We start from the raw sequence: 113,268 nt of genomic DNA, 5'->3' as shown, positions 1-113,268 counted from the left end.
GGAGGGGAGGCGAGGAGTTCGACCATGGTGCCCGGGCGGAGTTCCTCGCCCAGGACCGATGTGATCGCGTCGGTGAGGGCGGCGCCGAGGCGGGCGGTGATCTCGGCGGCGTCGGGGCATTCGAACGCGCCTGACCGGACGCCCAACGTGACCGAGACGCTGGTGTCCACGGGCACGCCCCCCTGGGCGAAGCGGCCCGCGGGAACGCCGGACAGCCGGATGCTCACCAGCGGTCGCGCCCACTCGCCGTAGACGCTGACGATCGCTTCGGTCAGGGCGGTCACGAGCTCGGGTTCGTTGCCCGCTAGCCTGGCGTCCGGAAGATGGGCGGTCAGATGCGGCACGGTGGACCTCGTTTTCTTTGACCCTAAAGGCTTTAAGCTTAAAGGTATCGGTGAGAGGTTGCTGATGTCCACTGAACCGGGTGGTATCGCCGTCAACGAGGCCGTCCGCACCCTGCTGTTGCTCATGCCCCGGCTCGTCGGCCGCGCCAAACGTCTGCCGATTCCGCCCGAGCTGCGGGACCTCGACCTGGCGCCCCGGCACCTGGCCCTGCTGGCCCACCTGGAATATGACGGCCCCGCCGGCGTGAACGAGCTCGCCGATCGGCTGGAGGTGGCGCCGACGACCGTCAGCCTCATGGTCAGCGAACTGGTGCGGCCAGGTGTCCTGGAGCGGACCGCCGACCCCGCCGACCGTCGCCGCCGCATCATCGCCATCACCCCGGCCTACGCCGAACCGATCCGCGCCTGGCTGTCCGGCAGCGCCACCGCCTGGGAACACGTCATGAGCGGTCTGTCACCCGCCGAACGCGCGACCGTCGTCACCGCACTCCGCTCCTTCGAGGCCGCGCTGGAACGCCGCGACCCGCAATCGAGCGACGAACCGCGAAGCTGACCGGCCACATCGGGGTGTCGGTGAGACTCGTGTTCCCGGTGACACGAGTCTCACCGACACCCTGTCTTTTGCCGCCACCCCGTCTCGCGGGCACTTCTGGATGCCACGGTTCGGACGGGCATCTCCTGGTTCGCCGGGAGGCGGAGCTCGGGGAGATCGGCTCTGGCCGGTATTGGACGCATCGGAGTTTCTTCTGGATCGCCTCGGCGAATATCGGCTGGTGAGAAGGGGGTACTGACCACCGCCAAGCGGTCACTACCCGCCTGTTTACGATTAGATGGAACCATTCACCGCTAAGTCACCTCAAAGTACGAGTGTGGGTCGTTAGGATTAACAGGCAAAAATAAGCTATTTCGTTATGAATCAGTGGACAGTGTCCTGCTCTACGGGGATGAGCAGAGAAGACCGGGGGACTCTTGGTGAGCATTGGGGCACGCCACGGAGTGATTCCGTCCGTGAGCGGGCGGGCCGTCACGAGCCGTGTGGGCAACGACGACACGCTGAGGATCGAATGGCCCGAGCCGGTCGAGGGGAACGCCGGGAATGGCGGGAATGGCGGGAACAGCGCGGAGATCGTCCTGCGGCACGTGGAGACCGGTGAGGAGTGCGGGGCCGCGGATCTGACGGCACTGTCCGCGGGCGTCTGGATGGCGTCACGCGGCGGCGAGCCCATCGTCACCGACGATCCGGGGTTCTCGCTCGACGGGCTGTGGTCCTACGCCGAGACCCGCCGCAACCGGGAGATCAGGGCGTTCCGTACCTCCCTCGGCACGCTGGGCCTGCGGGTCCGCGAGGTCGAGCCGTACGTCGAGGTGATCCGCGTGACCGCGGAGGACGGCGTGATCCAGGTGGAGGGCGCCATCGCGTACGGCGATCCGATCCGGGGGGCGGCCAGGCTCGTGGCGGTGGCCCGCCGGGGGCCGGAGCCCGTGAGCGGGCCCGCGAGCTTCCAGGGGCGGTGGTTCGAGGGAGGGGTGGAGATCGCGCCGATGGCCGAGACGCAGGTGCGGCGCCGGGTCTTCTGGGACCTCTACGCGGAGATCTCCGGAATGCGGCTGCCGCTGGCGACCCGACTTGATGACATAACGGATAAGAAGACCAAAGTTCGTTTTCCTGCCCAGCGTGTCGGGCAGGTGAGGGTCCGGCCGTACTACACCGAGACCGACAGCCTCGCCGTCGCGCTCAGCATCGAGGAGGCGAGCTCGTGAAGATCTCCTTTCTCATCCTCAACGCCTACGGCATGGGCGGGACCATCCGCGCCACCTTCGACCTCGCCACCGCCCTGTCGGAGCGGCACGAGGTCGAGATCGTCAGCGTCTTCCAGCACGTCGACAGGCCCTTCCTGCCGCTGGGCTCGCAGGTTCGCCTGCGCTCGCTGGTGGACCTGAGGGAGGGGGCCAGGGTCCGCTGGCCGTACACGAGGAAAGCCGAGCGGCTGGGCGCGCGGGAGAGCGCGCTGATCCACCCCGAGGAGCGCGCGTACGCCTCCTTCAGCGCCTGGAGTGACGAGGTCATCGTCCGCGAGCTGCGCAGGCTCCGCAGTGACGTGCTGGTCACCACCCGCGCGGGGCTCAACATCATGGCCGCGAGGTACGCCCGCAAGCGGGTCATCACGATCGCCCAGGAGCACCTGCACTTCGAGGCCCACCAGCCCGGGATCTTCGAGGAAATCCGGACGTGGTACCCGAAGCTCGACGCCGTCGTGACCCTCACCGAGGCCGACGAGCACGACTACCGGAAGATGCTCAACGGGTCGTCCACCCGGGTGTTCACCATCGGCAACGGGCTGCCCGGCGGGCCGCGTCCGCGCTCCAGACAGGAGAACCGGATCGTGCTGGCCGCGGGCAGGCTGGTACCGGTCAAGGGGTACGACCGGCTGCTGAAGGCGTTCGTCCGGGTGGCCAGGGAACGCCCGGACTGGAAACTGCGGATCTACGGTGAGGGCCGGGTCGGCGACAAGCTGGTCAGGCAGTCCGTCAAGCTGCGCCTGCACAACAACGTCACGTTCATGGGTCCCACCGGAGACATCGAGGGCGAGCTCGCCAAGGCCTCGATCCACGCGGTCAGCTCCCGTTTCGAGGGCTTCGGCATGACCATCATCGAGGCGTTCGCCTCCGGGGTGCCGGTGATCAGCTTCGACTGCCCCCGGGGCCCCCGCGAGATCATCACCTCCGGGGTGAACGGGCTGCTGGTCCCCGCCGACGACGTGGACGCCCTGGCCGGCGGGCTGATCCAGATGATCGACGACGAGGAGGGGCGCCGCCGGATGGCCGAGAACGCCCTCCAGACGGCCAGGAACTACGACATCTCCGTGATCGTCGACCGCTGGGAGAAGTCCTTCGCCGAACTCGGCCGCTGACCGGAACGGCGGATGGCCCGGCGGGGCGTCTCCGTGACGTGACCCTGTCATCTTCGGGAGGAACCCCCGACCCAGTGATCGAAATGCTCTCCCACGGGGAGCCCCTGGCCAGGGACCGCGTCGGCGCCGCGACGTCGCGCGAGCGGGTGTCGCGGCGCCGACGGAGTCCCTTTTCCGGGGGATGGGTTTCCAGGGGACGAGAGAGAACGTGCAGGCCAGGCGGAAGGCGTACGGGGCCCGTCGCCGCCGCCGGCGGGGACTTCGGGCGGCCCTCCGCGTCCCTGGGTATGACGCGTAGGGTGAGCACGAGCCGTACCCCCAGGTTTGGAGCCATATGGGCATGATCATGGCGGTGAGTTTCACCCGCTACGGCAGGCTGTACTACCTCGATCCCGGTGAGCACAGTCCCAAGGTCGGAGACAAGGTGCTGGTTCCCACCGACGCCGGGCCCGAGGTCGCCGAGTGCGTCTGGGCGCCCCAGTGGACGAGCGAGGAGGTCGGCGGGCTGCCGGTGTGCGCGGGCATCGCGAACGAGGAGCACCTGACCCGCGACGAGGGCAACAAGCGGCGGCGCGCCGAGGCCCGCAGCGTCTCCAAACGCCTGATCAAGCGGCACACGTTGCCCATGAAGGTCGTCGGCGTCGACTACACGGACGCCGAGAACGTCTACACGGTCTATTTCTCGGCCCCCCAGCGGGTCGACTTCCGCGCCCTCGTCCGCGACCTGGCCCGCAATCTGCGCGCCCGGGTGGAGCTGCGTCAGATCGGCCCCCGCGACGAGGCACGCCTGCAGGGCGGCATCGGCCCCTGCGGCCGTGACCTGTGCTGCGCCACCTTCCTCAAGGACTTCGAGCCGGTCTCCGTCCGGATGGCCAAGGACCAGGACCTGCCGGTCAACCCGCTGCGCATCGCGGGGGCGTGCGGGCGGCTGATGTGCTGCCTGAAGTACGAGCACCCGCTCTATCTCGACGCGCACAGCAGGATGCCCCGCGTCGGGCTGAAGGTCGACACCCCCGAGGGGGCGGGAACCGTCGTGGGCCGCAACGTACCCTCCGACTCCGTCGTGGTCCGCCTGGAGGACGGCGGACGCCGCTGCGCGTGCCCGTCGGCGTCGGTGTGCTCCCCGCGCAAGCAGCACGACGCGGCGTACGGGGACGCGGTGAAGGTCGCCGACGGCGGACCGGAGGGGTGACCGTGGTTTTCCGAGGCCCGCCCGGGCCATGACCCCTTGGACGCCTGTGGGTCTTTGCTCTGGTGAACGGTGTGGCACGGCCTCCCGGGATCCGTGCCACGTGGCCGCTCGCGGCCCGCGTGTCCGCTTGGGCGATGCGCGGTCGCGGGGCCCGGGGCGGGCGTAGGATGCGAGCGGTCAGCCTCTCCGCGCGCGTCGGCTCCCCTCGCCGGACCCGCGTGCGATCCCGGCCCACGGACTACGGAGCGGACAAGGCGTGAGATCCCAGGTGGTCGCCGTACTGGCGGCGGTGGTGACCCTGCTGGCGAGCGCGTGCACCGGAACCGACGCCAACGCCGGTTCCGGCACCGGTACGGGCGGCGGCGAGGCATGGAAAACGTCGCTCGGCTGGGAGGAGTGCGGGGACGGTTTCGAGTGCGCGAAGCTCCCGGTTCCCCTCGATCACGCCAAGCCGGACGGCGAGAAGATCGAGCTCAGCGTGATCCGGTTGCCCGCCTCGGGTCACCGGATCGGCTCGATCCTTCTCAACCCCGGCGGACCCGGCGCCTCCGGGGTGAAGTACGCGCGAGGTGCCCGCACGGCGGTGAGCAAGGCCGTACGGGACCGCTTCGACGTCGTGGGCTTCGACCCGCGCGGGGTCGGCGGATCCGCGCCCGTCCGGTGCCTGTCGACGAGCGAGCTGGACACCTACGTCGGCCTCGACAGCTCGCCCGACTCGCCGGGGGAGGTCACCATGTTGGAGGAGGGTTCGCGGCGGTTCGCCTCCGGCTGCCAGGCCCGCTCGGGCAGGCTCCTGCCGCACGTCGGCACGACCGACGCCGCCCGGGACATGGACCTGCTGCGCGCCGCGGTCGGGGACTCCCGCCTCACCTACCTCGGCAAGTCGTACGGCACCCAGCTGGGCGCCGCCTACGCGGACCTCTTCCCCGCCCGCGTACGCGCCCTCGTCCTGGACGGCGCCGTGGACACCTCGCTCGGCCCGCTGGAGCTGAACACCGCGCAGGCACGCGGTTTCGAGGTCGCCCTCGACGCGTTCCTCGGGGACTGCCTGACGACCACCGACTGCCCCTTCCGCGGATCCGTCGGCTCCGCCCGCGCGGAGATCGCCGCTCTGCTCCGCCGCGCGGACAGGGCTCCCCTGACCAACGCGACGGGCGACGGCCGTACGGTGACCGAGGCCTGGACCACCCTCGGCCTGATCACCCCGCTCTACGACCGGCAGGCCTGGCCGGTTCTCCGCCAGGCACTCGGCCAGGCGTTGAAGGGCGACGGCACCACCCTGCTCCGCCTGGCCGACCTGCTGATCGACCGCGAGGCGAACGGCGAGTACACCAACCAGACCGAGTCCAACCTGGCCGTCAACTGCGTCGACGCCCCCTTCCCCCGCGACTCCGCCGCCTACGCCACGGCGGCCAGGGAGTCGGCCAAGGACGCCCCGCTCTTCGGCGCGTACGTCATGTGGAGCTCGCTGCCCTGCGCGTACTGGCCGGCCAAGGGAGGCCCGCGGGCCAAGATCGACGCTCCCGGAGCCCCGCCCATCATGGTCGTCGGCACCGAACGCGATCCGGCCACGCCCTACCAGTGGTCCGAGGCTCTCGCCTCCCAGCTCTCCTCCGGCGTCCTCGTCGGTTTCGACGGTGACGGGCACACCGCCTATCTGACGGGTTCGGAATGTGTGGACCGCCTAGTGGACGACTACCTGATCGATCTGACCGTTCCCAAGGACGGAACCCGGTGCCCCAAGATCAGCTGATTCCAGGGCGCGGGAAGGCCCCGGGAGCCTGTAGACTGCCGTAGGCCGTGGTGAAACACGGCACGCCGCCTTAGCTCAGTCGGCCAGAGCACTTCACTCGTAATGAAGGGGTCTGGGGTTCGATTCCCCAAGGCGGCTCCAGGTCAGAGGCCCTCCGGGATCATCCCGGAGGGCCTTTTTCGTGTCCGTACAGCAGTGAGATACAGCAACGAGATCGGCTGTCCTCAAAGCTGCTGTTCAGCGATCATTTTGATCATGGTCTTGTTCCTGGTTGGACAGGTGGAGCAGCAGAGCCTCGTTACTTAGGCCATGCTCACTGTAGACCTTGCGGAGCCGCGCTAACAGTTCGCGGTAGATCGGGCCATACAAGTCCGGATGATCATGAGCCAGATCTTTGAAAAGAGCCACCGACTCAATTTTCGCATTTAATGCTTCTGTTGACCGGCCCAAGTTGTCGAAGGTGATGCCAAGGTTGTCCAGGCTGTAAGCAAGCTTGTCCGCGTGGGCGGGGTTATCGGTAGTCAGAGATCGGTAGAGGGAAACTGCTTCCTGGGCTAGAGGTAGATCTTCGTGGTGGCGGTCCAGGTCGCCGAGGGTGGCAGAGAGGTTGTTGAGGCTGCTGGCTAGATCGGGGAGGTAAGCGGGATTTTCGGTGGCCAAAGAACGCCATAGGGACACCGCTTTTTGAGCTAGGAGTAGCTGTTCGCGATGGTTGCCCAGACTGCCGAAGGCGACACCGAGGTTATCCAGGCTGCGAGCTAGGTCGTTCAGGTGGGCGGGGTTGTTGGTGGACAGGGATCGGTAGAGGGAAACTGCTTCCTGAGTTATTGGTAGCCGTTCATGGTAACGGCCCAGATCGCCGAGGGCATTGCCAAGGTTGTCCAAGCCGTTGGCGAGGGCGTCCGGGTGGGCGGGGTTATCGGCGGCCAGGAATCGGTGGAAGGAAACTGCTTCCTGGGCTGCCAGTAGCCGTTCGTGGTGGCGGCCCAGACTGCCTAAGGCGACGGAGAGGTTGTTGAGGCTGTTGGCGAGGCCGGGGAGGTGGGCGGGGTTGTCAGTGCTCAGGGATCGGTAGAGGGAAACTGCTTCCTGAGCTGCCGGCAGTCGTTCGTGGTGGCGGCCCAGATGCCTAAGGGCGACGGAGAGGTTGTTGAGGCTGTTGGCGAGGCCGGGGAGGTGGGCGGGGTTGTCAGTGCTCAGGGATCGGTAGAGGGAAACTGCTTCCTGAGCTGCCGGCAGTCGTTCGTGGTGGCGGCCCAGGTTGCCGAAGGCGAGGGAGAGGTTGCTGAGGCTGCTGGCGAGGCCGGGGAGGTAAGCAGGGTCGTCGGTGGCTAAGGAACGCCGTAGTGAGACCACTTCTTGGGCTATCGGTAGTTGTTCGTGGTGGCGGCCCAGGTTGCCGAAGGCGACGGAAAGATTGTTGAGGCTGTCGGCGAGGCCGGGGAGGTAAGCAGGGTCGTCGGTGGCTAAGGAACGCCGTAGTGAGACCACTTCTTGGGCTATCGGTAGTTGTTCGTGGTGGCGGCCCAGGTTGCCAAGAGCATTGGTTAGAATGTTCAAGCTATTGGCGAGTTTGGTGAGGTCATTGCTTTTGCGTGCGATGATGACCTGCTGTGCGGCGCTTTCGACAGCACTATGCAGAAGTAGACCTAAAGGAAGGCTTGCGCGCAAGGTAATGAGATCGCCCGAGTCCCAGGCGACACTCTTGATCATGAGAGCCAGATGTTGATCAAGTGCCCGCACGGCACGACCTGCGCTCAGTGCGGCACGCACGGCAATGACCAAAAGCCTTGTTGGGTCGGCCTGCACGATTTCGGTGAACAGGCTGATTGCTTGGGAATCACGGTTCGCTGCTCTAGCCAAACGTCGGAGCATCAGTTCAATTGTGCCGCCCTCCAACTCTTGGGCCAGACTGCGGACTAGCTCCGGTGAGCTATTGAGCTGATCGAGGATGAACCAGTCGGCTAAAAGATCCGGCCGCAGGTCTACGGTGAATCCCGGTCCAGCCGGATACAGGTTCGAGGCCCAGCGGGCGATCCTTCGCAGCCTCTCCTGAGAGGCGTCACTCAGGTCGGGGACGGCTTGTAGAGCGGTGACGGCGGCCTCTTCGCTGTCGATGTCCTGCAGCATCAGTGCCGCAACGACTCGGGCCTGGGCCACCTCGTCTAGTCCGTCAGGCAGGAGCGGGCTACGGCTCCAGCGCGCCTTTTCGTGATCGAAAAGCGCGCGGGCGACCTGACTGATCGCCAGCGTACGGGCGTCAGGAACCTGGTCATGGGTGGCCGCGGCGTTCAGCACCGTCAGCAGCGCCTGTGCGAACAGCACTAGTATCGCCTCGTCAGGCCGGTCTCCTTCCCCGCTTACATGTCCTGTGACGTGTGGCGGCTCAATTCCCTGAGCACCTGCGAATGCCGTCACCGCCTCGCCGAACCAGCGTCGGCGATCATCTATCTCCCCCTGAGGAGCCAGTGGCAGCGACGGGGCGTGTTCCAAGAGGTGGCGATGGCGTTCCTGTAGACGCGGCGCGACAAGGGAGCGCACCCCTTCGAGGCTCCGGGCTGTGACCAGCACCCGAATCAGCGGTTTGCCGGAGTGCTCAGCCAGCTCTTCCAGAAGCGGAGGAAGATCGGGGTTGCCCTCTCCGTCATCGACAATGATCAGTGTCGGATCGCCAGCTTCACGCGCCAGCCGCACCGCGTCCCCACCGCGCCCGGGGCGTATCTCCCCGCGCGCCCACTCCACCGGAAGATCCAGTCCGTGTTGGTAGGCCAGCCGACTTTTACCCACCCCAGCGTCTCCGGTGATCACTATCACCGGATGTCTGTCTTGCCCCGCCATTTTTGGCTGTGTCACAGGTGAGACATCCCAGCGAGCCAGCATGGCGCTCTCGGTAACTCGGCCATAGAACCGGATGGGACACTGTCCCGCCCGCAGCAACGTCAGCGCACCAGCGGCAGCGCGTGGATCGGGCTCCAACGACGACAGAGCGCCGTCACGGGCCTTGCGGGCGTTCTCCCGCTCGGCGTCCCGCTGGAGCCGCTGGTCCAGTACAACCGCGCCGAACAGGCTGGCTACCCCACCGAACGCGCCCCCGATCGCGGGAGCCCATCCTCCCTGGGTCCATCCCGCGACACCGGCGCCCAGGGCCACCCCTAAACCAGTTCCTACCCCGGTCGTACCACCGACCAGCCTGATACGCCGCTCGATGCTTCGGCCTTTCCTACCAGCGGTCACGCCCACGCCTTTCGTTGTCCCTTCCCGAGTGTCTAACGAGGAAGACGAAGCGTTACCTTTTTAGTCATTTTCAGGAGATACGGAAGTGGAGCCGCCAGGCTGCCTAGAGATCATGAATCAATGATCCACTTGCTTGCCTACATCCTTTGGCCATACCTGCAGGATCAGGTGAAAATGGGTTCGCAGGACAGGCCCTAGCGGTGGTGGGGCCGGTGGCGCCAGGTCGCTCTCATTGTCATCGCTTACCGCTTCTGCGGCGGGAAAGCCGCCAAGCCGTACGGATCATTCGCCGGGCGGCGGCATCCATTCGAACGGCCAATGCGTGAAGCCGGGCACGTAGGCGGCGTACGACGCGGCCCCGCCACAGCGTCCCCGCTATGCAAGCGCCTCCGAGCATGAGGGCGGCGACCAGTTGAGTGGCTTTGCCCGGCACATCTTCCAGCATGGCGTTCAACTGCGAGGAGCAATGAACGGCCCTGACATGATCGCGGTAGGCTAGCCGAGCGGCAAAACGGATGAACTTACGAGCAGCCCATGGGCTGAGTTCGCCCAGCTCATTGATGAACATGCCGGCCGCAATCCCGGCGAATACAGCCAGGAGCGTCTCCATCGGCCGACCGCCCGTTTGCGGTGTCGGAGAAACACCGCGGGCAGAAAAGTCAGCGATAGTGGGCCGCGCGCCCACTGGTGGGGATACCGAGGATGAGAACACTGGTGGGGATACCGAGGATGAGAATCGGAACCCGCGATGGTACGGTTGATGGCCCATTCGACTGCTTGCAGGCGGTCAAGAACCAAGTACTGGGTCGGCCCCCGGGAATTAACGCGATGCCATCCATACGCCTGCCGCTGATCGGCTAGGAGATCCACGACGGCAGTGACTATGTCGCGGGAGCAGCGCAAGCTCATGGCATGTCCTCCGCCGCGACTGCTCATGATGGCATCGTACGTCCACCTTCACATGATCGCGCTGCCTACCGCGTGTGCTTTCGCGATGGCAGCGGTCAGATGGCAGGTGGCCCACTCAACCGTGGGGATGGCGACGCTGTTGCCGTGCTGGCGGTGGTGGGGGAGAGCTGGCTTGTAGCTTCTCCCCGATCCTCTTCTAATCCGCCGGTGCCCTCCGTAGACCTACTGTTACCAGGCCTATCAGGATGAAAAATCCTTCTTAAAGCGACGAAGTCAGCTGCCTTCAAAGCTACTGTTGAGCCGATCGAGCGCCTTGCGGGTCTCCGGAGATGGGACCTGTGTGTAGACGTTCATGGTCACCGAGATCTGTGAGTGTCGGAGGATGCGCATTGCGACGCGAGGGTGAACGTCGAGCGCGGCCAGGAGCGAGGCGCAGGTGTGCCGGGTGTCGTGGACGCGGATCCGGGGGACACCGGCCCTCTCGCAGTAGCGCTCAAAGGACCGGTAGAAGTTGCGCGGCTCGACCGGAGTCCCGTTCTTCGTGGTGAACACGAGGTCGGACCTCTTCCACCTTTCCCCAGCATCCTGGCGGGCTTGCTCTTGGATCCGCCGACGGTCCCGAAGCGCGGCTATGCACAGCCCGAACAGGGGCAGAGAGGCCGTCGAGTCCTCCGTCTTGGTCGTCTCCCGGTGGAGAAGCTCACCGCGGACTCGGTTGAGCTGGCGGGAGATCCAGAGCTGTTCCCCGTTGAGGTCGACGCAGTCCCAGGCGAGCCCGAGCACCTCGCCCCGCCGCAGGCCGAGAATCAGGATCAGCACGTACGCCGCGTAGAGCGGTTCGTCCACCGAGCGCAGGTGCTCAAGGAACTTCCGCGCCTCGTCGACGTTCCACACGCTGTGCTGCTTGGCCTTCTTGGTCTTGCTCGCGTTGGGCAGGACGGTCAGTGCGGCAACGTTCTTGGAGATCAGTTCCTCGCGAATGGCGTTGCTGAGAGCCGATCGCAGGATGCGACGGATGCTTGCGATCGTGCTCCGGGACGGATACCCCTTGCAGCACTCTCCCTTGGAGCAGCACCGACGCTTGGCTTCCGGCCGCTGGTGATCCTTCTTCTGGTCGCAGCAGGTGCAGAGCGTGACCAGCGTGTTCAGCCATGTCTGAGCCTCGCGAACTGTGAGCTTGTCGAGCCGCTTCTTGCCGAGACCGGGGATTAGGTAGAGCCGGACCAGCGGTTCGTAACCGGCGTAGGTGGTCGGCTCCCGGTTGGGTTCGATCACCTCGGCGAGCCAGCGCGTCAGGTACGCGGCGAGGGTGGGGTGCTTGGTCGGTACGGGTCCCTTGCTCGCGAGGTCGTGGAGCTTGAGCCACTTCTCGTGGGTCTCCTCGCGGGTCTTGCCGTAGGCCCATTTGCGAGTCTTCTTGCCCTCTGGCGTGACGACCCAGACGTAGCCGGCCCAACCGTCCTTGTACGGGAAGACCGAGCCCTCACCGTTCGAGCGCTTGCCCATCAGGCGGCCTTTCCACAGAGTCGGTTCACGTAGTCGTTCAGGGCGGATTCGGGGATACGGCGACAGCGCACGCCGACCACGATCGAGTCGAGTTCGCCGGAGCGGATGAGCTGGTAGAGCGTCCACCGACTGACCTGCAGAGCGGTCATGGCTTGCGGGACGGTGAGCAACGCGGGACTACTCATGGACGCCTCCCGAAGCTCCGGTAAGGGTGCTTACCAAAAGGGCGTCACCGACCGAGTGACCCTGTCCGGCGTACTCCCAGTGCGAGACGACGAGCACGGTGTCCTCGTCGAAGAGCGGAAGCCGTCCGGTGCTGATCGCCTCACCGCGCATGTAGTCGGTGCGTTCCTGGCGGATGTCGCCGAGGGTGGTGGAGTAGCGGCGGCTCTTGGTGGAGAAGTGGCCGCGGAAGCCCAGCATGTTCGCCCATTTGATGAGCCGGAACTCGGTCAGTTCGTCGAAGGCGCCCAGGCGCAGGCACTCGGCGATGAGCCGCCGGGCGTGGTCCCGGATCGGCAGGGCGGTCAGGTCGTCGAGGGGGTTGATGCGCCGGTCCAGGGTGCCGACGCATTCGGCGGCTTTGGTGGCGTACTTGGCAATGTAGGCAGCTACGGCCTGCTCGGTGAGGTCACCGGTCATGGTGATCTCGCGGACGTCGAGTTGAGCGCCCCACTGGAAGGCTCGCGCGGGTTCGCCCGGTACCGCAGGAACGGTGACCGCGACGGCGGAGGCGGCGTGTTGTACGGCGTCGGTCATCAGGTCGGCTGTCGCCCAGACGGGCGGAGTGGTAGTCGGCCCCTCGGGACCGTCGACGCGGATGACCGCGTGGAAGTGGACGACCCCGCGCCGCTGGTACTCGGCGACCTTGGCGAAGGAGATGACGGCCTGTTCCCGTAGCTCCCGCTGTGTCAGTCCGGCGTTTTTGGCGACGCGTCGGCGAAGAGCTTCGGTGAAGCGTCGCCACAACTCCGGGGACATCGCGTTGAACAGCACCGAGCCTGCGTAGTCGTAGCACTCCGGGCACAGCGGCTCACCGAGACGCTGTTCGTCGGCTCCGTGCCGGGCGGTGCAGGACATGACGCGTCCGTGTGGGCAGGTGGCCGCATCGCGTCGAGCGTGACACGGCAGGACGGTGCCGTTCTTCTCCCGCCGGGTGTGGACGGTGCCGAAGGAGGGGGCAGTGAGGGTGACGAACAGGCAGGGGTGCGCGGTGACCGAGGCCGGGACACCCTTGCCGCCTACCAGGCCCGCACGGATGAGCTGGTAGGTGTCGGCCCGGTAGGTCTCGGCGCAGGCCGGACAGCGGGAGGCGCGCCGAGTCTTGCAGGGGACGCGAAGGATGCCGTCCGGTTCGCCTGCGGTGCTGTAGCTGTGCAGGCGCTTGCCGGTAGCGGGGTCGAGGTGGTGGACGTGGCCGCGGAGGTGGATGGGCTGTCGACAGCCGCCGGTTCGACGGATCTGGGAGGCCCAGCGGGCGTATTGAGGGTCGTGGAGCCGGGTGATCATCCCGGCTACCGCGTAGGTGCTTGGCATGATGGGGGTGTCCCTTCCGGGCTGTGGATGTTCGGTGTGGGATGGCCCCCGACGTGGCGGACGTCTTGGCGGATGTGTGGTCACGCCGGGGGCGCTGAGAACTCTCAGCTGAAGCCGAGGCCCTCGCAGTGCTCGCAGGTCTCCGAGTGGCTGTCGACGCCGGTTCCTCCGCAGTGGCAGCACAGCCAGCGCTTGGGCGCGATGTCGACGAGCGGGGCGTCCTGGTCGTCGGTCACGTGATCCACCTCCTTCCGGTGCGCTTGGGCGCGGTGTCGAGGAACACGCGCCAGGTGTGGGGCCGTTCGCGCAGCGGCAGAACCGGCGAGACGGAGCCGATCGGGAGGATTGTGCGGATCTTGTTGGCGGCGTGGACGATTTCGGCGTAGGTGCCGTCGATGCGGATGCGCATGGGGGTCTCTTCTCTGGTCAGGCGGTACGGGACGAGGGGATGGGGTCGGGGGCGACGCAGCCCGCGTAAGAGTTGTCGGCGTCGTGGCGTGCCTTAGCGCTGGCGAGGATGCCAATGGCCGAGTACTCGACCGGCCCGAAGGTGCGGCAGGTCCGGTAGTGGCCGTAACCGATGTCGCCGGGGTCGATGGCGGTGCCGAGGAGTTCGGCGATGGCGTCGATCTCGGCGCACATGTCGGGGTCGGTTCCGGCGGCGAAGTGGAGGAGCTTGGGGAAGACCGGGACGGGGACGCCGGGGTTGGCCTCCAGGAAGGCGGCCAGGTCGAGGAGTCCGGTGATGACCGCGGTGCGGTGGTCGGTGGTGTTCATGGGGGTGTCCTTCACTGTCAGACGGGTTCGGGGCTGTCGCGCATGGAGCGCAGGAGGTCGGAGGCGAGTTGGCTGGAGACTCCGAGGCGGGCACGCAGGGTGTCGCGGGTGATGGGTCTGCCGTGTCGGGCGTGGTGTTCATCGGCGACGCGGCGGGCGTAGTCGAGCAATGCGCCGGTCGTACCGGCTTCGTTCTGGCCGTTCTCGGCGCCGTTCTGTTCGTTCTGGGGTTCGTTCTGACCGGGGACGGCGAGGCTGGGCAGTAGGGCAGGCGCCGAGGGTCCGGGGATGCTCTCGGGGAGGGTTTCCGGTACGGCGTCCGCGGCGGGAACGAGTACCGGGGGCGGTTCGGGACGGGGTTCAGAGGCGCGGCGCTCCAACATGGAGACCGCGATCAGGAACGCCCCTGCCGGGGTTGCGGCGGTGATCCATCCCCAGGCCGACGGGTGGGCTTGGGCGAGGTTCGCGGCCAGGGACAGGGTGATCCCGCCGATGAGGACGAGGGTGGGCCAGGAGATCCAGCCGCTCCGTTCCCGTCCGTTCTTCTTGTCGCGTTGCCGTTCCCGCGCGGCCATGACACAGGTGAGGTCGACGCAGACGGCCACGGCCCAGGCCATCGGGCCGGACTGTCCGTGTTCGGTGGCGGTGTCGCGGATGTGGGTGAAGCTGCCGGCTGGAGTTGCCCCGGTTCGGTAGACACATCAGGGCTTTCGGCTACGCGGCAGCATAGTTGTCTTCGTGGATGGGCTTGAGGGCTTGGCGTCGTTCGTATTCGGCGGGGCTGAGCTGTCCGTTGGCGGAGTGACGGCGGCGTGGGTTGTAGAAGCCCTCGATGTAGGCGAAGACAGCGCGCTCGGCCTCTGACCTGGTATGGAAGGTGCGTCGGTCGATCAGCTCGCACTCCAGGGAGGCGAAGAAGCTCTCGGTGATGGCGTTATCGAAGCAGGTGCCGGTGCGGCCGGTCGAGGGACGCACGCCGGCCTGCTCACAGCGCCGGCCGAAGGCGAGCGAGGTATATTGACCGCCCTTGTCGCTGTGATGAATTACCCCGGCATCGGGGCGGCGCTGAACGATCGCCATCGCCAGCGCGTCGGTGACCAGCTCGGTGCGCATGTGCTCGGCCATCGCCCAACCGACGATTCTGCGGGAGAAGACGTCTAAGACGACTGCGAGGTAGAGGAAGCCCTGCCAGGTCGGCACGTACGTGATGTCGGCGGTCCAGATCCGGTTCGGCTCGGCCGCGGTGAACTTCCGGTGTACCAGGTCACTGGCCGCGACCGCTTGCCGGTCGGTGTTGGTGGTGCGGCAACCCTTACGGAGGCTCACCCCGGCCAGCCCGGCAGCGCGCATCAACCGGGCCACCCGCTTGCGCCCGATATGGATGCCATCAATCTCGCGGAGATCAGCGTGGATCCGTGGCGCCCCATAGATCTCACCAGAGACCGCATGGTGATGGCGAATCTTCACCGTGAGCTGCGTATCCTCCACAGCTCGGCGTGAGGGCCCGTGCTTGGCCCAGGCGTAGTAGCCCTGGCGCGACACACCCAGCACCCGGGCCAGCAGGGAGACACCATGGTGGTCTTTCTCCGCATGAATCAGCCGGAATCTCATCTCGGCCGATCCGTCTCCCGCGCGAAGAAAACCGCAGCCTTACGCAAGATCTCCTTCTCCTCCCGGAGAAGCTTGACCTCGCGGCGCAGCCGGGCCAGCTCGTCCTTCTCGGCACTGGTCAAGCCATCGGCGCGGCGGCCGTCATCAAGGTCGGCCTGGCGCACCCAGAGGCGGATCGACTGCGCAGAGGGCTCGAACTCCTTGGCAAGCTCCTCCGGTGACCGTCCCGCGCGCACCAGCTCCACCATCTGCCGACGAAACTCCGGCGGATAGTTGTTCGGCACAGTGAACTCCTTCTTCTGGGAACCAGGGTTCCTCAGAGATCAGGTGTCCACCAAACCGGGTCAACTCCACAGGAACGGATAGAGTCATCGGGGATCTTCCACTAGGAAACTGCGGTATATCGCTGGCGGGGAAACGGCTCTTGCCCGTCGTGGGCATGAGGGAATTGGAGTCAACAGGTTGAAGCAGGCAGCTCAAGTTGTTAGGACAGCTATAGCCACCTTCTGTGTGCTCCTCCTTCTTTCCGGATGCCGCTCGGAATTGTTCCCCAGAGAGGAGCGGGTTGATCCTGGCGTTGTCCGCGACGTACGCAGCACCGTAAGAGTGCTGGCAGAGACCAAGGCCGAGGTCACCTGGGACGGTCTGACTCTGGTCAGGGAGGTCCTGATAATCGACGTCGGAAGCCCCGATTCCCGGCAGGCGCTAAGCAAGGCGAGTGGTCTCCTACAAGAGCGCGGGTGGTCGATCATCGATCAGCAACTTCCCAAATCGGTCACCATGGAGTTGAGCCAACGAGAAGACGTGCAACTGTCGCTTTATGGGGTGGAGTTCGTCAAGTCTGTTGGACCCATGGAGCCGCATGATGAAAAGACGCTCGGACGCGAGGCGGGTCGAAAGCATTGCTGTTCCTGGAGTTGAGCCCCGCTGGGTGATGAGCCTTGCGGTCAATGATGCCTGTTGGCGTACTCTTTGGCTTTGATCGTTCGACCTCCAGCAGATGCGCCTCGAAGATCGACATACGCGCTGGCTGTGGTGTCAATCTTCAGTTGATGGTTGACGAATTGACTTCGGGTGATGCTTTCCACCTGGCCTAGATCCTGTAGTCGATGTGGCCGCTCGCCCGCAGCCGGTTGACCTCCTTGACCACCGTGCGCGGACTGGCCATCATGCCGCCCGGCGACGCTTCCGCTCATGCCGATGAGCGCGCGTGAACCCGGCCTGGTTGTCGCAGGCTACGGCCGCTATGGGCGTCGGTTAGTCTCGTCGAGCATGGTGGCAAGCGATCTTCCGAGCCCTCCCTCCGCCCATGCGCTTGAGGCGTGGGCCGGAGTGGGACGAGTCTTATGTGCCGCGGTGGATATGGCCCCGTGGCGGCTCCCTGAACAGCAGAAGGCGGCGCTGGTCTCCTGCGGCGTGCCGCTGCTGAACGGCATTGTTGACGTGGTGTCGTTCAGGGCGGAGCCGACGATGTACCGGCTTGCGGGATACAGCCTCGACCGGCAGCAGCCGGGTTGGACATACGTTGCCGTGCCGGAGACCGGGCGTGTACTGGAGCTGGAGACATCGGGCGGCAGCGCCAGGTTCGTCAACTCGTCAATCAACCACTGGCTGTGCTCGCTGCACCTGGTCGGCACATGGCTGGCGGGCTCGACAGCAATCCAGCACTGGGACGAGGACGAAACGATGGAAGAGCTGGCACTCGCCGAGCTCGCCGATCTGCTGGAGCAGATCGCACGCCTCGACCCGGCCGCATACGGCGATGTCGGCGATCACCGAACCCACTTCTGGCCCGCGGTCCTCGACCGGTGGCTGTGCTGACGAGTTCTGCGACATCCTCTTCTGTCGCGAGTCGCACCCCGGCACGACTCCGAATTGATCATGTCAACCATCAACCGAGGCCGCACTGTCAAGCATCAGCCGAAGTAGGACAACGCGCTGGCTGTGGGGTGGCTCAGAGTTTCTTTACTGGTTCAAGGCGCCAGCGCTTCGCGCCGCCGCACGGTGGGACACGCCCCGCCGTCCCGGCACGGCCAGCGGGCCGGGCGTGCGGCCCTGGCGGCCGGTCCCGGCCCGCGCCAGCCGGGACGGCACGGCGTAAGCCCGCCGCCCGCCGCACCGAGCACCCGCCGCACCGAACGCACCCGCCGCCCCTGGTACGCGCTGCCGCCTGCCGCTCCGACCGCCGGCCCAACCGCTTCGCGGCCCCTACGGGGTGCCATCCGGCATTGCGCCGGCCGTCTCCACTCAGCGATCATCAGCAACGCCTCCATAGCGGTGATCAAGGAATCTGCCGCCCTGCTTCCGGTGCTCGCGCCTGGCGGCACTGCGCTCCGGATCAGGTTGCCACCGAATGACACGGTCACCTGCTCACGGCCATTGCCAGCCAAGTGCGGCAACGTGGCCACGGGAGGTCTGTCGCCGCACCCGATCGGTGATCATTTGATGTGGTCAGTTTGCGGCGCGCGTTTTCCGTGACTTCCCGGAGTGCGGTGGTGACCTTGGAGGCGGGCCAGCGCGGCATCGACCAGGCGACCGAGGTTGCCCAGTTCGTACAGCATCCGGTGGCGTTCAGCGTCCTCCCACGCCTTGATGGCCACCCCGATGTCACCCGACTTACCGGCGGTGACGATGACCTCTTGGCCGTTGACTCTCTTGGTGGCGGCATCGCCCAAGATGACCCAGCCGTACACGGTCACGTTCCCCGAGCCGCGACGATCAGGGCAACCACCTGTTCGGGATGATCGCTCCTCACCGCCTGTAGGGCGGAGCCGTCGCGCAGGGAGACCAGGTAGCTGCCCGAGCGTGGACCCATGGTCACTGTGGCTTCGCACCAGCCCTGCGGACCCTTCACGGTCAGTTCCGGCGGGTGTCGCTCCATCCACGACCGAAGCGGCGGCTGGTCAGGCCAGGCAGCCGCGCTGTTGGCGAACAGCCCCAGGCTGATCGTGTGGTGGCGGTGAGCACGGATTCCCCGCTCGGTGAGAAGCCGCTGAACGACGGCCAGCGCCTTGTCGTGGCTCTCCACGGTCGCCTCGTCAACGGCGGGTGGGACGGCTCTACAGTTGTCCATGGGTCGCACCTCCAGTGTGCGATCAAGGGACCCGTACGGCGCTGAGATCGCCTGCGGGTCCCGCCATTTGCACGGTCTCTCCATCACATCGCCGCAGACACGCCCGCTGACAGTGCGACTGGGGGAGACTAGGGGAGACGAGCGGATCCCCGACTCTCCCCTGAGGAGTACGCGATGCGCGATCTTCCGGGCTGGGCCGTACGGCTACGCGCCGAACGACGGCAACGGCTGTGGACGCAGCGGGACATGGCCAAGCAACTCACCGAGGCCGCCGACGCCCGCACTCGTGAGCGCTTCCCTGAACGGGAGTCCTTGGTTCGCATGATCAAGGACTGGGAGGCGGGCAGGCACCAGCCCAAAGACCCCTATCGCGTTCTGTACTGCCGGACGTTCGACATCGATGAAGCCGAGCTGTTCGGCGATCGGCAGACGGTTCAGGACCGTACTCCCTCCGAGGTTCTGAGCGTTCCGATCCCCGCTTTGCCGTTGCCGACCATCGCGCCCGACGCGGACATGTTCGAACGGATCACCCGCACCCTTCAGCAGCCGAGCCGTGTGGATCAGCAGACCGTGAAGTGGTTGGACACTTGCTTGGCCGAACACCGCAAGGTCGAAGACACCATCGGTTCGCGCCCGCTGCTCGGGATCGTGCGCCAGCAACTCGGCGTGGTGGTCGAACTGGCTCAGCACGTCCGTGGCTCGCTCGCCGACACGGTGGTTGACCTGGCCGCTCAGTATGCCCAGTTCGTTGCGTGGATGTCCCTGGACGTCGACGACCAGGCCGCCGCGCTCGCCTGGTATGACCGCGCTCATGACTGGGCATTGGAGATCGGCGACGTGAACATGGCCACCACCACGCTCAGCATGAAGGCCCACCAGGCATGGAGTGCGGGCAACGCCCGCAGGTGCGTCCGGCTCGCCGACGCGGCCCGCTGGCACGACGGCCGGGTGACGCCGGGGGTACGAGGGATGGCCGCGCAGATGGCAGCCCGAGGCCACGCGCTCGCAGGTGACGCCAGACCAGCACGCACGCTGTTGGACGAAGCCGAGGCACTGATCCGACGAGCCGCCGAGCACGCCGACGACGAGCCGGTGTGGATGTACTTCTACGACGAGACGTGGTTCCGTCTCCAGCGCGGCATGACCGAGCTGCACCTTGCCAACTGGCCGAAGGCAATCGACCTGCTGACGGATGGACTGTCCGGCCTGCCGGAGAGCTACAAGCGCGATCGCGCCTGGTATGGCTCGTGCTTGGCTAAGGCACACGCCGAGGCAGGAGACGCGGCAGCGGCCCTACAGGTGAGTCTTCCCGTCGTGGTCGACGCCGTCACGTTGAACCGCCATGCGAGCAAGGAACTGGTCGACGTCGCGGTCTTGCTTGCCGGACGCAAGTCACCACAGGCCGTCACGTTGAAAGAGGCGCTCACAGCCGCCGGTCGTGCGGATGGAAGTGCGCTCTGACCGGCTTGGACAGGTGAATCTCTGGGTGACTAACTGAGTGACAACGACCCCGGACAACCACGGACGACGGTGGATTGCCGTGGACCGTATGCGCAGGTGGGGGCGGGTGTAAGCCAAGGTCCCGCCCCCTCCTGGTTTCCCTCGTAATGAAGGGGTCTGGGGTTCGATTCCCCAAGGCGGCTCCAGGTCAGAGGCCCCCACCGGGTTCCGGTGGGGGCCTTTTGCTAACACCCCTGCTAACGCCGAGGTCGACGCTCGACCTGTGGAGCAGCGGTCCCCCAATCGCGGAGGCGTCCATGAGCGGGGCGTACTGGGGAGACCCTGAGTTGACTTGGCCGAGGGAGGAGAAGCGGATGCTTCACCCTGCGGTTCCGAGGAGTGTACGTCGGCACATGGAGGAAGCCGAACATCAACTTCAGACAGGGTGGCTGCAAGCAGCAGCTGTTGCTGCAAGGCGGGCGCTTGAGGGCGTGTGCCAAAACAAGGGGGTTGATAAGGACGCGACCCTTCACGCTGGGCTGAGCGAGTTGCGTGACCTAGACGAGTAAGTCCGAAGTCCTGTCAGCGGTCGTAGGCGATCAGTGACCGGGTGACGGGCTGGCCGGTGGCGCGGTTGTGCCAGATCGCGGCGGTCAACGCCAGGATCCGCTGGGCGGCACGGACCGCGACGCCGCTCGGGCTGCGCCCGCCGTGCAGTTCCAGGTCGAGCCGGCCCTTGAGGGTGTCGTTGACCGACTCGATCAGCTGGCGGATCGGTTTGAGGAACTGCTCACCGGGCCGGGGAGCAAGGTTGCGGTAGGAGGGCCGCAGCAGTCGCACACCTCGTTCGACCAGGTAGGCGTCGAGTTCAGCGGAGACGTACACCTTGTCGGCGATGATCAGCAGGCCGGGGCGTTCGGTGATCAGGTGCGGGTCGTGATCGAGCATCGCCATCAGCACCTGGCGCTCGTCGAGCTTCGGGGTGGCCAGGGCCCAGGTGATCGGCAGGCCTGCCGGGGTGCAGACCAGGTGCAGGCGAAGACCCCAAAAGTAGCGGGAATGGGAGCGGCAGTAGCCGTAGCCGGCCCAGCCGGCCAGGTTCGAGCGCCGGGTGGCAGGGCGCGAGCGGCCGCATTCGACGGGGGTGGAATCGACGACCCAGATCGGGTCGGCTCACAGGTCGCTGTCGCGGGCCAGCGCGCAGATGAAGGCACCGTCCTCTGCTGCAGTCTCTCGGATCGTCTCAAAGGTCCAGGCGCCAGTCGTTGCAGCGCATGGTGGTTCCCGGTGGGTATTCGAAGTCGCGTTCGCCCAGGAGGAAGAAGCCGAGCTTGCGGCAGATCGCGTTGGATGCGGGATGGTCGACCGAGGGGTAGGCGTGGAGGTATCGGTGTCGGTGTTTGTGGGCCGCAGGCCGAGCCAGCTTCCCAGCGCGCCGCCGGCGAGCGCACCGACGGGCCTGGACCCCGGCGTTGAACGTCAGGTAGGCGCCCTGTACCCGTGACAGGAGACGCTCGGGCGTCAGCGCTTGCAGGATGGAGTTGCCGGTGATGTCGCACAGCATGAGGCCGAACCCGGCACCGAACTGCGCGAGGGTCATGAGCATCACGGCGACCCACCCGCCGTCCGAGGCGAGGGGGATCAGCACCAGAGCCGCGGGGTGGAATCAGATAAGCGGCTCCGGCGATGCGCAGCACGGTGAAGGCGAACGGCACCGCGGCGAAGAGGGCGGTCAGTCCCGCGGCCGCCACGGCAATGTGGATGGCTTCGCTCGTTGCCACCCCGGCTGTGGCGAGCAAGCCGGCGCGTGGACCATCCCACACCTTAGAACGAACAACATGTCCGGTCCAGGAGCGATCATGGCGATGATCGCGGTCACGGTGAACAGCGCAAGCAGATGTTGGTCGACGGGCATGACAGGATCGTTTTATATGTGATGTATGAGGTGAACTCGCTTGTTTGGGGTGCCGTTAAGAAATGTGTCACCAGCCGCCAACGAGAGAGAAGATGGGGGTCAGCGGCTTGCATCGAGGAGCTGCGACGGGTCGATGCCTCGATGAAGGCATACCTTCCTGACTTGCAGAGACGTTGCGTTTGGCGGCTGGTGACACATTTCTTAACGGCACCCGCACTTCCGTCCCTCGCCGGAGGCGGTCGCCGAGCTGACCAGCCTGCTGGGGCCCGGCGACCGCCCCCGGTGATCTGCTCAGCAGTCGGGGTGCGGAGGCGGAGTGAATCGGAACGAGGAAGAGAGCACCGCTGCGTGACTGTCCGTCACTTGTAGTCGTTCTCGGTCAGAGGCACGACGTACGCCCGGCGCTCGCGGATCAGACCATCACGCATCACGAACACCTCGCCCATCGCGGCGCGCATCACGGTGCCGTCTTTCTGGAGTGCTTCGAGGGCCATCTCCGCCATGACGACGTCGTTCTCCTCGACCATCCGCGTGATCGTCACCTTTGGGGGAACGCCGACCGGGTCCGGACCTTCGACGTTGGCGTCGTAGGCCTCCTTGCCGGTGATCCGGTAGTGGCCGAACACGGTCCACTCGATGTCGTCGGTCAGGCACGAAAGGATCTGCTCGTGGTCGGACTTGTTGAACCCGTCGATGTACCGCTCGACGGTCTGCTTGTTCGTGGACTGGCTGACAGCGGACACGATCTCTCCCTGGTTCGTTGTTGTTCACTGATCAGTCGGCGCCGGTCGAGCATTCTTGACACGCCGCCAGAAGAAAGTTCGCAGCGATGCGCCCGAAGGTCTGCGGACCGGACGGGCCTCGAGGGGAAACAACCCAGGTCAGCGTGGCCTTCGCTGCCTCGATTGTGCGCCGGGAACGCGCCGCGTGGTTCTGTTCGCGTCTAGCGGCAACGTTTGTCGATGAGACTCGGCAACGCCCCTGATCACAGCGATTTCGTGTCGATGAGTTTTACGGCCATCGTTGACCGGCTCACCTTCGGCGGAGCGATCATCGAGACCGGAACCGATTCCTACCGGCCGGCGCGAAGGTCGAGCAGGCCAGCGCCGGGTAACGGGAGTTCTCGCTCAGACCGATCTGCGAGGGATGGCGCTGGGACTGGGAGCCCTCGTGAAGCTCATGTCCATCCAGTGCCGCCAGTTTGAGCCGTTGTCAGTGCGCTCCCATTCGGCCGTCATGGAATCGCCGTCTTCGGCGATCACCAGCGTCGCCCGCTCCGTCTCGCCGGCGAACGTCCAGACACCCCCGTCGTCGACGCTTGCCCGCATGGTGACGAAGTTGCCTTGATTGTCGAAGGAGCGCATGGGATAGGTCCGGCTCGCTGGATCGTAGGGCCCGATCATCTCGATGACCTCGACGTGTTCTTCATTCATGCGCACGTCCACACGGTGAATGAGGAAGTGCTCGCCCGCCAGCCACTCGTAGGTGTCCGACCCGGCGATGCGGATCGCCGGGTCGATCGCGGTGGCCGCTATACGCCCCTGCGAACGCCAACGACCAACCAGCGCATTCAGGCGTTGGTTCTCCGATCGCGGGGCACGGGTGTTGTCGTCTCCGGACATGGCGGATCCTCGTCATCGATAGTGTGTAAGATGTTGCTTAAACACTTACATACTGTCCCGGCAGTGCGCAAACGAAGGCGGTGGCCCATGGACGACGCGCTTCGCGCTGTGGCGGACCCGACCCGCCGCGCCATCCTCGTCCTGGTGCGGGATCGCGAGGTATCGGCAGGCGAGATCGCCGAGCGCTTTCCCGAGATCAGTCGCCCTGCGGTATCCCAGCATCTGCGAACGCTGACAGCAGCCCGCCTCGTCGACGTCCGCCGCGCAGGCAACCGCCGCTTCTATCGGCTACGTCCGGAGGGGCTGGCCGAGGCGGTGACGTTCCTGGAGACAATGTGGTCCACCTCGCTCAGCCGCCTCCAGTACGAAGCCGAGCAAGAAGAACGCGCGCACACCGGTGCCCAGGACGTGAAGGGATCGTTGTGAGCAGGACGATTGAGCAGACGTTGCACATCCGTGCGCGTCCCGAGACGATCTGGCGGTTCTTCACCGACCCGGCACGCCTGGCGCGATGGTGGGGAACGGCCGAGCTGGACGCCCGCCCCGGCGGCACCTTGCAGGTTGCGATGCACGAGGGTCCACGCCCGGTGATGCGCGGACGGTTCGTGGAGTTCGTGCCGTACGAACGTCTCGTCTTCACCTTCGGCTGGGAGGCCACGCCGAACTCGCCGACGACACCAGCGCGGTATTCACCCCCGAAGAACTCGCCGACAACGGCATCGCCCTCATGATCTGAAAACGCGTGCTCGCTCGGCATTTCTGCTACTCGGTGTAGGCAAGCGAAAAACTCAATATGGATGCGGCTGTGGTGGAAGGAGACGCTGAGTATTTTACTGGCTTGGATTTTGCCCTCTATATATCATGCGGTTTAGGCTCACATGCCTTGCCATCAGGGCGGACTTCTGGGGGAATCGGAACATGGGAGGTGCCGTCAGGGTGAAACTCATGTCTGGCTAGCCATTTACGTTTGAGTCGGTCCTTGGTCGGCAGTAGAAAAAGGTAGACAACTACATATGCTCCCAGTTGGCCTATGAAAAACAGGTGGGTCACGGGCGACACAACCAACTGGCCTAGCATTAAACACAGGCTCGTCCAGAGCATGGTGGAGGCTACATACCGCTCATAGAAGAACCGTCCTTGGATATCGTCTCTGGCCCACCAGCGATATTTCCAGGGCACCTCGATGCCAACCCATCGGTAGAGAAGCCAGTGCCCTATCGGCGGACGCTCGCGCAGGCGCAGCATGAGCCCGCCGCGGAGTACGTCCAAGCCGTCATGCAAAGTCGGGCTGCTCTGGCCCGGCTGGGCCAGGTCCATCAAGGTGCTCAGGAGTTCGGGACCGCGAAACTCCCGGAAACGGGGCGGGTAGGCCAGGCGCATCAGCAACCGGCAGCGGCGCTCGTAGGCGGTGGCGGCGTCGGAGGTCATCACATCCCCATCCCGGGCTGGAGGCGCAGGCGGCGCTGAGCGGTGGCGGCCAGGCGCGTCAGGCGGGCGGTCTCCTCGGCCAGCACCTGACGACCGTGGCCGGTGAGGTCGTAGTAGCGGCGGTGGCGGCCGGAGACGACCTCTTCTTTGACCACGATCACCAGTCCGTCGCCCGCCAGCCGATCCAGGGCGCCGTAGAGGGTGCCCGCGCCAAGGCGTACCCGCTCCTCGGACAGCTCCTGCACTGCTTTGATCACCCCGTAGCCGTGGAGCGGCCCGTGGGACAGGGCCAGCAGGATCAGGTAGCTCTGCTCACGTAACGCCATACTTGATATATATCGTCATTCGTACTATCGGTTCAAGAGCAACTTCTACCCATGGCTCAGAATTTCTTTACTCGTTTAAACGATCAAATTCCCCGCCGCCCAGGTGAAAGCCCGAGGCTAGGTGGGGGTCGTCGTGGGGAGAAGGAGGGTGGGGGAGGCTTCGGTGAATCGCAGGGGGACGGGGCCGTAGCGTTCGGGGAGTTCGGCGGTTGCCTTTTGGAGGTCGGTGGTGCCTATCTCTACGGCGGCGCCGTCGAAGCGGGCGGCCACCGTGGTGATGGGGACACCCTTGCGGGTCCAGTAGTCGATGTCGTCGGTGATGCGCTGGGCCAGGGCCTCCAGGCGGCGAGCGGAGTGGGCAGCGTCGCGGAGTTCGACGGGGGCGGAGGGGAACCTGCTGCGCAGAGCGCTGTCCAAGGTGGAGGACGGGACGCGGTAGACGATCAGCTTGGAGCCGTCGATGGTTATCCCGGCGTACTGGTCGGGGTAGGTCTGGCGTAGGTACTCGCCGACGCGGTCGGCCAGGAAGGGCGCCTCGGCCTGGCCCGTGGGCGTGGAACTCGCGGCGGTGGGTTGGGGAACGGGTGGCGTGGGGCCTTCGGGGGTCGCGGCCGTGTCGCCGCCGGGGGCCGCGCATGCCGCCATGGTGGCGGCCAGACATAGGGCCGCGCCCAGGACGGTGGCCGTGGTGCGGATGTGACGCCTCGCATTCATGAGGACGCCTCCGATCGTATTGTCCGACAAACAGTAGAACGAAAAGTGGACGGGATGCGTTCGAACCGAGCTTGGAAAGGTGACCCGCCGTTTCCGGGGAACGATCGGCTCATGGCGCGAAAAAGGGGTCGGCGCTGAGCGCCGACCCCTTTTCGGTCATTGCATGTCACACCCAATCCCGCCGATCACTCGGTGACGACGGTCATTCCAGGGAAGGCCGCGATCACGTTGCTCCACGGGGAGTAATACATGCGCCAGGCGCAGGTACGGCCGGCGGTCACATAACCGGTGCACGGTACGGAGGTGCCGTTGTCGCAGGCGGAGGCCACACCGGCGGCGTACACCCGGGTGTTGTCGCTGGGGTTCACGACCTCGACCGGACCGCCGCTGTCGCCCTCGCCGATCGCGGCCACCCGGCACCGGCCCGGTGTGCTCCACGGATCCCGTAGTCCAGGGCTTGACCGGGCCCGGCGCGCTCGCCGCCCGGGCGGTACCCATCCCGGCCGTGACCAGCACGATTCCCATTGCCACGACCAGATGACGTAACCGCGAGGTTCGTCGGGAGGTGTTCATCGGTGAGGTCCTCCCTGCGGGAGTCGATGAAACGGAAGCGTTCGGGTGGAACGACAAAAGGGAACCGGAGCCTTGGCCCCGGTCCCGATCACTCGACTCAGAAAGGTGTCAGGTCGGTCATCCAGGGATGATGGCGATGCCGGGGAACGCCGTGGTCGCGTTGCTCCACGGGGAGTAGTAGATGCGCCAGGTGCAGACGCGGCCGGTGGGCCGGTAGCCGGTGCAGGGGACCTGGGTGCCGAAGTCGGTGGCGGTGATGGTGCCGGCGGCGTAAACCTGGTTGGTGTTGGCCGGGTTGGTGACCTCGACCGGGCCGCCGCTGTCGCCGCCGCCGGCCGCGTTGGCGAACGCCTGCTGCTCGGCGCGGACGGTGCCCTGGATCAGCCAGCCCACGTTGATCGTGACGTTGACCGCAGTGACCTTGATGGTGCAGTTGGTGCCGGAGAAGCCGCCGGAGGTGCAGACGAACTGGCCGACGATCGAACTGGTGGGGCCGACCACGCTGCTGCTGAACTCCGTGGCGACGCTGCTGACGGGGTTGTTGAAGACTCGTCCCCCGGCGCTGGTGCCGATGAGGAGCACGTCGCGGGAGGAGTTGCTGTGCGTGACGGTGCCGATGACCTGGCCGGTGGGGTCCGCAGCGGTCTGGCCGACCGACGCGCAGTGCGCCGAGGTCAGCATCTTGGTGACGCCCTGGTAGGTCACCGCGAAACCGGTCGTGCAGGCGGGTGACGGAGTGCCCCACACCGAACCGCCCCACCACGGCGGGCTGTCGTCCCAGCGGCTGGCCACCTTGGGTTGCACACCGTGCTCAAGGGTGACCGGCACCGCCGCGCCGGAGATCGCCGTGCGGGCCGCGCCGGCCGAGGCAGTGGTGGCCTTCAGGCCTGAGCCGTCCTGAAGGGGCTCGATGGAGGTGATCAGATCGCGGTTCGCCCGGATGAGACGATTCGCCTCACCCTCCAGCTCACGCGCCGAGTACCGCGCCGGCAGGACGCTGATCGCCACGTCGCGCCTCAACCGGCCCACGAGGTCGTTGATCGCCTTGGCGGGTTTGCCCTTCCAGTACACGCGCAGTTCGCGGTTCTCCGGCGCCGCGATGACGCCGGCGTAGCCGTCGCCGCCGTCCGCCAGCGCGGCGGTGATCCGGTCTGCGGCCTTGACCATCTTCTGCTGATCGAGCAGCAGGTCCTTCCACGAGGCGTAGCCACCCGGCACCGGTCCGGTGTGCTCCACGGATCCCGTGGTCCAGGGCTTGACCGGGTCCGGTGCGCCGGCGGCCTGGGCGGTGCCCATCCCGGCGATGGCGATCATGACGCCGACCGCTGTGGCGAGGTAACGGAATCGAGGTGACCTGCGGTTTCTCGGGGGGTTGTTCACCTTTGGATCCTCCTGAGCGACGAACTCGGCATTTCCGGCAAGCGACGGCCGATCAGTACTTCGTCCACGTCGGCTGGGGCCTGGTCGGCCGCGTGCGGGCGACGATCAGGGGCCGGCGCCTGCGCACCGGCCCCTGATCGCTCGAATCAGATCTCGTGGATCATCCGAGGGTGATGGCGATACCGGGGAACGCGGCGGTCGCGTTGCTCCACGGCGCGTAGTACATCCGCCAGGCGCAGATGCGGCCGCTGGTCACGTAGCCGGTGCAGGGCACCGCGGTGCTGCTGTCGATCGCGGTGTTGACGCCCGCCGCGTACACCTGGGTGGTGTTGGCCGAATTGATGACCTCGACCGGGCCGCCGCTGTCGCCCTGGCCGACCGCGTTGGTGTGCGCCGACTGCTCGGCCCGCACCGTGCCCGTGATCAGGTAGCCCACATTGATCGTGACACCGACCTGCTGCACCTGGATGCTGCAGTTGGTGCCCGAGTACGCGCCGGAGGTGCACACCCACAGGCCCACGTAGGAACTGGAGGTGCCGATGACCGAGTTGCTGAACTCCGGCGAGATGGAGCCGGGGTTGTTGTTGTAGACCCGGCCCGCGGAGGTGCCGTTGATCAGCAGCACGTCAAGGCCGTTGTTGTCCGGCGAGATCGAGCCGATCACCTGGCCGGTCGGGTCGGTGGCCGTCTGGCCGGCGTTGCCGCAGTGGCCCGCGGACAGCATCCTGCTCGTCCCGCCGTAGGTGACGGCGAAGCCCGTCGAGCAGCCGCCGCCGGTGCTGGCGTTACGCCAGGCCGCGCCGCCCCACCAGGGCGGGGAGTCGTCCCAGCGGGTGGCCAGCGTCGGCTTGACGCCGACCTCCACGGTGACCGGCACCGCCGAGTCGGCGACCTTCGAGCGGGTGAGGCCGTAGTCGGCACCCGATACCGTGAGGCCCGAGCCGTCGACGTTCGGCGCGATCGCCGTGATCACGTCGCCGGACGTGCGGGCCAGGCGTTTCATCTCCCGATCCAGCTCGCGGGCCGAGTAGGCGGCGGACAGGACGCTGACGGGCACCTCTTGGCGCACCTGGCCCAACAGGTCGCGGACGGGCTTGGGGGTGTCCCCCTTCCAGTAAATGCGCAGCTCATGGTTCTCCGGCGCGGCCACGATGCCGGCGAACCCGGCGCCGCCCTGCGCCTTGACAGCGGCGGTGACGCGGTCGGCGGCCTTGACCAGTTTCTCCTGGGTGGACAGCAGGTCCTTCCAGGAGGCGAAACCGCCCGGGATCGCGCCGGCCGGCTCGATGGGCCGGGTGGTGGTGTCCTTGACGGGGGCGGGGGCGGGGGCCGCGACGGCCTGCCCGGCGCCCATCCCGACAAGGACGAGGGTGGTGCAAAGCGCCACTGCCAGACGACGGGGGGATCGCAGAGATCTTGTGGCAGTTGGGGGGATTTCCACCGGAATGCTCCTCTGTGGGACGCTTGTTTGGATGCATCCGGTATTCCATGCATTAAGTGGTTAATCAATGACTTGACTCCAGTTATTAGAGCTGGTAAAGCATCGGCCGCACGCCGGTATTCCGGCTTCGCGTCTACGGGGAGGTAATAACGGTCGCTGGAGCTTGACCTGCGGATATATATTTACAGGCCTCCATAATTCCGGCCGATGGCACATGCCATTAGTTGTCCGCTTCTGGACATGGCGGAAAAGTGATGATCATCGCTTGAGGGCGTCCTTGGGCGGCCAAGCGCATAAGAAAGCCGTTACCGGCAGGTAGTCCTGGCAAACTAACCTCGACGTTTCGTGAGGGTGTTTGGGTCGCGTACCGAGCGCTTTTCAGCCTGCTTCACGGATCCGCGGGACGTGAATTGCCTTGACCGGTCGACCTGCTCTTTCGGGGCGGCAGCGTGGTTTCCGTAGGATCCGCCGACTCTTCAGCTGCGCATTGAACGATTTTCATCCTCCTGTAACGGTCCGCTGATCACGGGGTGACCGCGGACTCGGTGTTCGCCTGGCGAATGTAGAAAGCTCCTGGTAGACGGGTTGATCACCACAACCAGGCCGTCGGGACCAGGAGCTTCGAGTGCTTTTCTACCGTGCCGCCGTGGATTTGCCGCGTTCAACGCTGAACTACGTGGCCGGGCTGATCCGCCGGCGGCGCAAAGCGATCGGGTCGCCATGGCGGCTGCTCAATCCTGGGTGGCAGGCGCTACTGGTCTTGGTCTACTCATCCGCACCGATCGAATGCGGGCCGGCCGCCCTTACTGCTTTGCCAAGCACCGCCGCCCGGATCCGGGGCATCACGCACGCGTTGGACGCGCACGGGATCCCCACTCCGGTCGACAAGGCCTATCAAGGTGCGGGCGCCCGGACGGTGATCACCCCGTACAAGGGCAAGGAAAGGAACAAATTCGAACAGCAGAAATGAGCCAACCGCTCACACGCCACACTCCGCGGACCCGGAGAACGTGTGAACGCCCAGCTCAAACGCCGACGCATTCTCCGGAAACCACGTTGCAGCCCCGGCAAAGCCGGCCACCTCGTCAAGGCCATCGCCGGGCCCTGCTGGTTAACTCGGCATCAGCATGACCCGCAATGCGCCGACGGCGGGCAGGTGCCGCAGCCACGCCGGGGAGAACGGCGCATACACGGCCGCCATCAGCGCATACCCATCAGCGCCGTAAACCAGGGCGAGCTGTTCCTGCTTGGTCAAGGTGGTCGGCGGATGGAGTTCTACCGGGAGTCGGGCACAGCACCTCTGGATCAGGCGGAGGTGATCCTGTGCCGTTGATGGTGTGAGGCGATGCTCGACAAGGATCCCGAAGCCGACCAGATCCGTAAGGCCGCGCTGGAGGGCACTTTGCCCGTCGCCACCCTCGCCGATGTTCTCGATCGCCGAGAGCGGCAGGGGCAGCCCCTTGAGTGAACCCGAAGAGGAGGGATGGCCTTGCTATTTCTCCGAAGGGGTCGCGGAACCCCTGGCCGGTGCTCAGATCAGCCTGACGTTGTTTTCAGCGGTTGTCGCACTATCCGTTGAGATCAACGAGACGAGAGGTGATGTCTCCGGTCGCACCGCCTCCGTCCAGTGGCCGCAGCGGCGCGGGGTTCCGCTCGGCAAGGACGGGATCTTGGGCGTCACCGAGTACGTCGTCGTCGCAGACGCGGCCGAGCCGCACCGCATCATCACGCGTGTCCGGCTGTATCAGACGGCGATGCGACGGAAGCCTCGCCGAACGTCGTGTCAGACGTTGCAGGGGCATCACCGAGGCTTACACGCTCTGTGGGAAACCGGCATCGTGGCGTTCGATCTCACAGGCGCCGTCGCCCCTGCGGCAAGCGCCTTTGCCCTTGTTGCCGTCGGTGTGGGCCGGGACGTGTTCCTTGACATGGGTATGGTGCCGACTTGATCGGCGGCTGACCCCTCGTTGGATATCATAAAGGGTTAATAGTTGAATTCTATGAGGCTTAATTCACCGAATAGGCGCTGAGGCATTTTCATCTCGATTCATTCAGGGGCGTTGGGCGGCCCCAACGCCGGTGAGGCGCGACCATGTCCACTTTTTGGGACCTCAAGCACCGATTGTGTGAGGCGATCAACGCTCACGACCTGCAAGAGGTGCTCGACTGCTACGCTCCGGACGCCGTCTATGTCGCACCATCGGGCGTGATGGAAGGCCGGGAACAGATCGCCTGGCTCTACGAGCAGTTGTTCGTCGGCTTCCCGGACCTGCATCTGGCGGCGTGGTTCGAGATCGATGAACACGACAACCCGGCTGTCACGGAATGGACGGTTACCGGGACGCATTCTGGACCTTATCTCCTGCCGGATGGGCGCGAAATAGAAGGAACCGGTCGTCGCATCACTGTCCGCTCCACATGCTCGACTTTCGTCGAGAATGACAAGATAAAAACGCACCGGGAATACTACGACCAGTTGGAGCTGTACAGCCAGCTCGGCTACGGCTTGACGGAGCTCAAGCCCGCATCCGTGTAGGTCCGGACATCATCAGCGGGCCGGGAGAGGTATCGAACCCCGCCGCGTGAAGTCGGGTCAGGGGGCGTCCGGTCCAGGCTGTCACCGCGGTTCACGGTTCGACCGGGGCCGGCGGTGAAGTGCCCGTGAAGCGCGACCACCCGGCTGTTCCGCCGGAGCACGAAAGATCCGCGGCTATCGCCGTCCGACGCCGTTGAGCAGCGTGTCGACGACGAGATCGGCGGCCTGAGGGGGTTCGAGCAGGGGGAACCGGTGAGCGGCGGTGTCGACGAGGTGATCCAGCATTGCGCGGGCCCAGTCGGCGGGCACGTCGGCGCGTAGCAGGCCTTCGTCGGCCGCCCGCTGGACGAACCTGTCGAGCCGCGCGCTCTGTTCCTCCCTGCGGGCACTCGCGGCCGGATTCGCGCGCATCATCCGGCGCACGTCCACCGGCCACTCCCGGCTGACCGGGACTATGCCCTCCACGTACCGGTGCAGCGCCACCGCCACCTGGGCCTCGACGAGCCGGGCCTGGTCCAGCACCCGCTCGGAGGAGTCGAGTTTCGCCTGGAAGATGGCCGCGAGCAGGGCCTCCTTGGTGGGAAAGCGCCGGTAGACGGTCCGCCGGTCGACTCCGGCCTCGGCGGCGATCGTGCCGATGCTGGTCGACGGGTCCTCGGCCAGCAGGCGGGCACCCGTATGCAGGACCGCGGCGAGATTGCGGGCGGCATCAGCTCTCATGATCCCGCCAGTGTACTGAGGCGTGACATCTGTCTACTTGACATACACAAGTGTGAGGCACAAACTCATTTTAGTGTCACACTGGTGTGACATATAGATGACACCCTGCCTGAAGGAGGCACAGTGATCAGGACCTGGCTCATCACCGGAAGTTCACGCGGCTTCGGACGTGAACTCGCGGTGGCCGCACTCGAGCGCGGAAACCGGGTGGTCGCCACCGCCCGCCGGCCGGAACAGCTCGACGACCTCGTGCGGAAGTACGGCGACCACGTGCGTACGTTCGCCCTCGACGTCACCGACGCCGGGGCCGCACGCGCCGCCGTACGGCTGGCCGTCGACGAGTTCGGCGGGCTCGACGTGGTGGTGAACAACGCCGGCTACGCCAACTCCTCCCCGATCGAGGAGACCCCGGACGAGGACTTCCGCGCGCAGGTCGAGGCCAACTTCTTCGGCGTCGTCAATGTCACGAAGGCTGCCCTGCCGGTGCTGCGCGCCCAGCGTTCCGGGCACATCCTGCAGTTCTCCTCCATCGGCGGGCGCGTGGGCGGGTCCCCCGGCCTGGCCGCCTACCAGTCCGCGAAGTTCGCGGTCGAGGGCTTCTCGGAGGTGCTCAACAACGAGGTGAAGCCGCTGGGCGTCAAGGTCACCATCATCGAGCCCGGGGGGTTCCGCACCGACTGGGCCGGGTCGTCCATGCGCATCCCGGCCGTGGGACCGGACTACGAGGAGACCGTCGGCGCGATGAACCGGCGGCGCGCGGGCTTCGACCGGATGGCACCGGGCGACCCGGTGCGAGCGGCGCGCATCATTCTCGACACCGTTGACCTCGACGAGCCGCCACTGCGTCTGCTGCTCGGATCGGACGCGGTGGACCTGGCCGAGAAGTCGTCCCGCGCCCGCGCCGCCGAGGCCGCGCGGTGGGCGGAGGTGAGCCGCTCCGCTGACTTCCCGCCCGGCGAGTGAGCCCTCCCCGCCACCCGGCCAGGACACGAGCCCACCGGCTCGGGTATGGCGTTCGCACGTCGTCCGACCTGCCGCTCCCGGCTTGACTTTGCCGCTGCGTCAACATCTAGCGTCATGGACGAGCCGGAAGATCCGGCTCGGTGACGGTGGGAACAGGTGGCAGGCCATGGCGTGGTCGATCGCACAGGTGGCGCGGATGTCGGGAGTGACGTCGAGGACCCTGCGCCACTACGACGAGATCGGGCTGCTGGCACCCGCCTGGGTCGGCGGGAACGGCTACCGCCACTACGAGGAGGACCAGCTGCTGCGACTGCAGCAGATCCTGGTACTGCGGGAGCTCGACCTCGGCCTCGCCGAGATCAAGAAGATCGTCGACCGGCACACCGACCCGGTGGCGGCACTGCGCGAGCACCATCGGCGGCTGCTGGGAGAGCGTGACCGGCTGGACGCGGTGGCCCGCGTGGTGGCTCGCACCATCACCGAACTCCAGAAGAGCGAAGGGAAGGGTGAGATGTCCAAAATCAGCAGGCCGGAGAATCTGTTCGAGGGATTCGACGGGGCGCGGTACGGCGCGCAGGCCCGCGAGCGGTGGCCGGAGCACTGGGAACGGTCCGGGCAGCAGGAGCTCCTGGATACCGTGACTCCGCAGGAGCTCGACCGCATGGGGCGGGAGGCCACGGCGGGAATGATCCGGATGGCCGAGCTCATGGCCGCCGGCACGCCCGCCGACGACCCCGTGGTTCTCGCCGAGCTCGACGTCCACTACCGGCACATGGCCCGGTTCTGGACGCCGACCGCGGCGGAGTACGCGCACCTGGGCCGGATGCAGGCCGACGACGAACAGTTCAGGGCGAACCACGAGCGGATCGCCGAGGGCCTGGCCGCGTACATGAGCGACGCCATGACCGCGTACGCGCACGCCCGGCTGAGCTGATCCTCGCCGGATGAGCCGAAGGAGCTGCAGATCCTTCGGCCGTCGTCCGAGCCCGGCCGACGCGGGGATCTCCGACGAGGTCGGGCCCGACAGCCGATGGCGACGTGGCGGGCCGGTGCTCCGCGGGGGAGATGCGGCCGCCGGGGCCTCTGAGCCGCCCCGGAAGATGACCGCGCATCGCGCAACGCGTGCGAGGAGCACCTTGAAAACCCCATAATCTATGGCTTATGGCTGAACGGGGTGAAGGACAGTCGGGGGTCGCGTCCAAGATCGGGCGGCTCGCCGCCATCGGAGCGGCCGCGGGTCTGCTGGTCGCGGGAATCGCGTTGCCGGCCGTGGGAGGCGTGGGTCTCGGCTTCGTGTCGGCGACCAACGAGCTGAATCTCAAACCCGAGGACCTCGTCGAACCTCCGCCCGCGGAGGTCTCGATCGTGCAGGACGCCAGGGGCAAGGAGATCGCGCGGTTCTACGAGGAGTACCGCGAGGTCGTCAACCTCGACCAGATCGCCGAGGTCATGAAGACGGCGATCATCTCGATCGAGGACTACCGGTTCTACCAGCACGGCGCGATCGACCTTGAGGGCACGATCCGCGCGTTCGCCAAGAACCTGCACGCGGGCGGGGTGAGCCAGGGCGGATCGAGCATCACCCAGCAGTACGTCAAGCAGGTCCTGCTCAACTCCGCCGACACCGACGAGGAGAAGAGCAAGGCGCTGGAGGCCAGCTACGCGCGCAAGCTCAACGAGCTGCGTCACGCGATGGCGGTGGAGGAGAAGTACACCAAGGACGAGATCCTGGGCAAGTACCTGAACATCGCCTACTTCGGCGCGAGCGCCTACGGTGTGGAGGCGGCGGCCAAGCGGTTCTTCGGTGTCGGGGCCGGCGAGCTCACCCTGCCGCAGGCGGCGACGCTGGCGGGCGCCGTGCAGGACCCCAACGCCACCGACCCCAACCTGGGCAGGAAGCAGCGCGAGCGGTTGCTGCACCGGCGCAACGTCGTGCTGGACCGGATGGCCGAACTCGGCAAGATCACCCCGGCCGAGGCAGCTCAGGCGAAGGCCACCAAGCTCGGCTACAAGGGGACGAAGTTTCCCGGTGGCTGCGAGTCCAGTGACTACCCGTACTTCTGCATCTACGTCCGCAACGAGATCCTGCGCAACCCCGACTTCGGCAAGACGGCCAAGGCCCGCGAGGACTTCCTCAACCGCGGCGGCCTGACGATCAGGACCACGATCAACCCGACCATGCAGGCGGCGGCGGACAGGGCGATCAGGAAGTGGGTCCACCCCTCCGACAAGCCGGTGGCGGCCGAGGCCCTGGTCCAGCCGGGTACCGGAGCGATCAAGGCCATGGCGGCCAGCCGCCCGTACGGCCGGAGCAAGGCCAGGAACGAGATCTCCTACAACCTCGTCGCGGACGCCGCGCACGGCGGCGGCGTCGGCCTGCAGGCCGGCTCGACCTTCAAGACGTTCACCCTGCTCACCGCGCTGAAGCAGGGCATGAAGGTGAACGACGGATTGTCGGCCGGGGCCGGTTTCCGCGCCTCGGGTTACTCGGCGTTCCAGAACTGCAAGGGCGAGAACATCGGCGACCCGTCGCACACCGTCACCAACGACGAGGGCAACCCCGGCTGGAAGAGCCTGCAGACCGGCACCTGGGATTCGGTGAACACGTTCTTCATGGCGCTGGAGCAGCGCGTCGGCCTCTGCGAGACGATCAAGACCGCCAAATCGCTGGGCATCCACCGCTCCGACGGGCTCGACCTCCTGGAGTTCTCGACGTTCACGCTCGGCACCAACGAGATGGACCCGGTGACCGTGGCCAACGCGTACGCCGCGATCGGCGCGCGCGGCAAGTACTGCTCGCCGATGGCGATCACCCGGATCACCGACAGGAACGGCAAGGCCACCGACTACAAGCCCAAGTGCCGCCAGGCGCTCGACCCCGAGGTCGCCGACGCGGCGGCCGACGTGCTGTCCGGTGTGTTCACCAAGGGCACGATGCGGGCCGTCGGCGGCATCGGCCGCGACGCGGCGGGCAAGACCGGCACCACCGACAGCTCCGCCACCGCGTGGTTCGCCGGGTTCACCCCGGACCTGGCCGGCGCGGTCAGCATCGGCGACCCGCGCGGCTCGCAGGACTACAAGCTGAACGGCGTCACGATCGGCGGACGCTACTACGGCTCGGTCTTCGGCGCCAGCATCCCGGGTCCGATCTGGAAGGACACGATGCTGGCGGCGCTGAAGAACGTCGAGCCGACGTCGTTCACCCCGATCAACACGGAGCGGTTCGGCGGTTGCGGCCAGAGCTGCCAGCCCGCGCCGCCCCCGTCGGACGACGACGGGGACTCCATCGAGCTCAACGGCCCCGACGACTCCGGCGGTTTCGACAGGCCCGGCGGTCGCGGCAACGGCAACGGTCGTGGCGGCCAGAACCCCTTCGGCGAGGGCGACGGCTGACGGGGAGTCAGGGCGGCGTCGGCAGGCGCTGCGGACCGGCCTGGTCGATCATCTGAGGCCGCACGTCATCCGCTTGCTCGGGTCGGCACCGTCCTGTTCGACGGTGCCGGACCCGAGCTGGAACATCTGGACATCGTGGACACTCGCGTGATCTTATTCAGCGGCCTCGCCTGTCACAGGGACCGCTGTCACGGGGACCGCCGCCGGGCAGACGCGGGAGCAGGCCACCGGGCAGGTGATCTCATGATCCGGCGACGGCCCTCTCTCCCTCGCGGACGCCACCGCGACGGCCAGGCCGCGGCCCCCGCGCCCCACTACACCTGGGACCACGAAGCCCGTGCCGAGGCCGCGACGCCGGAGATCACCTGGCCCGGCTGGTCCGTCCTCCACGGAACCGGCAGCTGGTTCTTCCACGCCATCGCCACCTGGCCCACCCCAGAACCGCCGCTCATCTGTGACCGTACGGTCGAGGGCATCAAAGGACAGATGCGCGAAGCCGAGATGACCGCCCTCCTCCAGCGGTGGGCACCCGCCTTCCCTCCGGCCGTCACCGGCCGCTTCTGAGCGGTCACGGCGGTCCCGTCCCTTCCCCGGCCCGGGACCGCCGTGCCGTCGGAGACGTACCGCGCGAGGCGACAGGGGTGCTCGCCCGATACGTGGACCTCAGCTCACGGCCTTCTTGACGAGCTTCATGAGCGCCGCCTCGCCGGCTTCGCTCAACGTCGTCAGGGCGTAAGCCGTCGGCCACATGCCATCGTCGTCATCGAGGTTCGCCTCCACGGTGAACCCCAGCGAGGAGTAGCGTTCCTTGTCCGCCTGCCCGCTGCGGAAGAAGCACACCACCTTCCCCGCCCTGGCGTAGGCGGGCTGGCCGTACCACAGCTTCGGCGCCAACTCCGGGGCGGCGGCCGTGACGACGGCGTGCACACGCTCGGCCAGCGCGCGGTCCGGCGGCGCCATCTCGGCGATCTTCGCGAGCAGGGCTCGCTCATCGGCCGCCGCCCTGCCCGTGCCCCGGCCGCGGCGAGCATCGCTCTTCAGCTCCGCCGCGCGCTCCTTGATGGCGGCACGCTCCACATCGGAGAATCCCTCCTCTGCGGGCGCGTCCTGCTCGTTGTCGTCGGTTTTCGATGCGGCGCTCATTGATGTAACGCTCCTTTCGGTGGTTGCCGTGGCAATCGCGCTGACTGCAGGGGGGCGGGCCGATGAAGTAGCCGGAACACCCGCCCCCGGGTGCCTCCGCCGCGATGACGGTGATCCGGCCTCCGGCGGCCGTCAGAAGGGCCACGGGATTCGGCTCAGCGCAGCTCCTGGATGCGGATCATGTTGCCCGCGGGGTCGCGGAAGGCGCAGTCGCGAATCCCGTACGGCTGCTCGACCGGCTCCTGGACCACCTCCGCGCCGCCGGCCTCCACCCGCTCGAAGGTGCCGTCGAGGTCGTCGGTGGCCAGGAGGATGCCGGCGTAGGTGCCCTTGGCCATCATCTCGGCGATGGTACGGCGCTCGTCGTCCGTGACGCCGGGGTCGGCGACCGGCGGCTGCAGGACGACGGAGATGCCCGGCTGGTCGGCGGGGCCGACCGTGATCCAGCGCATCCCGTCGTATCCGACGTCGTTGCGCACCTCGAAACCAAGAACGTCGCGGTAGAAGGCCAGGGACGCGTCCGGGTCGTCGTGCGGCAGGAAACTCGCGTGAATGGTGATATTCATGCAGGTAACGCTAGGTGCGGTGTGGGGGTGCGCGCTTCTCGATTCCTGACCGGTCTGCCGCCTGCCTCGCCACACACGCACCCCGGCGGCCCGGTTCGACGCGGGGATCACGTCGTGCCGGGAGTGATCCCGTACCGCCGGAGCCGTTCGGCCTCGCCGACGCGGCCCAGCCGTCTCAGCAGGCCGATCGCCTGTCGCAGGGCACCGGGGAGGCCCAGCTCGGCGGCGCGCAGGTAGGCGAGGACCGCCCTGTCCGGGTGGCCGGTCTCGCGCAGCAGGACGGCGGTCCAGGTCAGGGCGTCGACGTCGCCCGCCTCGGTACGGGCGCTCAGCCAGGTGAGGGCCTCCTCCGCCCGGCCCGTCTCGTACATCAGGTCGACCGCGTGGTCCAGGGCGCCGACGTCGCCGGTCTCGGCGCGGGCCCGGAGCCAGGTGACCGCCTCCTCGGTACGGCCCAGCTGGTACAGCAGGGCGGTGAACCGCCCGAGGGCGCCGACGTCGCCGGTCTCGGCGCGGGCCCGCAGCCAGGTGATCGCCTCCTCGGCCCGTCCGGTCTCCTGGAGCAGCTCGACCGCCTTCCACAGGGCGTCGGTGTCGCCGGTCTCGGCGCGGGCCCGGAGCCAGGTGATCGCCTCTTCGGTACGGCCCGCCCGTTGGAGCAGCTCGACCATCCGCCAGCCGGCGTCGGCGTTCCCGGCGTCGGCGGCGTGCCGGTAGGCGGCGAGGGCCTCCTCCGTACGGCCCGTCTCCTGGAGCAGCTCGACCATCCGCCAGCCCCCGCCGGTGTGCCCGGTCTCGGCGGCACGCCGGTACGCGGCCAGGGCCTCCTCCAGGTGGCCCTCCCGGTGCAGCAGGGCGGCCATCGACCAGTGCGAACCGGCGTTTCCCGCCTCGGCGGCGCGCCGGTGGGCGGCGATCGCCTCCGTGGTCCGCCCCGCCCTCTCCAGAAGGTGCGGCAGCAGATCGAGGGCGGGGCGGTCGCCGGTCTCCGCGCGGGAATACAGCCAGGTGATCGCCTCCCAGGACCGGTTCGACTCCCGCAGCAGCTCGACCGCCTCCTCGAGCGCCAGTCGGTCGCCGGTCTCGGCACGGGCGCTCAGCCGGGTGATCGCCTCCTCGATCTGTCCCGTCCGCCGGAGGAGGCCGATCGATCGCCAGTAGGCGTAGGTGTCGCCGGTCTCGGCACGGGCGCTCAGCCAGGTGATCGCCTCCTCGGTCCGTCCCGTGTACTGGAGCAGCTCGACGGTCTTCGAGATCGCGCGGTGGTCACCCTTCTCCGCGCGGGGTCGCAGCCAGGTGATCGCCTCTTCGGCCCGTTCCGACTCCCGCAGCAGCTCGACCGCCTCCCACAGGGCACCGGTGTCACCCGTCTCGGCGCGGATCCGCAGCCAGGTGATCGCCTCCTCGGTCCGTCCCATCTCCCGCAGCAGGGCGACGGCCTGCTTGAGGACGTGGCCGTCGCCGGTTCTCGCGGCGCGACGGCAGGCGGCGATCGCCTCCTCCCTGCGGCCGGTCCTGTACAGCAGGGACGCCAGCCACTCCGGGGCGTCGACGTTCCCGGTCCTCGCGGCGCGCATGTAGGCGGTGAGGGCCTCCTCGTGGTGTCCCGCCCTGTCGAGGAGCGCCGCGGTCCAGACGGGAAGGCCGGCGTCGCCGAACCAGTCGTGGGCCCACAGCCAGGTGAGCGCCTCCTTGACCCTTCCCCCGTCCACGAGCAGGGCGATCGCCTCCCTCGGGGCATCGGCGTCTCCCGCCTCCGCGGCGCGCAGATAGGCGGCGATCGCCCTCTCGCGGTGTCCGGCCCTGTGGAGGACGGCGGCGCGCCGGCCGATGGCCCGGGCGGTGTCCGGCCCGCCGTGGATCCGCAGCCAGGTGAGCGTCTCCTCGGTACGTCCCGTCTCCCCGAGCAGGGCGATCGCCTGCCTCGGGGCGTCGGGGTCGCCGGCCGTGGCGGCGGCCCCGTACAGCAGGAGGGCGTGGTGGTAGAGACCGCGGGCCCGGGCCTGGGCGGCGAGGCGCGGCAGGTCCTCGGGGTCGGCGTGGGAGGCCAGCGCGTCCCACAGGGCCGCGGGAGCGGGACGCGTACGGCGCTCGGCGCGACCGAGCTGTTCCAGGTAGCCCGCCAGCCGGTAGCGAGGGTGCGCGGACGGCTCGTCGTGGCGGGGGCGGACGCGCGTGAGGGGGCCGTGGGCACCGCAGGCGTAGGCCAGGGCCCGTTCGAACCAGTCCCGGGGCAGGGAGCCGTACTCGTGGTCGGTCAGGTAGTCGAACGCGGCGGTCTTCAGGAGGGCGTGCGGAAGGGCGGGACCGTGCCCCGTGCGCCGGGCGTCCATCGCGGCCTCGATCACGGCCTTGGCCGGGGCGGGCGCGTTGCGGTAGCGCTCCACCATGCCGGGCACGCCGGTCAGGTACTGGGTGATCCGGCCGTCGCGGGCCCCGGCGTACGCGCGCTCCAGGCGCGGATCGCCGCCCGCCGCGCCGCGTACCGCCTCCAGGGAGGGGCCGGTGAAACGGCCGGGGACGTGGATGGCCGCGCCGGTCACCAGCGCCCGCGCCTGGGTACGGGGGTCGGTGCCGCCGCTCGCTGCGGGAGCCGCGGTGAGGGCGGCCCAGTATTCGGGCCAGAGGGTGCCCAGGACCAGCACCGGGCCGCGCTCCGGGTCGCTCACCAGTGCCCGCAGCCCGGCGGCGACGCGCTCACCCATGCCGCCGGCCGGGGTGAGCAGGTAGGACTGCGACTCGTCGAGCCACACGACGGTCCGCGGCGCGAGGGAGCTCAGGGCGAGGGCGGTCGTCTCGGGACGGCCGGGATCGGCCGGGCACCACAGCCGCCATCCGCCGGGCAGCAGTCGCACGGCCTCCCAGCAGGCCCGGGTCTTGCCGGTCGACGAGTCGCCGACCAGCATCGCGACCGCGCTGCGTCCGGCCGTCGCCCGACGTACGACGGCGGCCAGGTGGTCGTCATGGGGGCGCGGGACGTAGGCGGGCAGGCCGGCCATTCCGGCGGCCTGCGCGCCCGCCTCGATCGCCCGGTGCACCCCCAGCGAGAACGGGTCGGCCAGCGAGCGGATCGGCAGTCCGGCCGGCGAACCCAGGCGGGCCCTCCGCCAGATCTCGCGACCCCGGTCGGCGGCGTCGGCGGGATCACGCCGGGCCAGGCGGGCCAGGACGGTGATGACCGCCGTCAGGTCGGCCTGGCTGGGAGGCGTCTCCGCCGAGGCCAGTATCCGGCGGACGGTGTCGCGTCCGGGGGCGCCGGGGCCGGGGATGTCGCCGGAGACTCCCTCGGCGATGTCGTCGAGAGTGGGGGCGCCGGCTTCCAGGTACAGCTCGTGCAGCAGGTCTCTGAGGTCACGTAGCGGTCCCGGAGGGGACTGCGAGCTGACGAACAGGAGTGGTCGCCGCCGTACGTCGCCGCTGTTCTCATCGCCGTTGTTCATTTCTTGTTGCCACTCATCGCAACATCATCGCTCGCTATGCGGCCTGCGAAAGATATAAATCACCAATAATAAGGTGACAAAGATGCTTCTGTCGTAAGCATGGGCTGGTTTCCCGATGGCGGGATGCTCGCGGGGATGTGCCTCGATCGTGACCATTGATGCGGAAAGGGCTCTTTCCGCTGCATGAACCGATAATAGGTATTTAGGCGTTTTCAATGCATGTTCAGGGGATATTTACGGGCTTGGTGAGCGAGCCTGAAGGCTCCGCCGCCCTCGCAGCGGCAGCCGTGACCGGCACGTAATGCAGTGGCGTCGGTCCATGAGTCGCTGTTTGGATGCGGGACATGACTGCCACCGAAGGCTCCCGGGCCCTGCTGGACCTGATCGAGCACTACTACGACGCGGTTCCGCGACGCGAGGCCAGGGTCGAGGACCACGGGCCGCTCACCCTGTTCGTACGGGAGGGCGTGGGGTGGCCCTTCTACGCCCGCCCGGCTTCCGGGTGGTCCGGCCCGGTGCGGGCCGACGACGTGGCCCGGGTCCGCGACCGGCAGCGCGAGCTCGGGATCCCGGAAAGTTTCGAGTGGGTGGCCGAGACCACGCCTGCCTTTCGCGCCGCGGTCGAGGAGGCGGGGCTCACGGTTCACGAGCACCCGCTGATGGTGCTCGGAACGGACGTCGCGCCGGTCGCGCCGGAAGGAGCGCCCGGGCACCCGGCGGTGCGGGTCCTGGGGGCGGACGACCCGGTGCTGCCCTCCGCGCTGGTGGTCCCCCACCTCGCCTTCGCCGAGCCCGGCACGCGCGTCGGCGCGGCGGACACGGCGGACCTGGCGGAGGCGGTCCTCGCCCGCACCGGTGACGGCTCCCTGGAAAGCGGCGCCGCCCGGGTCCGGGCGGGGCTGACGGTGATCGCCGCGGCTGTCGAGGGCGGTACGGCGCTGTGCGCGGGCCAGCACAACCAGGTCGGGGAGGTGAGCGAGATCGTCGGGATCGGCACGCTGCCCGCCGCCCGCCGTCGCGGCCTCGCGCTCGCGGTCACCGCGGTGTTGATCGCCGACGCCCGCTCCCGGGGGGTCAAGACCGTCTTCCTGTCGGCGGGAGACGAGGATGTCGCCCGGATCTACGCCAGGCTCGGTTTCCGCCGCGTCGGCACGGCGCTGATCGCCGAGCCCGCCGGCTAGCGTCCCCGCCCGCCGGTCAGCGTCCCCGCCGCCCGCCGGAGCACGGCCTGGCCGGACGGAGTGCCCCCGGGGTACAGGGCGCTCACCGGGCGGATCGTGGTGTACATCGCCGGTCGTCCTGGCCGAGCAGCGTCTCGACCCAGGTGCGGGCCTCCGCCGCCGGCCGGTCCCACATCAGGTCCACCGTGCCGAAGAGGATGCCGAGCGGCCTCGATCACGCGGAGCCCGCGACGGAGACGAACCCGGAACCGGGCCGGTAGTTGGGAGACTGGTGCCGGAAGTAGGTGTTGTAGACCTGGCAGTAGTGACCACCGCGAGCCAGCAGCGTGGTGTGGTCACCCTCCTCGACGATCCGGCCGTGATCGAGCACGATGATGCGGTCGACGTGCTCGATCGTGGACAGCCGGTGCGCGATGACGATGGAGGTGCGGTCCGCCAGCACCCGGTCCAGACCCTCCTGGATCTGGGCCTCGGTCAGCGGGTCGACGCTGGCGGTGGCCTCGTCCAGGACCACGATCGCCGGATTCTGGATGAGCAGGCGGGCCAGCGCGACGAGCTGGCGCTGGCCCATGGACAGGGCGCGGCCGTGCTCGCCGACGTCGGTCCGCAGGCCGTCGGGCAGGGCGTCGATCCAGTCGCCCCCGCCGACCGACGCGGCCGCGGCGAGCACCTCCTCGTCGCCCGCCTCCGGCCTCGGGTAGCGGATGTTGTCGGCGACGGTGCCGCTGAACAGGAACGGAACCTGCGGCACCGCGCCGATCTGCCGCCGGTATCCGGCCAGGTCCAGCGTGCGGACGTCACGATCGTCGATCATCAACCGGCCGTCCTGGAACTCGTAGAACCGGGTGATCAGCTTGCTGAGCGTCGACTTTCCCGCACCGGTGTGGCCGACCAGTGCGACGCTCTCGCCCGCCTCGATGGTGAGGTCGAAGTCACGCAGCACGGGGCTTTCGGCTTCGTAGCCGAACGTGACACCGCGGAACTCGATGCGGCCCGCCAGCCTGCCGACCGGCTGGGGATCGGTCTGCACGACCCGGGGCGGGGCGTCGATCAGGGCGAAGACCCGCTCCGACGCGGACAGGCCCTGCTGGAACTGGGACCAGAACGCGGCGATGGAGGTGAGCGGGAACCAGAAGAGCGAGACGCCCTGCAGGAAGAGGAACCAGTCGCCGCCGGACAGGCCGCCGCCGAGCACGGTGGTGCCGCCCAGCTGGACGAGCGCGACCGTGGCCAGCCCGGCGACGAGGAAGAGCACGGGGAAGATGCCGGAGAAGACGAACCCCTGCCTGAGCGTCACCTGGTAGCTCTGCCGGTTGATGGGGCGGAACTCGTCGTAGACCCGCTGCTCCTGGCGGAAGTTCTTGGCGACGGTGATGCCGCCCATGGTCTCCTGCAGGGTGGCGTTCACCCGGCTCAGCGAGCGTTGCGCCCTGCGGGTGCTGCTCCGGGCGACCCGCCGGAACAGTAGGGCGATGCCCATAACGATCGGCACCACGAGCAGGGTCAGCAGGGCGAGCTCGACGCTGCGCAGGAAGAGCAGGACCGTGACGAAGCCGACCATCAGCACCTGGCTGATCAGGTCCATCGTCAGGGTGGAGACGGTGGCGAAGTCATCGGTGTCGGAGGTGACCCGGCTGACGATCTTTCCTGACGGGGTCTCGTCGTAGAACGACAGGTCGCGTTCGAGCACGGCGTCGAACGCGTCCTGGCGGAGATGCAGGACGACGTCGCCGGTGACCTTCGCGCTGTGCCACTGGCGGACGAAGTTGAACAGCCAGCCGAGCACCCCGGCGAGCAGCAGGCCGGCGGTGAGCTGCCAGCCCACCTCGTCGATCGTGCCGTCCTCGATCCCGTCCACACCCCAGCTGACCAGCAACGGCATGGCCGCCTGGCTCAGTGAGAACAGCACGATCATGACTGCGACCAGGATCATCGATCCCAGCTTCGGCCGGAAGTAGGACATGATCCGGCGAAGGAGGTCGCGATCGCTGTAGGTGCGGTCGTAGTCCTCGGCGTCGAGGCCGTCCATGATGAAGCCCATCAGCCCTGCGCTCCCTGCTCGCCCGCGAGGACCACGGCCAGGTCGGTGGTGTTGCCGGACACGGTGCCGTCGGTGCCGTCGGCCTCGTCGGCCTCGTCGTAGTGGGTGAAGATCCGCCGGTAGAGACGACTCCGGGTGAGCAATTCGTCGTGCGTGCCGTAGTCGACCAGCTCGCCGCGGCGGAGCAGCAGGACCTTGTCCGCCCAGCGGATCTGGGAGAGCCGGTGGGTGATCAGCAGGGTGGTGCGCCCGTCGAGAACGCGGCCGATGGCCTGCTGGATCCTGTCTTCGGTGGCGGAGTCGATCGCACTCGTCGAGTCGTCGAGCACGAGGATCGCCGGATCCGTCAGCAGGGCCCGGGCGATGGCCAGGCGCTGGCGCTGGCCGCCGGAGAGGGTGATGCCGCGCTCACCGATGACCGTGTCGTAGCCGTCGTCGAGCTCGCCGATGAACTCGGCGGCCTGGGCCTCCTCGGCCGCCCGGACGACGGCGTCCCGCTCCACCCGCTGGCCCAGCCCGAAGGCGATGTTCTCGGCCACCGACCGGGAGAACAGCACGATGTCCTGCTCGATGGTGGAGATCTGGGAGCGCAGCGAGTCGAGGTCCCACTCGCGGACGTCCACACCGTCGACCAGGATCCGGCCCGCGGTGACGTCGTAGATCCGGGGGACCAGCTTCGCCAGGGTGCTCTTGCCCGAGCCGGTCTCGCCGACGATCGCCACGGTCTCGCCCGGCCGCACGGTGAACGTCACATCGCGCAGCACCGGGTCGTCCTCGCCGTAGCCGAACGTCACGTTCTCGAAGACGATCGCCCCGCCGATCGGCGCGGCGTGGCCGTCGGCGCGCTGCCCGAGCTCGGTCTCGGTGTTCATGATGCTCAGGATCCGGCGGGAGGACACGATGCCGATCTGGGCCAGCGAGAAGGTGAAGATCGACATGCTGGTCGGGAATCCCAGCATGGCCACCAGGCCCATGAAGGCGACCAGCTCGCCGATCGTGACGGCGCCGGCGGCGTGCAGGTGGAGGCCGTGCCAGAGCGAGCCGGCCATCGCGAAGGCGAAGAGCAGGGTCGGCAGGTAGCGGGCCTGGACCAGGCCGTTGTGGACGAAGGAGTCGCGATAGCGCCGCGCCCGTTTCCGGAACCGCCGCCGCTCCTGCTCCTCCTGAGCGGTCACCTTGATGACCTCGATGCCGCGTACGGCCTCGTTCAGCCCGGCGTTGAGATCGCCGAACTGCTCCCGCATGCGGGTCGCCACCGGGTTGAGCCGTCTCATGTAGTGCCGGAGCGCGACCACGAAGGCGACCGCGAAGACACCGGGCACCAGCAGCAGCCGCGGATCGATCGTGGCGATGAAGACCAGGGGCACGAGGCCGCTCAGGCCGGAGTCGACGATCAGGTCGACGCCCGGACTGATCATGGTGGAGAGCTGCCGGATGTCGTTGGCCGCCCGCGCCATCAGGTCGCCGACCCGCTGCCTGTTGTGGAAGGTCTGGCTCTTGCCGAGCAGGCTGACGTAGAGCTCGTCCCTGGCGTCCCGCTCCAGCCGCTTGGCCAGGACCTCGCTGCCCAGCCGCGCCACGAGGTCGAAGGCGCCGCGCGCCAGCACGATCGCGAGCAGTCCCAGCGAGATCGCGCCCAGTGCCCGCGCTCCGCCGCCGTCCTCACCCAGCACGGCGTCGAAGGCCGCGCCGGTGAGCCCGGGGACCATGGCGTTGAGCACGACCATGATCAGCGATGCGCCGAGGAAGCCGGTCAGCTGGAGCGGATGGCGGCGAAGATGGGACCAGAGCCAGCGCACCGGACCCCGCCTGTCGTACGGGCGGCCGGATACGGAGAACTCCGAACTGCTGGTGACCACAAGCTCGCTCCCGAGCAGATCGAGGATGGGGGGCGAACCTGTTTTCTATCACCGGGCACCGACCGTTTCCCATCGCATTTTCCGGCCCGCGCCCGCGCCCGCGCCCGCGCCCGCGCCCGCGCCCCCGCCCCGGCCCCGGCCCCGGCCCGCCGGCCTCGGCCTTACCCGGTCCTGCCCTGCTCGGCCCTGCCCGGCGTCGATGTGGGCGCCCACCCCCTCCCCGAGGCCGGGCAGGGCGAAGGCGGGAGAGAACCGGGGAAAGCCGGAGTGAGAAGCGTGGGGGCCGATGCCGGCGCCGATGTCGGGACGCCTGATCCGGAAACCGGCGGGTCCCCTGCGCGAGGACCTTTGGAGAGGAATCGTCGTGGGGCACGTTGAAGTTGGTCAGCCCGCTTACAAGCCGTGGCCCCATGAACTCCGGCGCTTCGATCCCCGGTCCCCGGAGTCGAACGTCTCCGGATCATGAGCGCTGTTCCACATGGAGGGGTGGCGGCCGAGAACCGGGTGTCGGGGAAACTTCGTCGGTCGCGACAAGGGTCGACGTAGCGCCTCCCGGCGGGCTCCGGTGTACCGGGTCACCACCGGGAGGCGCTGGGTCAGTTCGTCACCTGGAGGTCACTGCCAGGTGTCCAGGCGGCAGCCGTCGGTGGTCTTGCCGTTGTTGCAGTGGTTGAGCTGGAGGGCGTCGAGCTGGTAGGCGAAGGTCTGGCCGGCGGGGCTGACCACCGAGATCTGGACGCTGGCCGCTCCGGCCGGGGCGGTCGCCCTGTGCCGGTATTCCGTCCAGGTGCTGGTCAGCGCGATGGTCGAACTGTCACTGGTGGAGATCAGGGTATTGGACGAGTTGTACCACGACAGGCGCAGTTTCACGTTGCCGGAGGTGGCGGTGGTCATCTTGGCGAAGAACTTGTAGGACTGGCCGGCGGTCACCGCGGGTTTGCGGGTGACCGATACGACGCCGGCGGCGTGCGACTGCACGTTCATGGTGAGCGACCGGCGGCCGTCGTAGTGCTTGGCCGAGATCTGTGACGTCGGGCCGGGCGGGGTCACCTGGATCCAGCCGCCGCCCGAGACGCTGAACCCGGTCGGGGTGGCGTACGGCGCGTCGGCCTCGACGGTGCGTTCCTGCGCGGTCAGCAGGTCGTTGCTGTAGCCGATGTCGCAGCAGGTGGGGGTGGTGAAGTAGGGCCAGGCCGCGACGTTCACCTTGCGGGTGTCACCGGCCTCGTTGCCGGTGTAGAAGGTCGCCGTGGTCTCGCTCGGGTCGTAGTAGTTGTTGAAGTCATGGTCCAGCTGCCAGTCGTATCTCGGGTTGGACATGACGTCGGGATAGCTGAGGTGGTCGACGGCCTCGGTGACCTTGGGATGGTCCACGTAGAAACCGTCCGCGCCGAGGTGGATCAGTTCGTGCAGCTGGGTGGCGCTGGACCATTCGTCGGCGGTCGCCGCGCAGGTCGTCGTGCACCAGGCGGTCGCGGTCCCGTTGAAGTCCTCGAACACCAGGTACTTGCGGTTGGCGTTGTCGTACCCCGCCGCGCCGAGATCATCGGTGATCTTGTCGATCGTGGTCTCGCCGCCGATCACGCCGGCCTCGATCTTCTCCGGTATCACCAGCGCGCGGGCGTAACCGGCGTAGGTGCTGGTGTCGTAGCCGGTGCGGCAGCTCAGCTTCAGGTGCTGGTCGTAGTTGGTGGACTCGTCCAGCTCCAGGTCCATCCGGTCGACCAGCTTGGCGATCTGCTCGACGTGGGTCTCGTAGTTGTTCCCGCCGCCGTCGTGCCAGGCGTAGATCACCTGGACGGCCGGGGTGCTCCCGCTCGCGTTCTTGGGGTCGGACAGCGTCGTGGTGCAGCCGCGCTTGGGCACGTCGGCGTCCACCGGCAGTGGGTACGGACCGGTGGGTTCGTCGATGTACGGCGGCGCGAATGCGGCCACCGGACTCGCCATCGCCAGGACGACGAGTCCCCCCGCGGCGATCGCCGACATGATGCGACGCAGTTTCAGTGACAAAGGTTTTCCTCCCGTTGAGAACCCATGATCGGGAGAGTAATCAGCGCCGCTGACGAAATAAATACCTCATTTTAAACATTTTCGGACCGATGGATAAACGTACGGCCTTGCCCTGGTGTCGGGCGTTCCGTAACTGAAAGTAGTAATACCGATAATGATTTTGGTTGACCATCTTTTTCTGACAAAAATCTCAATGAGGCGCCTTGGGTGTATTTAATTACTTGTGTCCATGAAGGGATAGTTCGCGAAATTTGCGCCATATGGCGGAGTCGACGGACTGACAAGGGGTCCCGCGGCAAACAGCGAAAATCCAACGGACACGGCTCTGAACTGCGGTTACCGATCGACGCGGAAGCGGCCTCAGACTGCGTGCCTGATCGTGCGGCCCGCGACAGTGACCCCGTACGTCCCCGGGTAGCGGACATCATCCGGGCTCAGGATGAGCTCATGACGTGCCCGATCGTCGCGACAGCGCGACGAACCGCCGAGTACCGGGGCGTCTGCTCGCCGTGGGCATGACGACCGGATCGCCAGGCCGTACCGGCTGGAATGGGGATGCCGGACCTGAAACCGGCATGTAGCCTGCGCGGGGACTTGGAAAGAGGGAAGCACAGTGGCACATGTTGAGGTCGGTCATCTGACATATGTCCTGCCGGATGGGCGGCCGTTGCTGGACGACGTGTCCTTCCGGGTCGGCGAGGGGGTCAAGGCGGCACTCGTCGGGCCCAACGGGGCGGGCAAGACGACCCTGATGCGGCTGATCGCGGGCGACCTGCAGCCGGTCGACGGGAGCGTCGCCAGCTCCGGTGGCCTGGGCATCATGCGGCAGTTCATCGGCAGCATCCGCGACGGCAGGTCCGTGCACGACCTGCTGGTCAGCGTCGCCCCGCAGCGCGTGCGGGAGGCGGCCGAGCGGCTCGACGCCGCCGAGCTCGTGATGATGGAGCGCGAGGACGAGAAGGCGCAGATGCGCTACGCGCAGGCCATCACCGACTACACCGACGCGGGCGGCTACGACATCGAGGTGCTCTGGGACACCTGCACCATGGCCGCCCTCGGCATGCCGTACGACGGCTGCAAGTACCGCGAGGTCAACACGCTGTCGGGCGGTGAGCAGAAGCGGTTGGTGCTGGAGGCGCTGCTGCGGGGGCCCGACCAGACGCTGCTGCTCGACGAGCCGGACAACTACCTGGACGTGCCGGGCAAGCTCTGGCTGGAGCGGGCGCTGCGCGAGACGGCCAAGACGGTGCTGCTGGTCAGCCACGACAGGGAGCTCCTGGCCAACGCGGCCGACCGGATCATCACCGTCGAGTCCGGCAACATCTGGGTCCACGGCGGGGGCTTCCGCTCGTACGCGCAGGCGCGCAGGGAGCGCAACGAGCGCCTCGACGAGCTGAAGAAGCGCTGGGACGAGGAGCACGCCAAGATCAAGCGCCTGGTCCTCATGCTGAAGCAGAAGGCCAAGTACATGGACACCATGGCCGCCGCCTACCACTCGGCCCAGACCCGGCTGCGCAGGTTCGAGGAGGCCGGGCCGCCGGAGGCGGCGCCCAAGGAGCAGTTCATCAGCATGCGGCTCAAGGGCGGGCGGACCGCCAAGCGGGCGGTGATCTGCGAGAAGCTGGAGCTCACCGGCCTGATGAAACCGTTCGACCTGGAGATCTGGTACGGCGAGCGGGTGGCGGTGCTGGGTTCCAACGGCTCGGGCAAGTCGCACTTCCTGCGCCTGATCGCCGGAGAGGAGGTCAGGCACACCGGCGTGGCCAGGCTCGGCGCCCGGGTCGTCCCCGGCCACTTCGCCCAGACGCACGCCCGCCCCGAGCTCATCGGCCGGACGCCCTGCGAGATCGTGATGACCGAGCACGCCCGGCTCAAGAACGAGGCGATGAAGGTGCTGTCCCGCTACGAGCTGGCCGGGACCATCGCCGAGCAGCGCTTCGAGACGCTGTCCGGAGGCCAGCAGGCCCGGTTGCAGATCCTGCTGCTCGAACTGTCGGGCACCACCCTGCTGCTGCTGGACGAGCCGACCGACAACCTCGACCTGGCCAGCGCCGAGGCTCTCCAGGAAGGGCTGGACGCCTTCGACGGGACCGTGGTCGCCGTCACCCACGACCGCTGGTTCGCCGATGACTTCGACCGGTATCTGGTCTTCGGCGCGGATGGGAAGGTCTACGAATCATCCGAACCGGTATGGGATGAGGCCAGAGTTGTCCGGCAGAGGTAAAGACTCGGGCCGTTTCCGGCGTGTCCAGGTGGGCGGGAGGCCGTCACCGGTTATCACGGCTAGGTGACGCACAGCACCCGAATCGTCGGCGCCCTCGCACTCCTCCTCCTTGTCGGATGCGCCGGATGCACCGACGACGAGGAGGAGACGAAGCAGGCCGCCGCGCTCCAGCCGATCGCGGTCAGGGAGCAGGCCTCGTCCATCATCAAGGGCGATGATGGGTACGTGGTGAACTGGGCCGGAGTGCTCGCCAACACCAACCCGTGGCACTTCGGCGAGCACGTCGTGGCCACCGTGGTGGCCAAGAACTCCGAGGGCAAGGAGGTCGTCCGGCTGGAACAGCCGCTGGACGCCGTGCCCCCCGCGGGGACGCTCCCCTTCACCGGCCAGGTGGTGACCCAGGACAAGCCCGCCGCCGTGAGCATCGCGTACCGCCCGGCGCGCTGGCACCAGGCGGGCCGGATCGTCTCGGCCTTCCAGCCCTTCCCGGTTCGCGAGGTGCTGACCGACCGCACGGCCGACGGCGACTATCTCGTCACCGGCTACGTCGGCACCCCGTACGTGATACCGGCCCGCAGCCTGGCCGTCACCGCGCTCCTGCGCGACAAGCGGGGCAAGCTGCTCGGCGGTGGGAGCACGTTCGTGGACAACGTCCAGGCGGGCCAGAAGCGCCGGTTCATCCTGCAGATCAAGAGCGTCGAGGACACCCGCGACATCGCCTCCGCCGAGGTGACCGCGCGCACCTGGGGGTCGAGCAGCCGCCCCTTCGAGCAACTCGCCCTCGGCGGTTCGCTGCCCCTGAACACGGTCAAGCCGAAGATGCCGCCGTTCGTCAAGGACCGGGGCAGGCAGGCGCCCCTCGCGGGCGCCGTCCGTCCGTGACCGCTCGTCCGTGACCGTCGGTCCTGGGCCCTTCATCCGTGACCGCTCGTCGTGACCGTCCGCCCACGGCCGGCGGTCCTTCCTCGGCGTACCAATAGGCACGATTAGTTCGATTAAATGGCTATTCATCGATATTTATGATTGCTATTAGTGGCAGGTTTTTACTCGAATCGTTGACGTGACGAAGACAGTCGGAGTCACCGTACGCGAATCGCTGGAATTTCCGGTTACCCGGCGTTTACCTTCGATTACATGACTGACAGTGTCCTGGTCGCGGCGTTGTGCGCGAGGAGCCCCGGAGCCCTCGCCGATCTCTACGACTCATACGCGGAAAGCGTCTACCGATACTGCCGTTCAATGCTCGCCACCTCCGACGCCGCGGAATCGGCGCTCCTCGGCACCTTCATCGCCGCCGAGGCCCATGTTCACGCGCTCGCCGACTCCCGTCGGCTGGAGGCGTGGCTGTACGCACTCGCTCGGGGGGAGTGCGTACGGCGTCATCTCGCCGGGGGGCGCGATTCGCCGGTCCCCGCCCCGGTGTTCGCCGCCGGAGGCGACGCGGACCTGCGGGTGATGGCGTGGAACGCCACCCGGAGCCTGTCGGCCGACGACCATGAGGTCCTCGACCTGAGCTGCCGGCACGGCTTCGGGCCCATCGACCTCGCCGCGGTCCTGGGCGTCACCCCCAAGGTCGCCGGTGCGCTGTACGAGTCGGCGAGGGAGCGTCTGCGCAACGTCGTCACCGCGGAGGTCCTCGTCCGCAAGGGGCCCTACGACTGCGCGAGCCGGGCCCGCATGCTCACCGGCTTCACCGGTGAGCTCACGCCGGAGGCGCGCGAGCGGGTCATCCGCCACGTGAACCGCTGCGACACCTGCGCCCCGCACCGGGTCAGGCAGGTCTCCGCGGCCAAGGTCTTCGACCTGCTCCCCCTGGTCGCGCTCCCGCCCACGCTGCGCGAGTGGGTGATGAGCCACTTCACCGACCCTGAGCGGGTCCCCTACCGGCGCGACGTCGCCCGCCTGGCCGGCCCCCTCGACGCTGCTGGGTTCCCCGTCGGCAGGGGGCGCGGAAGCCGCCGGCCCCACGCGCTGGCCGGCGCGGCGGCCGCGGTCGCCGCGGTGACGGCGCTGGCCCTGGTCCTCGCCCAGTCGGTGGCCGACCCGGGAGGCGCGGGTCCCGGCGTCGCCTCGGGTACGTTCCCGGCGGTGGCGGAGCCTCCGGACACCCGGATACCGGGGGAGTCCCGGCGGGGCGGCACGTCCGCGCCGCTGGAACCCGTCGGGGAGGGCATGGCCGTCGAGCGGATCGGTTCGCTCGGGATGACGGAGCCGGTCAGTGCCACCGGACCCGCCTTCGGGGACGACGAGACGGGGACGCCGGACCTGGCCGGTCCTTGGACGGAGGCCTCGCCCCGGCGGCCGGGTGACGGCTCGTCCGGCGACGGAGCGGCCGATCCCGCCCGTGAGGGACCTTCGGCCGACGGGCCGGCCGACCGGCCGGCCGCTCCGGCGGAGAACCCGGCCCAGCCGCCCCTGCCCGTGTCGCCTGTGTCGCCGGGATCTTCCGGGGTCGGCACGCCGGACAGGCACCCCCCGTCCCGCGGCCACCACGGACACTCCTCCCGCCGCTGCGGGCTCACCCACCGGCCGGTGGGCCCGACGCCCCCGCGGGCGAATCCGGGCTCCCCACAGGCGGACCCGGCACCTCCGCGGGCGAATCCGAGGCCCCCGAGAGGGGAGCACAGGCCTCCGCGCGCGGTCCCTCGACCGCCGCGGGCCGATCCGGAGCCGCCGCGGGCGAACCCCCGGCCGTCGCACGCCGATCCGCGACGCCCGCGGGCGAACCCCGGTCACCCGAGGTCCGGTCCGCGGCAGGTCCCCGACGATTCCCGACCGGCCCCCGCCGGTCCGGGGCGGGCCTCGGACGGCGCGGGCCGCGGGGGGAGCCCGGGTGGCCAGAGCCCGGAACGGATCTCGAACGGCTCGGGTCACGGGCGGACCCCGGACGGCGCGGGTCAGGGGCGGTCGCCGGGCGATCCAGGCCGGGGCCGGTCCTCGGGGGGTTCCCCGCAGGCCTCCACCGGTACGAATCCCGCCGCCCCGCCCTCGCGGCCGGAGTCTCCCACCCCCTCCGGGGCGGCGGCCATACCGGCCTGATCGATCTGACCGGCTTCACCGGTCTGCCGCCGCCTCCCCGTTCCCCGCCCCCTGCTCTTCTGCCCCTTGCCCTCCCCGTCCCCGTTCCCGGGCCCGTGCCTTCTCCGAACTTCGAACTCCGTTCTCTGCTCTCCGGCCCCTGCTCTCGGCCCGCCCCGGACCTCCGCCGGGCGGGCCGTACGGACGTCCGGGGAGAAAACCGCCGCGCACCCGCCGTACAGGAGATCGGGTGTGAGATACGGGGGCCGAGGCCCTTGCCGACGGGGGTATTGTGGCGGGCGGTGACTACGGGGTGTGAGTGGCATGTGTGCGGAGAGTGACGAGCGGGAATGTTGAGATAGGCCGCCGCCTGGCAGGCGGCGACGCGCCGCGTCGTGCGGCGGGACCGCGACACGCGGGGAGACCGCGACACGCGGTATTCAAGGGGACTCCGGGGGGAGACGCATGCATTCAGTCAGACGGCGCCGTCATGCCGCCGCGGTGGCGGGCCTCGCCTGTTGCCTGATCGCCGGGCCGGGGCTCCCCGCCGGCGCTGTTCCTGGCCGGCCGGGACCGGGCGACGCCGCGGCGGGCGGCGTGTCGGGCCCGTCGGCCGATGAGGTGGCCGAAGCGCGGGCGCTGGCCCGCGAGCGCGGTGAGAGGCTCGGCTCGACCACGGTCCTGGTCGCCGAGGCGCAGGCCAGGCTGGAGGAGCTGGTCGCCCAGGCGGAGCGGCTCGTCGAGTCGTACAACGGGGAGCTGGTCAAGACGGCTCGCGTCAAGAAGCTCGCCGAGCAGGCGGCCGAGCGGGCCAGGACGGCGGGCTCCGAGGTCGGGGAGGCCCGGGAGGCGGTGGCCGCGATCACCGCCCAGAACTACGGCGGGCTGGACATCGCCCAGCCCATGATGGCCATGATGACCGACAGCGGCGGCCCCACGGACGACGGCTACCTGCGCAGGGCCAGCATCCTGGCCCACATGGGCGGAGGGCAGGCGGAGACGCTCAAGCAGCTACGCGAGGCCCAGGAGGTCTTCGCCATCCTCCAGGCGCAGGCGGACGACGCCTACGCCGTGCAACGGGAGGCACAGGCGAGAGCCGAGGAGGCGAAGATCGCGGCCGAGGAGGCCGTCGCCAGACAGGTCGACGAGACCCGGCGGATCAAGGAGGAGCAGGCGCGGCTGGAGAAGCTGGCCGAAGAGGCGCGCGGCGCCGCCGACCTGCTCGCCAAAAAGCGTGAGGCGGCCCTGGAGCAGGCCAGGATCGCGAGGGAGAACGCCGAGCGCGCTCGGTATCAGGCGGCCGCCGTGCGCCGCGAGGCGGCGCGGATGGCGGTGGCCTCGGGAGAGCCCGCGTCACGCTGGGCGCTCAACGTGACGGCCGGTTCCGCCAGGGGCGACATCGCCGCCGACTGGGCGCTCACCCAGCTCGACAAGCCGTACGTGTGGGCGGCCGACGGGCCGGCCTCCTACGACTGCTCGGGGCTGACCATGCGGGCCTGGGAGCGGGTCGGGGTCGTCATGGACCACTGGACCGGCACCCAGTGGACCGCGGGCCCGCACGTGCGGCTCAGCGAGCTCCAGCGGGGCGACCTGCTCTTCTACGGGCAGATCACCCAGAACCCCGGCGACATCCACCATGTGGGGATCTACATCGGCCGGGGGCTGATGGTGCACGCCCCGCAGACGGGGGACGTGGTCAGGGTCGCGCCGATGTGGCGCAGCGACCTCGTCGGCGCGACCCGTCCCGCGTGACGACCGGCCAAGGACCGGGCGTCCGATGAACGACCGGCCAGGGACGACCGTCCGATGGACGACCGGTCAAAGGCCGGCCGCTCGACGAACGACCGGCTGAAAACCGATTCTCCGATGAACGACCGGTCAAAGGACGACCGTCCGGAAGACGACCGGCCAAGGGGCGACCGGCCAAAGACCGGGTAATAATCCGGTCACGAATCAGTGCTTTCCGTGCACCTCGTCCTTGGCGCGCTTGATGGAGCGGACGATCTCCTCTTCGGCCTCCACCCTGCCGACCCAGTTGGCGCCCTCGACCGACTTGCCGGGCTCGAGATCCTTGTAGACCTCGAAGAAGTGCTGGATCTCCAGGCGGTCGAACTCCGGCACGTGGTGGATGTCGCGGATGTGTTCCATCCGGGGATCGGTGGCGGGGACGCACAGGACCTTGTCGTCGCCGCCCTTCTCGTCGGTCATGCGGAACATGCCGACCGCCCGGCACTTGATCAGACAGCCGGGGAAGGTCGGCTCCTGGAGCAGCACGAGGGCGTCGAGTGGATCACCGTCCTCGCCGAGCGTGTCTTCGATGAAGCCGTAGTCGGCGGGGTACTGCGTGGAGGTGAAGAGCATGCGGTCGAGCCTGATGCGGCCTGACTCGTGGTCCACCTCGTACTTGTTCCGTTGCCCCTTGGGAATCTCAACGAGAACGTCGAACTCCACCGCGGTTCCTCCACTCAGACCCCCGGGCACCCCCGGTTGGGCGTTAATGTCTCGTAGGCGATTTATGCCTTTTGGATACCGATGATGAGAGGACGGCGACGATAATGCGGCGTGAGCGGTGGGTGGCCTTGGTCACTCTCGTCCTGCTGCAGATCTTCGTCGTCGCGGCCGGGGCACACCTGCTCACCAGCGATGTGCTGGTCGAGGGTGAGCCCGAGACGATCGTCGCGTCGGCCGAGCCGCCCCCCGTCCCGGTCATCACCGCGGGTCCGGTGCTGGCCGCGGGGGGGAACGGCCCTCTCCCCGCCAAGGGTACTTTGGCGGAGCGGCTGACCGAGGCGTTGGGTGACCCCGCCCTGGGGAGAAGTGTCGGCGCCGCGGTCCTCGACGCGGAGACGGGCGCCCTGCTGTTCGGCAGCGGCGCGGCCACGGGCATCACCCCCGCCTCCACCACCAAGGTCGTCACCGCGGTCGCCTCGATGGCCTCGCTTGGACCCGACACCAGGCTGAGCACCCGCGTGGTGCGGGGCTCCTCGCCCGGCTCGATCATCCTCGTCGGCGGCGGCGACCCCACCCTGGCGAGTCCCAGGACGGCGGGGAGCCCGGTCTATCCCCGGCCCGCCTCGCTCGCCACCCTCGCCTCGCGTACCGCCAGGGCGCTCAAGGAGGCCGGCGTGTCCAAGGTGACGGTGGCCTACGACGACTCCCTCTACACCGGGTCGCGTACCGCCGCGACCTGGAAGCCCGGTTACGTCCCCGAGGGCAGCGTCGCCCCCGTCACGGCGCTCATGATCGACGAGGGCAGGGTCTCGCGGGGAAGCGACCAGCGGGTCTCCGACCCCTCCCGCACGGCGCACGCCGCGTTCGTGTCGCTGCTGTCGAAGTACGGGGTCACGGTCTCCAAGTCCGCCAGGCGGTCCAAGGCCCCGGCCGGTGCGCAGGAGCTCGCCCGGGTCGACTCCGCGCCGGTCTACGCCCTGGTCGAGCGGGCCCTCACGCTCAGCGACAACGACCTGTCGGAGGCGCTGGCCAGGCACGTGGCGATCAAGGAGGGGGAGCCGGCCTCCTTCGACGGCGGCGCCGCGGCCGTCGGCAAGGTGCTGACCCGGCTCGGCGCGGCGAAGGGCGTGCGGGTGTTCGACGGCAGCGGGCTGTCGCCGAAGAACCGCATCGCCCCCGAGGCGCTCGCCCGCCTGGTCGCGGCGGCGGCCTCACCGGCCAATCCCGGCCTGCACCCGATCATCAGCGGCATGCCGGTCGCCGGCTTCAGCGGCACCCTCGGGCACCGGTTCGACAAGCTCCACTCCGCCTACGGGCTGATCCGCGCCAAGACGGGCACCCTCGACGGGGTCAACACCCTGGCGGGCATCACCACCACGCGGGGCGGACGCATGGTGACCTTCGCCTTCATGGCGGACCGGGTCCCGCCGGGCTGGGGCAAGGCCGAGGCGGCCCTCGACAGGCTCGCCGCCGCGGTCGCCGCCGGCTGATCACGGGTTCCGGGTGCGCGAGTCGACGGGAGAGCACGTACGGTGGACGGTATGCAGGTGATCGACTGGGATCTTGCCGTCGCGACCGGAACGCGCCTGGTGCGCCCCGGGCCGCAAGTCAGCCGAGAGGAGGCCCGGCAGGCCGTCGCCGATTTACGGCGGCTCTCGCGTGAGGCCGAGGGGCACGTCCGCGAGTTCACCCGAATCGACACCGAGACCGCGCCGCAACCCGCGACCATCGTCGACAGGCCCGGCTGGATCAAGGCCAACGTCGACGGCTTCCGGGTGGTGCTGGAGCCGCTCACCGAGCGGATGGCCGCCCGGGGGAGCCAGACACCGGCGATCGTGAGCGCGGTGGGCTCGCGCGTCACCGGGGTCGAGGTGGGCGCGGTGCTGGCCTTCCTCGCCTCCCGCGTCCTGGGGCAGTACGAGCTGTTCCTGCCGCCCGACCCGACCGGCCAGGCGCCCACGGGACGTCTCACCCTGGTCGCGCCCAACATCGTTCACGCCGAGCAGGAGCTCAACGTCAACCCGCGTGACTTCCGCCTCTGGGTCTGCCTGCACGAGGAGACCCACCGGGTGCAGTTCACCGGCGTCCCCTGGCTGCGCGAGTACGTCAGCACGCAGACGACCGACTTCCTGCTCGCCTCCGACATCGACCTGCCCGCGCTGCTGGAGCGGCTCCGCTCGGCCGCCGGCACGTTCACGGACGTCGTCAGGGGCGGGGAGGGCAACCTGATCGACGCGATCCAGACGCCCGAGCAGAAGGTGATCCTCGACCGGCTCACCGCGGTGATGACCCTGGTCGAGGGGCACGGCGACTACGTCATGGACGCGGTGGGTCCCTCGGTGGTCCCCTCGGTCGCCGACATCCGCGCCAAGTTCCACCACCGCCGCGAGGGCGGTTCCCGGCTCGACCGCACGATCCGCAGGCTGCTCGGCCTCGACCTCAAGATGAAGCAGTACGCCGAGGGATCGGCCTTCGTCCGCACGGTCGTGGGACAGGTGGGCATCGGCGGCTTCAACAAGATCTGGACCTCGCCGGAGACGCTCCCCACCCAGGCGGAGATCGCCAAGCCGGAGCGCTGGATCGCCAGGGTGATCGGCACCCCGGCCATTCCCGAGGCCAGCGGCACCGTCGGCTGACCGGTCCGGCCGGGCGGCCCGATCGAATCGGGCCGCCCCGCCGACCGCGCTCACCCCGCCGGTCACGCCGGCCGTGAGCGGGGTGGTCGTGTCGCCGTCCCGTCCGAGGCCGGGACAATGGCGGGCATGGGTCCGCATCCCGCCGTCGCCGACATCCGGCGCGCCGTACGGCTCGCACTGGGCGACCTGGAGCCGGGCGCTCTGGTGCTGGCCGCGTGCAGCGGCGGCGCCGACTCCCTGGCCCTGGCCGCCGCGCTGGGTTTCACGGCGCCCCGCGCCGGGTTCCGCGCCGGCCTGCTCAGCGTCGACCACGGCCTGCAGGAGGGTTCGGGCGAGCGCGCGGGCGGCGTCGTGCGGCTCGCGCCCGGTCTGGGGCTCGACCTCGCCGAGGCGCTGCCCGTCTCCGTCGGCACCTCGGGAGGGCCGGAGGCGGCGGCCAGGCAGGCCAGGTACGCCGCCCTGTCCGAGGCGGCGGAGCGCCTCGGGGCGGCGGCCGTGCTGCTCGGGCACACCAGGGACGACCAGGCGGAGACCGTGCTGCTCGGGCTGGCCAGGGGGAGCGGCACCCGGTCGCTGGCCGGGATGCCCGCGCGGGCCGGAATCTACCGGCGGCCGCTGCTGGAGCTCGGCCGGGCGACGACCGTGGCGGCCTGCGCGGCGCTCGGCCTGACCCCGTGGGACGACCCGCACAACCTCGACCCCCGATACACCCGGGTCCGGGTCCGCGAGCGGCTGCTGCCCGCCCTGGAGGACGAGCTCGGCCCCGGCGTCGCCGAGGCGCTCGCCAGGACCGCGTCCCTGTGCCGCGACGACGCCGACGCGCTGGACGCCTGGGCCGAGGAGGTCTACGCCCGCGTCGCCGTACGGGATTGCGCTCTTAGCGATATCAGCACGGTGACGGTGGCCGTACGGGACCTGGAGGAGCTTCCGGCCGCCGTGCGGCGGAGGGTGTTGCGGAGGGCGGCGATCGACGCGGGATCGCCGCCGGGCACGCTGGCGGCCTCGCACGTCCTGCAGGTCGACCGTCTGGTCACGGCGTGGCGGGGGCAGCGGCGCGTAGAGGTGCCCGGGGGGGTGGGCGTGGTTCGGCGGTATGACACCCTGATACTCGCCAGACAGCCAGCCAGCCCCGTTTCGTAAGGAAAATCCCAGGTGGACGCAGCCGATATGGGCCGGGACCTCTCGAAGGTCCTCATTCCCGAGGAAGAGCTCCAAGCCAAGATCAAGGAGCTCGCGAGCCGGATCGACGAGGACTACGCGGGCAAGGACCTGCTGATCGTGGGCGTGCTCAAGGGCGCGGTCATGGTGATGGCGGACCTGGCGAGGGCCCTGCACCTGCCCGTTCAGATGGACTGGATGGCCGTCTCCTCCTACGGGGCGGGCACCAGGTCGTCGGGCGTCGTGCGCGTGCTCAAGGACCTCGACACCGACATCGCCGGACGCCACGTGCTGGTCGTCGAGGACATCATCGACTCCGGCCTCACCCTGTCGTGGCTGGTCCACAACCTGAAGTCGCGCAACCCCGCCTCGGTGGAGATCTGCGCCGCGCTGCGCAAGCCGGACGCGGTCAAGGTGCCGATCGACGTGAAGTACGTCGGTTTCGACATCCCCAACGAGTTCGTGATCGGTTACGGCCTCGACTACGCCGAGCGCTACCGCAACCTTCCCTTCATCGGAACTCTCGCCCCTCACGTATACGGAGCGGGCTGAAAAGTACGCCCTGCGCGAAGTGCGCCGTCCACAAACGCGACATTGCCCATAGCGGCGGGGAACACGGACCTACCTGACGTACGTTGGTAGGGCAAAGCCGGTCTGTCCGCGCGGTGACCCCGCGCGCCACGCCGGTGTACCTTCGGACAACCGAAGAGGTGGCCTCCCGCCGTCTCTGGGTAGTCAGTTGGAGCGGTTAGGGATACCGCGAACCCCGGGTTCGCCCGGGGTTGCCAGGCTCTGGTCAGGAAGGGACGGGCCCGCCGGGGTTCCGCATCGGATGGATCTCAAGCGATTTACACGTGGGCCACTGCTGTGGATCCTGGGCATCGTCGTTCTGCTTCTTCTCGTCACCACCATGTGGGGCGGTGAGGGCAACTTCGAGAGACGCGACACCTCCCAGATCATCAGCTGGATCGACGAGGGCAAGGTCTCCAACGCCAAGATCATCGACAAGGACCAGCGCATCGAGGTCACTCTGACCGACAAGAAGCGCTACTACTCCTCGTGGGTGACGGGCCAGGGCGTGCAGCTCGCCGACAGGCTCCAGACGGCCGAGGCCGCCAACAAGCTGCCCGGCGGATACAACGTCGACGTGCCCAAGGAGAACTTCCTTCTCGGGCTCCTGGTGAGCTTCCTGCCGATCGTTCTCATCGTGCTGTTCTTCCTGTTCATCATGAACCAGATGCAGGGCGGCGGCTCCCGGGTGATGAACTTCGGCAAGTCGAAGGCGAAACTCATCACCAAGGACACCCCGAAGACCACCTTCGCCGACGTCGCGGGTGCCGACGAGGCCATCGAGGAGCTCCAGGAGATCAAGGAGTTCCTGCAGGCCCCGGCGAAGTTCCAGGCGATCGGCGCCAAGATCCCCAAGGGCGTCCTGCTCTACGGCCCGCCCGGAACCGGAAAGACCCTGCTCGCCAGGGCCGTCGCCGGTGAGGCCGGGGTGCCGTTCTACTCCATCTCCGGTTCCGACTTCGTGGAGATGTTCGTCGGTGTCGGCGCCTCCCGGGTCCGCGACCTGTTCGAGCAGGCCAAGGCGAACGCTCCGGCGATCATCTTCATCGACGAGATCGACGCGGTGGGCCGCCACCGCGGCGCCGGTCTCGGCGGCGGCCACGACGAGCGCGAGCAGACGCTGAACCAGCTCCTCGTCGAGATGGACGGCTTCGACGTCAAGGGCGGCGTGATCCTGATCGCCGCGACCAACCGGCCCGACATCCTCGACCCGGCGCTGCTGCGTCCCGGTCGTTTCGACCGCCAGGTCACCGTCGACCGTCCCGACCTGGAGGGCCGCAAGGGCATCCTCAAGGTGCACGGCCGGGGCAAGCCCTTCGCCGAGGGCGTCGACCTCGACATCATCGCCCGCCGGACGCCCGGTTTCACCGGTGCCGACCTGGCCAACGTGATCAACGAGGCCGCGCTGCTCACCGCGCGGGCCGACCAGAAGCTGATCACGATGGAGCTGCTCGAGGAGTCCATCGACCGCGTGATGGCCGGCCCCGAGCGTAAGTCCCGCGTCATGTCGGACCAGGAAAAGAAGATCATCGCGTACCACGAGGGCGGGCACGCCCTGGTCGCGCACGCGCTGCCCAACTCCGACCCGGTCCACAAGATCACGATCCTGTCCCGCGGACGCGCCCTCGGTTACACGATGACGCTGCCGATGGAGGACAAGTTCCTCGCGACCCGCTCGGAGATGCTGGACCAGCTCGCGATGCTCCTCGGCGGCCGTACGGCGGAGGAGCTCGTCTTCCACGAGCCCACCACCGGCGCCTCCAACGACATCGAGAAGGCCACCTCCATCGCCCGCCGCATGGTCACCGAGTACGGCATGAGCGAGCAGCTCGGCGCCCGCAAGTTCGGCAGCGGCAACGGCGAGGTCTTCCTCGGCCGCGAGATGGGCCACGAGCGCGACTACTCCGAGAAGATCGCCTCCACGATCGACGAGGAGGTCCGCCGCCTCATCGAGTCCGGCCACGACCAGGCCTGGGAGATCCTCGTCGAATACCGCGACGTGCTCGACAACCTGGTGCTGGAGCTGATGGAGAAGGAGACCCTCTCCCGCGACCAGGTGCTGCAGATCTTCGCCCCGGTCGTCGTCAAGGAGAAGAGGCCCTCCTACTCCGGCTACGGCAAGCGGCTGCCCTCCAACCGTCCGCCGATCCTGTCCCGCAAGGAGCAGTCCGGCAACGGCGCGCTCCCCACGGGCGAGCAGGCGGCCGGTGGCAACGGCGCCCTTCCGGCGGGGACGGGTCACCCCGACGCCTCGCCCAAGGACGTGAACTGAACGTGGGGGGTGCCAAGCCGCTCCAGGTCGACGCGGCCCGGCTGGAAAGCGCGGTCCGGGAGATCCTCATCGCCATCGGTGAGGATCCCGACCGCGACGGGCTCCAGGACACCCCCGCCCGCGTCGCCCGCGCCTACGCGGAGCAGTTCGCCGGGCTGGGGCAGACCCCGGAGGACGTCCTGACCACGGTCTTCGACGTCGACCACGACGAGATGGTGCTCGTCCGCGACATCGAGGTCTACTCGACCTGCGAGCACCACCTCGTGCCGTTCCACGGCGTGGCCCACGTCGGCTACATCCCGAACGCGAAAGGGCAGGTCACCGGCCTGTCCAAGCTCGCCCGCCTCGTCGACGTGTACGCCAGGCGCCCCCAGGTGCAGGAGAGGATGACCTCCCAGATCGCCGACGCGCTCATGAACGTGCTGGAGCCGCGGGGGGTCATCGTCGTGATCGAGTGCGAGCACCTCTGCATGACCATGCGAGGGGTCCGCAAGCCAGGGGCCAAGACGATCACCTCGGCCGTGCGCGGGGACTTCCGCAACAGCGACAAGACCCGCGCCGAGGCGATGGCCCTCATCATCCGCTGATCGCCGTCCCGCGTGCTTTCGAGAGCCCGTACGGACGTGACCCCGCCCGGACCGCCGATCGGCGGCCCTGGCGGGATTTTCGCCCCCACGCCGACCTTGGTCGGGCTAATATCGCCACACCCGGCAGGGCCGGGCGCCCCGATCGGGTTCTCTCCGACTCTCGGATCGAGACGGCCACGCCCGAGGGTCTCGCGGAGCCGCCGACTCCGAGTGGAGGAGAACGCATGCCAGCCAGACGTCCCGGGCGGGACACCGACCGAGGACCGTCCGCCCTGTGACGGGTGTGCGGATTCGTTATGGCGCAAGCCGGACCCACGAGACGGGCGTACAGGGCACAACGCCTAGGCTTGTCGCCATGACTACGTGGAGTGTGCCCGGGCTGCCGGACGCGGGCCGGTGCCTCGTGATGGGCGTGGTCAACGTGACTCCCGACTCCTTCTCCGACGGCGGCAGGTGGTTCGACCCGGCGGTGGCCGTGCGTCACGGCCTGGAGCTGGTCGAGCAGGGCGCCGACATCGTCGACGTCGGCGGCGAGTCCACCAGGCCCGGCGCCGCGCGGGTGCCGCTGGAGGAGGAACTGGCCAGGGTCGAGCCGGTCATCCGGGGGCTGAGCCGCGAGGGCGTCACCGTCAGCGTCGACACCATGCGGGCCGAGGTCGCCCAGATGGCCGTGCGGGCCGGGGCGAAACTGGTCAACGACGTCAGCGGAGGGCTGGCCGACCCGGCGATGCCGAGGGTCGTGGCCGCCTCAGGCGTGCCGTACGTGGTGATGCACTGGCGGGGGCACAGCCACGCCATGGACCGCAGGGCCGTGTACGGCGACGTGGTGACCGAGGTGCGCGAGGAGCTCGCCAAGCGGGTCGCCTCGGTGCTGGCCGAGGGGGTGTCGGAGGAGCAGATCGTGCTCGACCCGGGGCTGGGCTTCTCCAAGAACCCCGAACACAACTGGGCGCTGATCGCGGGCATCGACAGGCTCGGAGAGCTGGGTTACCCGCTGCTCGTCGGGGCCTCGCGGAAACGCTTCCTGGGTCGCCTCCTGGCCGACCCGGAGGGCGTGCCGCGCCCTTTCAGTCGTAGTGACGATGCCACGCTCGCCGTGACCGCGCTCGCCGCGCAGGCGGGGGCCTGGTGTGTGCGCGTGCACGACGTCCGTCCGAACGCGGACGCCGTCCGTGTGGCTGCCGCAGTTCAGGGAGCGAGATCATGAGCGTCGACACCACCGCCGTCGAGACGGTCAACCAGGCGTTCTACACCGCCATCGAGGACGCCGACCTCGACCGGATGACCGAGATCTGGGCCGAGGACATCGAGGGCGAGCAGGTGAGCTGCGTCCACCCCGGCTGGCCGATCGTGAACGGCCGGCAGGAGGTGCTGCGCTCGTGGGCGCTCATCATGGCCAACACGCCCTACATCCAGTTCGTGCTGACCGACGTCCGCGTCATGGTCCTGGGCGACGTCGCCATCCTCACCTGTGAGGAGAACATCCTCACCGCGGGCGACGAAGGTGATTCCAGCTTCGCGGCGGGCAAGGTGGTCGCGAGCAACACCTTCGTGCGGACGTCGGCGGGGTGGCGGCTCTGGCTGCACCACGGCTCACCCGTGCTGCAGGGGGACGACGAGGACGAGGAAGAGGAAGCCGCGTGAGCGAACGCACCGGTGAACGGTCCGGCGGGGGTGGCGGTCACCCGGTGGCCGGGGGACGGCCCCTGCGGATCGACGACGGCGTCAACGACCTGATCGGAGATCCGGCCGACGAGCCGGCCGGCGGTCCGATCGGCGGCCGGCTGCCGGATCCGCTGGAGAACCTGGTCCTGGGCTCGTCCGGGGCCGTGGCGTACGGCCTGCCCTCCGGCGAGTCCGGCAGGACGGCCACCGACCGGATCAGCCTCAGAGGGCTGCGGGTGCGCGGGCGGCACGGCGTGCTGGCGGCGGAGCGGGAGCTCGGCCAGGAGTTCGTCGTCGACGTCACCCTGTTCCTCGACACGGCGCCGGCGGCGGCCGGTGACGACCTCACCAGGACCGTCCACTACGGCGAGCTCGCCGAGGACCTGGCGCGGGTCGTGGGAGGCGAGCCGGTCGACCTGATCGAGACCCTCGCCCAGCGCCTGGCCGACGTCTGCCTGGCCCGCGAGCTCGTCCAGGCGGCGGAGGTGAGCGTGCACAAGCCCGCCGCGCCGATCCCGCTGCCGTTCGACGACGTGATCGTGACGATCACCCGGGGCCGGGCATGAGGGTGGTCCTGGCGCTCGGCAGCAATCTGGGCGACCGGTTCGGCACCCTGCGGGGCGCGCTCGACGCCCTGTTCGAGAAGCCGGAGCTCACGTTCGTCGCGGTGTCGCCGGTCTACGAGACCGACCCGGTCGGCGGTCCGGAACAGGGCGCCTATCTCAACGCGGTGGTGATCGCCGAGAGCGCGCTGGAACCCCGGACGCTCCTCGATCGTGCTCAAGGTGTGGAGAACGCCTTCGGCAGGGTCCGGGTGGAGCGCTGGGGAGCGCGCACCCTGGACATCGACCTGATCACCATGGGGGACGTCGTCATGGACGATCCCGACCTCACCCTGCCGCACCCCAGGGCGCACGAGCGCGCGTTCGTGCTGGTCCCCTGGGTGCGGGCCGACCCCGGCGCCGCCCTCTCCGGCCGCCGGGTGGCCGACCTGCTGGCCGGTCTCGACCAGGGCTACGTACGGCCGCGCCCCGACCTGACCCTCCAGAGGCCCGTGTGAAGCCCACCCGCCCCGGTGCCCTCATCGGGATCTTCCTCGTGTTCGCGATCCTCACCTGGGCGCTCCTCAGACCGCTCTACTCGGACCTGCCGACCGTGCCGTGGACGGCGATCCCGACGGTGCTGCTGCTGGCGATCGGCGAGTTCTACAGCGGGTGGATGACGAAGGCCAGGATCGAGCGCAAGCCCGACACCAAGCCCGTCGAGCCCCTGGCCGTGGCCCGCCTGGCCGCCCTGGCCAAGGCCTCCGCGTACGGCGGGGCGATCTTCGGCGGGATCTTCGCCGGGTTCACCCTCTACACGGTGGAGCTGCTGGAGCAGGAGGTCCCCCGCCGCGACTTCTTCATCACCGGCGGGTCGATGCTGGTGTGCGTGCTGCTGATCTGCTCGGCCCTGTACCTGGAGCACTGCTGCAAGGTGCCCAAGGACTCCGCGGACGACGATCGCTGAGGCGCCGGCCCCGGCTCCGGCTCCGGCCCCACCTGGCCGTCCGCCGCCCGGGCGCGGCGCCGGCCTCGTTCCCGCGGGGTCGCGCTAGCGTCGTCTCGCCGTCCACTTGCGTCCGAAGAGCATGATGACCGGGAGCGTGCAGACCAGCGCCCCGGCGACGGCCAGGGGGCGCTCCAGCCACCAGAACAGGTCCGGCCGCACCCCGGCGCCGGGCCCGCCGCCCGCCAGCCACCAGGTCAGCGCCACCCAGATCGCCATGCCGGTCGTGTGGAACAGGAACAGTGGGAGGGCGAACCGGTTGACCGTCTCGTTCACGCGCTGCCACCTGGGACGTTCGAGCAGGCGTTCCATGGGCGGCCTCAGTACCTCCACCAGGCCGATCTGGAAGATCAGGAGCGCCACGATGACGAAGGTGGGCGGCGCCATGTTGGAGAGCTTGTCGCCGGGAACGCCCACCATCGAACCCGGGTAGATGCCCGAGTAGACCAGGCCGAAGAGGGCGAACAACCCGGTCCACAGGATGGCGACGTCGAAGCGGCGGGGAAGCGCCACCACCCTGTCGTAGAAGAAACCCGCCTGGTGGGCCAGTCCCCAGACGATGATCATGTTGAGCCAGCCCGCGGCCTCGTACCCGTAGCGCAGCCGCAGCACGTCGACGACGAGCGCCGCGCCAGCCAGCCAGATCAGGGCAAGCACGTCGTAGTGCCGGTGCAGCCAGAGCGAGATCGGGAGCAGGGCGATCAGCACGAGGTAGACGCCGATGAACCAGAGGGGGCTGATGACGAGCAGGACCACGCGGTCCATCCACTCGATCCCGAACGCCCACGCCACGAGCGCGCCGAACACGATCCAGGTTCCGGCCAGCGCCAGCGCGGGGATCGCGAGGCTCCGGATGCGCCGCGACACGAAGGTGCCGATGCCCACCCCGCGCTCGCAGGCCCGGTTCCACGACAGCAGGTGGACGTATCCGCCCACGTAGAAGAAGAGCGGCAGCACCTGCAGCAGCCACGTCAGGATCCACAGCCCCGAGGTGAAGCCCAGCGGGCTCGTCGGAGAGGGGCCGTCGGGGCCCCACTGCAGGATCGTGAACGCCCAGTGCCAGACGACCACGACGATCAGGCTGAACGCGCGCAGCCAGTCGACGTACCGGTCCCGCCGTGGCCCGTCCCCGACCGGAGGGACCTCGGGCGGCACGGGCTCCGAGGTCGCGGTGGTCGCGGTGGCGGAAGTTCCGGCGGTTCCGGTCGCGGCGGGCCCGGAGGCTCCCGGAACGGGAGCGGCGGGGGGTGCGGGGAACACCGAGGGGGCGGGAGGTGCGGGAGGTGCGGGAGGTGTGGGGAGCGCCGAGGAGACGGGGGGAGTCGCCCTCTCCTGATCCTCACCGGGTTCGGTCATGCGGTTCCAACCGTGCCTTACTCGTCACTTGTCGATGTCGCCGACGACGAAGAACATCGAGCCCAGGATGGCCACCATGTCCGCGACCAGGTGGCCGGGGAGCATCTCGCGCAGCACCTGGACGTTGTTGAAGGAGGCCGAGCGGAGCTTCATCCGCCACGGCGTCTTCTCCCCGCGCGAGACCAGGTAGTAGCCGTTCAGGCCGAGCGGGCTCTCCGTCCAGGCGTAGGTGTGGCCCTCGGGAACCTTCAGCACCTTGGGCAGGCGCTGGTTGACCGGCCCCGGGGGCAGGTCGAGCAGCCGTTCCACGCAGGCGTCGGCCAGGTCGAGGGAGACCTTCACCTGTTCCAGCAGCACTTCGAAGCGGGCGTGGCAGTCTCCCGCCGACCGGGTGACGACCTTCACCGGCAGCTCGCCGTAGGCGAGGTACGGCTCGTCCCTGCGCAGGTCGACGTCGACGCCGGAGGCGCGGGCGATGGGGCCGCTCACGCCGTACTGCATGATCGTCTCGCGGTCGAGGACGCCCACCCCGCGCGTGCGGGCGAGGAAGATCTCGTTCCCGACGATCAGGTTCTCGATGTCGGGCAGCCGTCGCCGCACGTCGGCCACGGCCTGGGCGACCCGGCCCGTCCACCCCTCGGGGATCTCCTCCTTCAGGCCGCCGACCCGGTTGAACATGTAGTGCATGCGCCCGCCGGAGATCTCCTCCATCACGGCCTGGAGGGTCTCGCGCTCCCGGAACGCGTAGAAGACCGGGGTGATCGCGCCGAGCTCCAGCGGGTAGGAGCCGAGGAACATCAGGTGGCTGAGCACCCGGTTGAGCTCGGCCATCAGCGTGCGCGTCCAAACCGCCCTGACCGGCACCTCCATGCCGAGCATCCGCTCCACCGCGAGCACGACGCCCAGCTCGTTGGCGAACGCCGACAGCCAGTCGTGCCGGTTGGCCAGCACGATGATCTGCCGGTAGTCGCGCACCTCGAAGAGCTTCTCCGCGCCCCGGTGCATGTAGCCCACGATCGGCTCGGCCGAGCTGATCCGTTCCCCGTCCAGGGTGAGCCGCAGCCGCAGCACGCCGTGCGTGGACGGGTGCTGCGGACCGATGTTGAGGATCATGTCCTCGGTCGCGAGCTCCTTGCCGTGCGCCCCCCGCACGGCCTCGGCTCCCGCCCCCATTCCCACGCTCAGCTCGCGGGGCGCGCCTTCAGTCATAGGGCCATGCTGTCACGTCAGCCGCGCGAGGCAAGATCCCGCAGGGCGTCGATCAACCGGTCGACGTGCTCGGAGGTGGTACCGATGCCGATGGAGGCGCGGACGGCGGAGGCGGTGACGTCCTCGCAGCCGCCGTCCTTGGCGCCCAGCAGGTGCCGTACGAAGGGGTGGGCGCAGAACTTGCCGTCGCGGACGCCGATGCCGTAGTCGCCGGACAGGGCCTCGGCGACCTCGCGGGCGGTGAAGCCGTCCACCACGAAGGAGACGATGCCGACGCGCGGGTGGTCCGGGCCCCACAGGGACAGCTCGTGCACGCCGGGGACGGAGGCGAGGCCCGCGCGCAGGCGCTCGAGGAGGCGCTCCTCCTCGCGGACCAGCGGGGTCCAGCCGGTGGCGGTCAGGGCGTCGCAGGCCGCGGCGAGCGCGACGGCGCCCAGCACGTTCGGGGTTCCCGCCTCGTGCCGGGCCTCGGGGTCGTCGTGCCACTCAGTGCCGTCGTCGTTCACGGCCTTCACCGCGCCGCCGCCCCGCAGGTACGGCTCGGCCTCGGCCAGCCAGTCGGAACGGCCGATCAGCGCGCCGGTGCCGAACGGCGCGTAGAGCTTGTGGCCGGAGAAGACCACGTAGTCCAGGTCGAGAGCCGTCAGGTTGAAGTGGCGGTGCGGGACGAGCTGCGCGGCGTCGACGAGGACGCGGGCCCCGTGGCGGTGGGCGATGTGGGCCAGCGCGGCGATCGGCCAGAGCTCCCCGGTGACGTTGGAGGCGGCGGTCACGACCAGCAGCTTGGGGCCGTCGATCGAGGCGAGGGCGTCGTCGGCGGCGCGGACGGCCTCGCCGGGGAAGGCGGGGGCCGCCAGCCGCACGACCCGCTCCCAGGGCAGCAGCGAGGCGTGGTGCTCGGTGTCGAAGACCACGGCGGTGGTGCCCTCGGGCAGGCTGCGGGCCAGCAGGTTGGTCGCGTCCGTGGTGTTGCGGGTGAAGATCACCGAGTCGTCGGGACGGGCGCCGACGAAGGCGCGCACCGTGTGCCTGGCCTGCTCGTAGCGGGCCGTGGTCAGCTGGGACGCGTACCCGGCGCCGCGGTGGACGCTGGAGTAGGCCGGGAGCGCGGCGGCGACGGCGGCGCTCACCGGCTCCAGACAGGGGGCGCTCGCGGCGTAGTCGAGGTTGGCGTAGCGGACGAGCCTGCCGCCCCTGACCGGGACCTCCAGGTCCGAGCCGAGCACGGCCGGGATCGGGCGGTCACCGGACGCGTAGGTCCCGGGGACGGTCACCGGAGCGGCGGGGGTGGCCGGGGCGACGGGGGCGGGGATCGCGGGGCTCGCGGGGGTGAAGATCGTCAGGGTGGACATGCCAGGGCTCCTTCGAGGTCATCGGACCCCAACCCATGACACAGGTGCCTGGAGCCCGCGCTTGCCCGGCACACCTCGTGCCGGACCAGGTCCTCACCCGGGGCACCCCGCCGCGGACGCGAGGGTTGCCGGCCAGCGAGCCGGGGCTTGTCACTGGCACTCATGACCTACGGGGGAACTATAACCGACACCTCGCGGTGCCCCGCAAGTCCGAAACGTGATCAACCCGATATCGGAGCCGGGGCGGGCGTCCTCGGGAACGCCCGGCGGATTTGACAGCGAAGCGTGATGAGGGGAAAGGAACTCCGGGCGTCCCCCGGTCGTCCAGGCAGTCAGTCGAAGAAGCACTCAGGCAGCTGGGCCGGCGGTGCGTTCGGGCGTCGGCCGACGAAGGAGGAAGCAATGGACTGGGTGACCAACCCGGAGATATGGATAGGGTTCTTCACCCTTGTCGCCCTGGAGATCGTCCTGGGAATCGACAACATCATCTTCATCTCGATCCTGGTGGGCAAGCTCCCGCCCGAGCAGCGCGACAAGGCCCGCAAGCTCGGTCTCGCCGTCGCCCTGCTCAGCCGCCTCCTGCTGCTGCTGGCGTTGTCGTGGGTGGTGAGGCTCACCGAGCCGATGTTCGAGGTCTTCGGGCAGGGGATATCGGGGCGCGACCTGATCCTGATACTCGGCGGCCTGTTCCTGCTGGGCAAGAGCGTCCACGAGATGCACGGCAGCCTGGAGGGGGAGTCCCACCACTCCGAGGGCAAGGTCGCCTCGTCCTTCACCTCGGTGATCATCCAGATCATGATCCTCGACGTCGTCTTCTCGCTCGACTCGGTGATCACCGCGGTCGGCATGGTCGACGAGCTGGGCGTCATGATCGCGGCCGTCATCGTCTCGGTCATCGTGATGCTGGTCGCCTCCGGGCCGATCAGCCGCTTCGTGGACCGGCACCCGAGCATCAAGATGCTCGCCCTGTCCTTCCTGGTGCTGATCGGCGTCGTGCTCATCGCCGAGGGGTTCGAGCAGCACATCTCCAAGGGCTACATCTACTTCGCGATGGCGTTCTCGCTGCTGGTGGAGCTGCTGAACATCCGGATGCGCGGCAAGGCGGGGCGGAGGCCGGTCGAGCTGCGTTCCCGCTACGAGACCGAGGGCGAGGCCGGTCCGGAGACGCCGGAGGGCACGAACACCCCGGGGACCCCGGTGGGTCAGGGGGTTCCGGCGGGCCGGACGGACGAGCCGGTCGAGAGGGGGAAGCCGGACGAGCAGACCTGATCCTGAACCGGGGATTACGATGCTTACGTGCGCTTTGATCCCTGGAATCCGGAATTCGTCGCCCACCCCTATGACGTCTACGACGAGCTGAGGCGGGAGCGGCCGGTCAGCTTCTTCGAACCGACCGGCCAGTGGCTGGTGGCCAGGCACGCCGACGTCAACGCGCTGCTGCGGGACCGCAGGCTCGGCCGCTCCTACCTGCACGTGGCCTCGCACCAGGAGTTCGGCAGGCCGGACGACCCCGAGTTCCAGGACCCGTTCTGGCGGGTGATCAGGGCGGGAATGCTCGATGTCGAGCCGCCGGTGCACACCAGGCTCCGGCGGCTGGTGTCGAAGGCGTTCACCCCCCGCATGGTCGAGGCGCTCCGCCCCAAGGTCGCCCGGATGGCCGGGCGACTGGTGGACGACTTCGTCGAGCGCGGCGGCGGAGACCTGATCGCCGAGGTCGCCGAGCCGCTCCCGGTCACCGTGATCGCCGAGATGCTCGGCGTCCCCGAGGCCGACCGGCACCTGCTGCGGCCCTGGTCGGCCGACATCTGCGGCATGTACGAGCTCCAGCCGTCGGTCGAGGCCCAGCACACGGCCGTACGGGCGGCCGAGGAGTTCTCCGCCTATCTCGTCGAGCTGGCCCGCGCCCGCAGGGCCGACCCCGGCGACGACCTGATCAGCGCGCTCGCCCTGGTGGCCGACGAGGGTGACAGACTCACCGAGGAGGAGCTGGTCGGCACCTGCGTGCTGCTGCTCAACGCCGGGCACGAGGCCACCGTCAACGTCACCGGCAACGGCTGGTGGTCGTTGTTCCGCAACCCGGCCGAGCTGGACCGGCTCCGCGCCGACCACGCCCTGCTGCCCACGGCGGTCGAGGAGCTGATGCGCTGGGACACCCCGCTGCAGATGTTCGAGCGCTGGGTGCTGGAGGACATCTCGGTGGGCGGGGTCGACATCCCGCGCGGCACCGAGGTGGCGCTGCTGTTCGGCTCGGCCAACCGCGATCCCGAGGTCTTCGCCGACCCCGCCCGCCTGGACGTGGGCCGGGCCGACAACCCGCACATCTCCTTCGGCGCCGGGATCCACTTCTGCCTCGGGGCACCGCTGGCCAGGGTCGAGCTGATCGAGTCCTTCGGCGCCCTGCTGCGCAGGGCCCCGAAGATGGAACTCGCCGCCGAGCCCGGTTGGGGACCGGGCTACGTCATCCGGGGTCTCACCTCCCTCGACGTGCGGGTCTGAACCGGCCTCGGACGAAGCAGCCGGAGCGGACGACGCGGACGGGCCACGGGTGTGACCGGCCCGTGCCGTCCGTCGACGAGGGCACGCCGGCCGGGCGGCGCCCCGCCGGCTCCGCCCGGACCGCGGCCCCACCGGAACGACGTCGGTTCGGCGGGTCAGCGACGGCTCTGCGACAGCCAGCCGAACCCGCCGAGGCCGCTCGCGGCGATGAGCTCCGCCTCCTCCGAGGCCCTCGCGAGGGCCTGCAGGTAGCCGCGCGGGTCGTTCCTGGCCTGCTCGACCGGCGGGCGGCCTCCGGTGATCCCGAGGGCGCGCAACGCCTCGCGCTGCGTGGTCAGCGCCGTCGTGACGGCTCCGGCGCTCTCGCCGGAGGCCGCGCAGGCGTCGAGTGCCACGTGGGCGGTGATGTCGCACGAGCCGTCGGGCACGGGCGCGACCATCGCCCCGTCCCGATAGCCGGCCAGCGTGCCGTACGGCGGCCGGTCGTCCAGGGAGTGGGAGTAGTCGATCGCGACCGCCCTGCCGCGCGCCAGCCGTACGATCACCGACGCCCAAGCCCTGTCGCGCGGCCTGCCGATCTCGGCCCGCTCCCCGATGGCCCGCATCGGCCACCATCGGTCCAGCCAGGCGAGATCCGCCGCGGAGGGCCTGCCGCCGAGCCGTTCCTCACCGTCGGTGACGTTGACCACCACCAGCCGGGGCCCGTCGGCCGTCTGCTCCGCGATGTCGACCGGCACGTTGTCGAGCCACTCGTTGGCGATCACCAGCCCGTGGATCCCGTCCGGCGCGGCCCTCGACCAGACGATCTCCTCGGGCAGCGCCGGCGGCCGGGGCGCCAGGTCGACCGCGGTCACCCGCAGTCTCGACCGGAGCGCGGGCGGCGCCGCGGCGAGCACCCCCGCGGCCAGCTCGCCCTCACCGGCGCCGATGTCGACCAGGTCGAGCACGCCGGGGCCGCCGAGCGCCTCGTCGATCGCGGCCAGCTCGCGCAGCACGGCCTCGGCGAAGACGGGGGAGGCGCCGACCGATGTCCGGAAATGGCTGGAGGGGCGCTCCCGGAGATAGAAGCCGCTTTCGCCGTAGAGCGCATGCTCCATCGCGGCACGCCAGGTGAGCCACACGCTCTCAGACGCTACCCGCCGGGGCGGGGGAACGAGATCGACTCGCGCTGACGCTTCGAGTGAATGCATGACTACATTCTGTCACCGGTTCGCGCGATCGTTGTCGACGCCGCGTCGGCGCGCCGCCGGCTGGATCGCCGCGTGCGCCGGGCCTGCGGGCTCTCCGGCGGGCCCGGTACGCTCCCGGTCCGCCCGGCCGGGGCCCTCGGGAAGAGCCTCGCCTCCGCTACCGACCGCTACGAACCCGCGTCTTGCCACGGTTGCGACGGCACGGCCCGTTACGCTGGTCAATCGGGCACGGAGCCCCACATGGTCGAAGGACGGGACGTCATGGACGCAGTCGATCGCCCGGCACGGCTGGCCGTCGGAGTGGTTGGAGCGGGCAGGGTCGGTTCGGCGCTCGGCGCCGCGCTCGTCAGGGCGGGGCATCGGGTGGTCGCGGCGAGCGGTGTCTCCGACGCCTCCAGGGAGCGGGCGGTCGAGCGGCTCGGGCTCGTCCCCACCCGGCCGGAGGACGTGGTGGCCGGCGCGGACCTCGTCCTGCTGACGGTCCCCGACGACGTGCTGCCCGGCCTGGTCTCCGGCCTGGTCGAGACCGGCACCGATCTGCGCGGCAAGCTGGTGGCCCACACCAGCGGCGCGTACGGCCTGGCCGTGCTGAACCCGGCGATCAAGGCAGGGGCGCTGCCGCTGGCGCTGCATCCCGTGATGACCTTCACCGGCCGCGACGACGACCTGCGCCGCCTCACCGGGATCTCGTACGGGGTGACCGCTCCCGACCCGCTTCGCCCGGTGGCCGAGGCCCTCGTCATCGAGATGGAGGGCGAGCCGGTCTGGATCGCCGACGAGGACCGGCCGCTCTACCACGCGGCCCTGGCCCAGGCCGCCAACCACATGGTGACGCTCATCGCGGAGTCGTCGGAACTGCTGGAGAAGATCGGTGTGGAGCAGCCGGGCCGGATGCTCGGCCCGCTGCTCGGCGCGGCCCTGGAGAACGTGCTGAGGCTCGGCATCGCCGGGCTCACCGGCCCGGTGGTGCGCGGCGACGCCGGAACCGTCCGCAGGCACGTGGACGCGCTGATCCTCGCCGCCCCCGAGGCGGCGGACGCCTACGTGGCGCTCGCCAGGCTCACCGCCGACCGGGCACTCGCGGCCGGGCTGCTCAAGCCCGAGGCCGCCGAGCGCCTCCTGGACGCCCTGGGCGGCAACATATGGACCTGAGGGACCCGAAGGCGTACGAGATCGCCATGGGAGGCGCCGTACGGCCCTGAGGGACCCGGGGGCGTACGGATCGCCTGGGGAGGCGACGCGCGGCCCCGAGGGCTCCCGTGCCGACCCGGTGCCCGCCCCGGCGACCCGATCCGGTTAGCTGATCCGGTGAGCCGAATCCGTCCGGCGAAGGGAACCGGCGGATTCCGACGACCGTCATTCCTCTCCGGCCCGGGAGCCGGAGCACCCCCGGGAGGTTCCAGTGATCGTGGCGGACGACCGCGCAGGGCTGCTCAAGGCCCGCGAGGCACTGGGGATCGGCGCGGGCGCCTCCTCCGGCTCCGGCGGGGGGAGCGCGCTGGCGCTCGTGCCGACCATGGGCGCGCTGCACGAGGGGCACCGCTCGCTCATCCGGCTGGCCCGTGAGAGGGCCGCGCACGTGGCGGTGAGCATCTTCGTGAACCCGCTCCAGTTCGGGCCCACCGAGGACTTCTCCCGCTATCCCCGTACGTTCGACGCCGACCTCGAGGTCTGCGAGGCCGAGGGGGTGAGCGTGGTGTTCGCCCCCTCGGCCGAGGCCATGTACCTGCCGGACAGGCAGGTCGGGGTCTCCGCGGGCGGGATGGGTTCGGTCGTCGAGGGGGAGTTCAGGCCCGGCCACCTCGACGGCGTGCTGACCGTGGTGCTGAAGCTGTTCAACCTGGTCCAGCCGGACGTGGCGGTGTTCGGGCAGAAGGACGCCCAGCAGCTCGCGGTGATCCGCAGGATGGTCGCCGACCTGAACCTGCCGGTCTCGATCGTCGGCGGTCCCACGGTCCGCGAGCCGGACGGCCTGGCGCTGTCCAGCCGCAACCGCTACCTGTCACCGGACGACCGGGTGACGGCCCTGGCCCTGTCTCGCGCCCTGACGGCGGGGGCCGGGCGGCGCGCGCCCGCGGAGATCCGCCGGGCCGCGCTCGACGTCCTGGAGGCCGAGCCTTCGCTGGCGCTCGACTACCTGGTCCTGGTCGATCCCGCGACCTTCGCGGAGGTCGGCGACGGCCACGCGGGCGAGGCGATCCTCGCGGTGGCCGCCAGGGTGGGGTCCACCAGGCTGATCGACAACGTCACGCTCGACATCCGCTGACTCCCGGCCGCTCGCCGGTAGGAGCCGGCGAGCGGTGGCCGGTGGCCGGTGGCCGATGACTGGCGAGCGGTGAGCGGCCGGCGGTGGCCGATGACCGGTGAGCGGCCGGTGGCGAGCGGTAACCGGTGAGCGGCCGGTGGCGAGCCGCCGTGTGCGTCCCCGAGCTGCGGTGATTTCAAGGTTCGGGCGAAATGTCCTACCCCGGGGAACAGCGGCTGCGAAGCTCACGTTATCGTCACACTGACGAAATCAACGGCCTCTAATGAACCCCGCGAGGAGGCGGCTATGAGCATCCCGGCCATTCCCCAGAGGTTGACCGCTCCGCCTCCGGGCTGGACGGTCCGGGCGGACGTGGTCGTGGTGGGCTCCGGCGTCGCCGGCCTCACCCTGGCGCTGCGGTACGTCGCCCTCGACCCCGGGGCGAAGGTCCTGGTCGTCACCAAGGACGTCCTGTCGTCCGGCTCGACCCGCTGGGCCCAGGGCGGCATCGCCGCCGTGCTCGACCCGCGCGACACCCCCGAGGAACACCTGTCGGACACGCTCGTCGCCGGAGTCGGACTCTGCGACGAGGAGGCCGTCCGGACCATGGTGACCGAGGGGCCCGACGCGCTGCGTGACCTGATCGCGGTGGGCGCCCGGTTCGACACCGACGCCTCGGGGGCGCTGCAGCTCACCAGGGAGGGCGGCCACCGCCGCGACCGCATCGTGCACGCGGGCGGCGACGCCACCGGTGCCGAGGTGCAGCGGGCACTCGTCCAGGCCGTCGCGGAGTCGGGGATCGAGGTGATCGAGCACGCGCTCGTCCTCGACCTCCTCAAGGACGCCGAGGGCCGTACCGCGGGAGTGACCCTGCACGTCATGGGCGAGGGCGAGCGCGACGGGGTGGGCGCGGTCACGGCGGGGGCCGTGGTGCTGGCCACCGGCGGCATGGGACAGGTCTACGCCGCCACCACCAACCCCGTCGTCTCCACCGGCGACGGGGTGGCGCTCGCGCTGCGCGCGGGCGCCGTCATCAGGGACCTGGAGTTCGTCCAGTTCCACCCGACCGTCCTCTGGCTCGGGGAGCACTCCACCGGCCAGCAGCCGCTGATCTCCGAGGCGGTCAGGGGCGAGGGGGCCGTGCTGGTCGACGCGGACGGCACCCGGTTCATGGAGGGCGTCCACGAGCTCGCCGACCTCGCCCCCCGCGACGTCGTGGCCAAGGCGATCATGCGGCGGATGCGCGCCACCGGCGCCGACCACGTCTATCTCGACGCCCGCCACTTCGGCGAGGAGAAGTGGCGCACCCGCTTCCCGACGATCCACGCGGTCTGCCTGGAGCACGGCATCGACCCGGTCACCCAGCTCGTCCCCGTCGCGCCCGCCGCCCACTACGCCAGCGGCGGCGTCCGCGCCGACCTGCGCGGCCGTACCAGCGTGCCCGGCCTGTACGCGTGCGGCGAGGTCGCGTGCACCGGCGTGCACGGCGCCAACCGGCTGGCCTCCAACTCCCTGCTCGAAGGCCTGGTCTTCGCCGGGCGCATCGCCGCCGACATCCACGCGGTACGGGCCGCCCGCGGCGGGAGCGCGACGCGGCCGGTCACGGGTGAGCCGGCCCCCGACGGCCGGCCCACCGGCCTGATCGACCCCAGGGCCCGGACCAGGATCCAGGGGCACATGAGCCGGGGGGCGAGCGTGCTGCGCGGGGAGGAGTCCCTGGGCGAGGTCGCCAGGGCCCTGCTGAACCTCAGGTGGACCCCGGTGGCGGTGGAGCCGTGCACCGAGTCCTGGGAGACCACCAACCTGCTGACGGTCGCCTCCGCGCTCGTGGCGGCCGCCCGCGAACGCCGGGAGACCCGGGGCTCGCACTGGCGTGAGGACTTTCCCGAGCGCGACGACGACTGGTGGCTGGGCCACCTCGACACCACCCTGACAGCGGAGGGACCCGCCATGACCTACGTACCGCACGGGCGGCGCGCGACCGCCCTGCCGTCCCAGGTGGAGAACGACCTGGTCGAGGCGGGTCTGGACCCGGCGGTGGTGGCCGCGATCCTGGAGGCCGCCGTGGCCGAGGACCTGCGGGAGGCGGGCGACGTCACCAGCCTCGCCACCATCCCCGCCGACCAGACCGCCACCGCCGACGTGGTGGCCCGCGAGGACGGCGTGGTCGCGGGACTGGCCGTGGCCGAGGGCGCGTTCGCCCACCTCGGCCAGGGCCGGCTGGCGGCCGAGCGCAAGGTCAAGGACGGTGAGCGTGTCGTCAAGGGCGACGTGCTGATGACCGTCACCGGTCCCACCCGGGACCTGCTGACCGCCGAGCGCACCGCGCTCAACCTGCTCACCCACCTGTCCGGCATCGCGACCCTCACCGGCCGCTGGGTCATGGCCGTCGAGGGGACCGGGGCCCGGATCAGGGACAGCCGCAAGACGCTGCCCGGACTGCGCGCCCTGGAGAAGTACGCCGTCCGGTGCGGCGGCGGAACCAATCACCGGATGTCGCTTTCGGACGCCGCGCTGATCAAGGACAATCACGTGGTGGCCTCGGGCGGGGTCGCCGAGGCGTTCCGTGCGGTCCGCGACGCCTACCCCGGCCTGCCGATCGAGGTCGAGGTCGACCGGATCGACCAGATCGAGCCGGTGCTGGCGGAGGGAGCGGAGGAGATCCTGTTGGACAATTTCACCGTCGAGGAGCTGGCGCGGGCCGTACGGCTGGTCGCCGGCAGGGCACGGCTGGAGTCCAGCGGGGGACTGACTCTCCAGGTTGCTCGTGACGTGGCCGAAACAGGTGTTGACTACCTTGCCGTGGGCGCGCTCACGCACTCGGCGCCGGCGCTGGACATCGCCTTGGACCTTCGGGGGAATTGATGCTGCTTGCCATCGACGTCGGCAACACTCACACCGTTCTCGGGCTCTTCGAGGGCGAGGACGTCATCGAGCACTGGCGGATCGCCACGGACGCCCGGCGCACGGCGGACGAGATCGCCGTCGTGCTCCAGGGGCTGCTCGGGCAGTCGCCGCTGCTCAAGGGCGCCGACGTCAACGGCATCGTGATCTGCTCCACCGTTCCCTCGGTGCTCAACGAGATGCGCGAGATGTGCCGCCGCTACTACGGCGACGTGAACGCGGTGATCGTCGAGCCCGGCGTCCGCACCGGGGTGCCGGTCCGGATGGACAACCCGAAGGAGGTCGGCAGCGACCGCATCGTCAACGCGCTGGCGGCCATCCAGCTGTACGGCGGGCCGTGCGTCATCGTCGACTTCGGGACCGCCACCTCCTTCGACGCCGTCTCCGCCAAGGGGGAGTACGTCGGCGCGGTGACCGCCCCCGGGATCGAGATCTCGGTGGACGCGCTCGCCGCGGCCGGGGCGCAGCTGCACAAGGTGGAGCTGATCCGCCCCCGCTCGGTGATCGCGAAGAACACCGTCGAGGCGCTCCAGGCCGGCATCATCTACGGCTTCGCCGGTCAGGTGGACGGGATCGTCGAGAGGATGGCGGCCGAGCTCGCCGTCGACCCCGACGACGTCACCGTGGTCGCCACCGGCAGCGCGGCGCCGCTCGTGGTCAGCGAGGCGCGCTCGATCGACATGCACGAACCCTGGCTCACGCTGATCGGCCTGCGGCTGATCTACCATCGCAACGCCCCCTGAGGGCGCCGCGGCACGGAGGAGGCGTCCCTCCCCCGTGCCGCGCGACCGGTTTCATGCCGTACGACAGGTTTCCGCGCCGCGCGACCGGCGAACTCACGAGGTTCGCCACATCGGTACCCTTTGGAACTGTGACCGATGACGTGACGAATCCCGCCGAGGATCTGCCCGAGCAGATGCGCGTGCGCCGGGAGAAGCTCGACCGCCTCCGTTCCGAGAACGTCGACCCTTACCCGGTGAATTTTCCGCGCACCGCGACCAACGCCGAGATCCGCCAGAAATACGCTGATCTCTCCGCTGACACCGCGACGGGCGACAAAGTGGGCGTCACCGGCCGGGTGATGCTGTCCAGGACCGGCGGCAAGCTCTGCTTCGCCACCCTCCGCGACGGCTCCGGCGACCTCCAGGTCATGGTCTCCCTGGACAGGGTGGGCGAGGAGTCCCTGGCCGCGTGGAAGCGCGACGTCGACCTCGGCGACCACGTGGGCATCGAGGGCGAGGTCATCACCTCCCGCAGGGGCGAGCTGTCCATCCTCGCCGACCGCTGGGCGATCACGTCGAAGTGCCTGCGCCCGCTGCCGGAGAAGCACGCCGGGCTCACCGACCCCGAGGCGCGGGTCCGCCAGCGCTACGTCGACCTCATCGTCAACGACGAGGCCAGGAAGATGGCCCGCACCCGCAGCGCCGTGGTCCGGGCCGTCCGCGACTTCTGGCACGAGGAGGGTTACCTGGAGGTCGAGACGCCGATGCTCCAGCCGATCCACGGCGGAGCCACGGCCAGGCCCTTCAAGACCCACATCAACGCGTACGACATGGAGCTCTACCTCCGCATCGCGATCGAGCTCTACCTCAAGCGGCTGGTGGTCGGCGGCCTGGAGAAGGTCTTCGAGATCAACCGCAACTTCCGCAACGAGGGCGCGGACTCCACCCACAACCCCGAGTTCACGATGCTGGAGGCGTACGGCACGTATCTCGACTACAACGACATCGCCGACCTGACCCAGCGGATGATCCAGAGGGCCGTGCTGGCCGCCCTCGGCCACTCCGTGGTCGTCCACCAGGGTCAGGAGATCGACCTCGGTCTGGCGAAGTGGCCGCGGATCACCCTGTACGGGTCGGTCTCCGAGGCGCTGGGCGAGGAGGTCACCACCGAGACGCCCCTGGAGCACGTCCGCAAGCTCGCGGACGCGCGGGAGATCCACTGGGACGCCAAGTGGGGTCAGGGCAAGCTCGTCCAGGAGATCTTCGAGGCCCTCGTCGAGCACACGCTCGTCCAGCCCACGTTCGTCATGGACTACCCGCTGGAGACCTCCCCGCTGGCCCGCACCCACCGGGACAACCCGCTCCTCACCGAGAAGTGGGACCTGATCGGCTTCGGCACCGAGCTGGGCACCGGCTACTCGGAACTGGTCGACCCGGTCGAGCAGCGCCGCCGCCTCACGGAGCAGTCCCTGCTCGCCGCGGGCGGCGACGTCGAGGCCATGCAGCTTGACGAGGACTTCCTCACGGCCCTGGAATATGCGATGCCGCCCACCGGCGGCATGGGGCTCGGCATCGACCGCCTCGTCATGGCCTTCACCGGAAAGAACATCCGCGAGACCATCCTGTTCCCGCTGGTGAAGCCGACCGGCTGAACCCGGCGGCGGCGGGTGAGGACGTTCTCCCCGTACGGTGCACCGGGCCGGGCACCGCGGCCCGGTGCCACCGCCACGAGGGGCGGTGTCGCCTCCTGACGCCGGCGAGCGGCGACGGAGGATTCCCGGGCGGGGGCGGCGGGTTCCCGGCCGTGCGCGCGCCGGGGACGAGGCCGGACGGCGGCCCCGGTCACCGCTCGGGACAGGGGCGGGATCCGGCCGGGATCGCGTGGGACGTCGGGCTCGGAGAGCGCCCGAGAGCCTGGTCGGCCGCGCCGGGCGGCACCGTCACCGTCCCCTCCGCCGACCGGCGTCCCAGGCCGCCCCGCGCCGGTGGACGCGAGCCGGAGCATGAGCCGCGCGGCCGGGTCGCGGTGGAGCGGTTCCCCGATCGTCTCCGGGCCGTTTTCCGTGCGAGCGCCCCGAGGCGCCGGAGCCGAGCGCCCTCACGGAGCTTCACGGATCAGGATGTTCCCCTGCGGGGGCGGCCGAGGCCCCGGGAGAACCCGGCCGGTGGGAAACGGCCGTCGGGCCCATGGTCCCACGCAATATCGGACGCATTTCCGTATGGTGCAGAAATCCATTTCCAGTAGGTCCAATATCGCCCGGATGTTCCGTCGTCGCCACGTGGCACTTCGCGAATGCCGCAAGGCTCCGCTCTTGACCCTCATATTTCCGCGTTATCCGTGGTGTGCCGTCAAGGTGATGAGGACATGGCCGTCGGGAAGAGATCAATTTTTTCCGAGAAATGCGGACGGGCCGGATCCCCGGGGCGACGGCTTCGGGGTGCCCGGCGGGGCGGCGGTTCCGGCGAAATCTTGTTCTGCCAGGACCTCGGTCGCCGCAGCCAGGGATGCCTGCCGGCTCGTGCCTGGGCTCGATCATGACATAGCCGCAAAGGCACTGACATATCATGAGTACTTCACGTAGCGCCTGCTATGTCAATACTGGACGCACGCTATGAAGAGTGGAACTTGACGACCTTTGAACAAGGCGTTTACCGTTCCTGGCGGACGGTATTCATTTCCGGCGTCTCGCACCCGGTTTCCAGAGTGGGGGGAGTGACTCTTGATGGCATATCCAGAAGTGGATTCACGCCATGGCGACAGCCCCCTGGGCATGAGCGATATCGGTCTCAGCGACGACGACCTCGTGCTGCTGGCCGAGCTCGCCAAGGGTGTCACGGTCGATCGGGTGGGGCGTCGCCTCGACATCAGCGGCCGGACGGTCAGGCGCAGGCTCAGGGGCATCTGCGACCGCATCGGCGTCGCCACGGCGATCGAGGCCGTGGCCTGGGCGGCCCGCCGCCGCCTGATCTGACGCACCGCCGCGTGTCCGGCAGGTCGGGCCGGACACGCGTGCGGCCCGGAACCGGCTCGGCCTGTGCGCGGCCCCGGACCCGGTTCGGCCGTGCGCGGCCCCGGTCGTCGACGCCCGTTCAGGCGGCGATGCGGACGCCTCCGACGAAGGGCCGGTTGTCGATCGTGGTGATGTGGACGACGTCACCCGTCTGGGGGGCGTGGACCATCAGGCCCGCGCCGATGTAGATCCCGACGTGGTGCAGGTCGCTGTAGAAGAAGACCAGGTCGCCGGGGCGCAGCTCTTTCCTGGAGACGTGGGTGCCCGCGGTCCACTGGTCGCCGGTGTAGTGCGGCAGGCTGATGCCGACCTTCTGGTAGGCCCACATGACCAGGCCGGAGCAGTCGAAGGAGTTGGGTCCCTCGGCGCCCCAGACGTACGGCTTCAGCTGCTGGGTGAGCGCCCAGCGAGTGGCCTCCGCGGCCTTGCCGCTGCCGACGATGGGCACGTTCGTCTTCACCCGGGCGCCCCTGTTGCTGACGGCCCTGGTGCGCACCTCGCTGAACAGGTCGCTCTCGACCCGGTCGACCAACCGTTCGATCTTGGTCCGGTTGCCGTCGATCTCCGCCAGAAGTTTCTTGACCTCCGCCGTCCTGGCCTTGGCGCTGGCCTGGGCCCGCTCGGCGGCCTCGATCGCCCGGCTCACCTGGGCGACCTCCTCGCTCTGCTGCTGCTGGAGCGCGTAGTTGGTGGTGGCCTGGTCGAGGAAGGTGTCGGGGTCGGTGGCCTGCGTGAAGGCGAGCCCGGAGTTCAGGCCGCCCGACATGTAGGTGCTCTGTGCCAGCAGGGTGGCCTTGGTGCGACGGGCCGCCAGCTCGGACTCGCTCGACGCGAGGGTCTTCCTGGCGCTCTCGGCGGCCCGCTGGGCCTGCTTGAGCTTGACCCGCTCGCCGTTGTAGCGCTCCGCGAGGACGCCGATCTCCTGGTGCAGCTTCTCGGCCTGCTTGGCCAGCTGCTGGAGGCTGGGCTCGGGGTCCGCGGTGGCCGCCACCAGCGGGGTGCCGAGGGTCAGGGTGGCGAATGCCAGGCCGACGACCGCCATGCGACGGCGCAGCCCTCGCGGCGCGCGTTCTCCGCAGCGGGTCTCGTGGCCCGTGTGCTTTCCTCCGCGGTCGCGCGTGCGCTTCACCAACGGGCTCCTCTCTCGGCCGCCTACCGGGTTAGCTGACGGGTTCGGGCCGGAGGCAGCCCTACCGGGTGCGCCGGTGGCACTCGGATTCACCCCGGAGGACGTGGTGGGTCCCCGGTTCCCCTGTGAGGGATTCGGCGGGTCAGGCTTTTTACGTCTCTGACATCGAGCACGGAGATTAGTGCACCTGTGGTTCCTGCTCAACCAGAACTGCGAATTCAGTAGAGGTTTCGCAACTGAGGTGTCACGAAAAGATCACACCTCGAAATGATCAACATGGCCATTACGCTGCCTTTGCCTCCCGTGCGGCGGGTGTGGCGGAGGTCTTCCCAGGTCCGGGACCGTGCCAAAGGTGAGCTGTGGCACACGAGAGGTGCCGAACACCGAGAGTGGTAAAGCGATCGCCAAGGGTCATGTGCGGCCTGCGAGCTGAGAGTTAAGGATGAGCCGTAATTGAAGACACGTGAGGACGTACGCTGAACGGTCATGGAGCAGCTTGCTGAGCATTCTCCCGTGCCGGCCGTTCGCGCCTCCGGCGACGGGGAGCGGCGCGCCGAATCCGCGGGGGCGGAGCGGGGTTCGCCCGGGCCGGGGACGGGCCCCGAGGTACCCGAGGTCCCCGAGGTCGCGGTCCGCCGCGCCCGCACCCCGGACGTGCGGGCCATCAGGCGGCTCGTCGACACCTACGGCGGTGTCGGCCCGCGCCTGCTGGAGAAGGCCACCGTCACCCTGTACGAGGACGTCCAGGAGTTCTGGGTCGCCACCGACGGGGAGGGGGAGGTGATCGGCTGCGGGGCCCTCCACGTCCTCTGGGAGGATCTGGCCGAGATCCGCACCGTCGCCGTCGATCCGACCCGCAGGGGGATGGGAATCGGCCACCGGATCGTCTCCGCGCTCATTCGCACGGCCGCCGAGCTGGGCCTGCGCAGGGTCTTCTGCCTGACCTTCGAGGTCGACTTCTTCGCCCGGCACGGATTCCGGGAAATCCAGGGCACGCCCGTCGCCCCGGAGGTCTACGCCGAACTTCTCGCCTCCTATGACGAGGGTGTGGCGGAGTTCCTCGATCTGGAACACGTCAAGCCCAACACCTTGGGAAACACCCGGATGCTGTTGCACCTGACACGTGAGCCCGACTCTGGTGACTTTGGAGCTGACTGATCGGAAAGGTGACTGTTGATACCTATGTCGATACCTTGTGCAGCAGCATGCATGTGCGTCTGACATTTGCCACATGCGCAGTCTAAGTGAGGTGACGCGGTGAGCACCGGACAGCCGCCGTATCCACAGGATGATCCCGACCGCGATCGCACACCGTCGGGACAGCCGGATTACGGACAGCACAACGCGGGGCGGGTTCCTGGCGAACTCGACCCCGACGTGACAGTCGTGGGGTATCGGTCGGAGGCCTCACAGCCGAACACCGGCCCAGGGCAGAGCCAGCCCGGATACGGCCAGCAGGGCTACGGGCAGCAGGGGTACGGCCAGCAGCAGGGCTACGGCCAGCAGCCCGACTACGGGCAGCAGGGCTACGGCCAGCAGCAGGGGTACGGCCAGCAGGGCGGGACCGGTGCGTACGGGCAGCAGCCCGCGTACGGGCAGCAGCAGCCCCAGCCCGGTTACGGCCAGCAGCCCGACTACGGGCAGCAGCAGTACGGCCAGCAGGGCGGGACCGGCGCGTACGGGCAGCAGCCCGACTACGGGCAGCAGCAGCCCCAGCCCGGTTACGGCCAGCAGCCCGACTACGGGCAGCAGCAGTACGGCCAGCAGGGCGGGACCGGCGCGTACGGGCAGCAGCCCGACTACGGGCAGCAGCAGCCCCAGCCCGGTTACGGCCAGCAGCCCGACTACGGGCAGCAGCAGTACGGCCAGCAGGGCGGGACCGGCGCGTACGGGCAGCAGCCCGACTACGGCCAGCAGGGCTACGGCCACCAGCAGCCCGCGTACGGGCAGCAGGGCTACGGTCAGCCGTACGGCGGTCCTCCCGGGGCCCCCGCCCCGCTCGCCGAGTGGTGGCAGCGCCTGGTGGCGAGGATCGTCGACGGGGTCATCCTGGCGATCCCGACGTTCATCATCAGCGCGGTGCTGACCGGCCTGCTCGTGACGTTCCCCAGTTTCAACAGCGAGACGGGCGAGGTCACGGAGGCGAGCGGCCTGTTCCTCTCGACCCTCCTCATCTCGCTGGTCACCGCGGGGATCTACTTCGCCTACGAGTTCTTCATGATCAGCAGGGGTGGGCAGACCGTCGGCAAGATGGTCATGGGCATCAAGGTGGTGCCGGTCGGCAGCGCACTGCCGCCCGGCGGGCTCAGCTCCGACGTCGCGCTGAAGCGCGCCGGCGTGCTCTACGGTCCGCAGTTCCTGAGCTGGGTGCCGCTCCTGAACTACGTCATCTACATCTTCAGTCTTGTGAACGTGTTGTGGCTGCTGTGGGACAAGCCCCTGCGGCAGGCACTGCACGACAAGGTTGCAGGGACGGTCGTCGTCAAGATCAAGTAGTTCTCCGAATAACGGGGCCGGCGGTTGAACCGCCGGCCCCGTTTTCACGTACAGGCGAGAAAACGAGGGGTCTTAGGGACCCTGTATGGGTCTCGGGGTCCGGGTCACGGAAGAGCAAAACCATTTGCCGCGCCCTGAGCAACGCGGGGGAACTTATGACCGAGTCTCGCCCCGCTCGTCGGAATATTCGCGTACGGTGCCCACAACGGGCTCACCGGCGCCCGCGGGTCTCCTATGAGGCGTCAATGCCGGATCCGCCGCCGTCGGGGGTTCGCGCACTACTCACCGAATGGTCGGCCCGTCGTGCCTCCGGCATCCTCGGCGATCCCGCGCCGGATTCTCTTCTTCGCCTTCCGCGGCGCGTTCGGGACGGCCGGTGAAGGCCTTCTTACGGATCCGGATCAGGGACGCGTGGTGTTGGCGGGGTTGTCCGAGGGGCCCATCGTGTTTGGTGGTTATACGGTCTACGACTATGTACTCCGTGCCGGAGCGGGTCGTACTCTTGGCGAGAAAGTGTTGAAGATCCGTCTTGTTCCATACGCTTGCGTCACATCGGCTCACACCGGGGTGATGAAGCGAGCGGCTCTCCGTCCGGGCGTTCCGCCGACGGCGGGCATTCCCGTGATGAACCCGCTCGCGGCGATCTCCGGCTCCATGACAAGGTGCCGTTCGTCCCGGCGGGCCGGCCCTCTCAGCAGGGGTTTCGGCGCGAGGAGGTCGACGGTGCGACGGCCGGGAACCCTGCGGGCATTGGTATTACGGAGACGGTGATGATCACCCGATCGCTCTGTCGATTTTTCCTCACGGCTTTACGACCGCAACCGGTAAGGCGGCTGGAGAGAAGCATTAGGCTGGAGAGAGACGGACATGGTCGCCCCTGCTGACACGTGTCGCCGGCCGGTGGCGCTATGGTCATCTGTGGGCGGTTCCAGACCGATCGGGCGTGCCTGCACGGCCCGGGAGTCGTCGCCACATTTCCATGGTCCCCAGAAAGCCACCACGGTGCGGAGCGAGGACGAATGTACGACGTATTGTCCGCGTTGATACCCCCGGCGATCGTCGGCGGGGCCTTCATCTTCGGAGTCGTCAAGCTACTTCGGAGTGAAGCCGCCGGCCGGCGTCCGGCAAAACGACCCGGCCCGGAGTCGCAGAAGAGCTGATCCACGGGAGGCTCGACTGCGAGTCCCGGTGGCCTGTGAGAATCGCCGGGCTCCTGGAATTGCCGCTCTTCGATCGCGGGTATATGTTTAGCTTGCGAATGAAACAATACCCGCGAAAGGATTGTGTAGATGGCCAAGCAGATCCAGGAGATTCTCATCGACGACCTCGATGGGGGCGAGGCCAATGAGACTGTCGCCTTCGCGATTGACGGCACCAGCTATGAGATTGACCTGAGTGACGTTAACGCGAAGAAGCTCCGTGACTCCCTGTCGCCTTTCGTGCAGAGCGCCCGCCGGTCCGGCGCCCTGGCTCCCCGTCGCCGCCGTGCAGGCGGAGCGCGGGCGCTCACGCGAGAGAAGAGCGCCGACATCCGGGCGTGGGCGAAGTCTCACGGCCTCAATGTCAGCGAGCGCGGTCGAATCGCCTCCAAGATCGTCGAGCAGTACGAAGCGGCTCACTAGATCGGTTCAGCGGATCGAGTGAATCATGCGGTTATGGCGGTCACGGTGGGGTCCGGTGGCGGCCATGACCGCATGATGCGTTTCGCCGACAGACAAACGTCGTTCGCTTGCGGCGTAGCGGGAACATCCCACCCCTCGTAAGTAGTTGGATGGAGGGTGAACGCCCTGCTCTCGGGGAACGTCTTCTGCATAGAGCGGTCGCCGGGTCGGGGCTACCATGCGGGATGACAGGGCTCGGATATCCCGGACCTGCCTGACCGCTCTGTGAGGAGCGACGAGATGTTCGAGAGGTTCACCGACCGCGCACGGCGGGTTGTCGTCCTGGCCCAAGAAGAGGCCCGGATGCTCAACCACAACTACATCGGTACGGAGCACATTCTTCTTGGCTTGATCCATGAAGGTGAAGGCGTTGCCGCCAAGGCTCTGGAGAGCCTCGGCATCAGTCTTGAAGGTGTGCGTCAGCAGGTCGAGGAGATCATCGGCCAGGGTCAGTCTGCGCCGTCGGGGCACATTCCGTTCACCCCGCGTGCCAAGAAGGTCCTTGAGCTGTCGCTCCGCGAAGCCCTGCAACTAGGACACAACTACATCGGCACCGAGCACATCCTGCTCGGCCTCATCCGTGAGGGCGAGGGCGTCGCCGCCCAGGTGCTGGTGAAGCTGGGAGCCGACCTCAACCGGGTCCGGCAACAGGTCATCCAGTTGCTCCACGGCTACCAGGGCAAGGAGCCGGCCGCCGCGGGCGGTCCGACCGAGGCCGCACCGTCGACCTCCCTTGTGCTGGACCAGTTCGGTCGCAACCTGACCCAGGCCGCTCGCGAGGGCAAGCTCGACCCGGTCATCGGCCGGGAGAAGGAAATCGAGCGGGTCATGCAGGTCCTGTCCCGCCGGACCAAGAACAACCCGGTCCTGGTGGGCGAGCCCGGCGTCGGCAAGACCGCCGTCGTGGAGGGCCTGTCCCAGAAGATCGTCAAGGGCGAGGTGCCGGAGACGCTCAAGGACAAGCAGCTCTACACCCTCGACCTGGGTGCCCTGGTGGCGGGTTCCCGCTACCGCGGTGACTTCGAGGAGCGGCTGAAGAAGGTCCTCAAGGAGATCCGCACCCGAGGCGACATCATCCTGTTCATCGACGAGCTCCACACGCTCGTCGGCGCGGGTGCCGCCGAGGGCGCGATCGACGCCGCCAGCATCCTGAAGCCGATGCTGGCCCGAGGCGAGCTGCAGACCATCGGAGCCACCACCCTCGACGAGTACCGCAAGCACCTGGAGAAGGACGCGGCGCTCGAGCGGCGCTTCCAGCCGATCCAGGTGGCCGAGCCCAGCCTCAGCCACACGATCGAGATCCTCAAGGGCCTGCGCGACCGTTACGAGGCGCACCACCGTGTCTCCATCACGGACGGCGCCCTGGTGGCCGCGGCCCAGCTGGCCGACCGCTACATCAGCGACCGGTTCCTGCCCGACAAGGCGATCGACCTCATCGACGAGGCCGGCTCGCGCATGCGCATCCGCCGCATGACCGCGCCGCCGGACCTCCGCGAGTACGACGAGAAGATCGCCAACGTGCGGCGCGACAAGGAGTCCGCGATAGACGCGCAGGACTTCGAGAAGGCCGCCGCGCTGCGTGACCAGGAGAAGCAGCTCCAGCTCAAGCGCGAGCGCCGCGAGAAGGAGTGGAAGGCCGGCGACATGGACGTCGTCGCCGAGGTCACCGAGGAGCTCATCGCGGAGGTCCTGGCGACCGCCACCGGCATCCCGGTCTTCAAGCTCACCGAGGAGGAGTCCCAGCGACTGCTCCGCATGGAGGACGAGCTGCACAAGCGGATCATCGGTCAGGACGACGCCATCAAGGGTCTGTCCCGCTCGATCCGCCGTACGCGCGCCGGTCTGAAGGACCCGCGCCGTCCGGGTGGCTCGTTCATCTTCGCCGGCCCGTCCGGTGTCGGTAAGACCGAGCTGTCCAAGGCGCTGGCCGAGTTCCTGTTCGGGGACGAGGACGCGCTGATCATGCTGGACATGTCGGAGTTCATGGAGAAGCACACCGTCTCCCGCCTGTTCGGCTCGCCTCCCGGCTACGTCGGGTACGAGGAGGGCGGGCAGCTGACGGAGAAGGTGCGGCGCAAGCCGTTCTCGGTCGTCCTGTTCGACGAGATCGAGAAGGCCCACCCCGACATCTTCAACTCGCTGCTGCAGATCCTGGAAGACGGTCGCCTGACCGACGCCCAGGGCCGGGTGGTCGACTTCAAGAACACCGTCATCATCATGACGACGAACCTCGGCACCCGCGACATCTCCAAGGGTCAGGGCGTCGGCTTCGCGAAGAACAACGACGCCGAGTCCAACTACGACCGGATGAAGTCCAAGGTCCAGGAGGAGCTCAAGCAGCACTTCCGGCCGGAGTTCCTCAACCGTGTCGACGACATCGTGGTCTTCCACCAGCTCACGCCGAAGGAGATCATCCGCATCGTCGACCTGATGCTGGCCCAGGTGGGCCTGCGTCTGAAGGACCGCGACATGGGGATGGAGCTCACGCAGGAGGCCAAGCAGCTGCTGGCCGACCGTGGCTACGACCCGGTGATGGGCGCCCGCCCGCTCCGCCGTACGATCCAGCGCGAGCTGGAGGACACCCTGTCCGAGAAGATCCTGTACGGCGAGCTCCGTCCCGGCCAGATCGTGAAGATCGGCATCGAGGGCGAGGGCGAGAACGCGAAGTTCACCTTCATCGGTGAGAACGCGCCGGTCGACCAGGTTCCCGACTCGGCCGCCGCCATCGCGGAGCCGATCCAGAACTAGGACCGGCCGGGCACGGCCTGATCAAGCAGGGAGCAGACCCCGCAGTGAGGAGACTCACTGCGGGGTCTGCTTATTTGTTACCAAAGACGGTATCTCGCCACGACAGGTAGTACTACACTCTGTAGAGCGAGTTCGGTCGATCCCACCCAGATGATCTCAACGTTGTACGGACTGCGTTGAGAGCGGTATCGAGGTCAGCCCAGCGACGTACCGAGGAATCAGCTCCGGGAGTGACGCGGAGGTCGGTGCCCGCGCGGGATGCTTCGGACGACCGGGTCGAGCTCCCGGCAGGCGTCGACGACCGGCGCGGGGCCGCCGGGACGCTTACACGGAAAGCACGCCTTGGAGGCACGCATGCGTTTACGGCACGAGGACGGGACGCTCGTTCACCTGGCCTACAACGCGGGTGTGCACCCCGCCGAGGATCTGGAGAACCTCATCGCGCACCTGACGCGGTACGCGGTGCCGGTGCGCAAGCGCCTCGGGGTGGAGCGCATGGGGGTCGGCCTCTGGCTCTCCCCGAGCGTCGCCGACCATCTCACCGCCGACAGGATCGAGCTGGTGCGCCTGCGCCGCTCCCTCGAGGAGCGCGGCCTGGAGGTCGTCAGCCTCAACGGCACCGGCGGCAGGAACCAGGAGGTCCCCGGTCCTGACTGGGCCAAGCCCGAGCGCTACCGCTACACGATGGCCCTGGCCAAGATCCTGGCCTTCCTGCTCCCGCAGGACGTCCGTTTCGGGAGCATCTCCACCATCCCCATCGGCTGGCGCCGCGACTGGCCGGCCGACCTGCACTCGATCGCCTCGCGACGGCTGGAGCGCCTCGCCCGCGAGCTGCGCGGGCTGCACAGCGTCACCGGCAAGACGATCAGGGTCGGCTTCGAGCCGTGGCCCGGATGCGTGCTGGAGACCACCAAGCAGGCCCTCGACCGGGTGGGCGGCATCGACTCCGAGCATCTCGGGATCTGCCTGGACGCCTGTTACCTCGCGGGCGGCTCTGAGGAGCCCGGAGCGGCCCTGCGGGGCCTGGCCGACACCGGAGCCCCGGTGGTGAAGCTCGGCCACGTGCACAACCACATGGCCGCCGCCTGTCAGGAGCTGCCCAGCACCCGTCCGGTGCTGGAGGACACCCTCACCGCGATGCTCTCCGGCGCGGTGAACGGCACCGCGCACATCGAGGTGGAGACCCACGATCTGGCCGTCCCCCTGAGGACCAGGGGCCCCGGCGCCCTGGTCAACATGATCGCCGAGGAGCTCGACTGGGCTCGCACCAGCCTCACCGCCCTCGGCCTGCGCCTCGCCGCCTGACCTCCCACGCTCGCCGGGCCGGGCCCGGTCGGGAGAGGGGCCGCGCCGCTTCAGCCCGGGAGGCGGTAGGCGCCGTCGTCGAGGACCTCTGCCAGGCCGTCCGCCACCAGGCCGTCGAGGGCGCGCTCGCGCTGCGGGGCGTCGTCCCAGACCACGTCGAGAGCCTCCTTGGGTACGGCGCCGTGGGCCTGGCGCAGCACCGCGAGGAGGCGGCCGCGGCACTGGCGGTCCGTGCCCGCGTACGTCTGGCCCTTGCGCGCCGGACCGTCGTAGGCCGGTTTGCCCGCCAGACGCCAGGCGCACAGGTCGCTGATCGGGCAGTCGGCGCAGCGGGCGGCGCGGGCGGTGCAGACCAGGGCGCCCAGCTCCATGACGGCGACCGCCCAGACGGGGGCGCGGTCGGCGTCGGGGAGCAGCGAGGCGGCGAGCCGGCGCTCGGCGGGCGTGGTGGCCTTCGGCGGATACTCCTGGCCGCTGACGGCCCGCGCCAGGACTCGCCGCACGTTGGTGTCGAGAACCGCGTGACGGCCCTGGAAGGCGAAGCTGGCGACCGCGGCGGCGGTGTACTCGCCGACGCCGGGAAGCGCCAGCAGCGCGTCGTGGTCGGTGGGGACCTCGCCGCCGTGCCGGTCGGTGATCGCGCGGGCGCACGCGTGCAGGTTCAGTGCCCGGCGGGGGTAGCCGAGGCGGCCCCAGTGGCGTACGGCCTCGCCGGGCGACTCGCGGGCGAGCGAGGCGGGCGTCGGCCAGCGTTCCATCCACTCGGTCCAGACGGGCAGCACCCTGACCACCGGCGTCTGCTGCAGCATGATCTCGCTGACCAGGATCGACCAGGGGGAGGCGCCGGGCGTCCGCCAGGGAAGGTCGCGGGCGTTGCCGGCGTACCAGCCGAGGATGGGTTCGAGTAAGCGGTTCGACTCGGGCACCTTTCGACGATAGTGCGGCCTCGGGCACCCTTGGCCCGTCTTCACCTGCCTTCACCCGTCCCCGCCCCGTGTCCGGCGGCCGAAACAGGCCGGAAGCGGCGGGTCGCCTGCTGCGGCCCACGAGGACTAACCATACTGAGCGTATGGATCCTGACACGTTCCGTAGCGACATCGGAGTTGACATCTACTGGCGGCGCCGGATGGCCGCGCTCGTCGGTGTGCTCGTGGTGGTCGCCGTCGTGGCGTGGGCCTGCTCGTCGACGAGCGGGCCGGACGACGTCAGGGAGAGGAACCCGGCCGCCCGGCAGGAGACACCTGACCCGCTGCTGGCCGTCCTGCCGACCGTGACGGTCATCCCCACGCCGTCCGCGAGCCCGACGCCCTCGCCGGGGGCGGCCAAGGCGTCCGCCGGGCCCGGGCGGCCCGGCGAGGCCTGCGCCTCCCCGCAGCTCGTGCTGAGCATGGAGGGCCAGGGGACGGTCTATCCGGCGGGCATCCGGCCCCGGTTCGTCCTCACCCTCGTCAACGTCGGCAAGGTGATGTGCACCGCCGACGTCGGGCCGCGCGCCATGGAGGTGCGCATCACCTCCGGCGACGACCGCGTGTGGTCGTCCTCCGACTGCGTCAGCGGCGAGGCCACCAGGGTCCGCGAGCTCGAACGTGGCATCCCGTACGTCAAGGAGCTGGTGTGGGACCGCCGCCGCTCCGGTGACGACTGCGCCGCCGACCGCGCCGCCGCCCTGCCCGGCACCTACGTCGCGGTGGTCCACGCCCCGGGCCTGAGGAGCCGCAAGGCCGTCTTCCACCTCCGCTAGCGGCCCGAGGGTCCCCGCGGCCGCCCGATGGTCCCCGCCGGAGCGGGGACCTCAGACGTAGCGTTCCAGGATGGACGACTCCGCCAGCCGGGACAGGCCCTCGCGGATGTGGCGGGCCCTGGCCTCACCCACCCCGCCCACCTCCTGGAGCTCGCCGATGCTGGCCGCCAGGAGCTTCTGCAGGCTGGCGAACTGGTCGACGAGGCGGTCGACCACCGTGTTCGGCAGGCGCGGGACCTTGGCCAGCAGGCGGTAACCCCGGGGACTCACCGGGGTCTCCAGGGCGTCGTTGCCCGAATGGCCGAGGATCTGGGCGACGACCGAGAGATCGAGCAGCTCGGCGGAGGAGAGCTGGTCGAGCTCGTGCAGCGCCTCGGCGAACTTGCGCGGCCGGCGGCCCGCCACGGGCAGGTAGTCGCGCACGATCAGCTCGCGGTCGCTCTCCGTGCCGGCCACGAGCTCGTCCAGCTGCAGGGAGAGCAGCCGGCCGTCAGTGCCGAGCTCGACCACGTAACCGGCGATCTCCTCGGAGATGCGCCTGACCATCTCCAGCCGCTGGGCGACCACCGCGATGTCACGGACCGTCACCAGATCCTCGATCTCCAGCGCCGAGAGCGTGCCGGAGACCTCGTCCAGGCGGAGCTTGTAGCGCTCCAGCGTGGCCAGGGCCTGGTTGGACTTGGACAGGATGACCGCCGACTCCTCCACCACGTAGCGGATGCCGTCGAGGTAGAGGGCGATGATCCGCATGGACTTGCTGAGGGAGATGACCGGCAGCGACGTCTGCAGGGCCACGCGCTGGGCGGTGCGGTGCCGGGTGCCGGACTCGTCGGTGGGGATGGACGGGTCGGGCATCAGGTGCACGGCCGCCCGCACGATCCGCAGGTCGCCGGAGTTGAGGACGATGGCGCCGTCCATCTTGGCCAGCTCCCGCAGCCGCGTCGCGGAGAACTCGACGTCCAGCTCGAAGCCGCCGCTGCATATCTCCTCGACCGTGCCGTCGTATCCCAGCACGATCAGGCCACCCGTGTGCCCGCGGAGAATGCGCTCCAGCCCGTCGCGCAGAGCGGTGCCCGGTGCGACCGCGGCCAGGACGGCTCTGCGGCGTTCGTCGAGCCCTTTGTAGGTTGCTGCCACATGACCCCCGTGGTCTGCGTATAACAGTCAGCTTACCGGCGAAGGCTCCGCGCGGCCCGGAATCGGTGGATGCCACGCGCCGTGCGGCTCCCGTGACGCGCCGCGCCGCCACGGGGTCGCCGGCCGTGGCTCCCGTGGCCCGCGCGGTGCCCGTGAGGCGTACCGCGCGGGCCGGCGGCCCATGTGCCGTACGGCGCCTGTGACGGTCGCGGGAGCGGGGCGCGGCTCAGGTGACGGGTGCTCAGGTGACGTGGGTGAGGGCATCCCAGACGTTCTCCGCCTCGACGACGTCGAATCCGGGCGCGAAGGGCGCGCCGCGCCCGGCCATGGGGACCAGGGAGTGGTCGCCGTTGCGCTTCTTGCCCGTGTCGAGGGAGCCCGCGGGGACCAGCGCCCGGGTGAAGCCCAGCCGGGCGGCCTCCGACAGGCGGCGCCGCACGTCGCGCACCGGGCGCAGCTCTCCGGCCAGGCCCACCTCGCCGAGCACCACCAGGCCGGAGGGCAGTGCCTTGTCGCCGGCCGCGCTGGCGACCGCCAGCATCACCGACAGGTCGACCGCGGGATCGCTGAGCTTGATCCCCCCGACGGTGGCGGTGAAGACGTCGCACCCGCCCAGCTTGGCGTTGAGCCGCCGCTCCAGCACGGCCAGGACCATCGTCACCCGGTAGGTGTCGAGCCCCGAGGAGGAGCGGCGCGGCTGCTGTGCCTCGGTCCTGGCGACCAGCGCCTGGACCTCGGCCGGCAGCGGCCGGGTGCCCTCCAGGGTGACCGTGACGCAGGTGCCGGGCACCGGGTCGGTGCGGTGGGAGACGAACAGGCCGCTGGCGTCGGCGATGCCCTCGATGCCGCTCTCGTGAAGATCGAAGCAGCCGACCTCGTCGACCGGGCCGTACCGGTTCTTGATCGCGCGGACCAGGCGGAGCCGGGAGTGCCGGTCGCCCTCGAAGTGGAGCACGACGTCGACCAGGTGCTCCAGGGTCCGGGGGCCGGCGATCGAGCCCTCCTTGGTGACGTGGCCGACCAGCACGGTGGCCATGCCGCGCTCCTTGGCCAGCCGCACCAGGTTTCCCGCGACCTCCCTGACCTGGGTCACCCCGCCCGGCACGCCGGTCGCCTGGGTGGAGCCGATCGTCTGCACCGAGTCGACGATGAGCAGGTCGGGCTGGACCTTCTCGACGTGCGAGACCAGCGCGCCCAGGTCGGTCTCGGCGGCCAGGTAGAGGCGGTCCTGGATCGCGCCGATCCGGTCGGCCCTGATCCGCACCTGGGCGGCCGACTCCTCGCCCGTGATGTAGAGGACCGTCTGCTGCCGGGCGATCTTGGCCGCCGCCTCCAGCAGGAGGGTCGACTTGCCGATGCCGGGCTCGCCGGCGAGCAGCACCACGGCCCCGGGGACCAGGCCGCCGCCGAGGACCCGGTCGAGCTCGGGCACCCCGGTGCCGCGCGCGTGCGCCACCTCGGCCTTGACCTGGCCGATCGGCACCGCCGGAGCCGACACCGCCCCTGCGGAGGCCACGCGCGCCCCCGCGGCCGCCGTCTCCTCCTCGACCGTGCCCCAGGCCTGGCACTCGCCGCAGCGCCCCACCCACTTGGCCGTCTGCCACCCGCACTCGGCACAGCGGTAGCCACCAGCCTTCTTCGCCATGGCCGCACGTTACCGGCAGGGCCCGACAACTTTCACCCGGTACGGCATGCCGTACCGGGTGAAAGTCGCAGGGAGGGACGGCACGCGCTCGGTCAGATGTGGCCTTCGAGGTCGGCCAGGAGCAGGCGCTTGGGCTTGGCGCCCTTGATCTGCTGCACGACCTCGCCGCCCTTGTAGAGGTTGAGCGTCGGCAGGCCGAGGACGCCGTACCTCGCCGTGATCTCGGGGTAGTCGTCGGCGTTGAGCTTGGCGATCGTGACGCGGTCGCCGTACTCGGCCTCGATCTCCGCCAGGACCGGCGCGATCATCTTGCACGGCCCGCACCACTCGGCCCAGAAGTCGACCAGGACGGGCTTGTCGCTCCGCAGCACCTGCTCGTCGAAGTTCTCCGCGGTCAATGTGATCATGGTTTTCCCACTTTCCTCAGTACGCATCCTGGGCAGGCCGTGGTCAGCTGCGCCGCCACCTCCGCCCTCCGGGTGAGGAGCGCGCGGATCTCGTCGTCGATCTCCGCCAGCTTGCGCTGGTAGACGGCCACGGACTCCGGGCACGACCCCCCTGACTCGTGACCGGCCCGCAGGCAGTCCACGAACGGGCGGGCGTCGTCCAGGGTGAATCCGACGGCGAGCAGCGAACGGATCTCGGAGACGAGTCTGAGATCCGTCTCCCCGTACTCCCGGTAGCCGTTGGCCGAGCGCCGGGCAGTGATCAGCCCCTGTTGCTCGTAGTAGCGCAGCGCCCGGGTGCTGACACCCGCCCGCCGCGCCAGCTCACCGATCCGCATCCGGCCCTCCCCATGACACGACGATAAACCTTGACATCAACGTCAAGGTCAAGTGCCCGTCCCGTTGTTCCCGGCCGGCCCGCGGAGGTCCCCGCCCGTACGACCGTGTCGCCGGGGCCGTGGAGGTTCAGAACAGCTTCCAGCGCAGCAGGTTGGGGTAGGCGATCTCCAGGCCGGGCGTCTCGGCGATGGCCCGGTCGGCGACCGCGGGGGTGAACTCGATGCGGAGCACCGCCTCCAGATCGGCGCGGCGCTCGAAGGACATGCGCAGGTCGAGCTTGTTCGTCTGCCAGCCCTGGCGGTTCCAGAAGTTCTCGACGGACCTGGCCGAGTACGCGGGGATGGACTGGCCGAACCAGCGGCCGAAGGCGCCGCGGGTGGTGTCGATGTCGATCACGAAGGCCGCGCCGCCGCGCCGCATCACCCGGGAGAGCTCGGCCAGGCCGGGCTCGCACCCGGGGCCGAAGAAGTACGCCCAGCGGGCGATGGCCACGTCCACGGAGGCGTCGGGCAGCGGGAGGGCCTGGGCGGTGGCGGCGTGGATCTCGACGTTCCGCAGGGTACGGCAGCGGCGCCTGGCCAGCTGGACGAGGTCCTCGTGCGGTTCCGCGCCGATCACGCGGGCGGCGGTGGCGGCGAGGGCGGGCAGGTGGTAACCGGTGCCGCAGCCGATGTCGAGGACCGTCGCGCCGGTCCACGACCGGATGGCCGACATCGCGGCCTCGGCGCGCCCTTCGGGGTCCACCGCCCGGTTCTCCAGCTCGTAGGTTTGGGGGGTGTTCCAGATGTTGGGGCTGGGGATGGCGCCCCTCAAGAACCTCGGCATGCCTTCACCGTAATGGTGTGATCTCGGCCGCGTCGGTGGTGGCGGACAGCACTGCTCTCCGGACCCGCTTAGGCTGGCAAAGGTGAGCGACTTGAGCGAGGGGGCCGGTCGGCCCGGCGGTGTTCGCGAGTGTGCGCTCCGAGCCGGAGACGAGGAAGCGGTATGAGCGTCCGTGTATCCAGCGCGAAGATCGCGCTGTCCACAGCGTCGGTGTATCCCGAACGCACTCCCGACGCCTTCGAGCTGGCCGCGCGCCTGGGGTACGACGGTGTGGAGATCATGGTGGGCGCCGACCCCGTGAGCCAGGACGTCGACGTCCTGGAGCGGTTGTCGGACCACTACCAGCTGCCGATCCTGGCCATCCACGCGCCGTGCCTGCTGGTGACGCAGCGCGTGTGGGGCAAGGACCCGTGGGCCAAGCTCCAGCGCGCGCAGCGCGCCGCCGAGCGGGTCGGCGCCAGGACGGTCGTGGTGCACCCCCCGTTCCGCTGGCAGCGCGACTACGCGCGCGACTTCGAGATCGGCCTGGCCAGGATGCGTGAGGAGACCGACGTGGTCTTCGCGGTGGAGAACATGTTCCCGCTGAAGGCCAGGGGCAACGAGGTCGTCCCCTACGCGCCCGACTGGAACCCGGTCGACTACGACTTCCCGCAGGTCACGCTGGACCTGTCGCACACGGCGGTGTCCGGCTCCGACGCCCTGGAGATGTTCACCAAGCTCGGTGACCGGCTCGCCCACCTGCACCTGGCCGACGGCCTGGGGGTGCCGAACAAGGACGAGCACCTGGTTCCCGGGCGGGGCGGCCAGCCGTGCGCGCCGATCCTGGAGCGGATGGCGGGCAACGGATACTCCGGGCTGGTCGTGCTGGAGATCAACACGCGTAAGGCGACCAGCCGCTCCGAGCGGATCGACGACCTCGCGGAGGCGCTGGCCTTCGCACGGCTGCACCTCACGGCCTCCACCCCCGCATGAGCGAGCCCGCCGCGAGCACTCCGCCCGGGAACGGGAACGGGTCCGGAACCGGGAACGGGTCCGGGAGCGGATCCGCCGCGGAGGCCAGGAGGCGTCCCGGGCGCAGGCCGGGGTCGGCCGACACGCGGGGGCAGATCCTCGCGGCGGCGCGCGAGACCTTCGCGGAGAAGGGGTTCGACAAGGCGACCATCCGGGGCATCGCCCGGCAGGCGGGGGTGGACCCGGCGCTGGTCCACCACTACTTCTCCGGCAAGGAGGGGATGTTCGTCGAGGCGATGGATCTGCCGATCACCCCCGACGTCGTCCTCTCGGCGGTCATGGCGGGGCCCCGCGAGCAGGCCGGTGAGCGGCTGGTCCGGCTCATCCTGACGATCATCGCGGACGCCGGGGCGCGCCAGCCGGTACTGGCGCTGGTCCGCACCGCGATGACCAACGAGCAGATGGTCGTCACGATCCGCGAGTTCCTCGGCCAGGCGCTCCTCGGCCGGGTGGGGGAGGCTCTGGGCGTCCCGCCGATCCGGATGGAGGCGGCGTTCGCGCAGATGTTCGGCGTGGTCCTGGTGCGCTACGTCCTCAAGCTGGAGCCGCTGGCCTCGGTGGACATCGAGGACCTGGTGAAACTGCTCACACCCACGATCCAGGGCTACCTCGGCCCGCCCGAATAGCCCTTCCCGCTCGTCCGTGTGACCTTCCCGTCACGTCCCGCGGCTCTCCCCGGTCACTTCGATGCCGTCCGGAGGCGTACAGAGCATTGTTCTGGGAACGGTGTTGACCATAGGGTGACCACGGTCGCCGCGGGTCCCGGTACGAAGCGAAGTTACTCGTCGGTAGGATTTGTGGAGACCCCTTGTCATCGTGGATGACCGGCGGTCGTACGCTGGCAGCCAACGCCGTCTGTGGGAGGACCCGTGCTCTGGGTAGCGATCATCGGGCTGGTCATGACAGCCGTCGCGGTCGCGCTTGCCGCGCGCCGCGTGTTGTTCCTGTACAAGCTCGCCACCGTCGGGCCCGCCGCGCCCGAGCGCGTCGCGTACGCCAGGACTCACCTGGGTGAGGAGATCAAGGCCCAGCTGGTCGAGGTCTTCGGGCAGCGGAAGCTGCTGAAGTGGACGGCGTCGGGCGTCGCGCACTTCTTCGTCATGTGGGCGTTCTTCATCCTGGTGACCGTCTATCTGGAGGCGTACGGCGCGTTGATCCAGGGGGCCGTCACCGGCACCCCCGACTTCCACATCCCGCTCGTCGGGACGTGGGCGATCCTGGGCTTCCTGCAGGACTTCATCGCGGTCGCGGCCCTGCTCGGCCTTCTCGCCTTCGCGATCATCAGGATCAAGAACTCGCCGAAGAAGCTGGGCCGCAGGTCCCGCTTCTCCGGGTCGCACCTCGGCGGTGCCTGGCTCGTCCTCTTCATGATCTTCAACGTGATCTGGACGATGTTCCTCTTCCGCGGCGCCGCCGCCAACACCGGCAACCTGCCGTACGCCTCGGGGGCGTTCGCCTCCGACGCGGCGGCCGCCCTGCTGCGCCCGCTGGGGGCCTCGGCCAACGAGACGCTCGAACACGTCGGTCTGCTCCTGCACATCGGCGTCATGCTGGTGTTCCTCGTGATCGTGGTGAACTCCAAGCACCTGCACATCTTCACCGCGCCGCTGAACGTGGCGTTCTCCAGGCGTCCCGACGGCAACGGCCCGGCCCAGCCGATGCGGATCGACGGCAAGGTCGTCGACTTCGAGGACGAGGAGCTCGACGGCGACAGGCTCGGCCGGGGCAAGATCGAGGACACCACCTGGAAGGGCTTCCTCGACTTCTACACCTGCACCGAGTGCGGACGCTGCCAGGACCAGTGCCCGGCCTGGAACACCGACAAGCCGCTGTCGCCGAAGATGCTGATCCTGGAGCAGCGCGACCACGCGTTCAAGGTCGCGCCGTACCTGATGGCGACCCAGGAGGAGCGCGCGGGCCTCCACGAGGACGTGCTGGCCCTGCTGGAGAAGCCGCTGGTCGGCGAGGACGGCGTCATCCACCCCGACGTGCTGTGGTCCTGCACCAACTGCGGCGCCTGCGTCGAGCAGTGCCCGGTCGACATCGAGCACATCGACCACATCCTCGACATGCGCCGCTACCAGGCGATGGTGGAGTCCAACTTCCCGTCCGAGGCCGGCGTCATGGTCAAGAACCTGGAGAACAAGGGCAACCCGTGGGGGATGCCCGAGACGAAGCGGGCCGACTGGATCGAGGAGCTGGCCGGTCGCGAGGTCGACCCCATCGAGATCACGCTCGTGGACGAGAAGATGCCCGACGACACCGAGTACCTCTTCTGGGTCGGCTGCGCCGGGGCCCTGGAGGACCGGGCGAAGAAGACCACCAAGGCGGTCGCGGAGCTGCTGCACGTCGCGGGCGTCACGTTCGCGGTGCTCGGCCCGATGGAGGCGTGCACCGGTGACCCGGCCCGCCGCCTGGGCATGGAGTATCTCTTCGACATGCTGGCCAAGCAGAACATCGAGACCCTGAACGAGGCCGGGGTCAAGAAGATCGTCGCGACCTGCCCGCACTGCTTCAACACCCTCGCCAACGAGTATCCCCAGCTCGGCGGCACCTACGAGGTGGTGCACCACACCCAGCTGCTGGCCAAGCTCGTGGACGAGGGCAGGCTGGTCCCGGTCACGCCGATCGAGGAGAAGATCACCTACCACGACCCGTGCTTCCTCGGACGCCACAACAAGGTTTACTCCCAGCCCCGAGACATCATGGCCAAGGTGCCCGGGGTGAAGACCCAGGAGATGCACCGCCACAAGGACCGCGGCTTCTGCTGCGGCGCGGGCGGCGCGCGGATGTGGATGGAGGAGCGGCTCGGCAAGCGCATCAACACCGAGCGCGTGGACGAGGCGCTGACCACCGAGCCGGACACCATCTCCACGGCCTGCCCGTTCTGCCTGGTCATGCTCGGTGACTCGATCAACGAGAAGAAGAACTCGGGTGAGGCCAAGGAGACGCTTGAGGTCGTCGACGTCTCCCAGCTGCTGATCAAGTCGATCAAGGGCCGGCCCGTCGAGGCGTCCTGACATCCGGTCGGTGACCGGTCAGAGGGGACATCTTCCCGATGTTCCCTCTGACATGCGGTCAAGTCATCGGGAAAAGGATGTCAGGTCCGAAAACCTTTCTCCACATAACGGGAAAATCACGGTAACCTCAACGTCGCGTAGCTCATTCAACGGGGAGGGGGCTTGACGATGCCCGTCGTCGTCAGCGATGCCGAGGTTACCCTGGCCGATGTTCTCTCACTTCGGCTGGCCGTCGACGAACCTCTGGCCGACGGCACCGAACTGGTCCTGCGTAACCGGGCCACCTCGGTCGAGAGCCGGGTGCCGCTGGGCACGCCGGGCGTACGGATGCGCGAGGCGGAGCTGGCGGTCTCGCTCGCGCCCCTCGAACTCGGTCCCGGCCGCTGGGACACCTACCTGCAACAGGGTGCGGCGCGCACGCGGCTGCGCAGTGTCGATCCCGGATTCTCCCTCGACCACCTCGACGCGTACGCGCTGAGCCGCAGAACGCTGGCCTACCGCGCCTACCGGACCCGCAACGGCTTCCTCGCCCTGAAGGTCGACGACGCCCAGCCGGCGGCGGAGGTCCGTTCCGTCTGGTTCAGGGAGGGGCGCTTCGAGGTCACCGGGCTGCTGGCCTTCACCGGCCTCGACGACGACGAGGCGCGGCACGAGGCGAAGCTCGCCCTGCGCCGCAGCCGGCCCGACGCGGAGCTGACCTCCGTTGCAACGGTCCAGGGGGTGCGTTTCCACGCCGCGCTCTCGCTGTGCGACGTACTCGCCGCCGCCCCCGACCAGACAGGCACCTGGGAACCCTCGCTGGAGGTACGCGGCGTGGCCACGCCGCTGCGGCTGGGTTCCCGGCTGGACGACGTCGACGGCAAGCGCCGCCGCCTGCACTATCCCGCCACGCAGATCGACGGCGTGCCGATCCGGCCCTGCTACACGGCGGACGACGAGCTCAGGATCGAGGTCGGCGGGTGAGGATCTGCCTTCTCACCCCCTCCGTCTACGGCATGCGCGGTGACGTCCGCTCGATCGTCAACCTCGCGGGGGAGCTGGCAGAACGTCACGAGGTCGAGATCATCAGCGTCCGCCGCCACCGGGAGAAACCGTTCTTCCCGGTGGCGTCCGGTGTGAGGCTCTCCTGGGTGGTCGACGCCCAGCCGGGGGTCAGATACCTGCTCCCGCGGGGCCAGATGCGCACCGAGGTCGCCCTCTGGCGGCGGCTGCGCGGGCTGCGGACCGACGTGCTCATCAGCACCCGGCCGGGGCTGAGCGTCCAGGTGGCCAGGCACGCGCCGCGCGACGTCACGCGGATCGCCCGCGAGTGGGGCCGGCCGCCGGTGCCCGGGCCGATCAGGAAGTTCTACCCGCGCCTGGACGCGGTCGCCGCCGCCACCGAGACGAGCCGGCAGGAGTGGGACCACCTGCTCGGCGGGAACGTCCCGGTCGGCGTGATCCCGGACGCGCTGCCCGCCGGGCCGTGGCCGCGCTCGCGGATGGACAACCGCATCGTCGCCGCGGGAGGGCGTCTGGTGCCGGTGAAGGCCCACGACCGGCTGATCCGCGCGTTCGCCGTCGTCGCGGGCAAGCGCCCCGACTGGCGGCTGCGCCTGTACGGCGGGGGCCCCGAGGAGAAGCGCCTGCGCGCCCTGGTCGGCGACCTCGATCTGCACAACCACGTCTACTTCATGGGGACGACCTCCGACCTGACCGGCGAGTTCGCCAAGGCGTCGATCGTGGCGACGACCTCCAGGACGGAGGTGCTCGGGATGACCGTGATCGAGGCGATGGCCAGCGGGGTGCCGGTGATCGCGTTCGACGGCCCCCGGGGACCGGGCGAGTTCGTGGCCGACGGGCGGAACGGGGTGCTGGTCGCCGAGGGGGAGGACGAGATCGAGGCGTACGCGTCCGCGCTGCTCGCGCTCATCGACGACGAGGGACGGCGCAGGGGGCTGGCCGCGGGCGCCCTGGAGGTCGCGGCGGACCACGACGCGTCCTCGGTGGCCGACCGCTGGGAGAAACTGATCGCGGCCACGTCCCGCCGTGCCTGACACCGGTACCGTTGGGACATGCATGGGTACAGCGGTGACAAGCAGGCTTATCTGACTCGGTTGCGGCGCGTCGAGGGACAGATCAGGGGTCTGCAGCGGATGGTCGAAGAGGATGCCTACTGCATCGACGTGCTGACCCAGGTCTCGGCCGCCACGCGGGCGCTCCAGGCGGTGGCGCTGGGCCTGCTGGAGGACCACATCGGGCACTGCGTCGCCGACGCCGTCAACGCCGGAGGGCCGGAGGCTCAGGAGAAGGTCAAGGAGGCGTCGGCCGCGATCGCCCGTCTCGTCCGTTCGTGACTAGTCACATGACTATCTTTTCCGACCACGTCCCGGACCCCGTTGGAGGGTCCGGGACCAGGTCTTGGAAACGGTTCTTCCCGAGGCTTCAGCAAACAGCCGAAGCGCTCAATCCGAGCGCGTTGTCGAGCTCCACCAAGGTGAGGGGCCGTTCGCTGATCGCGACGGCGGACAGCACCTCGGCATAGAGCGCGATCTCGTCCAACGCGACACGGTCGTGGACCCTAGAGTCCAGGTCGTCGTGCCCCACCGCGTCGTCCTTCCTTCCGCAGCCCACACCCACTTCGAGGTTACGGCGGGCGGACATCGGTGCCCATGGCCCATCGGGACCATTCCTCGCCCCGCCCGGCACATCCTCAAGGAGGATCATTTCCCGTTTAGGAGATCACAATTCAGCTAATTGTCTGATGCGTAGGGGGCTAGAAGGATATAGGGAGAGTAAGGATGAAATAACTGTATTTGTGGTTTAGGCATACCGGTGCGTGTCAGAAGTGACGGGGGTTGGAAGCAGTTGGTGGTGGAGCATGTATCAGTATGCGTGAGTGATCTTGAAAGAGTGGGTTAAGGCGCAGGGTGTCCACCCGATCACCGCTTACCGGTGGGATCGGGAAGGCGCCTGGCCCGTGCCCACCCGTAAGGTCGGACGGCTGATCCTGGCCGCAGACGTCGATCCCGTCGCCTCGCACGACGCAACCACCATGGGGTAGGCCTGCGTCTCTTCGGCGGAGGCGTCTTCATCGACCTGCCCGTCTCCACCGACCCCACCTCGGCGGTCGCGCTCGCGGCCGACGCCGCCCAGAGTCGCGGGGAGACGGTAAACGCCCGTGGAGGAGTGGTAAGACCCGGCACCTGTGCCGGGCGCGCACCGGCGAAACGGGAACCCCGGAAACGGGGAACGCTCCGGCGCAAGCCGGAAGCTGCCTGAGAGCGCGCTTACCAAAGCGCACTCACAAGCAACGGTAAGTCCCCGATACTCCGGGGACGGGATCGTCGCGCTCGTGCGTCAGCCGGTGCACGACCGCGGAGGCCGTCGGAAATCCCCGCTCCGGTATCTCGGTTCCCGTGAGGCGGCACCACGCAAGCCCGGTGGCGTAGGCGGCGCCGAGCAGGGCCGCCGCCGCGGCACGGTCCGGCGGGTGGAGCGCCGCGGGCAGCTCTCCGGAACGCGGCCAGCACCCCCGCAGCGGGTGCGAGGCGTCGGTGAGCACCACGTGGAGGATGTGCCGCAGCTCGGGATCCAGCCACGGGTAGACACCGTCGGCCGCCCTGGGCGCGACGTCCGACAGATCGGCGGCGAGCAGCGAGGCGGCCACCGCCCGGGGGTCGGCGCCCATCGGGGCGAGGAAGCCCAGCGCCTGGACCAGGTCGTAGACCGCGTGCTGGAAGTACTCGCCGGGCGAGGTGTCGGGCAGCGTCAGGTGGGGCGGGCAGCGCGAGAGCCACGCGTGCCGTACGGCCTCGTCCCCCTGGTGGGCCACGGCGGGATCCCGGCAGGCCCGGCGCAGCAACGGCTCGACCATGGACAGCAGGGCGTCGGCCCTCGGCCTGAACCTCGGGTCCTCACGCACCACGGTGGCGGTGTCGGCCATCAACGCGACCAGCCGCAGGCCCGCCTCCGGGTGCCCGGCCCTGACCCGCTCGCCGTACAGCGCGACCAGGTCGCCCAGCGAGGTGGGCGGCAGCCAGCGGACCCACTCGTCGCCGGGCAGCGGGCGGGCCAGGAACTCCCCGAACATCGACAGCAGCACCTCGTTGCCGTCGAAGGCGGGGGCGTAGGCGCACCACATGAGCGTGCCCCAGATCGCGGCGACGGGACTGGCCACCTCCCGGGCGAAGAGCTCGGCGAACGGCCCGGTGATCGGGAAGTCCTCCCTGCGCCTGCCGCGCTGGGCGACCAGCAGCTCGCGGACCCGCTCGGTGATCTCGTACGGCACGTCGGGGCCGACGAACCCCTGGACCGATCCCCGGTCGGCGACGAGGTCGGCGCCGGTCGGCACCAGGTGCGGCAAGATCATCGAGGTGGCGTGGACCACGTGCGCCGCGGCGCGGAAGTCCCGGTCGGCGGGGGGAGCGGTCAGGTACCAGCGGCCGTCGGCGGCATCCTGCCGGTACCACCGGGCGTGGGCGCCGAACAGCCAGCGCCCGCCGTCCGGGGTGGCCAGCGTGCGCTGCGCGATGGCCTGGGCGCGCGCGAGCGGCGGCAGCGCCACCCACCGGTGGTCGGCGACCATGGTCCGCACGTCGTTCTCGATGGCGTCGAACCCGTCCCACTGCCACATGCCGGTCATCGGCATTCCGGGGCGAGGGCCCCTGGCCTGCGCCACGGGCGGGATGCCCCTGCCTCCCTTCGGTCAAGGTCGTGCCAGGCCCCGAGATCCCCCGATGGGGCCTGGCACGATCGTAAGGCCCTCCCCGCCGCCGCGTCGGGGCCGTGCGGTCGCGGTCCGGGGCCGGAAGATCCCGGAACGCCCGGACACCTGGGCGTCCGGGGCTTCGGATCCTCAGGCGTCCGGGTGCCGAGGTCGTTCAGGTCGTTCAGTTCGTCCAGGCCGCTCAGGCCGGTGGGAGGACGGTCGCGGCCCGGTGGCGGGCCGCCTTGGCGATGTAGCCGGCCGGTGTACGGGCGAACGAGTCGCGGTCGTCGTCGGTGAGCTCACGGACGATCTTCCCGGGGACGCCCGCGACGAGCACCCCCGCCGGGATCCGCTTTCCCGGCCCCACCAGGGCGCCCGCCGCGATCAGCGATCCCGCGCCGATCCTGGCGCCGCCGAGCACGATCGCGCCGATGCCCACGAGCGCGCCGGTCTCCACGTGTGCCCCGTGCACCATGGCCTTGTGCCCGAGGCTCACCCGGGGCTCCAGCACGGCCGGCTCGCCCGGGTCGGCGTGCAGGCAGCACAGGTCCTGGATGTTGCACTCCTCCCCGACCTCGACGTCCTCGTCCTCGCCGCGCAGGACCGAGCCGTACCAGACGTTCGCGGCACGGCCCAGCCGTACCCTCCCGACGACCACCGCTCCGGGGGCGATGTAGGCGTCCGGATGGATCCGCGGGATCGCGTCGCCGTCGAGGGCGGCGATGTAGGGCGTGGCGTTCATGATGACGATGGTACGAGGGGGTGATCTGTCCGGTATTTCCGCAAGCAGGTCGGGCGTTCCGGTTGCGGACTTGGGCAGTAAGCAGGAAAGTCGTCTCCTGACGTCTCCTTTCCCGCCACACAACCTCCACGGGCAGTGCCATGACAAACCAGCACGACAGCTTTCCCGACCTGATGCACGAGGACTCGTTCGAGGTCGCCCTGCGCGGCTACAGCCGTCGTCAGGTTCACGAATACATGGACCGCCACCGCCACCAGATCCGCGACTTGGAGGAGCGGCTCGCGCGGGCGATCGACCAGGCCGAGCAGGGCCGGATCGAGCTGGCCGAGGCCCGCAGGAGGCTCTCCGACGCCCCGCAGGACTACGACGAACTCGGCCAGAGGCTCAGCCAGATCCTGAAACTCGGCGAGGAGGAGGCCACCTCCAAGAAGCAGGTCGCCGAGGCGGAGGCGATCAAGCTCCGTGACGACGCGGCCGCGGAGGCCGAGCGGCTGATCAACTCCGCGCGGGGCCGGGCCGAGGGCATTCTGAACGCCGCGCAGCAGGAGGCCGAGCGCCGGGTCGCCGAGGCCACCGCCGCCGCCGAGCAGATGCTCGCCCAGGCCGGTAACGACGCCGAGGAGACGCTCAACGCGGCCCGTACCGAGTCCGAGGAGACCCTGCGCGGCGCCCGAACCGAGGCTGACCGGATGGTCACCTCGGCGAGGAACGAGGCCGAGCGGACGGTCCAGGAGGCCCGCGCCGAGGCGGACGCCACCCTGAGCGCCGCCGGCGCCGAGGCGGAGGCGACCGTCCGCGCCGCCAACACCGACGCGCACTCCACCCTGTCGACGGCCCAGCAGCGCGCCGCCGCCCTGGACGAGACCACCGGTCGCCGGGTCGTCTATCTCACCGACACCCACCACGAGGTCATGCGCCGCCTGCACGAGATGAGCTCCGTCCTGGGAGACCTGCTCCACCGCGAGGCCGCGGCCGGAGCCCTGATCGACGAGGGCTCCGTGCTGCCCCCGGCTCGCGTCCAGCCCGCGCCGGCCGCCCCCGCCCTCGGTCCCGGTGCCGATTCCAGTCCCGCTCCCGCTCCCGGTTCCGGTCCCGCCGAGGCTCCGGACGGCTCCCAGGGCGCGCCCGGCGCGGCGGACACCGTCGCGCACGACGGCGCCAGGACGCCCTCGGGACAGACCGGACCCGCCCGGCACGCCGGATCCGAGGACGCGCCCGAGGGCGTGCGGGACGACGCCGGGTTCGACGACTCGCCCGATCTGGAGTCCGTACGGGTGATCGTGGACGACGAGGTCCCCGCCGGGGGCGCGGACGAGCGGCACGGCCGGGACGACGACCGTTTCGACGAGATGCATGTCGAGGTGGTCGGCGACGACGACGTCGCCGACGACGACGGGCCGGCGGCGGGGAAGGCCGGGAAGGACGAGGAGAAGTACGCCACCCCCAGGAAGTAGGGGATCCCGCCCCCGGAGACCGTGAAGCGGGTTCGTGCGGCAGGGGAGACGCTACGCGTCACGGGTGGCGGGAGTGGTCCGAAGATCAAGCGGAAGCCCCCGCCCCCGATAGGGTCGGGGGCTTCCGCGATTGGGGGCCCGGCGCCGGGACCGCATCGGATCCGCTCATCCCGGCACCGGGCGGTCTTCAGGTGTCCGCTCCCGGCTCCGTGCCGCGGGAACGTTCCCGCTGGTCGAGTAGCTGCTCGCGCAGCCCTTCCGGATCGTCCGCATCGATGGTCATCGCGCAGCCGACATCGCGCTGGGCGGAGGTCAGCGGGTGGTGGCGAGTGGCCCACCACCTGCCCGCGTCGCTCCGCCAGATCGTCCAGTCGGGGAACTCCCGGGCGATTTCAGCGAGATGCCGGTCGAAAGACATCTGTGCACCTTCCCCGCGCCCAGGCCCGTCTTTGCGACGTTCCACCTCTGACGGTGAGGCACTTCTCTAGAGAAATCAATGATCGCAGGGGACAGGTCAACCTATCGGTTGACGGATGGCCTTGATCTATGAGTCGAAGTCGTACTGAAGTACGTAAGATGCGGCGTCGAGGACCATCTCGTTGACCTCGACGGCGACGCCGTCGGCGGTGCGGGCGACCCGGGCGATCACGATGACCGGGGTGCCCGCGGGCAGGTCAAGCTGGACGGTCTCATGGGGATGGGGCATGCGGGCCCTGATCTCCTCGGTGAAGTGCACCGGGGCGTGGCCGAGCTCGCCGAGGCGCGCGTAGACGCCTCCCGGGCCCGTGTCCTCTCTCGTGATCGCGGTTCCCTCCACCAGGGCGGCGGGGAAATGGGAGACCGACAGCTGGACCGGCCGCTCGTCCACCGAGTAGCGCCGCCTGCGGACCCACACCTCGGGACTGCCCAGCACCCGGGCCACGGCGTCCTCGGCGGTCTCCCGGTCGATGTCCACCTCGTCCACGGTGTAGGGGCGCCCCCTGGTGTCGGAGTCCCAGATGGCCTCGCCGCGCCCCCAGTGGTCACGGGAGAGTCGCCGGGAGCCGTGCCGCCTGATGGGGCGGAACTGCCTGACGTACACCCCTGAGCCGCGTTTGGGGACGGCCAGTCCTTCGTTGATTAGTACGGACAGGGCCTGCCTGGCGGTGGCACGGGCTATGCCGTGCGTCGCCATCAGGGCGTTCTCGCCCGGAAGCCGATCCCCGTCTCGGAGATCACCGGACAGGATCGCTTCGCGAAGCCCGTCGGCGATGCGCCGATAGATCGGGGGCTCGGGAGGTACCGGGGACTGCTGCACGTTCGATCACCCTCTGTCACCAACCGGGTTTGGCGTCTCCAGAGAACTTGCCCCGCCTTGTCCACGATCGCACAGATACGGAGGTTGGTATCGTGCTTCTTTTGGGAGGATCGTGCCCGTGTGGCGATCTTAAAGAGTTTCTTCGGTCCGTTACCGTGGAACGGTCCCAGCCGGTATTCGGACGGCCCACCACCGGCGCGTGACGATCGTGGCCAGCACGGCCCCCGTCGCGTTGACGATCACGTCGTCGACGGAGCTCACCCGTCCCAGGCGCAGGGCGTACTGGAGGATCTCCACGGTGAGCGACGCCCCGGCCGCCACGGCCGCGATCCCGGCGAGTGACGCGAACCGCGCCGAACGCACCGGAAGCACCGGAAGCATGGCCCCGAGCGCGGCGAAGACCAGGAGATTCCCTCCGACCTGCACGAACGCCGCCTGTCCCGGTCCGTGGAGGGTCGCCCACAGGTCCGCGAACGGGACGAGACTGACGCCCGAGACCCCCACCCCGGGGGTGAGGATCATCCAGATCCAGGGTGCGGTCCCGGCCACCGCGACCACGTCGGCCAGGGCGGTGCGGGCGGGGAAGGGGTGACCGGCGCGGGCGCGGTGGAGGGTCAGCAGGCGGACGGCCACGACGACCGCGGGGACCGCGAGGAAGGCCGCCAGAACGATGTTCCCCCACTGCTGCCACGCCTGGTGCATGAGGCAATGATCAATGACGCGGCGCGCGGAGTCCCGCCGGACGGCCTTCGAGGTTACGAGAAGGTGACCTTCGAGCAAGGGTCGTTCGCACCCTCGGCAGCGGCGAGAAGGCGTCCGGAAGCGGGAGATCCGGGCGCGGGCGAGGCGGCGCATCCTCCCGGAAGGCCGGGCACTCAGGGCTGCGTCAGGGCAGTCTCAGAGCGGCATCGGAGCGGCCTGGGGCGGTCTCAGGGCAGAGAGGCCGGGGCGAGGTTGCGTCCGAGGAAGTGCACGGCCCGGTCCCAGGCGGCCCGCGCGGCCTCCGGGTCGTGGAACTGCGGGGCCTTGTGGTTGTGGAAGGCGTGCCCGGCCTCCTCGGCGACGTACACCTCGACGTTCGACCGTCCGGCCGCGGCCTTCTCCACCATGGAGACCCGCTCTCGAGGGATGTAGGGATCGGAACCGCCGAACACGAGCAGCAGCGGGCAGGTGATCTTCTCCAGCATGCCGGCCGCGTCGGGTACGGCGGATCCGTAGAACGACAGGACCGCGTCCACCTCGACCGTGGCCGCGAGCAGGTAGCCGATCGAGCCGCCCAGGCAGAATCCGACCACCCCGGCCCCGCCCTCCGCCTCGGGCAGCCCCCGCAGATGCGCCAGTGCCACTGCCGAGTCGGCCACCCCGTGGGGAACGTCGAACGTGGAGGCCATCTCGATCGACAGGGCCGTTCCGGCGTCGTCGTGGTCGGA

Annotated in this window: 103 protein-coding genes, 1 tRNA gene, 3 pseudogenes and 2 riboswitches (2 of these 109 only partly in view); of the genes and pseudogenes, 57 read left to right on the top strand and 50 right to left on the bottom strand. The window is 69.1% G+C overall.

Features of this window, described 5'->3' with window-relative positions:
* Positions 1-344: the 5' portion of a tautomerase family protein gene (locus tag ACTOQ3_RS30070; RefSeq protein ID WP_440086800.1), read on the bottom strand. The gene continues 37 nt to the left of window position 1, outside the view; only the first 344 of its 381 coding nucleotides appear in the window; its start codon is at positions 342-344; its stop codon lies beyond the left edge, outside the window.
* A gap of 64 nt (positions 345-408) precedes the next feature.
* On the opposite strand from ACTOQ3_RS30070, the gene ACTOQ3_RS30065 reads away from it, so the two are divergent.
* The 6 genes from ACTOQ3_RS30065 to ACTOQ3_RS30040 all read left to right on the top strand — a co-directional run bounded on the left by ACTOQ3_RS30065 (position 409) and on the right by ACTOQ3_RS30040 (position 6,342).
* Entirely contained in the window at positions 409-897 is a 489-nt protein-coding gene (locus ACTOQ3_RS30065; RefSeq protein WP_440086799.1) for a MarR family winged helix-turn-helix transcriptional regulator, read from the top strand.
* Between the two features lie 455 nt (positions 898-1,352).
* On the top strand, positions 1,353-2,105 hold the full coding sequence (locus tag ACTOQ3_RS30060; RefSeq protein WP_440086798.1) for a hypothetical protein: 753 nt from the start codon (positions 1,353-1,355) through the stop codon (positions 2,103-2,105).
* Positions 2,102-3,256, top strand: a complete 1,155-nt coding sequence (locus ACTOQ3_RS30055) for a glycosyltransferase family 4 protein (RefSeq protein ID WP_440086797.1) — start codon at positions 2,102-2,104, stop codon at positions 3,254-3,256. The genes ACTOQ3_RS30060 and ACTOQ3_RS30055 overlap by 4 nt, the downstream gene beginning before the upstream one ends.
* A 334-nt stretch (positions 3,257-3,590) precedes the next feature.
* Positions 3,591-4,448, top strand: a complete 858-nt coding sequence (locus ACTOQ3_RS30050; protein WP_440086796.1) for a PSP1 domain-containing protein — start codon at positions 3,591-3,593, stop codon at positions 4,446-4,448.
* Between the two features lie 256 nt (positions 4,449-4,704).
* Positions 4,705-6,201, top strand: a complete 1,497-nt coding sequence (locus ACTOQ3_RS30045) for an alpha/beta hydrolase (RefSeq protein WP_440086795.1) — start codon at positions 4,705-4,707, stop codon at positions 6,199-6,201.
* Positions 6,202-6,265: 64 nt separating this feature from the next.
* Positions 6,266-6,342 (top strand) — tRNA-Thr (locus ACTOQ3_RS30040).
* A 96-nt stretch (positions 6,343-6,438) separates the two neighbouring features.
* Here the strand turns inward: ACTOQ3_RS30040 and ACTOQ3_RS30035 are convergent.
* From ACTOQ3_RS30035 to ACTOQ3_RS29990, 10 genes are all read right to left on the bottom strand, one after another.
* Positions 6,439-9,435 (bottom strand): tetratricopeptide repeat protein, encoded by a 2,997-nt coding sequence (locus ACTOQ3_RS30035; protein WP_440086794.1) that lies wholly within the window; start codon positions 9,433-9,435, stop codon positions 6,439-6,441.
* Between the two features lie 235 nt (positions 9,436-9,670).
* Entirely contained in the window at positions 9,671-10,045 is a 375-nt protein-coding gene (locus tag ACTOQ3_RS30030; RefSeq protein ID WP_440086793.1) for a hypothetical protein, read from the bottom strand.
* Between the two features lie 572 nt (positions 10,046-10,617).
* Positions 10,618-11,850, bottom strand: a complete 1,233-nt coding sequence (locus tag ACTOQ3_RS30025; protein ID WP_440086792.1) for a site-specific integrase — start codon at positions 11,848-11,850, stop codon at positions 10,618-10,620.
* Entirely contained in the window at positions 11,850-12,035 is a 186-nt protein-coding gene (locus tag ACTOQ3_RS30020) for a helix-turn-helix domain-containing protein (RefSeq protein WP_425958134.1), read from the bottom strand. The genes ACTOQ3_RS30025 and ACTOQ3_RS30020 overlap by 1 nt, the downstream gene beginning before the upstream one ends.
* On the bottom strand, positions 12,028-13,386 hold the full coding sequence (locus ACTOQ3_RS30015) for a replication initiator (RefSeq protein WP_440086791.1): 1,359 nt from the start codon (positions 13,384-13,386) through the stop codon (positions 12,028-12,030). Before ACTOQ3_RS30015 ends, ACTOQ3_RS30020 begins: the two co-directional genes overlap by 8 nt.
* Positions 13,387-13,490: 104 nt before the next feature.
* Positions 13,491-13,622 carry a hypothetical protein gene (locus ACTOQ3_RS30010; RefSeq protein ID WP_440086790.1) on the bottom strand — a complete coding sequence of 44 codons (132 nt, stop codon included), beginning with the start codon at positions 13,620-13,622 and terminating at the stop codon, positions 13,491-13,493.
* Positions 13,619-13,795, bottom strand: coding sequence for a hypothetical protein (locus ACTOQ3_RS30005; protein ID WP_440086789.1), 177 nt, complete (start codon positions 13,793-13,795; stop codon positions 13,619-13,621). The genes ACTOQ3_RS30010 and ACTOQ3_RS30005 overlap by 4 nt, the downstream gene beginning before the upstream one ends.
* A 17-nt stretch (positions 13,796-13,812) precedes the next feature.
* Positions 13,813-14,163 (bottom strand): hypothetical protein, encoded by a 351-nt coding sequence (locus tag ACTOQ3_RS30000; protein WP_440086788.1) that lies wholly within the window; start codon positions 14,161-14,163, stop codon positions 13,813-13,815.
* 17 nt (positions 14,164-14,180) lie between these two features.
* Positions 14,181-14,780 carry a DUF2637 domain-containing protein gene (locus tag ACTOQ3_RS29995; protein WP_440086787.1) on the bottom strand — a complete coding sequence of 200 codons (600 nt, stop codon included), beginning with the start codon at positions 14,778-14,780 and terminating at the stop codon, positions 14,181-14,183.
* Positions 14,781-14,877: 97 nt separating this feature from the next.
* Positions 14,878-16,022, bottom strand: a protein-coding gene (locus tag ACTOQ3_RS29990) for an IS3 family transposase (RefSeq protein ID WP_440086834.1) whose coding sequence is annotated in 2 segments (ribosomal slippage) — positions 14,878-15,809 and positions 15,809-16,022 — 1,146 coding nt in all. Because the reading frame shifts where the segments join, the coding sequence is not laid out codon by codon here.
* Between the two features lie 358 nt (positions 16,023-16,380).
* Here ACTOQ3_RS29990 and ACTOQ3_RS29985 point away from each other — a divergent pair.
* Both ACTOQ3_RS29985 and ACTOQ3_RS29980 read left to right on the top strand, forming a co-directional pair.
* Positions 16,381-16,695: a hypothetical protein gene (locus tag ACTOQ3_RS29985; RefSeq protein ID WP_440086786.1), complete on the top strand. Its 315-nt coding sequence runs from the start codon at positions 16,381-16,383 to the stop codon at positions 16,693-16,695.
* A gap of 273 nt (positions 16,696-16,968) precedes the next feature.
* Positions 16,969-17,595, top strand: coding sequence for an SUKH-4 family immunity protein (locus ACTOQ3_RS29980; protein WP_440086785.1), 627 nt, complete (start codon positions 16,969-16,971; stop codon positions 17,593-17,595).
* 617 nt (positions 17,596-18,212) lie between these two features.
* Here ACTOQ3_RS29980 and ACTOQ3_RS29975 read toward each other — a convergent pair.
* Positions 18,213-18,467, bottom strand: a complete 255-nt coding sequence (locus ACTOQ3_RS29975) for a hypothetical protein (RefSeq protein ID WP_440086784.1) — start codon at positions 18,465-18,467, stop codon at positions 18,213-18,215.
* 2 nt (positions 18,468-18,469) lie between these two features.
* Positions 18,470-18,847: a hypothetical protein gene (locus ACTOQ3_RS29970; protein WP_440086783.1), complete on the bottom strand. Its 378-nt coding sequence runs from the start codon at positions 18,845-18,847 to the stop codon at positions 18,470-18,472.
* A gap of 174 nt (positions 18,848-19,021) precedes the next feature.
* Between ACTOQ3_RS29970 and ACTOQ3_RS29965 the strand changes: the two genes are divergently transcribed.
* Together ACTOQ3_RS29965 and ACTOQ3_RS29960 are read left to right on the top strand one after the other, a co-directional pair.
* On the top strand, positions 19,022-20,308 hold the full coding sequence (locus ACTOQ3_RS29965) for an XRE family transcriptional regulator (RefSeq protein WP_440086782.1): 1,287 nt from the start codon (positions 19,022-19,024) through the stop codon (positions 20,306-20,308).
* Between the two features lie 146 nt (positions 20,309-20,454).
* Positions 20,455-20,856 carry a DUF4145 domain-containing protein gene (locus ACTOQ3_RS29960; RefSeq protein WP_440086781.1) on the top strand — a complete coding sequence of 134 codons (402 nt, stop codon included), beginning with the start codon at positions 20,455-20,457 and terminating at the stop codon, positions 20,854-20,856.
* A 13-nt stretch (positions 20,857-20,869) separates the two neighbouring features.
* Here ACTOQ3_RS29960 and ACTOQ3_RS29955 read toward each other — a convergent pair.
* The 5 genes and pseudogenes from ACTOQ3_RS29955 to ACTOQ3_RS29935 form a co-directional block, all read right to left on the bottom strand.
* A pseudogene (locus ACTOQ3_RS29955) lies at positions 20,870-21,493 on the bottom strand (IS982 family transposase); the annotation flags it as partial.
* A 37-nt stretch (positions 21,494-21,530) separates the two neighbouring features.
* Positions 21,531-21,935 (bottom strand): hypothetical protein, encoded by a 405-nt coding sequence (locus ACTOQ3_RS29950; RefSeq protein WP_440086780.1) that lies wholly within the window; start codon positions 21,933-21,935, stop codon positions 21,531-21,533.
* 28 nt (positions 21,936-21,963) lie between these two features.
* Positions 21,964-22,110: pseudogene (locus ACTOQ3_RS29945) on the bottom strand (LysE family transporter); the annotation flags it as partial.
* A 451-nt stretch (positions 22,111-22,561) separates the two neighbouring features.
* The gene (locus ACTOQ3_RS29940; protein WP_440086779.1) at positions 22,562-22,945 is read right to left on the bottom strand and encodes a nuclear transport factor 2 family protein; all 384 of its coding nucleotides are present in this window, start codon (positions 22,943-22,945) and stop codon (positions 22,562-22,564) included.
* A 384-nt stretch (positions 22,946-23,329) separates the two neighbouring features.
* A complete protein-coding gene (locus ACTOQ3_RS29935) occupies positions 23,330-23,824 on the bottom strand; it encodes a DUF1579 family protein (protein ID WP_440086778.1) in 495 nt (164 codons plus the stop codon).
* An 87-nt stretch (positions 23,825-23,911) separates the two neighbouring features.
* On the opposite strand from ACTOQ3_RS29935, the gene ACTOQ3_RS29930 reads away from it, so the two are divergent.
* On the top strand, positions 23,912-24,250 hold the full coding sequence (locus ACTOQ3_RS29930; protein ID WP_440086777.1) for an ArsR/SmtB family transcription factor: 339 nt from the start codon (positions 23,912-23,914) through the stop codon (positions 24,248-24,250).
* The gene (locus ACTOQ3_RS29925) at positions 24,247-24,555 is read left to right on the top strand and encodes an SRPBCC family protein (protein ID WP_440086775.1); all 309 of its coding nucleotides are present in this window, start codon (positions 24,247-24,249) and stop codon (positions 24,553-24,555) included. The genes ACTOQ3_RS29930 and ACTOQ3_RS29925 overlap by 4 nt, the downstream gene beginning before the upstream one ends.
* A gap of 121 nt (positions 24,556-24,676) precedes the next feature.
* On the opposite strand, the gene ACTOQ3_RS29920 is transcribed toward ACTOQ3_RS29925, so the two are convergent.
* From ACTOQ3_RS29920 to ACTOQ3_RS29895, 6 genes are all read right to left on the bottom strand, one after another.
* Entirely contained in the window at positions 24,677-25,252 is a 576-nt protein-coding gene (locus tag ACTOQ3_RS29920) for a hypothetical protein (protein WP_440086774.1), read from the bottom strand.
* Positions 25,252-25,578, bottom strand: coding sequence for a PadR family transcriptional regulator (locus ACTOQ3_RS29915; RefSeq protein WP_440086773.1), 327 nt, complete (start codon positions 25,576-25,578; stop codon positions 25,252-25,254). The genes ACTOQ3_RS29920 and ACTOQ3_RS29915 overlap by 1 nt, the downstream gene beginning before the upstream one ends.
* Positions 25,579-25,695: 117 nt before the next feature.
* A complete protein-coding gene (locus ACTOQ3_RS29910) occupies positions 25,696-26,292 on the bottom strand; it encodes a hypothetical protein (RefSeq protein ID WP_440086772.1) in 597 nt (198 codons plus the stop codon).
* 185 nt (positions 26,293-26,477) lie between these two features.
* Positions 26,478-26,705: a hypothetical protein gene (locus tag ACTOQ3_RS29905; protein WP_440086771.1), complete on the bottom strand. Its 228-nt coding sequence runs from the start codon at positions 26,703-26,705 to the stop codon at positions 26,478-26,480.
* A gap of 277 nt (positions 26,706-26,982) precedes the next feature.
* Positions 26,983-28,245: a hypothetical protein gene (locus tag ACTOQ3_RS29900; protein WP_440086770.1), complete on the bottom strand. Its 1,263-nt coding sequence runs from the start codon at positions 28,243-28,245 to the stop codon at positions 26,983-26,985.
* Positions 28,246-28,405: 160 nt separating this feature from the next.
* Positions 28,406-29,632 (bottom strand): hypothetical protein, encoded by a 1,227-nt coding sequence (locus ACTOQ3_RS29895; protein WP_440086769.1) that lies wholly within the window; start codon positions 29,630-29,632, stop codon positions 28,406-28,408.
* Positions 29,633-30,311: 679 nt separating this feature from the next.
* On the opposite strand from ACTOQ3_RS29895, the pseudogene ACTOQ3_RS29890 reads away from it, so the two are divergent.
* Positions 30,312-30,782: pseudogene (locus ACTOQ3_RS29890) on the top strand (transposase family protein); the annotation flags it as partial.
* 15 nt (positions 30,783-30,797) lie between these two features.
* Here ACTOQ3_RS29890 and ACTOQ3_RS29885 read toward each other — a convergent pair.
* Positions 30,798-30,941: a hypothetical protein gene (locus tag ACTOQ3_RS29885; RefSeq protein ID WP_440086836.1), complete on the bottom strand. Its 144-nt coding sequence runs from the start codon at positions 30,939-30,941 to the stop codon at positions 30,798-30,800.
* A 90-nt stretch (positions 30,942-31,031) separates the two neighbouring features.
* On the opposite strand from ACTOQ3_RS29885, the gene ACTOQ3_RS29880 reads away from it, so the two are divergent.
* The 3 genes from ACTOQ3_RS29880 to ACTOQ3_RS29870 all read left to right on the top strand — a co-directional run bounded on the left by ACTOQ3_RS29880 (position 31,032) and on the right by ACTOQ3_RS29870 (position 32,222).
* Positions 31,032-31,154, top strand: a complete 123-nt coding sequence (locus ACTOQ3_RS29880; protein WP_440086768.1) for a hypothetical protein — start codon at positions 31,032-31,034, stop codon at positions 31,152-31,154.
* Positions 31,147-31,635: a hypothetical protein gene (locus tag ACTOQ3_RS29875; RefSeq protein WP_440086767.1), complete on the top strand. Its 489-nt coding sequence runs from the start codon at positions 31,147-31,149 to the stop codon at positions 31,633-31,635. The genes ACTOQ3_RS29880 and ACTOQ3_RS29875 overlap by 8 nt, the downstream gene beginning before the upstream one ends.
* A 143-nt stretch (positions 31,636-31,778) precedes the next feature.
* The gene (locus ACTOQ3_RS29870; protein WP_440086766.1) at positions 31,779-32,222 is read left to right on the top strand and encodes an ester cyclase; all 444 of its coding nucleotides are present in this window, start codon (positions 31,779-31,781) and stop codon (positions 32,220-32,222) included.
* Between the two features lie 174 nt (positions 32,223-32,396).
* Here the strand turns inward: ACTOQ3_RS29870 and ACTOQ3_RS29865 are convergent, their stop codons facing one another.
* Positions 32,397-32,942 (bottom strand): TetR/AcrR family transcriptional regulator, encoded by a 546-nt coding sequence (locus tag ACTOQ3_RS29865; protein WP_440086765.1) that lies wholly within the window; start codon positions 32,940-32,942, stop codon positions 32,397-32,399.
* Positions 32,943-33,065: 123 nt separating this feature from the next.
* On the opposite strand from ACTOQ3_RS29865, the gene ACTOQ3_RS29860 reads away from it, so the two are divergent.
* From ACTOQ3_RS29860 to ACTOQ3_RS29845, 4 genes are all read left to right on the top strand, one after another.
* Positions 33,066-33,905, top strand: coding sequence for an oxidoreductase (locus ACTOQ3_RS29860; protein ID WP_440086764.1), 840 nt, complete (start codon positions 33,066-33,068; stop codon positions 33,903-33,905).
* A 166-nt stretch (positions 33,906-34,071) separates the two neighbouring features.
* Complete coding sequence (locus ACTOQ3_RS29855) at positions 34,072-34,839, top strand: MerR family transcriptional regulator (protein ID WP_440086763.1); 768 nt, start codon at positions 34,072-34,074, stop codon at positions 34,837-34,839.
* Between the two features lie 227 nt (positions 34,840-35,066).
* Complete coding sequence (locus ACTOQ3_RS29850; RefSeq protein WP_440086761.1) at positions 35,067-37,298, top strand: transglycosylase domain-containing protein; 2,232 nt, start codon at positions 35,067-35,069, stop codon at positions 37,296-37,298.
* 243 nt (positions 37,299-37,541) lie between these two features.
* Positions 37,542-37,862 carry a hypothetical protein gene (locus tag ACTOQ3_RS29845; RefSeq protein ID WP_440086760.1) on the top strand — a complete coding sequence of 107 codons (321 nt, stop codon included), beginning with the start codon at positions 37,542-37,544 and terminating at the stop codon, positions 37,860-37,862.
* 99 nt (positions 37,863-37,961) lie between these two features.
* On the opposite strand, the gene ACTOQ3_RS29840 is transcribed toward ACTOQ3_RS29845, so the two are convergent.
* The 3 genes from ACTOQ3_RS29840 to ACTOQ3_RS29830 form a co-directional block, all read right to left on the bottom strand.
* Positions 37,962-38,441, bottom strand: a complete 480-nt coding sequence (locus ACTOQ3_RS29840) for a DUF1801 domain-containing protein (RefSeq protein WP_440086759.1) — start codon at positions 38,439-38,441, stop codon at positions 37,962-37,964.
* A gap of 155 nt (positions 38,442-38,596) precedes the next feature.
* A complete protein-coding gene (locus tag ACTOQ3_RS29835) occupies positions 38,597-39,007 on the bottom strand; it encodes a VOC family protein (RefSeq protein WP_440086758.1) in 411 nt (136 codons plus the stop codon).
* A gap of 107 nt (positions 39,008-39,114) precedes the next feature.
* Positions 39,115-42,447, bottom strand: coding sequence for a tetratricopeptide repeat protein (locus ACTOQ3_RS29830; protein WP_440086757.1), 3,333 nt, complete (start codon positions 42,445-42,447; stop codon positions 39,115-39,117).
* Positions 42,448-42,791: 344 nt separating this feature from the next.
* Here ACTOQ3_RS29830 and ACTOQ3_RS29825 point away from each other — a divergent pair, with 344 nt between their 5' ends.
* Positions 42,792-43,628: a GNAT family N-acetyltransferase gene (locus ACTOQ3_RS29825; protein ID WP_440086756.1), complete on the top strand. Its 837-nt coding sequence runs from the start codon at positions 42,792-42,794 to the stop codon at positions 43,626-43,628.
* A 214-nt stretch (positions 43,629-43,842) separates the two neighbouring features.
* Here the strand turns inward: ACTOQ3_RS29825 and ACTOQ3_RS29820 are convergent, their stop codons facing one another.
* The 3 genes from ACTOQ3_RS29820 to ACTOQ3_RS29810 all read right to left on the bottom strand — a co-directional run bounded on the left by ACTOQ3_RS29820 (position 43,843) and on the right by ACTOQ3_RS29810 (position 49,538).
* On the bottom strand, positions 43,843-45,669 hold the full coding sequence (locus ACTOQ3_RS29820) for an ABC transporter ATP-binding protein (RefSeq protein ID WP_440086755.1): 1,827 nt from the start codon (positions 45,667-45,669) through the stop codon (positions 43,843-43,845).
* Positions 45,669-47,528 (bottom strand): ABC transporter ATP-binding protein, encoded by a 1,860-nt coding sequence (locus tag ACTOQ3_RS29815; RefSeq protein WP_440086754.1) that lies wholly within the window; start codon positions 47,526-47,528, stop codon positions 45,669-45,671. Before ACTOQ3_RS29815 ends, ACTOQ3_RS29820 begins: the two co-directional genes overlap by 1 nt.
* 615 nt (positions 47,529-48,143) lie before the next feature.
* Entirely contained in the window at positions 48,144-49,538 is a 1,395-nt protein-coding gene (locus tag ACTOQ3_RS29810; RefSeq protein ID WP_440086753.1) for a hypothetical protein, read from the bottom strand.
* A gap of 613 nt (positions 49,539-50,151) precedes the next feature.
* Between ACTOQ3_RS29810 and ACTOQ3_RS29805 the strand changes: the two genes are divergently transcribed.
* From ACTOQ3_RS29805 to ACTOQ3_RS29790, 4 genes are all read left to right on the top strand, one after another.
* On the top strand, positions 50,152-51,762 hold the full coding sequence (locus ACTOQ3_RS29805; RefSeq protein WP_440086752.1) for an ABC-F family ATP-binding cassette domain-containing protein: 1,611 nt from the start codon (positions 50,152-50,154) through the stop codon (positions 51,760-51,762).
* A 63-nt stretch (positions 51,763-51,825) separates the two neighbouring features.
* Positions 51,826-52,644, top strand: a complete 819-nt coding sequence (locus ACTOQ3_RS29800) for a hypothetical protein (RefSeq protein WP_440086751.1) — start codon at positions 51,826-51,828, stop codon at positions 52,642-52,644.
* A 252-nt stretch (positions 52,645-52,896) separates the two neighbouring features.
* Entirely contained in the window at positions 52,897-54,801 is a 1,905-nt protein-coding gene (locus ACTOQ3_RS29795) for a hypothetical protein (protein ID WP_440086750.1), read from the top strand.
* A 444-nt stretch (positions 54,802-55,245) separates the two neighbouring features.
* On the top strand, positions 55,246-56,532 hold the full coding sequence (locus tag ACTOQ3_RS29790) for an NlpC/P60 family protein (protein ID WP_440086749.1): 1,287 nt from the start codon (positions 55,246-55,248) through the stop codon (positions 56,530-56,532).
* A 201-nt stretch (positions 56,533-56,733) separates the two neighbouring features.
* Here the strand turns inward: ACTOQ3_RS29790 and ACTOQ3_RS29785 are convergent, their stop codons facing one another.
* Positions 56,734-57,231, bottom strand: a complete 498-nt coding sequence (locus ACTOQ3_RS29785) for an inorganic diphosphatase (protein ID WP_329087576.1) — start codon at positions 57,229-57,231, stop codon at positions 56,734-56,736.
* 122 nt (positions 57,232-57,353) lie between these two features.
* On the opposite strand from ACTOQ3_RS29785, the gene dacB reads away from it, so the two are divergent.
* The 11 genes from dacB (at position 57,354) to ACTOQ3_RS29730 (ending at position 67,628) form a co-directional block, all read left to right on the top strand.
* Positions 57,354-58,721, top strand: coding sequence for a D-alanyl-D-alanine carboxypeptidase/D-alanyl-D-alanine endopeptidase (gene dacB, locus ACTOQ3_RS29780; protein ID WP_440086748.1), 1,368 nt, complete (start codon positions 57,354-57,356; stop codon positions 58,719-58,721).
* A gap of 51 nt (positions 58,722-58,772) precedes the next feature.
* On the top strand, positions 58,773-59,867 hold the full coding sequence (locus ACTOQ3_RS29775) for a zinc-dependent metalloprotease (protein ID WP_440086747.1): 1,095 nt from the start codon (positions 58,773-58,775) through the stop codon (positions 59,865-59,867).
* A gap of 126 nt (positions 59,868-59,993) precedes the next feature.
* Complete coding sequence (gene tilS / locus ACTOQ3_RS29770) at positions 59,994-61,007, top strand: tRNA lysidine(34) synthetase TilS (protein WP_440086746.1); 1,014 nt, start codon at positions 59,994-59,996, stop codon at positions 61,005-61,007.
* 12 nt (positions 61,008-61,019) lie between these two features.
* Entirely contained in the window at positions 61,020-61,577 is a 558-nt protein-coding gene (hpt, locus tag ACTOQ3_RS29765; RefSeq protein WP_440086745.1) for a hypoxanthine phosphoribosyltransferase, read from the top strand.
* A gap of 280 nt (positions 61,578-61,857) precedes the next feature.
* On the top strand, positions 61,858-63,867 hold the full coding sequence (gene ftsH / locus ACTOQ3_RS29760; protein ID WP_440086744.1) for an ATP-dependent zinc metalloprotease FtsH: 2,010 nt from the start codon (positions 61,858-61,860) through the stop codon (positions 63,865-63,867).
* Positions 63,864-64,454 carry a GTP cyclohydrolase I FolE gene (gene folE, locus ACTOQ3_RS29755; RefSeq protein WP_440071410.1) on the top strand — a complete coding sequence of 197 codons (591 nt, stop codon included), beginning with the start codon at positions 63,864-63,866 and terminating at the stop codon, positions 64,452-64,454. Before ftsH ends, folE begins: the two co-directional genes overlap by 4 nt.
* A gap of 355 nt (positions 64,455-64,809) precedes the next feature.
* Positions 64,810-65,661: a dihydropteroate synthase gene (folP, locus tag ACTOQ3_RS29750; RefSeq protein ID WP_440086743.1), complete on the top strand. Its 852-nt coding sequence runs from the start codon at positions 64,810-64,812 to the stop codon at positions 65,659-65,661.
* Positions 65,658-66,098, top strand: a complete 441-nt coding sequence (locus ACTOQ3_RS29745) for a nuclear transport factor 2 family protein (RefSeq protein ID WP_350972537.1) — start codon at positions 65,658-65,660, stop codon at positions 66,096-66,098. The genes folP and ACTOQ3_RS29745 overlap by 4 nt, the downstream gene beginning before the upstream one ends.
* Before the next feature lie 197 nt (positions 66,099-66,295).
* A complete protein-coding gene (gene folB, locus ACTOQ3_RS29740; RefSeq protein ID WP_440086833.1) occupies positions 66,296-66,685 on the top strand; it encodes a dihydroneopterin aldolase in 390 nt (129 codons plus the stop codon).
* Complete coding sequence (folK, locus tag ACTOQ3_RS29735) at positions 66,682-67,179, top strand: 2-amino-4-hydroxy-6-hydroxymethyldihydropteridine diphosphokinase (RefSeq protein ID WP_440086742.1); 498 nt, start codon at positions 66,682-66,684, stop codon at positions 67,177-67,179. Before folB ends, folK begins: the two co-directional genes overlap by 4 nt.
* Positions 67,176-67,628 (top strand): DUF3180 domain-containing protein, encoded by a 453-nt coding sequence (locus ACTOQ3_RS29730; protein WP_440086741.1) that lies wholly within the window; start codon positions 67,176-67,178, stop codon positions 67,626-67,628. Before folK ends, ACTOQ3_RS29730 begins: the two co-directional genes overlap by 4 nt.
* A gap of 84 nt (positions 67,629-67,712) precedes the next feature.
* On the opposite strand, the gene ACTOQ3_RS29725 is transcribed toward ACTOQ3_RS29730, so the two are convergent.
* From ACTOQ3_RS29725 to ACTOQ3_RS29715, 3 genes are read right to left on the bottom strand one after another with little or no spacing between them, the layout of a single operon-like run.
* Entirely contained in the window at positions 67,713-69,023 is a 1,311-nt protein-coding gene (locus ACTOQ3_RS29725; RefSeq protein WP_440086740.1) for an acyltransferase family protein, read from the bottom strand.
* A 24-nt stretch (positions 69,024-69,047) separates the two neighbouring features.
* Positions 69,048-70,232, bottom strand: coding sequence for an NADH-quinone oxidoreductase subunit D (locus ACTOQ3_RS29720; protein WP_440071353.1), 1,185 nt, complete (start codon positions 70,230-70,232; stop codon positions 69,048-69,050).
* Positions 70,233-70,249: 17 nt separating this feature from the next.
* A complete protein-coding gene (locus tag ACTOQ3_RS29715) occupies positions 70,250-71,584 on the bottom strand; it encodes an aminotransferase class V-fold PLP-dependent enzyme (protein WP_440086739.1) in 1,335 nt (444 codons plus the stop codon).
* A gap of 52 nt (positions 71,585-71,636) precedes the next feature.
* Positions 71,637-71,752: riboswitch (SAM riboswitch) on the bottom strand.
* Between the two features lie 234 nt (positions 71,753-71,986).
* Between ACTOQ3_RS29715 and ACTOQ3_RS29710 the strand changes: the two genes are divergently transcribed.
* Positions 71,987-72,853: a TerC family protein gene (locus tag ACTOQ3_RS29710; RefSeq protein WP_440086738.1), complete on the top strand. Its 867-nt coding sequence runs from the start codon at positions 71,987-71,989 to the stop codon at positions 72,851-72,853.
* Positions 72,854-72,880: 27 nt separating this feature from the next.
* Positions 72,881-74,080, top strand: a complete 1,200-nt coding sequence (locus tag ACTOQ3_RS29705) for a cytochrome P450 (RefSeq protein ID WP_440086737.1) — start codon at positions 72,881-72,883, stop codon at positions 74,078-74,080.
* Positions 74,081-74,235: 155 nt separating this feature from the next.
* Here the strand turns inward: ACTOQ3_RS29705 and ACTOQ3_RS29700 are convergent, their stop codons facing one another.
* Positions 74,236-75,201, bottom strand: coding sequence for an SAM-dependent methyltransferase (locus tag ACTOQ3_RS29700; RefSeq protein ID WP_440086736.1), 966 nt, complete (start codon positions 75,199-75,201; stop codon positions 74,236-74,238).
* Positions 75,202-75,531: 330 nt separating this feature from the next.
* Between ACTOQ3_RS29700 and ACTOQ3_RS29695 the strand changes: the two genes are divergently transcribed.
* From ACTOQ3_RS29695 to ACTOQ3_RS29670, 6 genes are all read left to right on the top strand, one after another.
* Entirely contained in the window at positions 75,532-76,422 is an 891-nt protein-coding gene (locus tag ACTOQ3_RS29695; RefSeq protein WP_362695283.1) for a Rossmann-like and DUF2520 domain-containing protein, read from the top strand.
* A gap of 298 nt (positions 76,423-76,720) precedes the next feature.
* Positions 76,721-77,536, top strand: coding sequence for a pantoate--beta-alanine ligase (gene panC, locus ACTOQ3_RS29690; RefSeq protein ID WP_440086832.1), 816 nt, complete (start codon positions 76,721-76,723; stop codon positions 77,534-77,536).
* Between the two features lie 285 nt (positions 77,537-77,821).
* On the top strand, positions 77,822-80,380 hold the full coding sequence (locus ACTOQ3_RS29685; RefSeq protein ID WP_440086735.1) for an L-aspartate oxidase: 2,559 nt from the start codon (positions 77,822-77,824) through the stop codon (positions 80,378-80,380).
* Positions 80,380-81,162 carry a type III pantothenate kinase gene (locus tag ACTOQ3_RS29680; protein ID WP_350972521.1) on the top strand — a complete coding sequence of 261 codons (783 nt, stop codon included), beginning with the start codon at positions 80,380-80,382 and terminating at the stop codon, positions 81,160-81,162. Before ACTOQ3_RS29685 ends, ACTOQ3_RS29680 begins: the two co-directional genes overlap by 1 nt.
* Positions 81,163-81,290: 128 nt before the next feature.
* Positions 81,291-82,793 carry a bifunctional lysylphosphatidylglycerol synthetase/lysine--tRNA ligase LysX gene (gene lysX, locus ACTOQ3_RS29675; protein WP_440086734.1) on the top strand — a complete coding sequence of 501 codons (1,503 nt, stop codon included), beginning with the start codon at positions 81,291-81,293 and terminating at the stop codon, positions 82,791-82,793.
* Positions 82,794-83,912: 1,119 nt separating this feature from the next.
* Positions 83,913-84,113 (top strand): LuxR C-terminal-related transcriptional regulator, encoded by a 201-nt coding sequence (locus ACTOQ3_RS29670; protein ID WP_030905642.1) that lies wholly within the window; start codon positions 83,913-83,915, stop codon positions 84,111-84,113.
* A gap of 118 nt (positions 84,114-84,231) precedes the next feature.
* Here the strand turns inward: ACTOQ3_RS29670 and ACTOQ3_RS29665 are convergent, their stop codons facing one another.
* Positions 84,232-85,281 carry an NlpC/P60 family protein gene (locus tag ACTOQ3_RS29665; RefSeq protein ID WP_440086733.1) on the bottom strand — a complete coding sequence of 350 codons (1,050 nt, stop codon included), beginning with the start codon at positions 85,279-85,281 and terminating at the stop codon, positions 84,232-84,234.
* Positions 85,282-85,286: 5 nt separating this feature from the next.
* Positions 85,287-85,431, bottom strand: a riboswitch (cyclic di-AMP (ydaO/yuaA leader).
* Between the two features lie 363 nt (positions 85,432-85,794).
* On the opposite strand from ACTOQ3_RS29665, the gene ACTOQ3_RS29660 reads away from it, so the two are divergent.
* From ACTOQ3_RS29660 to ACTOQ3_RS29640, 5 genes are all read left to right on the top strand, one after another.
* Positions 85,795-86,439 (top strand): amino-acid N-acetyltransferase, encoded by a 645-nt coding sequence (locus ACTOQ3_RS29660; protein WP_440086732.1) that lies wholly within the window; start codon positions 85,795-85,797, stop codon positions 86,437-86,439.
* Positions 86,440-86,667: 228 nt separating this feature from the next.
* Positions 86,668-87,777 (top strand): RDD family protein, encoded by a 1,110-nt coding sequence (locus ACTOQ3_RS29655; RefSeq protein WP_440086731.1) that lies wholly within the window; start codon positions 86,668-86,670, stop codon positions 87,775-87,777.
* Between the two features lie 1,289 nt (positions 87,778-89,066).
* Positions 89,067-89,399: a histone-like nucleoid-structuring protein Lsr2 gene (locus tag ACTOQ3_RS29650; protein WP_012895497.1), complete on the top strand. Its 333-nt coding sequence runs from the start codon at positions 89,067-89,069 to the stop codon at positions 89,397-89,399.
* Between the two features lie 279 nt (positions 89,400-89,678).
* Entirely contained in the window at positions 89,679-92,186 is a 2,508-nt protein-coding gene (locus ACTOQ3_RS29645; RefSeq protein ID WP_344744009.1) for an ATP-dependent Clp protease ATP-binding subunit, read from the top strand.
* A gap of 354 nt (positions 92,187-92,540) precedes the next feature.
* Positions 92,541-93,491 (top strand): TIM barrel protein, encoded by a 951-nt coding sequence (locus tag ACTOQ3_RS29640; RefSeq protein ID WP_362695265.1) that lies wholly within the window; start codon positions 92,541-92,543, stop codon positions 93,489-93,491.
* A gap of 50 nt (positions 93,492-93,541) precedes the next feature.
* On the opposite strand, the gene ACTOQ3_RS29635 is transcribed toward ACTOQ3_RS29640, so the two are convergent.
* Entirely contained in the window at positions 93,542-94,417 is an 876-nt protein-coding gene (locus ACTOQ3_RS29635) for an A/G-specific adenine glycosylase (protein ID WP_440086730.1), read from the bottom strand.
* 143 nt (positions 94,418-94,560) lie between these two features.
* On the opposite strand from ACTOQ3_RS29635, the gene ACTOQ3_RS29630 reads away from it, so the two are divergent.
* Positions 94,561-95,232, top strand: a complete 672-nt coding sequence (locus tag ACTOQ3_RS29630; protein WP_440086729.1) for a hypothetical protein — start codon at positions 94,561-94,563, stop codon at positions 95,230-95,232.
* A gap of 51 nt (positions 95,233-95,283) precedes the next feature.
* On the opposite strand, the gene disA is transcribed toward ACTOQ3_RS29630, so the two are convergent.
* The 5 genes from disA to ACTOQ3_RS29605 all read right to left on the bottom strand — a co-directional run bounded on the left by disA (position 95,284) and on the right by ACTOQ3_RS29605 (position 99,624).
* A complete protein-coding gene (disA, locus tag ACTOQ3_RS29625; protein WP_389917837.1) occupies positions 95,284-96,369 on the bottom strand; it encodes a DNA integrity scanning diadenylate cyclase DisA in 1,086 nt (361 codons plus the stop codon).
* A gap of 241 nt (positions 96,370-96,610) precedes the next feature.
* The gene (gene radA / locus ACTOQ3_RS29620; RefSeq protein ID WP_440086727.1) at positions 96,611-98,014 is read right to left on the bottom strand and encodes a DNA repair protein RadA; all 1,404 of its coding nucleotides are present in this window, start codon (positions 98,012-98,014) and stop codon (positions 96,611-96,613) included.
* 92 nt (positions 98,015-98,106) lie between these two features.
* Positions 98,107-98,421, bottom strand: coding sequence for a thioredoxin (gene trxA, locus ACTOQ3_RS29615; protein WP_440086726.1), 315 nt, complete (start codon positions 98,419-98,421; stop codon positions 98,107-98,109).
* Positions 98,418-98,798 carry a MerR family transcriptional regulator gene (locus ACTOQ3_RS29610; RefSeq protein ID WP_440086725.1) on the bottom strand — a complete coding sequence of 127 codons (381 nt, stop codon included), beginning with the start codon at positions 98,796-98,798 and terminating at the stop codon, positions 98,418-98,420. Before ACTOQ3_RS29610 ends, trxA begins: the two co-directional genes overlap by 4 nt.
* Positions 98,799-98,925: 127 nt before the next feature.
* The gene (locus ACTOQ3_RS29605) at positions 98,926-99,624 is read right to left on the bottom strand and encodes a class I SAM-dependent methyltransferase (protein ID WP_440086724.1); all 699 of its coding nucleotides are present in this window, start codon (positions 99,622-99,624) and stop codon (positions 98,926-98,928) included.
* Positions 99,625-99,786: 162 nt separating this feature from the next.
* On the opposite strand from ACTOQ3_RS29605, the gene ACTOQ3_RS29600 reads away from it, so the two are divergent.
* The 6 genes from ACTOQ3_RS29600 to ACTOQ3_RS29575 all read left to right on the top strand — a co-directional run bounded on the left by ACTOQ3_RS29600 (position 99,787) and on the right by ACTOQ3_RS29575 (position 105,991).
* Positions 99,787-100,596 (top strand): sugar phosphate isomerase/epimerase family protein, encoded by an 810-nt coding sequence (locus ACTOQ3_RS29600; RefSeq protein WP_440086723.1) that lies wholly within the window; start codon positions 99,787-99,789, stop codon positions 100,594-100,596.
* Positions 100,593-101,261, top strand: coding sequence for a TetR/AcrR family transcriptional regulator (locus ACTOQ3_RS29595; RefSeq protein ID WP_440086721.1), 669 nt, complete (start codon positions 100,593-100,595; stop codon positions 101,259-101,261). The genes ACTOQ3_RS29600 and ACTOQ3_RS29595 overlap by 4 nt, the downstream gene beginning before the upstream one ends.
* Positions 101,262-101,504: 243 nt before the next feature.
* Positions 101,505-103,655, top strand: a complete 2,151-nt coding sequence (locus tag ACTOQ3_RS29590) for a (Fe-S)-binding protein (RefSeq protein ID WP_440086720.1) — start codon at positions 101,505-101,507, stop codon at positions 103,653-103,655.
* A 168-nt stretch (positions 103,656-103,823) separates the two neighbouring features.
* Positions 103,824-104,618 (top strand): hypothetical protein, encoded by a 795-nt coding sequence (locus ACTOQ3_RS29585; RefSeq protein ID WP_440086831.1) that lies wholly within the window; start codon positions 103,824-103,826, stop codon positions 104,616-104,618.
* Entirely contained in the window at positions 104,615-105,691 is a 1,077-nt protein-coding gene (locus ACTOQ3_RS29580; RefSeq protein WP_440086719.1) for a glycosyltransferase, read from the top strand. Before ACTOQ3_RS29585 ends, ACTOQ3_RS29580 begins: the two co-directional genes overlap by 4 nt.
* Positions 105,692-105,709: 18 nt before the next feature.
* A complete protein-coding gene (locus tag ACTOQ3_RS29575; protein ID WP_440086718.1) occupies positions 105,710-105,991 on the top strand; it encodes a metal-sensitive transcriptional regulator in 282 nt (93 codons plus the stop codon).
* A 947-nt stretch (positions 105,992-106,938) separates the two neighbouring features.
* Here ACTOQ3_RS29575 and ACTOQ3_RS29570 read toward each other — a convergent pair.
* Together ACTOQ3_RS29570 and ACTOQ3_RS29565 are read right to left on the bottom strand one after the other, a co-directional pair.
* Complete coding sequence (locus tag ACTOQ3_RS29570) at positions 106,939-108,279, bottom strand: hypothetical protein (protein ID WP_440086716.1); 1,341 nt, start codon at positions 108,277-108,279, stop codon at positions 106,939-106,941.
* 265 nt (positions 108,280-108,544) lie between these two features.
* Positions 108,545-109,087, bottom strand: a complete 543-nt coding sequence (locus ACTOQ3_RS29565; protein WP_440071334.1) for a gamma carbonic anhydrase family protein — start codon at positions 109,085-109,087, stop codon at positions 108,545-108,547.
* 140 nt (positions 109,088-109,227) lie between these two features.
* Between ACTOQ3_RS29565 and ACTOQ3_RS29560 the strand changes: the two genes are divergently transcribed.
* A complete protein-coding gene (locus ACTOQ3_RS29560) occupies positions 109,228-110,541 on the top strand; it encodes a hypothetical protein (RefSeq protein WP_440086715.1) in 1,314 nt (437 codons plus the stop codon).
* A gap of 187 nt (positions 110,542-110,728) precedes the next feature.
* On the opposite strand, the gene ACTOQ3_RS29555 is transcribed toward ACTOQ3_RS29560, so the two are convergent.
* The 4 genes from ACTOQ3_RS29555 to ACTOQ3_RS29540 all read right to left on the bottom strand — a co-directional run.
* A complete protein-coding gene (locus ACTOQ3_RS29555) occupies positions 110,729-110,959 on the bottom strand; it encodes a hypothetical protein (RefSeq protein WP_440086714.1) in 231 nt (76 codons plus the stop codon).
* Between the two features lie 126 nt (positions 110,960-111,085).
* A complete protein-coding gene (locus tag ACTOQ3_RS29550; protein WP_440086713.1) occupies positions 111,086-111,838 on the bottom strand; it encodes a GntR family transcriptional regulator in 753 nt (250 codons plus the stop codon).
* Between the two features lie 150 nt (positions 111,839-111,988).
* Positions 111,989-112,540, bottom strand: coding sequence for a VanZ family protein (locus tag ACTOQ3_RS29545; protein ID WP_440086711.1), 552 nt, complete (start codon positions 112,538-112,540; stop codon positions 111,989-111,991).
* 227 nt (positions 112,541-112,767) lie between these two features.
* Positions 112,768-113,268 carry the 3' portion of a dienelactone hydrolase family protein gene (locus ACTOQ3_RS29540; protein WP_440086709.1) on the bottom strand. Its footprint extends 213 nt past the window's final position, so only the last 501 of its 714 coding nucleotides appear in the window; its start codon lies beyond the right edge, outside the window; its stop codon occupies positions 112,768-112,770.

It is taken from the genome of Streptosporangium sp. LJ11, from assembly GCF_051918945.1.
Classification (GTDB): Bacteria; Actinomycetota; Actinomycetes; order Streptosporangiales; family Streptosporangiaceae; genus Streptosporangium.
This window is presented reverse-complemented; position numbering and strand designations above follow the sequence as displayed.

What these genes read in the sequence shown, in the direction of transcription:
- ACTOQ3_RS29820 (WP_440086755.1), bottom strand. Translation starts at nt 45,669, where the DNA reads ATGGGCTTCATCATGGACGGCCTCGACGCCGAGGACTACGACCGCACC.
- ACTOQ3_RS29835 (WP_440086758.1), bottom strand. Translation starts at nt 39,007, where the DNA reads ATGAATATCACCATTCACGCGAGTTTCCTGCCGCACGACGACCCGGAC.
- radA (WP_440086727.1), bottom strand. Translation starts at nt 98,014, where the DNA reads ATGGCGAAGAAGGCTGGTGGCTACCGCTGTGCCGAGTGCGGGTGGCAG.
- ACTOQ3_RS29850 (WP_440086761.1), top strand. Translation starts at nt 35,067, where the DNA reads ATGGCTGAACGGGGTGAAGGACAGTCGGGGGTCGCGTCCAAGATCGGG.
- tilS (WP_440086746.1), top strand. Translation starts at nt 59,994, where the DNA reads ATGGGTCCGCATCCCGCCGTCGCCGACATCCGGCGCGCCGTACGGCTC.
- ACTOQ3_RS29685 (WP_440086735.1), top strand. Translation starts at nt 77,822, where the DNA reads ATGAGCATCCCGGCCATTCCCCAGAGGTTGACCGCTCCGCCTCCGGGC.
- ACTOQ3_RS29605 (WP_440086724.1), bottom strand. Translation starts at nt 99,624, where the DNA reads ATGCCGAGGTTCTTGAGGGGCGCCATCCCCAGCCCCAACATCTGGAAC.
- ACTOQ3_RS29840 (WP_440086759.1), bottom strand. Translation starts at nt 38,441, where the DNA reads ATGAGCGCCGCATCGAAAACCGACGACAACGAGCAGGACGCGCCCGCA.
- ACTOQ3_RS29650 (WP_012895497.1), top strand. Translation starts at nt 89,067, where the DNA reads ATGGCCAAGCAGATCCAGGAGATTCTCATCGACGACCTCGATGGGGGC.
- ACTOQ3_RS30025 (WP_440086792.1), bottom strand. Translation starts at nt 11,850, where the DNA reads ATGGGCAAGCGCTCGAACGGTGAGGGCTCGGTCTTCCCGTACAAGGAC.
- ACTOQ3_RS29825 (WP_440086756.1), top strand. Translation starts at nt 42,792, where the DNA reads ATGACTGCCACCGAAGGCTCCCGGGCCCTGCTGGACCTGATCGAGCAC.
- folK (WP_440086742.1), top strand. Translation starts at nt 66,682, where the DNA reads ATGAGGGTGGTCCTGGCGCTCGGCAGCAATCTGGGCGACCGGTTCGGC.
- ACTOQ3_RS29670 (WP_030905642.1), top strand. Translation starts at nt 83,913, where the DNA reads ATGAGCGATATCGGTCTCAGCGACGACGACCTCGTGCTGCTGGCCGAG.
- ACTOQ3_RS29865 (WP_440086765.1), bottom strand. Translation starts at nt 32,942, where the DNA reads ATGAGAGCTGATGCCGCCCGCAATCTCGCCGCGGTCCTGCATACGGGT.
- ACTOQ3_RS29720 (WP_440071353.1), bottom strand. Translation starts at nt 70,232, where the DNA reads ATGACTGAAGGCGCGCCCCGCGAGCTGAGCGTGGGAATGGGGGCGGGA.
- ACTOQ3_RS29595 (WP_440086721.1), top strand. Translation starts at nt 100,593, where the DNA reads ATGAGCGAGCCCGCCGCGAGCACTCCGCCCGGGAACGGGAACGGGTCC.
- ACTOQ3_RS29560 (WP_440086715.1), top strand. Translation starts at nt 109,228, where the DNA reads ATGACAAACCAGCACGACAGCTTTCCCGACCTGATGCACGAGGACTCG.
- ACTOQ3_RS30030 (WP_440086793.1), bottom strand. Translation starts at nt 10,045, where the DNA reads ATGGAGACGCTCCTGGCTGTATTCGCCGGGATTGCGGCCGGCATGTTC.
- ACTOQ3_RS29915 (WP_440086773.1), bottom strand. Translation starts at nt 25,578, where the DNA reads ATGGCGTTACGTGAGCAGAGCTACCTGATCCTGCTGGCCCTGTCCCAC.
- ACTOQ3_RS30005 (WP_440086789.1), bottom strand. Translation starts at nt 13,795, where the DNA reads ATGCGCATCCGCATCGACGGCACCTACGCCGAAATCGTCCACGCCGCC.
- ACTOQ3_RS29980 (WP_440086785.1), top strand. Translation starts at nt 16,969, where the DNA reads ATGCCGATGAGCGCGCGTGAACCCGGCCTGGTTGTCGCAGGCTACGGC.
- ACTOQ3_RS29830 (WP_440086757.1), bottom strand. Translation starts at nt 42,447, where the DNA reads ATGAACAACGGCGATGAGAACAGCGGCGACGTACGGCGGCGACCACTC.
- ACTOQ3_RS29695 (WP_362695283.1), top strand. Translation starts at nt 75,532, where the DNA reads ATGGACGCAGTCGATCGCCCGGCACGGCTGGCCGTCGGAGTGGTTGGA.
- ACTOQ3_RS29935 (WP_440086778.1), bottom strand. Translation starts at nt 23,824, where the DNA reads ATGTCCGGAGACGACAACACCCGTGCCCCGCGATCGGAGAACCAACGC.
- trxA (WP_440086726.1), bottom strand. Translation starts at nt 98,421, where the DNA reads ATGATCACATTGACCGCGGAGAACTTCGACGAGCAGGTGCTGCGGAGC.
- ACTOQ3_RS29715 (WP_440086739.1), bottom strand. Translation starts at nt 71,584, where the DNA reads ATGTCCACCCTGACGATCTTCACCCCCGCGAGCCCCGCGATCCCCGCC.
- ACTOQ3_RS29630 (WP_440086729.1), top strand. Translation starts at nt 94,561, where the DNA reads ATGGATCCTGACACGTTCCGTAGCGACATCGGAGTTGACATCTACTGG.
- ACTOQ3_RS29920 (WP_440086774.1), bottom strand. Translation starts at nt 25,252, where the DNA reads ATGACCTCCGACGCCGCCACCGCCTACGAGCGCCGCTGCCGGTTGCTG.
- ACTOQ3_RS29555 (WP_440086714.1), bottom strand. Translation starts at nt 110,959, where the DNA reads ATGTCTTTCGACCGGCATCTCGCTGAAATCGCCCGGGAGTTCCCCGAC.
- ACTOQ3_RS30065 (WP_440086799.1), top strand. Translation starts at nt 409, where the DNA reads ATGTCCACTGAACCGGGTGGTATCGCCGTCAACGAGGCCGTCCGCACC.
- ACTOQ3_RS29545 (WP_440086711.1), bottom strand. Translation starts at nt 112,540, where the DNA reads ATGCACCAGGCGTGGCAGCAGTGGGGGAACATCGTTCTGGCGGCCTTC.
- ACTOQ3_RS29870 (WP_440086766.1), top strand. Translation starts at nt 31,779, where the DNA reads ATGTCCACTTTTTGGGACCTCAAGCACCGATTGTGTGAGGCGATCAAC.
- ACTOQ3_RS29680 (WP_350972521.1), top strand. Translation starts at nt 80,380, where the DNA reads ATGCTGCTTGCCATCGACGTCGGCAACACTCACACCGTTCTCGGGCTC.
- folP (WP_440086743.1), top strand. Translation starts at nt 64,810, where the DNA reads ATGACTACGTGGAGTGTGCCCGGGCTGCCGGACGCGGGCCGGTGCCTC.
- ACTOQ3_RS29970 (WP_440086783.1), bottom strand. Translation starts at nt 18,847, where the DNA reads ATGGACAACTGTAGAGCCGTCCCACCCGCCGTTGACGAGGCGACCGTG.
- ACTOQ3_RS29930 (WP_440086777.1), top strand. Translation starts at nt 23,912, where the DNA reads ATGGACGACGCGCTTCGCGCTGTGGCGGACCCGACCCGCCGCGCCATC.
- ACTOQ3_RS29880 (WP_440086768.1), top strand. Translation starts at nt 31,032, where the DNA reads ATGCTCGACAAGGATCCCGAAGCCGACCAGATCCGTAAGGCCGCGCTG.
- ACTOQ3_RS29965 (WP_440086782.1), top strand. Translation starts at nt 19,022, where the DNA reads ATGCGCGATCTTCCGGGCTGGGCCGTACGGCTACGCGCCGAACGACGG.
- ACTOQ3_RS29910 (WP_440086772.1), bottom strand. Translation starts at nt 26,292, where the DNA reads ATGAATGCGAGGCGTCACATCCGCACCACGGCCACCGTCCTGGGCGCG.
- ACTOQ3_RS30000 (WP_440086788.1), bottom strand. Translation starts at nt 14,163, where the DNA reads ATGAACACCACCGACCACCGCACCGCGGTCATCACCGGACTCCTCGAC.
- ACTOQ3_RS29710 (WP_440086738.1), top strand. Translation starts at nt 71,987, where the DNA reads ATGGACTGGGTGACCAACCCGGAGATATGGATAGGGTTCTTCACCCTT.
- ACTOQ3_RS29570 (WP_440086716.1), bottom strand. Translation starts at nt 108,279, where the DNA reads ATGACCGGCATGTGGCAGTGGGACGGGTTCGACGCCATCGAGAACGAC.
- ACTOQ3_RS29640 (WP_362695265.1), top strand. Translation starts at nt 92,541, where the DNA reads ATGCGTTTACGGCACGAGGACGGGACGCTCGTTCACCTGGCCTACAAC.
- ACTOQ3_RS29775 (WP_440086747.1), top strand. Translation starts at nt 58,773, where the DNA reads ATGCAGGTGATCGACTGGGATCTTGCCGTCGCGACCGGAACGCGCCTG.
- ACTOQ3_RS29610 (WP_440086725.1), bottom strand. Translation starts at nt 98,798, where the DNA reads ATGCGGATCGGTGAGCTGGCGCGGCGGGCGGGTGTCAGCACCCGGGCG.
- ACTOQ3_RS29790 (WP_440086749.1), top strand. Translation starts at nt 55,246, where the DNA reads ATGCATTCAGTCAGACGGCGCCGTCATGCCGCCGCGGTGGCGGGCCTC.
- ACTOQ3_RS29565 (WP_440071334.1), bottom strand. Translation starts at nt 109,087, where the DNA reads ATGAACGCCACGCCCTACATCGCCGCCCTCGACGGCGACGCGATCCCG.
- ACTOQ3_RS29995 (WP_440086787.1), bottom strand. Translation starts at nt 14,780, where the DNA reads ATGGCCTGGGCCGTGGCCGTCTGCGTCGACCTCACCTGTGTCATGGCC.
- ACTOQ3_RS29795 (WP_440086750.1), top strand. Translation starts at nt 52,897, where the DNA reads ATGACTGACAGTGTCCTGGTCGCGGCGTTGTGCGCGAGGAGCCCCGGA.
- ACTOQ3_RS29725 (WP_440086740.1), bottom strand. Translation starts at nt 69,023, where the DNA reads ATGACCGAACCCGGTGAGGATCAGGAGAGGGCGACTCCCCCCGTCTCC.
- ACTOQ3_RS29600 (WP_440086723.1), top strand. Translation starts at nt 99,787, where the DNA reads ATGAGCGTCCGTGTATCCAGCGCGAAGATCGCGCTGTCCACAGCGTCG.
- ACTOQ3_RS30050 (WP_440086796.1), top strand. Translation starts at nt 3,591, where the DNA reads ATGGGCATGATCATGGCGGTGAGTTTCACCCGCTACGGCAGGCTGTAC.
- ACTOQ3_RS29855 (WP_440086763.1), top strand. Translation starts at nt 34,072, where the DNA reads ATGGCGTGGTCGATCGCACAGGTGGCGCGGATGTCGGGAGTGACGTCG.
- ACTOQ3_RS29585 (WP_440086831.1), top strand. Translation starts at nt 103,824, where the DNA reads ATGCCCGTCGTCGTCAGCGATGCCGAGGTTACCCTGGCCGATGTTCTC.
- ACTOQ3_RS29575 (WP_440086718.1), top strand. Translation starts at nt 105,710, where the DNA reads ATGCATGGGTACAGCGGTGACAAGCAGGCTTATCTGACTCGGTTGCGG.
- ACTOQ3_RS29645 (WP_344744009.1), top strand. Translation starts at nt 89,679, where the DNA reads ATGTTCGAGAGGTTCACCGACCGCGCACGGCGGGTTGTCGTCCTGGCC.
- ACTOQ3_RS30020 (WP_425958134.1), bottom strand. Translation starts at nt 12,035, where the DNA reads ATGAGTAGTCCCGCGTTGCTCACCGTCCCGCAAGCCATGACCGCTCTG.
- ACTOQ3_RS30015 (WP_440086791.1), bottom strand. Translation starts at nt 13,386, where the DNA reads ATGCCAAGCACCTACGCGGTAGCCGGGATGATCACCCGGCTCCACGAC.
- ACTOQ3_RS29745 (WP_350972537.1), top strand. Translation starts at nt 65,658, where the DNA reads ATGAGCGTCGACACCACCGCCGTCGAGACGGTCAACCAGGCGTTCTAC.
- ftsH (WP_440086744.1), top strand. Translation starts at nt 61,858, where the DNA reads ATGGATCTCAAGCGATTTACACGTGGGCCACTGCTGTGGATCCTGGGC.
- ACTOQ3_RS29845 (WP_440086760.1), top strand. Translation starts at nt 37,542, where the DNA reads ATGATCCGGCGACGGCCCTCTCTCCCTCGCGGACGCCACCGCGACGGC.
- ACTOQ3_RS29960 (WP_440086781.1), top strand. Translation starts at nt 20,455, where the DNA reads ATGAAGGGGTCTGGGGTTCGATTCCCCAAGGCGGCTCCAGGTCAGAGG.